Genomic DNA, 115343 nt, shown 5'->3' on the forward strand with positions numbered 1-115343 from the left:
GTAAAGCAGCCCAAGGCACCTTACATCAAATACGGGGAAGTACAATGATGTCAGCAAACTAGAGTGTGTGACCTCTACAGATTCGCTCTGTATGTTCGAATTGTAATTCTTATCACCGATCCGGAGAAACTTACCTCCCACGAATGGAATTGCCGTTAATTTGTCTTAGCTTTGATCAAAGTTCTGTTAATCTCTTTGCGCTCAAAGCGGATAGGCCAGTCTCGTAGTCAAAACTGGAACGAATCTGAACAGGCCCTTCAACTCGTGTGCCTCCAACAATATTATCAAGCTTTCGGCCCGAAGCCTTGTAGATTCCGCGAACAAGCTGCTCTCTATTTGTTTTCATGCCCGCCCAAAGATACGTCGCAAGTTCGTTTTCTCTAATCCGACCACTTGCTTTCTCCTCATTGGCGAGGGTAGTAGGTGCGGCACACAATAGACAACCCATGAGGAATGAATAGACGCACATTCTTAAGCCCTCTTCCAAAGAGTTTACGCCAAAATTAGAATTACCACAAATGTCCCTCGTGTCAAGCAAATTTGTCCTTCCAAATAATCGGGGGGGGTAAGCGTCTAGATAGTGGATGGAAAATCGCGTACAACAAAGGAGGTTGATGCGTCACCGGGATTTCATGACTGTTTGTCCACCAGGAGGCCCGAATAAGCACCACCGACCTGACCCCCGAGCAAGAGGCCCATGCCCAAGAACTTGCCTAAACCCTTCTGAAAACGATTGAAGCCGACATCCTCCAGATGACCCGCCTCTTGGCCTCCAAACCCGATGCTCAAGTCCTGGGACAGACCGAGTACCAGATTCGCGACCTCGTCCACAAGATCGGCGCTAAGTCGATTCAAACCGAAATGGACGCGCGTCAAAAAAAGTTACCAAGGGTCAAGCGTGATCTGTCCGAAATGCCGAGACGTGGCCTCGTTTCACGAGCATCGCGACAAGACTTTCTCCACATTGCTCGGCGACGTCCGCGTCGAGATTCGACATTACTATCAATGCGACCACTGTCATCACGGCCACTTCCCCGGCGATGCGGCCTTGGGTTTGGCGGGCCGTCGCATTAGCTTGGGTGCCGAGGCGGTTGTCACGCTCGCGGGAACCTTAACCAACTTCGGCCAAGCCGCCAGGAAGATCCTGCCCAAGATGGCCGGGATTCGCTTCAGGGAAAGCACTGTCGAGCGGACCGCCGAGGCCAACGGGGAGCGTCTGGGCAAGTTATGGGAGCAGGGGCACACAATGGCCTCGGCGCGCGACTGGCATTGGAATCGCGATGCAAGGCTTCAGCAAGTGGCTTACATCAGCATTGATGCTACGGGGGTCGGTCAGCAAGGTCTCGGCGGCACCAAAGTTGAATGAAAAATGGTTCATGTCGTCATGATTTACAACCCCTTGGCTTGCGATTTCACGGTCGGGCGGGACGCGCAGCCGATCGAGCAGGCCCACTACCTGGCCGGGCTGACCAACCTGGAGACCTTGGGGGCGCAGTTGCGGCGACAGGCGGATGAAGTCGGGATGGACCGGGCGGACCAGTGGATCGGCCTGAGCGATGGCGGCCAAGGCATCGAGACGTTTTTCGAGGTGAATTTCCCGCGTGCGACTCTGATCTTGGACTTCTACCACGCGGCGGGCCACCTGGGCGACTTGGCCAAGGCGTGGTCTGATGAGACGACGACCGCGAAGTCACTGCTGGATGACTGGCGACACCAGATAAAGGCGGAAGGGGGCGCGGCGGTGTTGCGTACGTTGGAGGCGTTAGATCGGAGCGGGCGTAGCTGGAGGAGTATCGCCTGGTGACGCAGTACGTCCGCAAGAATGCGTACCGGATGGACTACCCGAGATACCAGGCCAAGGGCTGGCAGATTGGCTCGGGTTGCGGCCTACCTGCTCCTCGAACCGCCAAGGCGGGCCGTTCTCTCGAGGGCTCCGCCACACCGATAGCTAAAGGGTGGAGCGACCAATTGCCGGAGAAGAATCGCACCCGCTGGAGATCCGAGTCTTTTCACGGCGCACTGCTACGGGAAGTCCGATACCTTGGGCCTCGGACCTTCATTACTGCTTTCGCCGCGATGTGACTGAGCCTTGCGGCGGCGGCCATTTTCTGGGAATGTTTCGAGAAGCCTATCAGAAGACTGAAGGATCGGCTCCCTGACAGGCCTGGGATGGTCGCTGGTGGACGGATCCCCGAGGCAGACCGGGTTAATCGATCTACCCACTGTTCTGAAGTGGGGAGACAGGCAGGTGAACACTTGGTTTCAGCCCTCAAATAGACTTCTTGCCCCGGACCTCGCTCCCGAGGCACTCTGACTCGTGATCTAGACCAAATGCCAATGAGAGCCGCCTTAACAACAGATATATCGTCATGAGTTTTCTCACAACACTATTCCATGAGAAGAGTGATATGCTGGGACCTTCCCGGGCGAGTTGGGATTCACCGGTCGGTCGGCACATGGCCATGCTGGTTCGCATGACGGTGTTGGCCAGTACGATTGGCATGATGCTGCCCGGAGCATGGGGGAACTCGGTTACCGTTGTCGAGCTTGCGCAGCTCCCCGCAGGCCTGGCCGCCTGGCAAAGCCGGGCTGTTGGCATTTACCGCGTTTGCGGACCACTTAGCAAACTCTTTTACGCACTGCCGGCCTACCTGGCGGGCGTCCGGGTCAGTTACCCCGCCTCGTTCGACACCGACGTCACCAGTCGCCATGAATGGGAGTTGGGACAACTCTTACAGTTGCAGCGACCCAAGCAATATCACGAAATCTATCGGTGGTCGCGTCTGCTCCCCATACTGTTGACGGTCCTTGGAGGATGCCTAGTCTGCGAGTGGTCCACCCGATTATTCGGGACCTGGCCAGGCATTGTCTCGCTCTGTGTTTGGTGCTGGCAGTCGCCAGTCCTGGGACATGGGTCGCTCGTGACCTCCGACATGCCGTCGGCGGTGCTCATGCTCTTTTCCGCCCGCACGTTCTGGTCGTTCCTGATCCGTCCGGCCCCGGCGACCGCGTTCCTAGCCGGGGTGGTGCTCGGTCTCGCTCAGGCGACGAAGTTCACACTTCTTGTCCTCGACCCTTGTTGGATGGTCATCCTATTCCTCCGGGCGCTCCGACCTCCCGATGTTGTGGGGGACGATTGTCCGGGTCGATTCGGCGGCCTATTACCGCTGGTCGTCCTCGGATTCGGCATACTGGGGCTTAGTATCGTCGTAATCGACGCCTCTTACGGGTTTCGGGACGTCGGTTTCACCCTCGCTCAATGGAGGACTGGCCAGTCATCGCTCGCCGACAGCCTGAATGGGTTAGCTCATTATAGCGCCACGTCCTGGCTGCTCCGAGTCCCCTTGCCGATACCGCTCGAGTTCCTTCGCGGTATCGACTTCCAACTCGCGGATACCGAACGGTTACAGTCCGCGTACCTGCTTGGTCGGACTCAGTTCGGAGGCTGGTGGTATTGGTATGCGGCGGCTTTTCTCCTCAAGGTCCCCTTGCCGGCCCTGGCTCTCATGGTGCTTGCGATCGTCCGACTCCCGACCGCATGGCGCAGTCGTGAGCCGGTGTTTTGGGCGAGCCTATGCGTGCTCATGCCCGCGGCGGAAGTGGCGTTGACGATCTCCGCAACTACGGGCACCGGCACCAATGCCGCGTTCCGCTACCTGCTGCCGAGCCTCGGGCTCTTATGCGTCGTCGCCGGCTGCTCTTGGAATCCGATGTCAGAGTTCCGCCGGGTCGGTATCGTCGGCCTCCTGGCCTGGCTAGTGCTGGACGCGATAGCCGCAGTCCCCGATCACGTGGGTGCACAAAACGAGGCCGCGTGGGTGGGAAGCCGCTTCGCCGGTCGGCCGGCCTTGATTGGCGACAGCCTTGATTGGGGGCAGGACCTGGCGCGACTCAGCGAGTGGGTTTCCAGTCACGCACGCGGAGGGAGTACCTTGGTCTGCGTCCACGGCTTGGGTGTGGGGGAGCCGTATGGTTTGAAGCCGCCGAGGGCCCTGCCCAGTCAGGAGTTAGTGCCGCACGCCGCTTATCTGGCGGTCAGCGAAGAAATTCTGCACGGCGATCGAATCTCGAATGTCGTCAGGATCGCGGGAGCCAATCCCACTCTGGCTCCTGAACTGGCCAAGAGACTCCAAAGCCTTCGGCCCTTCGACCGTGTCGGTAGGACAATTCGCATCTACCGGCTGCGCGACCTGCCACCGGCATCATTTGGACCTGGTGCGACTCAATTCGTTTCAACAGGCATTCGATCGGCCACTCCACCGGCGTTCGGCTTGAGCAGGTAGCGGAGGGCTATGATCTAAGGACCGAAATTCCACCCCAATTTCTTCACCGTCTTCGCCAACTCGGGAGCGAAAGGAAGCGGGGGTTCGCGCTCAACAGCTGGTGACGCCGCCAGGCTGTCGCCTCGCGCTGGTTCTGCGCGAACAACACTTGCAATCCGTCGACAAATTCGCTTAACAGCCTTGACACCGGTAGGTCATTGTTCATCGTGTTCAAACCAATCCGCTCCTGTCAGCTCATCTCGTCCTGGCGCCGGACGATCAGGAAGCTAGACCGACTTTTCGTATTCGATAGCCCAAGGGGTTGACGAACACCCCAAAATTACCTGGATGGACTAACTTACCAGCCACCAGGAGTTCACACGTCATGCCGGGCCAGGCGGCCAAGATCACCATTACCGAGTGCCAGCAGGAAATCCTTCGGACTTTGTCCCGTGCCACCACGGCACCCTCGCGACTCCGGCAACGCGCCTCGATCATCCTGATGGGCTTCGACGGCCTTCGCAATCAAGAGATCGCCGAGGCGGTCGGTCTGGTCCACCGCCAGGTCGGACGCTGGCGACGACGCTGGGCCAACGCTTGGGAGAAACTGATCAACATCGAATGCTGCGAGACTCGCGCCAAACTGCGCCATGCGATTGAAGCCGTCCTCACCGACGAACCACGCCCCGGCGCCCCCAGCAAGTTCACCCCAGAGCAGGTCACCCAGATCTTGGCGATCGCTTGTGAGCCGCCTGAGAAGTCGGGCCGACCGATCACCCACTGGACCGCTCGGGAACTGGCCGATGAGGTCGTCAAACGCGGCATTGTGGTATCGATCTCATCGTCCCAGGTGAGCCGTTACCTGGATGAGGCCGCCTTGCAGCCCCACAAGAGCCGGTATTGGCTCAACACCACGGAGAAGGATCCTCAACGTTTTGAGGAGCAAGTCAAGACGGTCTGTGACACGTACCTCATGGCGTCGGAGCGGGAGCGGAACGATGCGACCCACACCGTTTGCATTGATGAGATGACCGGTCTCCAGGCGCTGGAGCGGATCGCTCCCACCAAGGGGATGATCGCAGAGAAGTGCGAACGGATCGAGTTTGAGTATATCCGACACGGGACGTTATGCCTGATCGGCAACTTCGAAGTAACGACCGGAAAGATGCTCACTCAAACGATTGGCCCGACGCGAACCGAGGCGGACTTCGTCCGTCACATCGAGCAGACGTTGACTCTGGACCCGGAGGGATCGTGGGTATTTATAGCGGACAACTTGAACATTCATTGCACGGAAAGCCTGGTGAATCAGATTGCCGTGGCGTGTGAAATCCCCCTGGAATTGGGCAAAAAAGGTAAACGTGGGGTGCTGAAGTCGGTGGCGAGCCGGCAAGCGTTCTTGTCGGACACAAGTCATCGGATTCGATTTGTATATCTTCCGAAGCACAGCTCGTGGCTGAACCAGATCGAGGTGATCTTCGGAGTGATCATGCGAAAGGTGATTCGTCGCGGTTCGTTCACGTCGGTGAATGATCTGCAATCAAAGCTGTTGAACTTCCTTACCTATTTCAACAAGGTATTCGCGAAGCCGTTTCGCTGGACCTACACGGGTCGTCCGCTGATGAAGTCAGCGGCGTAAAAACAGAGAAGATGGGAGGCCCCGGGATGTTGGCCTCTTCATTAGCCTTCAAAAACGAAAAGTCGGTCTAGGTTTGTAGAGGAACATTGACTTCTCCTTGGAGAGTCGAACCGCGTCGCAATTTCCGATCCCCGGAAGGCCTCACGAGTCGTCGCTTCCGCCCCACTTCCCGCGTCGCGCCAGTCCACGACGGAGCCGCCGCAATGCGTCGAGAACCAGCTTGTGGAGATCCTTGATAACGTGAATCACCCACGACCGATGGCGGGCCGACGGCCACAATTCGGTCAACACCGCCGGGTAGAGGTCCGAGCCGTCGGTCACCAACACTTCCGTGTCCTAACCCCAGGTCTTCAGGTCCTTGAGGAACCGCCGCATATGATCTTGATCGTTGCTGGCGATCGGAGCGAAGGCAATAGCCAAGCCGTTCAGGGGGTCGGTAGCTAGCAGCAGAGTATATCGGCCGAGGTGCAGTTCATCCACGTACCTAGTTCCGCGGAAATGGTCGAGGACCCAGCGACGATGCTCGACCAGGTTGAGACGTTCCGCCTAATGGCGAAGTCAATCGTGAACGAAACCGTAGGCGTGGTCGAGGAGTCGCGGAGGTCGCGGTGCATCGATCGGATGACGCGTTCGACGCTCATGTCATTTCGAGGATGCCGCCGAGGACCGGCGGTCAGACCTTGTTGTCGTCATGGGCCTTGAATTCAACGCCGATCGGCAGGGTCCGAAACGTGGAACAACAGTGGCAACGGGCACGATACTCGCCGTAGGTGACGTCGAGGTAGACGACCTGATCGTAGGCGATAGAACGAATCTGGCGATTCAGGACACCCTTTCGCTGCCCCAACTTGCCACAAGTGGGGCAAGGAGCTTTCTCGGAGCAGCACGAGGTCGGTATCGTGAAAGCTGGAGGCCTTTGGGTCAGCATGGCCTGCATGCTCCCGAGGGATGGGCTTTGTCTCCATTCTCCAGTATACAGGCTGCAACTCTCGCTGTCAAGACGAGTTGAATCGCCTCAGGAAACCGTCGGGATTGGCGAGGCGTGCCTGACAAAACGTGCAAATATAGTGCGGTAGCCGTGCCGACGGACCTGGACACGACGATTTTTTCTATGCACCGAATGTCAATTCTAGGTAGAATCACAGTCGAGGTATTTCATCGCAACATCACTCAAACGCACAAACACAGAAAGATCTGTAAATGAACCACCTAAAACGATCTGGATTTACACTGATCGAGTTGCTAGTCGTCGTGTTTATCATCGGCATCCTGGTTGCCCTTCTCTTGCCAGCCGTTCAGGCGGCTCGGGAGTCGGCACGCCGAGCCCAGTGCACCAATAACTTGAAACAAATGGCCTTGGCGGCGCTCAACTTCGAATCGGCCCGCGGTGAACTCCCCCCGGGATATGCCCCTCCCCCGACCGACCCCGTCGGAGCTAGAGGAAACACCCAAGTGCTTCTCCTGCCTTACCTAGAACGTTCCGCTTTATACGCCAGCTTCAATTTGACTCTCAATCTCAACGAGGCCATGAACCACCCCGACACCGATCCGAATATAACGGCGTGTTCTCAAACTGTCGACACTTTCATCTGTCCATCCGATCCGTCAACCGTTCGGTTGGCAGGGCGGATCGGCTACAGCAATTACTTTACCAGCCTGGGCGATACCGCTTGCCAACGTGCCGGCACAAGCGCGACACGTGACGACGGCTTGCCATCATATGCAGAGACAAACACTCGCCGACTGGGACTCTTCAACGTGATGCAGGACAAGGCACGCAACGTGATCAGTAAGATTACATTCCAGTCGATCAAGGATGGCGCTAGCAACACCGCCATGTTTTCCGAAACCCGGCGGTCGACCCTTCCCCAACTCGGCTCCGACGGGAATTATACGACGCCGATCGCCTACGATATTTCTAATGTCTACCTAATCAACGAAGGTAGCCCGGATTGGAACAATAATCTCTGGCCATCGATCTGCGCGAATTATGACGACTTCGGTCTCCTCCGCCGCCTCATTCCCTACCGCGGACTCCAGTACTACCGGAGCTTACCCCAGACTAGCAATTACACCCATACCTTGCCTCCGAACGCCAAGGGCCACGACTGCGGGATCCGTACGTTCGTTGCTGCCCATATGGCAGCGCGGAGCTACCACCAAGGTGGGGTGAACGTCGCCTTCGGCGACGGTACAATCCGTTTTACCAAGGATGGGATCAGCCCTAACCTCTGGCGAGCCTTAGGCACCCGAGCGGGCGGTGAAATCGTCGGTGCTGATTCGCTTTGATCAAAAACCGAACATACATACTGAACAACCACCGCCTGGAAGGCGGTGGGTCCGACAGTCGACTGAAAGCCCGACTAAGGCTAATCTAACTCGCTGACGTGCAAGTCGTCGTCGCCTTTCGCCATTTCCTGCGTCCGGACGTACTCCATAATGACCTCGTCGGTGTCGTTACCCAAACTCGCCACAAAGTCACCTCGAGCCCACAGGTGCCAACTTCAGCACAACCTCTTGAGGTTGTTGTACTCCTGCATCAGCCGTCGTGAGCTCCTCCCCTTTATCGGCTGCATCAGGTAGCTCACCGACACGTGCGGTGGACAGGAGACGAACAGGTTGGACGTGCTCGCTGCTTTCATGCCCCTTGAGGATGTCGACCTCCAACTCTGCACAGTTCGTCCGAACGATCTGGCGAAGCGGGGGCCGACGTCACCTCTCAGCAACTTCTTGCGATATTTGGTGATCCACACAAGGTGGAACTTGATGTCAAAGTGGGTATCGTCGGTCCTTCGGTAGTGCTCCATCCCGGGAGCCTACTGAAAGTGGTCGCCTAAAGGCGAGGGATTTTTGGATCACACAAATGAACCTTAACCTAAAAGATGTTGCATTTTATTCTATCGTCGTGGGGCTCAATCTGGGATTGGCCACCATCGCCTCCCTCCACCACTACGCCACAGTAGACGAGGCCCGATCGATCCCGGCCGGCCTCGCCCACTGGGATGCCGGGGCGTTTGCTCCCGCCAACGACACCCCGCCAGTCGCGCGTCTGGTCGCCACCCTACCAGTACTGGCACTGCACCCCAATCGAATCGAGTCATCCGAGGTCTTGGAGGGAAGACTCGCCGACGAGGCGGATTTGAAAGCGGCACGGGACTTCGCCTATACAAACCCGTTGACATACGATCACTTGATCCGCATCGCACGTCTCCCAACCCTGTTCTGGTGGGTGGCCGGGGCATGGCTGATTACACGCTGGGCAGGTGAGTTGCACGGCACCGGCGCTGCCCGGCTCGCCCTGGTTCTCTGGGCCTTCGGGCCGAACATCATAGCACGCGAAGCCCTGGCAACGCCTGATCTCCCGGCCGCTGTGGCCTGTCTGGCCGCAGGTTATGCCTTCTCCCGGTGGCGATCAAAATCAAGTTGGTCTCGTGCAGCCGTCACGGGTGCCCTGCTCGGGATTGCCATGCTCACTGAGTATTCCGCCCTCTCGCTTCCGCTTGCCTGGTTACTGCTCGGCCTCCCTCGGTGTCCAGTCCTGGGGATGGGAGACCGAACCGCCCGCTGCTGGGTCCAAGTAGCCCAGACCGCATTCGGACTCTTCATCTGCCTTTGGGTTATCAACATAGGCTATGGTTTTACGGGAACAGGGACACCACTCGGGAAGTTGCACTTTACCAGCCGTGTCTTCGGCGACAACAAAGCGAACCACCCGGATGCGACGATTGCTGATGCGGGACGCGTGCGGAATCGTTTTGAAGGTTCGTGGTTAGGGGGTTTCCCTCTTCCGCTCCCCGCTGACTACATCCGCGGCATGGATCGTCGATTCCGCGATGCGGAATCGAGTTTCCAAACCATCGAAGTGGATGCGAGCCGCGCCACCGACCGTGGGAGAATCACCGTCGCAATACTCTTGGCCAAGGTCCCGATCGCCGCATGGATCTTGATCCTCTGGGGGGTTGCTCTGTCGATACGTCGCGATTGTCCCGCCGACGAGCGGGCCGTCTGGATTCAGGCGGCGACCATGATCGCGCCGGCCGTTATCCTAGCCAACGACTTCTTCCCCTTGGCCAGCATGTTGCTTGCCGCCCCATTCACCATCGTCGGAATAAGCGGTCTCGCTCGCTATCTGGGAAGAGTGACTCCCAAAGCCACGGCACTAATCGTAATCCTGCTCATCGGGATCTTCGCCAGTGGACTGTCGACCTATCCCCATCTCCTCTCTTATCTCAACGAGTCCGTGAGGGGAGCTGACCGATTTGCCTTGGCAGCGAGCCATCCTCACTCCGATGCCGGACGCGACCTGCTGGAGTTGAAGAACTGGCTTGGCCGCCATCAAGAAGCCTCACCGATCGGACTCGCCTGCCAGTATGTGAACGATCCTCGAGCCCTCGGTATCGAATACACTCACATCCCCACGGGCCCAGGGCCGGTGCTTCAGGACGACCCCTGGTACTCCGAACGCTTAGGACCAAAGCCCGGTTACTATGCCCTCGACTTTCACAACCTCACTCTGCCGAGATTCCGTTATTTCAACGATTTCAGGCCCGCGTTCGTCATTGGCGACTCGATCCGCATTTATCACATTACGCCCGAGGACGCCGACCGCGCACGACGGAAGGCGGGACTGGCCAACACACGCGACCTGCTGGAGTTGAAGAACTGGCTTGGCCGCCATCAAGAAGCCTCACCGATCGGACTCGCCTGCCAGTATGTGAACGATCCTCGAGCCCTCGGTATCGAGTACACTCACATCCCCACGGGCCCAGGGCCGGTGCTTCAGGACGACCCCTGGTACTCCGAACGCTTAGGACCAAAGCCCGGTTACTATGCCCTCGACCTTCACAACCTCACTCTGCCGAGATTCCGCTATTTCAACGATTTCAGGCCCGCGTTCGTCATTGGCGACTCGATCCGCATTTATCACATTACGCCCGAGGACGCCGACCGCGCACGACGGAAGGCGGGACTGGCCCCGTTAGCGACACGCCCCGGCCGTCGGGGCTTTGCGAACGGGAGTGGCTTCGTCCATCGTGTCCATCGCGGGAAGGATGGCAGTGTCACTAACTACACAATCTTCGTACCCCACGACTATACGGGTGAAATCTCCTACCCCCTGATCCTCCTCCTCCACGGATATGGCGATCGAGGAACCGCGGGGGACCAATATCTCAAGGTTGGCTTGGCCCCTGCAATCGCCCGTCGGGAGAACGACTTCGACTTCATCGCAATCTTCCCTCAGGGCCACGCGGGGGCATGGCCGCCCGATGGCGACGACACGCAGCATACCATGGAGATTCTCGCACAAGTGGAGGCAGAGTACCGCGTTGACCCCCGCCGGATCTATTTGACTGGCATCTCCAGCGGTGGAGCCGGCGTCTGGCCGATTGCTGCGCGATCCCCTGACCGATGGGCGGCGATCGTTCCGGTAGCATCCGCCGAGTGCGATCCCGCCATCGCGACCGCGATCAAGAGCATCCCCTGCTGGTGCTTCCACAATTATTTCGACGTTAGCAAGCCGCCAGGTATACCGCGTCAAATGATCGAAGCATTGAGACGAGAGGGCGGGAAACCACGATACACAGAGTTCTACGTGCTCACCGGTGACAGGCACAATGCCTGGGACAGTGCCTACAACACGATTGAGCTCTATGATTGGCTGGCTGGGCAGAGAAAGCCAGAGCCTCATCGCATGAGGACAGACGGGCGGTGAGGACCCGTGAGCCGGACGCTGCTTTTGAAGTCCATGGAACAGACGCCGCTTTACAACACGGTGAATTTCGATATGACGCCTGATTACGGATTCGGCGTGGCCGCCAACTCGACCGCTGTCGGGACGATCATCACGGCCTACCTCTGCCCGTCCGACCCCAATTCCGGTGCTTATCGCAACAACAATTATCATGCTTGCTATGGCACCACGACCCACGGTTTCAGCAATACGACCAGGCTCGTCGGCAACGGGATGTTCGCCGCGTGGTCGACCTACGGCCCCAGCTCCGTGACCGACGGCCTTTCCCAGACGATCGCATTCTCAGAGGCCCTGGTCGGCAGTACGAGCGGTGGGACGAACTGTCGGGGCAACACCGTCTCGATGGGCGGCACGCGCAATGACATTGTCGATGCAAGGGCGGATTTGACAGGCGTCAATGCGTTGCTCTCGCAATGTGCCCAGTCGTTCCAGGCCGGCTCGGCCACCGTCGTCAACGACCTACGAGGGGCCCGATGGGCCAGCGGGCGCACCGGCTGGACCATGTTCAATGCCCTCCAGACACCCAACGACTCCCCTTATCGCTTCAATGGATGCCGGGTCGGTTGCGTCGGGTGCGGGCTCGAGGCGGGCTTTTCCTTTCCCGCCACGAGTCAACATTCCGGCGGTGTGAATGTCTTGATGGGGGACGGCAGTGCGCGATTCGTCAAAGACAGTGTCGATCGCAACACATGGTACTCCCTCAGTTCAAGGGACGGCGCCGAAATTGTTAGCAGCGACGGATACTGACCCGACGAGGAGAACAAGCCCCGGCCCGCCTTCGCTCGGTGGAGCGGGCCCGGAGTCGGGTCGAACCTCACGGTTGATCCGAACATTCCTGGCGAAGTGAGGATCATCCAACGACAGGCCGTGACGATGGCCACAATCACGCGAACGGGCCGCTGATCGCCCAAGGATGACGATCGACGGCCCGCAGAAAAACGGAGGCCTATGGTGGTCAGGGTTTCACAATGATCTTCGTTTCGGCCGGCACTGACGGCGTGGTTTCGATCACAACCGGAGCAGGATTCGCCTGGATCACCCTGACCTCTTTGACCACCGCCAGCTCATCAACGACGCTGGTCACCCCCAATGTGTTCTGCGCCAGGTCAACGGCCCGCAGCTTGACCGTCGGGTCGATCACCGAACCGCGGAGAACGATCGCCCCGCCCGGCCTGGACTCGATGCGCAGAGCTGAGCCCACGAACTGCTTGTCCCACTCGATCCGCCGCATGACCCGGTTCAGCGTATCGCGCTCTTGCACGGCGCTCTGCGCTCGCGCGACATCGGTCTCAACCCGTGAACGAATATTCTTGCCGGTGTTATCCAGGGCGCGCCCAGCACGCCGCAACGGTCCGTCCTGGGCGAAAGCGGAGGAACCGACCAACGCGAGCGACATCAAGGCGATGGCAAAGAGACGGGTCATGATCGAGCTCCAGCGGGTGGTTGAGGTGGTCCGGACTCACGGTTACGGTATCGAGTCGAACCGGGAGGGAATGCGACCGGAGAGTGCAACCGGTGTGCCAACTGGGCAACCGTCCCTCTGCGCGCAAATGCCGCGCAAGTTCGCCTTCCCCGACGGCGCCTGTTGTACCCGATGACTCAAAACCGTGGCAGACCGAACGACCCCGGACGAGTTCGTCGCCTGACTTCAGTTAACGTCGACAAACGCACCGGATGCATCACTCAACGAAAGTCATCGATCGCCATCATCTCCGAATGCGACGGCGCGGGCTGTCGACGGGAGCGACCACTCCCTGGCGTTCCAGGAGCCAAAGGACGGGGCGCTCGACTAACAGCGGGGTCGGCAGCGGCTGGGGAAGGTCTTCTCGATCCTGGGCGGCATCGCCGAGCGCCGAGCAAGCGAAGAACCGGTGATTCGGAAAAGTGACGGCAACATGTTCAAGGAAGCCGGCCGCTCCCCAGTGGCGAAGCGCGGACTGGACTTCGTCATGGATCGCCTGATCGAGGGCCGGACTGGGCGGGGATTCGGGAACGCCGGTCGCCCACTCGTGGATTTTCGTCCCCTCCGGGAGCAAGTGGCCCCAGCGATCGAGTTTGTTCAGACAGATCGCCAGCGGCACCTTCACCGGCGAGCGGCGGAAGAAGGTGGCCAGTTTGCGGATGTCGGTCAGGTAGTCGGCCGGAGGGACTCGACTCTCCTTCTCGGTGAGCTGCATCCGGCGATCGTGGGCGACGGACCGGATCCGCAACGGGTCGATCAGGAAGAGCAGGCCACGCGCTCCGCCAAGGTAGCGGGCCTCGCTCCGGAGCATTTCAATGTTCATCTCCCAGTCTTCGCCGGCGGTGTCGAAGAACGAGAGTAAGGCGGTACCGCCCCGTTCGGAGTCTCGGCGGCTGGTCAGGCGATAGACCAACGGCTGGAGCACCCCGCGATTGGTCTCCAGGCTCGGAGTGGCCGAATGGCTGTGCCGGAACGATTCACCGCTCAGTTCCTCACCGACGCCGAACTGGCTGCCGCCATAGGTCAGCTCGTGATATTCGCGTTCGTAACGCTCACGGATCTCGTCGGTCAGGGGGTCGAGCACGAAGCCACGATCGGGACCGACCCGGTGGTCGAGTTCGTGGAGGAGCACCGTCACGAAGGTCGTCTTGCCGACCGATTGCGGGCCGAAGATGGCGATGTGGCCGGGATCGAGCGTGATCGCGGAGTCGGGCAGATGACTATGACAGCGCGGGCAGAGGCGGAGGTCGGTCGGTCGCTGGCAGTTCGGACAGTCGAGCGAGCCGGGCAAGACCATCCAGTCGAAGTGGCGGCGAATTCCGCGGCGAACGTCGGTTCGAGGGTCGACCCACCAGGGGCTCCGGAGCGCCGAGTTCCCCGGGCCCCCCACACGTCTGCCATTCAGGGCATGCGACAGGATCGGATCTTCGATCATCCGGGCGAAGTCGGATTTGCAGTAGTGGTCATTGCAACGCAGGTGCATCTCGCACGCGGCGAATCGCTCGAAGCAGAAGGGGCAACGGACGCGTCGGAGGGGATCGAGACGGGTCATCAAGTCCAGGGGCATTGCGCACCAATCGGGCTGGAGTGCGATGAGTCGAGACGAGATCCACCGGGCGGTCCACTCTTCGTTCCAAGCGAAGGGACTTGTCTCTACCTTACCATCGTCCGGTTGTCCGAGGTGGGAATCAACTCGAACTTCCCTTGAATCCCGCTCGGGGTCGGCCATCCGGACCGCTCTACCCGCGGCAATACTCGGAAGAGCGGTCTCTTGTCTTCACGCCCATCGCCGCTAAACTGGCCCTGAACCATTGAGGACGCCACCGAAAAAAAAATGAGGGCGCGATCGCGCCGCCCTGCTTCGATCCACCGCATGAGGGGGTTTCATCACGATGCGCTTTCCGATTCTCGTGGCCACGGTCTCCCTGGCCTGGTCGATCCCGTTTGTGGTCGCCGACGAGGCGAAGCCAGGCGACGCCACCCTCGGCCAGCCGGCTCCCGAAGGGGCCACCGTTGTGTTCGGCGGCGAAAACCTCGACGGCTGGGTCAAGACCGACGCCAAGACCCCCGCCGGCTGGGTGGTCCAGGACGGCATCCTGATCGTCAAGCCCGGCGAAGGCGCAATCCAGACCGAGAAGTCGTTCGGTGACTTCCAGCTCCATGTCGAGTTTAACGTCCCCTACATGCCCGACAAGAAGGGGCAGGCCCGTGGCAATAGCGGCGTCTACCTGGGCGGCATTTATGAGCTTCAAGTGCTCGACTCATACGGTCTGAAACTCCAAAACAACGACTGCGGCGCGATCTACCAGCAGATCATTCCGGCGGTCAACGCCTGCAAGCCACCGTTGCAGTGGCAGACTTACGACGTCACCTTTCACAAGGCCGTTGTTGAAGGCGGAAAAGTGGTCAAGAAGGCCCGTGTGACGGTCGTTCATAACGGCATCAAGACCATCGACGACGCCGAGATCAACCCCACTCCCGGTGGCACGTCCCACAAGGCGGGCGAGGATGGGCCGATCCTGCTTCAGGACCACGGCAATAAGGTCCAGTTCCGGAATCTCTGGATCAAGCCGCTCTCCTGAACGTACCCTCGTTTCCCCAAAATCAAGGGACGGTGGCCTCGGCCCTCGTCCCTTTTTTTTCTTATCCTTTGATTTTGATCCGACGCCATGACGGGCCGAGGTTTTGGAGCCTGAAGACGATGCTCTCTTCCGCGGGTTGCAGCACACGACGTTCGAGGCTCTGGAAGGCTTTGCCTGAGCCCTGCGATGCCCTGATCCTGGCCGATCCGCAGCACCTGATCTATTTTGCCAACTACGTTCAGTCCCCGTTCGTCTTCCGATCGGCGGATGCCGGAGCGCTGCTCGTGCTCGAGCCCGAGAAGTCGACCCTGGTGACGGACAGCATGGTCCAACCGTTCTCGGAACGCGCGACGGTCGACGAGGTGGTCGCCCCCGTCTGGTACAACGGCAAGACATCGGCTCCTCACCGCCAGGGGATCCGGGTGGGAGCGGCGATCGACGTCCTGTCACGCGTGCCTGGAACCCGGATCGGGATCGAGCCGACCAGCGTACCGGTCGCGGTGGTCGAGGCGCTTCGAGCCGCGCGGCCCAACCTGACGCTCATCGACCTCGATCCGATCATCCGGCCCCTGAAACGGGCCAAGGATCCGGACGAGGTCGCCTTGATCAAGCGTTCGATCCAGGCCGGAGAGGCCGCGCAGGCCGCCGCACTCGCCGGGGTCGAACCCGGGATGACGGAACTGGACGTTTTTCTCTTGGTCCAGAATGCGGCGATGAAATGCCTCGACGAGCAAGTGATCGTCTACGGTGACTTCGCCACCGGCCCGCGTTGCGCGACTGAAAAGGGGGGACCGCCGATCTCGCGTACGATCGAACGCGGCGATCTTTGCCTGCTCGACTTCTCGGTGGTCGTCCACGGTTACCGTGGCGACTTCACGAACTCGTTCGTCGTCGGCGCCGAGCCGACGGCTCGGCAACGGGAGATGTTCGAGGCCTGCCTCTCGGCAATTGAGGCGGGGGAGGGACAACTCCGCGCCGGGACGCCCGCGCGAGCGGTCGACGCCGCGGTCCGAGGCCGTCTGGCGTCGCGCGGCCTGGCCGAGTCCTTCACGAGCCATAGCGGGCACGGGCTGGGACTCGGTCACCCCGAGCCCCCCTACTTCGTCCCCGAGAGCACGGATACGCTCGTGGTGGGAGACGTCGTCGCACTCGAGCCGGGGCTCTACATCGAAGGGGTCGGGGGAATGCGTTTTGAACGCAATTACCTGATCACCGCCGAGGGTTTCGAGACCCTCTCGGTGCACGATCTCACGATCACACAACCGAGGCGATAAGCAGAGGAAGGAGGCCCCGACGCGTCGCGCTCCGCGGGGCCTCCTCTCTCGATCGAGCGATTTTCGTTCGGGCGGATCAGTGGCGGAGCGTTGTGAGCCACTCGAGGGGAAATCGCTCGCGCCGTGCCGGTCGTCAGGCGGCGCCGGCCGCCTCTTTCAAGGCCTTCAAGGCGGGCGCGTAATCAGGTTCCTGGGCGATTTCCGGGACGATCTCGATGTAGCGGATCGTGTTGTCCGGATCGACCACGATCACGGCGCGGGCCAGCAAGGGGATCGGCAACCCTTGAATCAGGACGCCATAGTTCTCGCCGAAGCTGTGGTTGTGCGCGTCCGACAGGTTTTTGAGGTTCTCGACCTTCGCGTCGGTGCACCAGCGCTGCTGCGCGAACGGAAGGTCGAGACTCACCGTGTAGACGACGGCCTTGTCGCCGATCGCTTGCAGCTCTTCCGAGAACTTGCGGGTCTGGATGTTGCAAACCGGGGTGTCGAGCGACGGGATCACGTTGAAGAGCCGCGCCTTGCCGGCCGTGTCGGCCAGCGTCACCACCGCAAGTCCGGCTCCGACGCTGGCAAAGTCGGGCGCTTTGTCCCCAACGTTAAGTTTGGGGCCGACCAGATCGACCGGGTTGCCCTTGAATGTCACTTCGCCCTTCCGCGTCTCTGCCATGGTGCTCGTCCTCTTCTCAATTGTTGGAGAATGGTCGTGTGAGTTGTCCGGCCATCGAGGGCCTCGGGAGGCTCCAAGGTAGCCGGACGCTCCGCCGACTCGCAAGGCGATTGAGCCGCCTCCTCATCCGGTTGGCTTTCGTTTCATCGAGCTGTAACGGTATGATAAGAAACGAGGACAGGGGAAATACGTAGAGTTCTGCTCGATTGGGCGAATACGGTGATGACGCGGGACGATCCCTATCGGCATGACGTGATCGTGGTCGGAGCGGGGCACGCGGGGCTCGAGGCGGCGCTTGCGTCGGCGCGAATGGGCCTGCGCACCGCCTTGCTGACCATCAACTGCGACTCGGTCGCGCAGATGAGCTGCAACCCGGCGATCGGCGGCGTGGCCAAGGGGCAGATCGTTCGCGAGATCGACGCCCTCGGCGGCGCTATGGGAGTGCTCACCGACGCCGCGGCCCTCCAGTTCCGGCTGCTCAACCGCGGCAAAGGGCCGGCGATGCACAGCCCGCGGGCCCAGTGCGATAAGAAGGCCTACCAGTTCCTCGGCAAGCTCACGGTCGAACGGCAGCCCAACCTCACCCTCCGCCAGGAGATGATCGAGGCGCTCTGTATTGATGGCGACCGGATCACGGGCCTCCGCTGTCGAGGCGGCGCCGAGTACCAGGCGCGGGCCGTCGTCGTGACCACCGGGACGTTCCTCCAAGCGCTCATGCATACGGGGGAGACCAAGACCGCTGGCGGCCGCGCGGGGGAGGGTTCGGCGGAAGGACTGTCCGGCAGCCTCCGCTCGCTTGGGTTCGAGCTCCAGCGCTTCAAGACGGGAACCCCGCCACGGCTCAACGGTCGGACCATCGACTTCACGAAGCTCCAGGAACAGCCCGGCGACGCCGAGCCGGTCGCCTTCTCGTTCCTGACCGACCGGATCACCCAGGAACAGTGTTCCTGCCACATCACAACCACCAACGACGCCGTCCACGACCTGATCCGCGCCAACATCCACCGCGCACCGATGTACTCGGGACAGATCCAGAGTACCGGCCCGCGCTATTGCCCCTCGATCGAGGACAAGGTGGTCCGCTTCGCCGATCGGACCGGGCATCAGATCTTCCTCGAGCCCGAGGGCCGGGGCACCCTCGAGTATTACTGCAACGGGATCTCGACCAGCCTACCGCGCGACGTCCAGGACGCGATCATCCCCTTGATCGCCGGCCTGGAACACGCCGAGATCATGCGATATGGCTACGCCGTCGAGTACGACTTCGCCCCCCCCACCCAACTTCACCCGACCCTCGAAACCAAGAATGTCGCGGGGCTCTACTTCGCCGGCCAGATCAACGGCACGACCGGCTATGAGGAAGCGGCCGCCCAAGGGTTGATCGCCGGCATCAACGCCGCGCGGGGGGTGCGGGGAGAAGCCCCGTTCATCGTCGACCGGTCGCAAGCCTACCTCGGCGTCCTGATCGACGACCTGGTCACTCGGGGCGTGGAAGAACCGTATCGGATGTTCACGAGCCGGGCCGAGTACCGCCTCCTCTTGCGACACGACAACGCCGACCTTCGGCTCACGGAATTGGGGCGGCAGGTCGGACTCGTCGACGATACGCGCTGGGCGCGGTTCGAGGAGCGGACCCAAAGGATCGGCTCGCTCCGATCCGCGCTCACGACGACGCGCTCGGAAGGTCAATCCCTGTTCCAGATCCTGCGACGGCCCCCCACGACCTGGGAACAGTTGCTCGAGATCTCCCCCGCGCTTACGGCTCACGACGATCCGGAAGCGATCGAGCAGGTCACGATCGAGGCGAAATACGGCGGGTACATCGAGCGTCAAGCCCTGGAGGTGGAACGCTTCCGCCGCCTCGAGCACAAACCGCTGCCTGTCGACATGGACTATCACGCGATCACCCAGCTCCGCGCTGAGGCCCGCGAGAAGTTTCTCCGGATCCGCCCACGGTCACTCGGCCAGGCCGGTCGGATCAGCGGCGTCAACCCGACGGACATCGCGACCCTGCTCGTCTACATGAAACAGGACCGGTCGCGCCCGCCCGCGGCCGACACCGCGTTCGAACCGCTCCCTGACGAGTCTGCGTAACAGTTCTTTAACTCTTCAACCTTGATGGAGGATTTCCATCGTGGTCCCGCGCGCATTCCTTGAGGACTCATCTCTTCCGACTGGGTGAATGTGAGACCCTGGGCCGTTTATCCACTCTTGACAGGATTCGCGATCTACGGAAGAGTCTGTCGTCCATTCGGGTTGACAGGTTAGGCAGCCACCTTATAATTGGCTACGTCGGCAATTCAGGTAAACTCGTTAGATTCAGCAAACTTTACTGGTCGTGCGTCGCTGAGGGGCTGGGCGGTCTTGGTGCGGCTGGCGAACGGCTGGTCCGCATGCAGAGTGACCCCGGCATGGAGGCTTTCACGGGCCTCGGCGGAGTCTTGGGGGAGGCCCCAACTCGCCGGGAGAAGGAGCGACCGAGCCCATGAGCTCGCAGAATGGGACGTACTCGAACATGAAGACCGTTTTTACGACGGGCGAAGCCGCGAAGATCTGTAAAGTGAGTCAGCAAACGATCATCCGCTGCTTCGACTCAGGACAACTCAAAGGGTTCCGGGTCCCCGGCTCGCGGTTCCGGCGAATTCCGCGTGAAGCGCTCTATCGCTTCATGAAGGAAAACAGCATCCCGACCGATGCGCTGGAAAGCGGGAAGCGGCGGATCTTGATCGTCGACGACGATCAGGCCGTGGTCGACCTGATCTCGGACGTCTTGGCCAACGACGCCCGGTTTGAAACCAAGGTCGTGAATAATGGCTTTGGCGCGGGGATGCTCGCCAAAGAGTATCACCCCGACCTGATCATCCTTGACGTGATGCTGCCCGACATCAATGGACAGGCGGTCTGTGAACTGATCCGCAAAGATCCGACGATGTCCGACATCAAGATCATCTGCATTTCGGGTATGGTGGAGGAAGACAAGATCGACGAGCTGCGCACCTCGGGTGCCGACGACTTTCTTCACAAGCCGCTCGACATCGATGAATTGATTCGCCGCGTCTGCCGACTCTTGGATATAGAGACTGGTCCAACAGGCTGATGATGGGCAGACGACCCCGTCAGGGATGAGGGCTCGTTAAGTTAGGCAAGGTTCGGTTCGTCGTGGCAGTTCTGAGTCGTCGCCGACGGGAAGGAGCCCGGATCGGTGCCAGTTTCTCGTGGCCGAGCGATTCCCGCACCCGTCGTAATCCGCCGCAAGCTTGAGCGGCTGGACGGTCTCCCGCTGCGCCCGACCACGGCGCGGCTGGCGTTAAGTGCCTTTCCCGAGGATTCCGCGGAACCGTCTCCGGAACTCCTCGCGTCGTGTCGATTCCCGACCGTCGCCGATTCGGACCCGGGTTGGGCGCTTGCCTTGACCCGCTCGGGAACGGACTTTCAGGCGATCGGTCTGCTTGAAGCCGCACCGTGGTGGAGCCATGCCACGACCTCGGGGCCGGCTGGCGATGCCTTGAACCGACTCTGGCGGCATGCCGTGGCGGTCGGACAGGCGGCGCGGCGGCTCGCCACCGAGGCGGGCGAACCCGATGTCGAGCGGATCGCCCGCGCGGGCCTACTCCATGGCCTCGGGCTCTGGGCGATCGCGGCACTCGAGCCGGACTGGCTCGCGGAGTGGATGGGCGAACCCGATGGTCCGCGACGCCGGGCGTTCGAACTTCAGACACTCGGAACCGAGGCGGCAAACCTCGGCCGGACGCTCGCCGAGCGCTGGGGTTGCGACACGCTCGTGGCCGACGCGACCTGGCTCCACGCCGATCTCAATGGGTGCCTGAACACAGCCGCGGCCGACTCGGCTGCCTTGGCCTTGATCCAGCAAGCGTTCGTCCTGGCGGAGCGAACTCCGTGGGGTCTCTACTCCGCCGAAGCGCGCGAAATCGGTGGCTCGGAGCCTCGGCTCCGGCTGTTGATTGCCGAGGTTCAGGTCCGCTGCACGCCCGCCTTGATCGAAGCGGACGCGACGGCTCACGAAGAGAAGTTCGCCCGCTCGAGTGCCCGGCTGCGACGTCAAGTGGCTCAACTGCGCGGCGAGAAGGCGGCCACCGACCGATTTCTCACCGCCCTGGTCGACTCGGATCCCGCCGAGAGCGCAGAGACCTGGGCCGAGCGAGCGGCGCTCTCCTGGTGCGGCGTCGCGGGTGTTGCGACCGCGCGAGTGATCTGGACCGGCCTGGGCACGGAGTCCGATCTCGAGGAAGATCCTCGTCGCGCCGAGCGACCGGCGACCAAGGTGCTCGCGCTCGCGTCACGAGGGCGCCCGTGCGCGGAGATCCATCTCTGGCTCGATCCCGATCGACCGTCAGGCGGGGCCGACTCCGAGACGACGATCGCGGCGTGGCAAGCCTGGGCCGCTCGCGTCGCGGACCGCACCCAGCTCGGAGCGAAGCTGGAAGCGCTCGCTCGCGGGCATCGGGGCTGGGTCGACAAGGAAGAACCGCGGGTTCGCCGTGCCAAGCTCGACGCCCTGGCCGAGTTTGCCGCCGGCGCGGGGCATGAGCTGAATAACCCGCTCGCGGTGATCGTCGGGCGGGCCCAATTGCTCTTGGCCCGCGCCACTGACCCCGACACGGTGCGTTCGCTGCGGGCCATTCTGGGCCAGGCGCAGCGGACTCATCGCATTATTCGCGACTTGATGTTCATCGGGCGAACCCCCGAGTCTCGCCCCCGCTTTTGCCAACCGGATGAAGTGGTCCGCGCCAGTCTCAGAGACATCAAGGACGAGGCCGACACGCGCGGAGTTCGCCTCGTGCTCAAGGGAGGGGAGCCTGGTCCGAAGGTCTGGGCCGATCCCGATGCGCTGAGGCACCTGGCCGACGCCTTGATCCGCAATGCGCTCGAGTCCACCCGTGAGGGAGACACGATCCAGGTCGCTGTCGCCGGCGGCCTCGAGGAAGTCTCCTGGTCAGTCAAGGACAACGGACGAGGGATCACCTCGGCCGAGGGCGAGCATCTGTTTGATCCCTTCTTCTGTGGTCGACAGGCCGGGCGCGGGCTCGGCCTGGGCCTCCCCCGCGCCGCTCGAATCGTCCAGCAGGCGGGCGGCGAAATGCGTTGGCACTCGATGCCCGGCCAGGGGACGCTTTTCCAGGTCCACATTCCGCTGCTACCGCCGCCCAAACCCCCGACCCCCACCGCGGGTGCGGTCGAGGCGGAACCGGCCGTCGGCAGGAACGACCCACCCCTGCTGAAATCTTAGGCAGTACTCGCCTCCAGAGTCATGGTGTCTGCGATGGCATGACAATCCACGCAGAGGAAGGTGACATTCAACGGCTCGTCATAATTCCAGTGATGTCGCTGGAGCCGGAGCCGTCGCCGGCGACACCATGAACAACACTTGGGACGTTCAATCAGTCCGAGTTGTTCCCCGAGCGCTGCCGCGTAACGCGCAGAGCGCGTGCGAATACGCCGAGGTCGGAGTGAGTCCCAACAGATTTCCAGGTGGCGACGAAGCCGGGCAAACTTGGCGTGATGGAGGTTTCTACGTCCTTTTTTCATGACGAGTCACCCGTGTTGAAACCAGGGAGCGCCCTCGAAGCAAGCCACGCGGGACGGCGGTTTCCACTCCATCGGAGGAGCCCTGTGACGGGACATCCCACCGACTCCTGGCAAGTACTCTCACTCCAATCATAGCCCGCCGCAAAAAGTAGACCAAATCAATCAATTCAATCTGATTGTGAGATCCTCCTAATAGTAGCGAATTTGCGGATTGTCCGGACAAGTTGCGATCTCAGGATCATCCGGCCCGGCGATTCGCGAATCGCGGCCCCTTTTTTTCGCGTTGCCGATCAACTTGCCAGCTCATACCGCTGAATTCCTTGCATTCCAATCGAACCCCTCAGCATCAGAGGCTTGAATTCGGACCGAGAGTTCACTCTTGTCGACCCTGACCGCAGCCCGATATCGTTGAATGGAACGAGGATGCGAACGCTTCGGGGGCACCTCGCGAGGACGTGCCCGCTTTGAACTCGGAGGGATCATTGCTTGAATTCGATCGTTCGATCAATCGTCGCACCGCGCTCCGACGCACGGTCGGTAGCGTACTGGCGTGCGGCAGTGGGATCGCCTCGTTGGATTCCAACGCTCCGGTCCAGGCCGCCGAGGCGGAGCTCATCGTCCGAAATTCGCGGCCCCTCGATCTCGAAACCCCGGTGACCGCGCTCGACGGTTGGCTCACCCCGAACGACCAGTTCTTCGTTCGGAGTCACCTCAGCACGCCGGCGATTGGTCTCGCCCCCTGGAGCTTGGAGATCGGTGGGCTCGCCGATCATCCGCGCGCCTGGAGTCTCGACGAGCTTCAGAAACTCGAGCAGGTCAAGGTTCCGGCCGTCCTCCAGTGCGCGGGAAATGGTCGGGCCTATTTCCGACCCCGGCTCCCCGGCGTGCAATGGGAGAAGGGGGCGGTCGGCCATGCGGAGTGGTCTGGGGTCCGGCTCGTGGACCTGCTCGAACGCGCGGGGTATCAGCGCGGCGCGGGGCACGTCCACCTCCTCGGCGCCGATCCGCCCCCCTCGCCCAAGACGCCGCGGTTTCTCCGCAGTCTCCCGATCGAGCGTGCGATCGCCCGCAACACCTTGATTGCCACGCACATGAACGGGGAGCCTCTGCCATTGCTCCACGGGGGACCGATGCGGCTCGTCGTCCCCGGATGGACCGGAAATCACTGGCTAAAGTGGTTACGTCAGATCAGCGTGGCGAAGGACGAAGCGCCGGGAACGTACCAACAGACCGGCTACCGGATGCCCAGGTCCCCTGCCCTCCCCGGCGCGGTGTTGAAACCGTCCGACCTTGTCCCCCTCACGGTGATGAACGTGAAGTCGTTGATCACGGCGCCTGCGAATGGCTCGGTGCTCAAACCGGGGAAAAACGAAGTTCGGGGCGTGGCCTGGACGGGCGAGGGGCACGTGACCAAGGTGGAGTACGCCGTCGGCCCGAACGCGCCCTGGCGACCTGCGACGCTGCAAGGCGAACCGCGTCAAGGAAGCTGGCGGACCTGGAAGTTTGCCTGGGAGACAGCTCAACCCGGCGAACACACCGTGCGGGTGCGTGCCACGGATTCCAACGGCGAGACCCAGCCGGAGTCAACGCCCTGGAACCGGAGCGGCTACTTGTGGAATGGGATCGATCGACTGACCTGCGAGGTGCGATAGATGGAGACATACTCATCCCCGAGGCGGTCGACCTTGAGCCGTCGCGCCTTCCGCCCGGCATTCATTCTCGGGCTGGTTGGCCTGGTCGTGTCGATCCCGGTCTGGTCGGATCGATCGCTCGGCAGCGGTCCTCCCCCGGCATTGAGCTTGGCCCTGGCCCGTCTCGACGACGCTTCGGCCCCTCAATCGCCACCGGGAGCCAGCCAGGACGAAGAGGAGCAAGAGCTCGCGCAATTGGCCCTACGCAACAACTGCCTGATCTGCCATTCCGAAGAGATGGTCGTTTCGCAACGTCTCACTCCCCCGCAATGGAAGGCGGAAGTCGAGAAAATGATCGGCATGGGATCTCCCCTCCCCTCCGAACAGACTGGACTTCTCATTACTTACTTGAGTGAGCAATACTCAGATTCAACTCCCGCGGTCCCCCCGGCGCGGATCCGATACCCCGAGGCGCTTGCGCGGACCAAGCCAACGACGTCGGAAATTCCTCCGCACGGAAGCCAGGCCGATCGCGGTGCCCCACTCTTCGCCGCACATTGCGCGGCCTGTCATGCTCCTTCAGGGCAAGGGCTGGATCTGGGACCGAACCTGGTCGAAGTGGCGACCTTGCTCCGTCCGGCCGACTTCCTTGACGTGGTCCGAGCCGGTCGGCATCGCATGCCCGGATTCCAGATGGTCCTCAATCAGGAACAAGAAAACGATATCCTCGCTTGGTTGCAGTCGAAACGGTACGCAACCGGTCAGTAATCGCATTGATCCAGGCCGGCTTGCGAAGACGACTTCTCGTTGGGAATCACCCCAGCGGCCTGCATTCAGGCCCTGCGGTAGAACAGCCGGCCCGGCGGGCCGTTGGGAATCACCCCAGCGGCCCGCCGGGCCGAATTCATTCACCCAAGAACCGGTGCGGCCGCGAGATCAGGGCGTGTGGCTTGGGACCTCTGCCCGGGGTTGAGCAAAACGAACGGGTCCTCCGGCCGATCGACCAACTCGGACTCGAGGATCGCCCGATCAATGGCGAGCTTGGTCTTTCGAAATATCGGGGCATTGTAGCCGACGTAACGGCGGACCAGTTCCGTCCAGCCTACCGCGATGCCGCCACAATCCAAACATTCGAACACATACATGAATTCACGTTTTTGCGAACCGGAAAGGGGCGAGTGTGGCCGACCACCGTGGTTCCGCCGTCGGGATCGGCATCGGGATCGGCGTCGGAGACGCAGTGAACGCCATATCTGACAAGCCGGTCGAACTACGCTTTACACCTAAGGCAACAGGAGAAAAATGACATGGCATTAGCGGATACGCGAATACGTCAACACACTACTCCATGAAATAAACTCGCGTCTTCTTGCCTTCATTACGATTGGCGGGTATTGTCGTTTTTTCCTAAAGTCGTGCCAAAGATCGCCGCGAAAGTGCCAACCTTAGTGGCTCCAAACTCCGTTCAACCTCTCAGGTCGCTGAATCCAGCGTTATCCGCTGGGTGATCGCGGTCGGAGTGCGAGTGTTCTTTATGTATCCAAAATACACAATTCGCACGAAGGCGATACAGCATATGTTGTCCATTGAACGCTATGAATCTCGCCAGCATACCCGACCCAACGGCTTTACCCTCATCGAAATCTTGTTGGTGATCGCCGTGATCGGCCTTCTTGTGGCAATGCTACTGCCAGCGGTGCAGGGTGCACGCGAAGCCGCACGCCGTGCGTGGTGCACCAACAACTTGAAACAAATGGGATTGGGGCTCCACGCCTATCTCTCCGCCTTCGATGTGCTTCCTAGCGGTCAGGGTGGAAGTGGACAATCGGTACAGGTTGCGATCTTGCCATACCTTGAGCAATCCGCCCTGTATAATTCGATCAACTTCGCTCTCGGCGTGGGCCACCTCGAGGCGAATCGTACTCTCGCACAGACTCGCGTCGCGAGCTTCCTGTGCCCATCTGATGCGGCGATCTGGCAGCAACCCTCATCTTCGAGTTACGCAGCGAACACGGGCGATTGCTTCTATTTCGGCAAATATAATGGCCTGTTTTCAAGTATAGGTGCCGCTCCGGTGCATGTTGCTCCGCGGGATATTACTGACGGGATGAGCGAAACGGCGGCCATGGCGGAGTGGCTGGTCCTCGTTCCGGATGTTCCCGATCGACGTCGCCTCTACTTCCAAGCGAGCGAAGCGAGAGTACCGTTGGATGTCGATCAATTTGCAGCTTCATGTCTTGCGATCGGCGGAAATCCCACCAACAGTACCAAAGTAAAAGTGAAAGTGAAAGGCACTGATTGGTTTGTCGGGCTATGGTCTAACTCGATCTACGATCACGCAGTTCCTATCAACGGTCCAAACTGTACTGCTCTCTACTACCCAGGGTTCGTCGGGGCCTGCAGCGCCGGAAGTCTCCATCCTGGCGGAGCCAATGTTCTCATGGGCGACGGGCATATTCAATTTATTAAGGAAGGTACAAATGGAAAGGTCTGGCGTGCTTCAGGCACCCGGAATGGAGGAGAGGTGATTTCCTCCGACACCTTCTAACGTGACAAGGGCAAGCATTGCACTGTGGACCCTGGCGTCAGAAGCTGGTAGATTCCCTAGATTCACCCAAGAGGCCCACCACGACGATCTCTCGCGCCCATCTCGTCGACCCCGATGTCACACGATGGTATCACTGCGTCACTCGATGCGTTCGACGCGCCTACTTGCTCGGCGAAGGCGGTTCTGACCGCAAGTTGTGGATCGAAAACCGGCTTCAGGAGTTGGCGGGCCTCTTCTCCATCGCCGTCGGCGGGTTCGCCGTCCTCGATAACCACCTCCACGTCCTGGTCCGACTCGACCCGCAACGCACCGGCGCCTGGTCTGTTGAGGAGGTCGTACGTCGCTGGGCCGGCTTTTTCCCCCGCGCGATCAGGCGCGACAGCCACTCGAGGTCTCCCAGGCCTGGGTCGAGGGGCGGCTCAAGGATGAAGGCTGGGTCGCCACCGTTCGACAGCGTTTGCAGAACTTGAGTTGGTTCATGAAGTGCCTCAAGGAACCACTGTCGCGGCTGGTCAATCGCGAGGAAGGGGCGTGCGGGGCGTTCTTGAAGGGTCGCTCATACTACCTCCATTCTCCTTGTTTGACGAATTGAAAGGCACCAGTGCCTCGGGCTGGCACAGAGATGCGCCTCGGCAAAACAACTATCGGCCGAATTGAGTAGTCACAGCATTTAAGAATGCTGATAATAGTTCCAGCCTTCAAACGGGCTCTCCATCGAGGTCAGCAGGATAGTGCCGGCCCTTGCGACTCAACGCGACCCTGCATTCGAGTCGTTTCAGTTCCCGTTCGTCAGCGTGAGGAATCCACACGCCGTCAAACGGCCGCTCAAGCGCCTGCACCCATCCGCATCGTACCCAATCTTTCAACTTCTTCACCCGGATTCCCAGCCGCTCTGCCCGCGCGTCCGCCGACCATCGCGGCGGTTGTGGGCCCGACGCGTTTTCGCCTTCCGCCTGCCCCGCCAGACGCGGAAACAGTGAGCGGACCACGTCGGCCGTGAACGCTCCTCGTTGTTTCGGCGTCCGGAAGCCTTCCGCATTGAGCTGCTCGGCGATCCGCGGCGCCCGCCAACCGGCCCCGCGCAGCGCACCAAGGCGAGCCAGCAATTCCTCGTAATTGTCGAGTTGCTCATATGCAAACACTGCGCGGCATAGCTCGTGCCGGCTCTCAAAGCCTCCCGCCCATCGGATCGCCACTGCTGTCTGCTGCCCCGTGCTACGCCTGGTGACCTCAACCCGCTCGATCAGGCAGCGCAACATCTCCTTCCGCTCGCCTGCAGTCGTTTCCGGCGCGTGCCAGAGCATGGGGATATCATGACTCAACGCTTCCAGCACGCACCGCTCCACAGCCCCTAACTTGATCAACTCCTCGTGCTCCAACCGATCGCAAGCATCCTGGGCCGCGCTCTGGTGCTTGAGGGCCGCTTCCCAGTTCGCTTCCAGGGTGCGGGCCACGAGCCGATTCTCTGGCTCGATCGCCTGGTATTGACGCTCGGCACGCTTTACCTCGTAGGTGGCACGTTCCAGGTTCTGCCGCAGTTGCGTCCCGTGCTGCCGGCGTTGCTCGCTGGCGTGCTCGATGGCGCACAAGCTGAGCTCGATCGCTGCCGGCGATAGCGCTTGCAGAAGCTGCTGGGTGACGAGTTCGTCGAGGCCCCGCGCAGGGAGACCGCCATAGACTTCGTCAGTCGCCGCGAATCGCCGTCGCGTGCAGGAGTAGCGACCTTGACGGATCGTTCGATATTCGACCAGCATCTTGCGGCCGCAGCGCCCACAGAAGAGCAAGCCGGCCAACAGCGCCGAGCCGCCGCCAGGCGTTCCCTTCGTTATCGGCCGGCGCTGGTTTTCGAGCATCAGCGATTGGTTCGCCAGATACTGCTCCCAGGTGATGTAAGCCGCGACGCGGTCGTGCAACAGAACGGTCCATTCCTCGGACGGGCAGTGGTGGCGGCCCTGGGTCATCCGACCCGTGGGATCGACGTGGGTCTGCGTCTGGCGCCGTCCCCATGAGTACGCACCGGCGTAGAGCGGATGATGCAGCGCCGTGCTCACGATCGTCACCGTGGCCGTGCGCCACGCAAGTTGGCCGGCGCTGTCGCGCTTTGGCAGTTTCACGTCGTGCCGCCGCAGGTCCCGCACCACGGCGTAAGCGGTCCCCAACTCCAGGAACGCATCGAAGAGCCGTTGGACCGCGGCACGGACTTGCTCGTCGGGATCGAGCGTGACGGCGCCGTCCGGCAAGAGCACGTAGGAATAGGCCGGGAATAACCTCCGTGGTTGGCTTCAGTTAGGATGTCAGACCAGATGTTTGGAGGGAGTATACGGGAGGGTCACATGGAAGCCTACGCACCGACAGTCCAACGGATGATGAAACGGCTCTTCGGCTCGTTGAAAGAGAACGACCGGCGGCGGTATGCGGCGATCGAGGCCGCGAAGTTGGGGCACGGCGGGGTCGAGTACATCGCGGGTGTCCTGGAGTGCGATCCGAAGACGATCCGGTTGGGCCTCGGGGAGTTGGAAGGCGAGGACGACCTGGACACGGGCCGCACTCGCAAAAAAGGGGCGGCCGGAAACGGTTGATCGAGGTCGACCCGGCGGTCGAAGCGAACTTTCCCAAGGTCCTTGAGGACCACACCGCGGGCGACCCGATGCGACTCGAAGTGAAATGGACCAACTTGTCGCGGCGCCAGATCGCCAAGCGGATGGAGGAATTGGGGACACGCGTCAGTCGCGACATCGTCTCGAAGTTGCTCCGGAAGCATGGTTACCGCAGGCGGAAGGCGGTGAAGAAGAAGACGATGGGGCCGCGCCACCCGGATCGCAACGCCCAGTTCGAGAATATCTCCCGTCTCAAGAAGAGGTACTTGAAGGCCGGCTTGCCGGTAATCAGCATCGACACGAAGAAGAAGGAATTGCTGGGCGATTTCCAACGCGACGGGGTGATCGATACTCAAGAAACGATCGTGGTCAACGACCATGACTTCGGGAGCATGGGCTCGGGTACTGTGATCCCGCACGGGATCTACGACGTGGGGCGGAACCTTGGATTCGTCCACCTCAACACCAGCCACGACACCAGCGAACTGGCCTGTGACAGCATTGCGGCTTGGTGGGAATACCACGGTCGGTTGGCCTATCCCGGGGCAAAGAAACTGCTGGTGCTGTGCGACGGCGGAGGTAGCAATAGTGCGTCGAGATATGTATTCAAGGAGCAACTTCAGAAGTTGGCGAATCGGCTGGGCATCGAGATCCGAATCGCCCATTACCCGCCGTACTGCTCGAAGTACAACCCGATCGAGCACCGCCTCTTCCCGCACGTGACGCGGGCCTGCCGCGGGGTGATCTTTCGAACGTTGGAGACCGTCCAGTACTACATCTCCAAGACCGAGACTGCCACGGGCTTGAAGGTGGCAGTGCGAATCCTTGAGAAGGTGTATCAGACCGGCATGAAGTGCGCCGAGGGATTCAAGGAGGGCATGAAAATTGTCTTCGACAAAGTCCTGCCCAAATGGAACTACCGGGCTCTCCCCAAACCAGCATGAAAACGGGAAGTTATTCCCGGCCTATTCCTAAGCCATGGTGCCGACGTCGAAGCTAGTACGATCATAGACGATAACATGACTGCGTTGATGGTTGCCGCTAAATGTGGGAACCTTGCGGCGGTTCGAATCCTCTTAGAGCACGGAGCTGACGGCTTTCGCCGGGAAGGAGTTTGGAATGAGAATGCTGCCGGCTATGCCCGATTGAAAAAACATTTCGAGGTAGTCGTCGAGTTCATAGAGCACAACCGGACTGCACCCCATTAATCACTCAGGCCAGCAGTACAATGCAGGTCCTTGCTGTACTGTTGCTCTGCGCATCAGACGGTGACGAACCGCTCGCGGGCGAGGAGCGAGGCGCCGAGGATTCCGGCATCATCGCCGAGCGCCGCTCGAACGATTCGGATCTTCCCGTCGGGATCGGTAATCATGTGGCGCCGTGCCGAGGCCCGCACCAGATCGACGTAGGAATCGCCCAGGGCGCCCGCCACGCCGCCGCCGATGATGAACAGTTCGGGGCCGAGGACGTTCGACAGGCCACTCAGGCAGACGCCCAGGTAATGCGCGGCGCGTTGGACTTCCCTAATCGCGACCTGGTCGTTGCGCGCGATCGCGTCGGCAAGTTCACCGCTCTTGAGTCGTCCCGACTTCTTGGCCAGTTTATCACTCAAGACCGAAGGGTGTCCCTTGCGGATCGCCTTCGAGATTCGCCGCGCGATGGCCGTCCTGCTGGCGAGGGCTTCGACGCAACCATGAGCGCCACAGCCGCATTTCGGGCCGCCCGTCTTCACGATGATATGCCCGAGCTCACCGGCATTGCCGGTCGACCCCGTGAAGATCTTGCCATCGACGATCAGGCTGCCGCCGATTCCGGTACCGACGAACGCGGCGACGATGTTTTGATAGCCGCGGCCCGCTCCCAGGCGAAATTCGCCGTAGCCACCGACCCGGACATCATTTTGAAGCAAGACCGGACGCTGGAGAACCGCCGAGAGGTCGGGACCGAGCGGGAAGTTCCGGACGTTCATGTTGGCGCTGAAGAGAACGACGCCCGTCTCGGGGTCGAGCGGACCCGGAGATCCGATACCCGCCGCGGCGATGTCGTTGCGTGTGAGACCGGCACTCTTGAGCGCGTCGTCCACGCACTGGACGATGGTCTGAACAATGGCGGGTCCCCCCTCTTTGGCCGGGGTTGATCGCTTGCTACGGCCGAGGATTTGGTTGTCGGCTCCGACGACCCCCGCCAGCGTTTTGGTGCCTCCCAGGTCGATTCCGACCACGAAGGGGCCAGCCCCCTGCAATGACATTCGCTCTCGCTCCTAAGTGGCCGGCGCCATGCCTATCCAGGCAAGATGTAACGCTGGGTATCCGGGCGATGTTAACCGATTACGGGTTGGGGGGGGAGTCGGGCGACCGCATTTTTCTCGCCGGTTCCCGCGCGTCGCGGATCACCTGTCTGAGTTCCATGCGCAAGTCTCCAACCAGCGGAGCCCGCGCCAGCTTGATCGCATCGGAAACCGCTTCGTTTTCCCCCAGTTCTTCCGCCCATCGTGTCAGCCGATCGACGTCGGACAAGCCGCACTCAAAAAGCCATTTCGCGAACCGGGCGATCTGAAACGGTTCAAATTCATCGACGCGGAAAATGAACCAGGCGACGAAGCGATAGCGGTCCGCCGTTTCGAGCTCACCCAGGGGGAGGACGTGCTTCCAGCCGGCCAGACTTTGCCAGCAGGAGGTGCTGCCGATCCCCGTTCGATAGAGGGCCGAGAGCGCTTCCAGGCAACGCCAACGGGCTGCCCCCTGGCGCGAGAGAAAGGGCGATTCTCCCGGAGCCCGAGAAGCCGCGTGTCCGGGCGAATCCGGGAGGGCCAAGCCCTCATCATCGGCCCTGTATTGTGCCGGCCGGTTGGGCCGCATCCAGTTCTGCACGGCGGTCAGCCCATCCTCGGGCAACGGCGCCATCGGGGAAAGCGTCGCGAATGCGTCCCGCAAGTCATGACACGCATCCGGATCGTCGTTCGCGTGCCACCAGAGAATCGAGCCGAGCGATTTCAGGTCGGCGGCACGCGCCGCAACGGTGGCGGCCAGTGTCGGCCCGTCGCAGACGTTCAGCCAGACCTCGAAGAAGCGGCCGGTGTGCATCCCTTTGGTGAGCGACTTGTCCCAGACCTGGAGACTTTCCAGTCGGGCCGGAATCGATTTCCCCACCAGTTCCCGACGGACGTCGGCCGCAAGGAGACGCCACGCCCGATCGTTCTGGAGCAGGAATTGCCGCGTGCTCCAGACGTCGAACCCGGGACCAGGCCGTCGCATCAACTCGGCGCTGATTTCGGCCGCCAGGCTGTTGGCCTCGAAACCGTCGTCACCTCCGCCGGTCGTCGTTGTCAGACCAAGCCGGTCGAGCAGTCCGACGAGCTGATCGAACCAGGCCGTGGGATCGGCGCGAGCGTCCAGGAGCGGCTCCGCGAGGGCGCGGGCCAGTCCCGCAAGACCGGGCTGCCCGGCATCGAACGCCCCTGGCCATGAGTCGCGGCAGGTGTCGAGGGCGAGGTGCAGCGCGTCAGTCAGCCCACCGCCCATGTGCCGAAGGATCTGGCCAAGGATCGCTCCTCGCTCCGTGGCGGGAATCACAGGGAGCTTGATATTCAGAAGTGAACGGGCATCGCCGGTTCGGAGCACTCGTGCATACTGCTCGCACTCAAGGATCCGCGTCTGCTGCGCGTCGGAAAGTTCCCCTCGAGCCCGGGCCTGCTCGACCCACCGCGACAACCCGAGCTGTCGATATTCCTTGCTGAAGAGCCGCTTCAGGAGGTCGAGGCCCGAGGGCGTCCGGTCCAGGTAGACGCCGGCCCAGGCCGAGTCGCAGGGACGGTTTGCCTCCGGGAGCGGAAGCAGAACCTGCTCCACGCCCCAGCAAAACGCGTCATCGGGGAGCGTGGAATCACGGGCGATCTCGAGCACGGCGGTGGCGAAGCAGCGCTGTAACGGGGCCGGCACCAGCTTGTGGAGCGACTGCCAACCTGCCTGGTTCATCGGATCCGCGAACGCACGCCGCAAGAACGGCTTGAGCCAGACCTTCGCCAGCTCCCCCTGACGGAGCGCCCACCGCAAGACGATGGCGACGGTACGGGATCCGGCCGGTTCGAGCGCCCGGGCGAGCAAGCCGGCCATCTCCTCGCGTGCCGAGGGCGCTGTCGACGCTTCGGCGGCCAAGGCGTCGAGCACGGCTGGGAGCGACTCGGGCAGGTTGAAGGCTTGCCCCAAGAGGCTTCGAATCGGTCGCGTGTCCTGATTCTCGAGGGCGTCGACCACGGCGTTTCGAACGCCAAGGGGGAGCAAGAGCGCCCGATCGCTCGAAGGCAACGACTCGAGCCAGCGGAGTGCCTCTCGGGCTTCGGGGTCGGGCAGCATGCCGATCAAGGCGCGCACGAACCCAGGGCGGGCCGCTGCCGGCGCCGAACCGAGCGCCGCTTCGATCAGAGAAAACCGCGCCTCGGGTCCCAGCGTGCGCGACCAGTCGGCGATCGTCTCACCCCAGGCCGCCGGCGCGTCCTCGGCAGTCCAAACCGACGACTGAGCGAGATGCTCCCGAAGCGCCAGCCGCGCTTCATTCGATCCAACGGCGGCAGCCTCCCGCCACCATGAGTGAGGACGTGTTTCCACGAGTTCCTCGGCCAGACCATGCCGGTTCGCCCAGGCGGTCAGACTCGCCAAATCCGCCCAGTCTTGCGGTAGCGCCGGCGTACCGGTTTGCAAATGGACCAAGCGGTCAAAGCCGTAGAGTTGGTTGAGCCATTCATCGGTCCAGAACAGGTGGGCACCGAGGTCGCGACCCGCGCGGGCGAGCTCGGCCCGCCGCCCGGTCTCCTCCCAGGCCCACCGGTCCGCCGCGGTTCGCCGAATGAGCCAATCCGCCATCGTCCTGGCCCAGGCGGCCGGCTCGAGGCGCGGCTCGATGACGCCCGAGCCGAGATCCGCCACAATTCCGTTGGCAAAGAGGGCCTGCCGATTCGGACGCGCGGCGTGGATCGACCCCTGAAGCCGGAACCCGGGAAGCTCCTCGGGGCGATCGTGGTAGGTCGAAAACGTGAGCGCCGGCCGCCAAGCCGCGGGGAAAGCGAGCGTCAGGAGCGCGATCCGATCGGCGAGTCGTTCGGCATCGTCGATCAGGAACAAGGTCCGCCCTTCACGCACGACCGTGGCCAGGCTCGTCAGCAGGCAAGCGAGCAGTGACGGATCTCCGCCTGGGACGAATTTGTCGAAGACGTCGAAACCGGGTGGGTCGCTCAGATCGGCCGCGCCTAACTCGAGGGGCGCCGGGGGCTCGCCTCGGCTCGGAAACCGGTCTGACCTGATCCAGAGCGGCCGATCGAACAGGCCTGCTGGCCAGTTTCCCAACGTTTCCAGCTCACGATCCTCAAGGAGAAAGCCGTGAGCGAAATGGCCTCCCGGTCTTCCCCAGAGCCCGCGCTCGGTTTCGTATTCATGGCTTCGTGGCGAGAGCCAGGCCACCTCGGCCTCGCCGCGCTCATTGCGACGATAACGAAGTGCGGCCGGAGCCATCGTCCGCGTCCCCGCCAGGAACGCACGCAGGCCCAGATGCCGAAAGTCACCCGAGATCGGGTAACCCGGGGTGAGCCGCTTGATCTGGAAACCATTACTCGCACCCAGCCCGTAGCCTATCGGACACTGCGTGTAGTAAATCTGCTTCATAACGACCATATTTCGCTGTAACCACATGTAATGTCAAGGGGTTACAGTCTAGATTCGGACAAGCTTCGCCGAACCCGGTTTCCCGCTTCGACACGATCGGTCTTCGCATCATCATTGGACCATCCCACGAGCGGTGTTAAGCGGCGTGGTTCCTTCCTGTGCGGCGGTCTTCGAAACAAAAAAACGACCCGAGGCCACGCGGGCTTCGGGTCGTCGTTGTTTCTGTAGTGAACAATCTATCAGGGGGCAATCGTGACGACCGCGGGGCCGTGAAGCAGGCTAGCCCAGGCGACGACGGCCTCACGGGTCAGGCGGACCGCGTTCGTCAGGCGGTTTTCCGCCCGGCCGGTCTCGTCGTCGGACGGGGTTGATTCTTGAATTTCGCCGGTTGCCTGATTCAGGGCAAGGGGCTCGCTGATTGGCAAGGCTGCGTCGAGATCGAGCGAATTGTCGCTGGAGTCGGGTTCGGATTTGGCAATCGTTGAGGCGTCAAGCGCGAACTGAATCACGGTTTCCTCGATCACCCCCTCGAACGCCAGGTCGAGTTGGGGAGTCGGGTTCGACGTTACCACGTCGACAGGATGGTTCAGGGCCGACTCTTCGGCCCAACCTTCAAACGCCAGTTCCGTAATGTCCGTGGAAATTGGGTCTTCAGCAATCACCGCGGCCGGTTCCGTGGGCAGGTCGATCGCCAGGGATTTCGACGGTTCGACGGCGGCGAGTTGGTCACTGTTCTTGACGAATTGGTCCATCTCACGGGTCTGGGCCGCGAGTGAGTCTTGAGCGAACAAGGCGACGGTCTCGTTGAGAGCGGCGGTAAAATCAACGTCGGAAACGGGGGCGGGGGTAGGGGTAGCGGCTGCCGTGGGCAGTGAGGGCTGGGCGGGGTCGGCGACAAGAACATAGCTCTCGTCGTCGGACTGTGTTTGCGATTCCCATTCAGCAAGGCGGGTATTCACCCAGTGCTGCGCGGTTCGGGCCATCGTATCCAACTCGCACCGAGTCGGCATGTCGAAACTCAGCCCGGCGACAAGACTCACCAAAATCAGTCGCAGTACCATCGGTCATTCTCCGCGACATCGAAGAGTCGTTTTTGGCAGATTCATCCGTTCAATGGGGTCATATGATGTCGCCCTTGGTGACCCATTGATCCTTCGCTGTTAAACATTTTCGACAGGGAAGACCTGATCCTTTAGCGACTTCAGGGGAATCAGGCAAAGAATCCTGCCTGCGGGAGGAGGGCGAGCTTCGTTCCGCGGATCTCCACTGCCGCGATCCCAGGCCGGATCTCCTGACTCGGAGGGAGCTTCGGTCACGTCGGAGCGAGCGCCGGGAGTGGTTTGGGGCCGGCCGATGAATGCCGCGTACCGCGGAGGTCGACCCCCAAAAAAAAGAGGGAAACCGATGGGCGAGTTACTTACCGGAAATGGCCGTGGTGAGGATGTCGAGACGGCACGGTTCTTGGAATTCGAGCCGAACGACGTAGCGGCGTCGGAGCGTGTTCCAACGGGCTTCGAGAACCAGAGCGGCGAGACTGCCCTGCGCGGACGTCCCTTCCAGTCTCATCCAGACAACCTGTCCTTGGTCCGGAGCCGTCGCGATCGAGATTTGCACGCCGCCCGCGCTGATATTCACGAGCTGAGCGTCGATCAGGACGAACTCATCCCCTGCCCACCACCCCACCCAGAGGCTTTCATTGACGGCCGTATAACGAGTCGATCCTCGACGATTTTGGCGGCTGGGCTCGGGACTTGGGGAACTTGTCGTCGTCGCTACCGCATTGGTGGTGGCGAGCGAAGTGTCAGCGGGTCGCTGTGCCGCGGGCGGACACGTGGACTCTGTCGGGCTTGGCACGTCCGAACGCGAGAGCGATTTCCACATAGCCAAGAAGCTCCCATTGCAGGACGGGGACTCCCCACACGATGTCAACTCATTCCACCCAAGCGAAATCCAGTTCAATGGATTGAAGCATAGATCGAAACGGCGAACGGGTTGAATCCAACCCGTGGCATCCGGCCATATGCGCATGGTCACGACCACCGCTCGGAAATACAAGAAAAAACGTGACCGGCCGCTCAGAAATCGATGAGTGCGTAAGGAACGAGCGCCATTCCATCGACGGTCCGACGGGGGTCGTCCCAGTCGGACGAGTTCCGTCGCTTGACGAGTTCGGACAAGGTGGCCGCGAGTCGATCGTTAAGTGCCGCCCTGGAGGTATCGTCGGCCTGGAGCAGGTCGGCCTGGGTGCGGTGGAGGAGACTCTCGGGCCGCGCGGGGGGAAGGCCCTGGCGACGGCGAAGGTGGTCGGCAAACGTCTGAGTCCCCCGGTCGGTCGCCAGGAAACTCGCCTCGCCGGCGGCGGCGGCCGTCCCGATCTCGGCCAGCTCGGCCAGGTCGCGTGCGGTCCCTTGAGCGGCAAGTTGCAGTTGGGTCAACTCATCAATGAGCGCGCCGAGCTCCTGGCGTGACATCAAGGTCTCAACTGACACGAGTGCCTGCCCGTCGCGTTGCTCGGCAATCCAGCCGATCCGCACCGACGGGGCTTTTCGCCCCTGGAATCGCGGGTCGGGTCGTGCGTGTCCCGAGGGCTCGCCGCTATGGAGGTCGACAAGCACCGGCGCAACCTGGTCGAGCGTCAGACCTTGGCTATTGACGTAATCGACGAGCCGCCCCTCCGCCTCGGCCGCGGCCAGTGCGGCGAGGTCGCGTGCGTGCTTGATCCGATCGTCGATGATCGACTGGAGCATGGCCACGAGTTGGTTGGCGTCGGCCGATTGCAGAGCGAGTGGCGGGACCGTCCGGGTGAAGCCCTTCTCCTTCTCGAGGGGCAAGAACGAGCCCTCGGCCAGGGTCTGCCACTGGGCGCGATAACGCGCCAGCTCCTGACGCGAAAGCGTTCCCGGTCGGTCGAGTGCGACGGTGGCGATCGTGATTCCCGCGTCCTTGGCTCGCTTGGCCAGAGCCTGGGCGCGCGCGAGGTCCTGGGCATGGTCGGGCGCGTCGCCGAGTAGCACGATCAGCTTCGTGGCGAGCTCGCCGGCCCGGCCCGTCGGCCAGTCGAGGTGGGAGGCGTCTGAACGGTCATCCGCGCCGGCGGGGAGGGCCTGGGCCAGCCCATCGAACACCGCCTCGTCGATCGAGCCGTCGCCGCGCCGGGCCGCGCTCAATGTCTCCAGCGCGGCCAAGAAATTGGTCGCACTCGTGAATCGGGTGACGATCCTCGCGGTATGCCCAAAGATCGGCGAGTCATCACGGTAATCGACCAGGGCGAGTCGGATCGTCACATCACGATGGCGATCGGCGGCATCGGCAACAAGCTGCTGAGCCAGCGTTCGGGAGGCGACGATCGTCGCCTGCATCGACGCCGTGGTATCGATCACGAAGGCGATATCGACGCGACGCAGCGAGGGGAGCAAGTCCTTCGGCGGCGTGGCGGGAGGCGGAGGCGGCGGCGCCTGGTCGCGAACCAGGCTCGCGACCTGAAAGATCGTTCGGGTCGAACCGTCCGGCTCGGGAATCGCACGCGACCCGAGGATCGGCATCCCGAGTGCGGGGATCCGCGAATCGTCGGTGCGCTCCTCCCCTTCCGTCGGACAGTGACCCGCGTGGCGCGGGCAAGGGCGATGAGCCAACACGTCGAGGAGACATGACTCATCACGGTAGATCACCAGCGCGGCACGTCCCTGACGCGAAGTCGGCCGAGCCATCAGCCGAGTGTCCCACTCCAGGACCGACGCCGCGGGAACCCAGCACGGCTCAGCCTGCCCGTTCGACCCGAGCTGGAAGGCGGTCGGTCGCTCTTTGGACGACTCTCCGTAAACGTACCGGATGGCAAAATAATCGAGCGGCGATTTGGCAAGCTTGCCGCCCTCCGGTTCGCTCTGACAGACGAGGTCCAAGTCTTTGATCAAGACCTTGCGCCTCAGCCCCTCAGATGTTCGCAAGATCCCGTCCGTCGGGACGGCGAGCGGCGACGCGACGTTCCGGGTGCGAGGCGGGAGTTCGGCCTTTTTCTTCGAGGCTTCGAGCGCGTGCGGAGCCGTCGATCGCTGGGTTGCGCGATCCGAAGCCAACCAGGTTCCGATCGCATACCCACCCGCAGTCAGCAGGGCGAACGCATAGAAGACCGGCATGCGATGAAGCGGAGGCATCGGCAGCAGTTCCCGTCGGAGGATTCAATGTCGGGCCGTTCCCGCACTTTTATGGTACGCTGTGACCGACCTCGCGAACAATTCCCGGAGGATTGTCCTGGAACTGGGGGCAGTTCGCACCAAAGCCCTGGCGGATTCGGCGGTTCCGATCCGGATTCACGCCTCCCCGCGTAGCCGACTATCTCGGAGGCTCCCATGAGCCGGTGGCGCTTGCTCCTCGCACTTGGATTATGTCACGCCTTCGTGAGCGTCCCCAGGGTCGCCCACGCGGTTGAGCAGGTCCGGCTCCTGGGCTGGGACCAACCCGCGGTCTTGTTTCCTGGGGGAGGCCGCGACTCGTTCGAGTTGACCGCGAGGACCGGGTGGCCGCGTGGCCTCACAGGCCGGTTCGCGATCCAAATCAAGTTGCCGCTCGGTCAGGTGGAAATCCAGCCGTTACAGATCGAGCCGGGGCAATCCCCGCGCCAAATCCTGGTCTACGTGCCGGCCTCGGCCGTCAGAAACGTGCAGCCCGCGGCCGTCGTCGTCCGTGTGACCGTTCTCGATCCGGCGACGAATACCGTGGTCAGCAATCCGCTCGAAGCGAGAATTGGCGACTTCCCCCACCCTCGCCCGGACGATTCGGAAGTGGCCGCGGGACCGTTCGGATGGGGAACCCCCCTGGCGGGTTCGCCCGGAGCGGCTCGACTCCTGCCACGTCCCGGCCCCTTTGACTTGCAGTTCGTCCGCGTGCCCGGCTCCGATAGCCAGCCTGGCTTCTTCATCGCCACCACCGAGCTGAGCAATGGCCAGGCCGATCACCTGCTCCCCGATTACGACCCCCGTGAGGACCGTTCCGACGAATTCGTGCTCGAATCCCCCGCGCAACCGGCGATCGGGCTCACGCCGCGAAAGGCCCAGGCCCTGCTTGCCCGGTTGGGGAAGATCGATCCCTCCGGAGTGGCTTACCGCCTGCCGACGGTCCCGAATGGAACCAGGCGGCTCTGGCCGGGCGCTCGACTCGATTCTGGTGGGGAGACGAACCGGAGCACGTTGAAGGCGTGAATTTCCTGGGAGCGGAACCGAGCCTCGCCGGAGATACCACGGCGCCGACGCGGCCCGGCACGCGTGAGCCACGGTTCCAGGCGAATCCTTGGCACTTGTTTCACACGTTCGGGAACGTCGCCGAATGGGCGACCACCACGCCGGCAGGCTTTGCTCGGCTGGGCGGACACTTCCGCACCGAACCGGCCGAGGCCGATGCCAAGGTCGAAGTGACGACGCCCGACTCGACCGGCCCGGATCCTTATGTCGGCGTGCGTCCCGTGTTCGAGCTCGATGCAAGGGCCGGGTCGGAGCTCGCACGCAAGGCACTCGCGGGAGATCCAAGGCTGGCAAAGCTCCAACCGCAGTTCGACCCCGATCGCGCGACGGTGACGCTCCTCGGGACGCTTACGGAATCGAGTTGGCGAGCCGAAGCCGACCGGAGGCTGGCGTCACTCTGGTTCGTCGCGGCGGTCGAGAACCGAGTCGAGACCCCAACCTTTGCCAAGGGACAACTCGCTCGGCTCGGGGGACTCGCTGGACCGGTCCGAAGGATTACCCCGTTGGGCCGCTGGTTCTACGAGGTCCCGCTCGAAGTTCGCTGGTCCGACCCGCTGCCCGTGACGGGATCGGAGTGGTGGGTCAACGTTTACCTGCCGGGTGGGGGCCACCTGTCGCACCGCCTGGCGTCGACCGAGCCCGATCGATCGCGGCGGTTGACGGTGCTGATCGACCGGTCGCGGATGGCGGCCGCGGGGCTTGCGGCGGATGCTCCGGTCTCCGTCGCGCTCAGCCTGGCAGGGGACGCGGCAAACCCGGCCGATCCTCGCGTCGTCAGCAACGTCGTCCCGGTCCGCTGGCAACTGAAATGAGCCGGCCGCAGGTCGAGCCACCGTCCCTCGCCGACACAAGTTTCCGCGCGATTGGGCCGACGACGAGCCAAGTCGCCTGAAGCCAATGAGTCATCCAACCCTATTGATTCGTCTCGCATCGTGATCCAAGAGCCTGCTTAGGACCATCCATGGATTCGCTTCCCACAGTCGTGACGGTTGTACCCAAGCCCAGACTTCCGAAGGTGCTCGGTTCTTTGAACGTCGCCTTCGGTTTCTTTCTGTTCCTGATCGGGCTCGGGCCGCTGGATTTGATTGGGCCGTCGTTCACCCAAAACCAGCCGTTCAAGCTCGAACCCGGTGATGCGCAAAGTTTTTACGACCAGTTCCGTCAGCGGCAGATCTTCGAGCTTCAAGCGCGCGAGGAGTCGACCACCGACGCATCGAAAAAGGCGGCGTTACGGACCGAACGGCTCGAGTTGGCCGCGAACCATCCGAAAACCATCGATCAACATCTCGATCTCAAGTCAATCAATCATGTCCTACTCCTGCTCAACTGGTACTACTGGGCCGATTTCGCCACCGGTCCTGTGCTCAACCTGCTGATGCTCGCCTCAGGGATCGGCCTGACCCAGCTTCGGGCCTGGGCGCGGAAGATGGCCATCTGGGTGGCCGTCGTGAAGATCGGCCGGATCTTCGCGCTGACCTTGTTCTTCACCATCGTGATCGTGCCGCATGCGCGTCGAGCGATGGACGCGGTGGCCCACACCGACTTGGGCACCTTGCTCATTGCGAAAGCGAATTCCGCACTGATCCAGGCGAGCACCGGCCCTCCTCCCGTCCATTACACCGCGGATAATATCGCCGTGAACATGGCCGCGATGGCCTATATCTTCGCCGTGTTCGGAATGATGTTCTGCCTGATCTACCCGGCGATCTCACTGGTCATCCTGACCCGCCCGAGTGTCAAGGCCGCTTGCTGTCTCGACGAACTGTCCGGTTCCGAGGAGCGCGAAGAGGAACTGTCGTAAGACCCGAACCGTGGGGAACCGAGGGGGCATCCGTCAGTCGCCAGATCCAGAATCCGACGGTTGCCCCATCGGAACCGCCATGCACCAACACATCGAACAATCACCAGAAGTTTTCCCCAGGCGCTCGCCTGCGCCCCTTTCGGGGTAGAAAAAGAATTCACGCCTCCGGACGAGGCCTGATTGCCGCTGAATCCGAACGACTCATCGGACAGATAGGTGGCTCCAACTCCAAACCGAGCGTGCCCTCCCCCCGAAAAAAACCGCGACCGGGAACGCGAGTTCCACGTATCGGAGAACCTCCGACGAGTGTAAAGTAAACACCTCTCGGAGCGGCGGGAGTTCTCGCCTGTGTCGGTTCTGACGCAATAAAGTCCCGCGCCTGACGATTGACTTGGGTGACGTGCGCGTTTCGTCGCGATCATTCCCCGTGGAGCAAAAGCGAGTCATGGAACCGGTGTCGCCCGCCCCTTACGTGCAGCCCAACCCACGGATTCCCAAGGTTCTCGGCATCCTGAATATCGTCTTCGCCTCGGCCCTGATGATTTGCGGGCTCTGCTCGATCGGCTATTACTCGTCGATCCCCTTCTTCTCCAAGACGATGATGAAGCTCCAGAAGGACCTTCAGACCAAGCAGGATGCCGACCGGAAAGCGGTCCTCGACGGATTCGAGCAGGAGGAAAAGGACGCGACGACCGACGAGGAGAAGGCCGTGGTCGACGCGAAGCGGAAGCAGTACGAGGCCCAGCCGCAACCGCCGCGACCGCCTCAAATGGATTTGGAGGTGATGGGTCTTGAGGGCAGCGCCATTCGGAATTATGTCTGGGCCGAATTCCTGAGCGGCCTCGCGCTGAATCTTCTGCTTTTGACTGCGGGGATCGGCTTGGTGATGCGAAGGCCGTGGGGAATCAAACTCGGCCTGGGCGTCGCCCTGCTCAAGATCGTCCGGCTCGTCATGGTCTACGGCTACGCCACGCTCGCGATCGTGCCGAAGTTGGCGGTCGGGATGACCAAATTTCAGTTGCAGGCCATGGCCCAACAGCCTGGGGGCCAGAAGTTGCCGCCAGGGTTCGGCGACACACTCACCAAGGGAATGCTCGTCTGGTTCACTTCGTGCGCGGTGGCGATGATCGTCGTGGGGTCGATCTACCCACTCGTCTCGCTCTGGTTGCTGAGCCGTCCGAGTGCTCGCGCGGCCTGTGCGAATTCGACCAAGACGCAGGAGTCCGCAGACACGTGGTGACACTCATGTCGGCACTGTTCGGTCCGCTCGTCGGGGCAGAGTGCCGCAGGGCCCTGGTGCGCGGTTGGTTGATCCTCGTGCGAACGCTGGCCGCGCTCGCCATTCTGTCGGTCACGATGATCGCCCTCTGGTATGGTTGGATCTGCGTTTATGCCAACCCTGACTACCGCCCCTACCTCGAGTTCCGCTTCGGCCTGATGATCGTGGAAGGGATCCTCGTAACGATCGCCCTGGTGATTGCGCCGGCGGTGTTGGCGGGCACACTTGCCGGGGAGAAAGAGCGCGGGGCGCTTGGCCTGTTGCTGACCACCAGGTTGAGTTCTCGAGAAGTCGTGCTCGGGCGATTCGCGGGAAAGATGACGCAAGTTCTCATGATCTTGCTTGTCGGGGTGCCGTCGATCGTGCTGTTCGCCGCGCTGACCGGTTCGAACGCCCGGGTGATGGGCGTGTTGCTGCTCCTCCCCGTCGCCATTGGCTTTGGCGGGGGCGGGTTGTCGATGGCGATCTCGGCCGTTTCCCGCCGGGGACGCGATGCGCTTCTGTCGGTCTACCTGATTGATCTCGTGTTCCTGCTCGTACCACTATTCAACGCATTCCGGCTTTCCCTCGGGCCGTTCGAGTGGCTCACCGCCATGAACCCGTACAGTCCCCTGGCGAGCCTCCTCTGGGAGGAACGGTTCGAGCCGACCTGGATCTCAATCGGACTCTGGACGGCACTCGGGCTCGGCGGACTCGGCGTGGCGACCTGGCGCGTCGCTCCCGCCTGCCTGGGTCATCTCGACGGCGCCCAGGTTGGCCGGGCCGGCAAGCGCCGTGGGCGGATTCCTCCCCTACTCGATCGACCGATGCTCTGGAAAGAGCTCTATATCGAACGCGCGGGGACGCTCGGCGGGTTGGGGTGGTGGGTCGGCGCCTGCCTGACGTTGCTCCTGGGAGTGGGCAGCATCGCGATGGCCGGAGTCATGCTCTGGTCCAACACGCAAGGGCAAGCCGGCCCCAACTGGTATGCCTGGGCCCAATCCAATTTGAAAATCGGCGCGGGGGGGTCGGGGATGGTCGTCGCTTGGTTGATCCAGTGGGCGATCGGCTTACGCGCGGCGGTCACGATCGCCTCGGAGCGAGAAGGAGGGACCTGGGATGCGATTTTGACGAGCCCGCTGGAAGCCAAGGAGATCATCCGGGCGAAGCTCTGGGGCTCCTTGTTTGCACTCCGCTGGGTCTTCGGCGCGGCGGTTCTGGCCTGGAGCCTCGCCTTCGCCGTCGGGGCGATGTCGGCGCAAGACTATGCCAACCTGGTCGTCGGAACCCTGGTCATCGGCGCGTTCATGGCCGCGGTCGGAATTCGCGCCTCGCTCGCCTCGACTACCGCCACCCGGGCCATGGCGGTCACCATCGGGGTCTGGCTCGGCGCCCTGGTCGCCTTCTCGATCATCGCCGCGATTCTGACCGCGATCGCCTGGTTGCTGCTAGTTCTCACACTCACCGTAATGTCCGACGGCGTCTCCTCACTCTCCGTCAACATGCGTCAATATGTGACGATGATGGCCGTGGTGCGACTCACGATTGGCTTTGCACCCTACGTCGTTACCACACTCTTCCTGGTGAGCTACACCCGGTTGCGGTTCGATCACCTCGCCGGCCGAAGCACGGAAGGCCGGTTCGCCCTCGCGGCCGAACGGCTGCTGCACGAGCCAACGCCGGTTTCGACGCCGACCGACCGAAGTCCGATCGTGTCCCAAAACGCCGAGTGATCCGGGTCGTTGCGCCACCAACCGGCGTAGAGAGTCGCAACAGAGGAAACGACGGTCCCAGGGGACTCACAAGAATCGGCTTGAGTCCCGGATCCGCGATTACACCAGGGTGGAGAGCGGTCGAACCTCGTAGGTGTGGGCGTCGAGGATGGCTTGAAGTTCGCCGGCATCGATCGACTCACGATCCATGAGGGTTTGGGTGATCTCCTCGAGCGCGGCTCGGCGCTCGGACAGGATTCGCGTGGAAGCCGTTTGAGCCTCGTCGAGAATCCGCCGCACCTCGAGGTCGATCTCGCGTGCGGTCCGTGGGCTGCATGCGAAGTCGCTGCCTCCGCCCCCGTTCAGAAACGGACTGCGCCCGTCGGTCTGATAACTGACCCGACCGATTCGGGGGCTCATGCCGAAGTCGGTGACCATCCGCCGGGCGATCTGGGTGGCGCGTTGGAGGTCGCTGGTCGCGCCGTCGGATACTTCGCCGTAGACGATTTCCTCGGCGACTGTCCCTCCCAGGAGCGAGCAGATCGTGCTTTCCAGCCAGGTCCGGGTATGGAGGAAGCGATCGTCCTCGGGACGATACATCGTGTACCCGAGCGCGGCGGTGCCACGTCCCAGGATCGTGATCTTGTGAACCGGGTCGGTCTGAGGCAGGCTGCGCGACACGAGGGCGTGCCCCGCCTCATGGTAGGCGATCCGCAGTTTTTCCTCGTGGACGAGCACGCGCTGGCGTTTCTCGGGGCCTGCGATGACGCGCTCGACCCCTTCCTGGAACTCGATGGGCCCAACCTTGGTCTTCCCTTTCCGTGCGGCGAGCAGGGCGGCCTCGTTCACGAGGTTGGCCAGGTCCGCGCCGACGAAGCCCGACGTCATCGCGGCGATTTGCCGGAGGTTGATCTCCTCATCAAGGGCCACGGTCTTGACGTGGACTTTGAGGATATCCTCACGCCCGACGATGTCGGGGCGGTCGACCACCACCTGGCGATCGAACCGGCCCGGGCGCACCAGGGCGGGGTCGAGCATCTCGGGCCGGTTGGTGGCGGCGATGAGAATGATCCCGCTATTGGTGTTGAATCCGTCCATCTGGACGAGGAGCTGATTCAACGTCTGATCGCGCTCGTCATGGTTGCCACCACCGGTCCCACGGGCCTTCCCCAGCGCGTCAAGTTCGTCGATGAAGATCAGGCAAGGGGCCTTGGCCTCGGCCTGCTGAAACAGGCTCCGGACCCGGGCCGCGCCGACGCCGACGAACATCTCGACGAAGTCGGAACCGGAGAGCGAGAAGAAAGGGACCCCGGCCTCGCCCGCAACCGCTTTCGCCAGCAGCGTTTTGCCCGTGCCGGGTGGTCCCGCCAGCAGGACGCCCTTGGGAATCCGGCCGCCGAGCGCCTGGTACTTCTCCGGCGTCCGGAGGAACTCGACAACCTCACGGAGTTCAATCACCGCTTCTTCGTTGCCCGCGACGTCGTCGAAGGTGATCCGCCGCTCACCCTTCTCGTAGACCTTGGGACGGCTCTTGGCGAACGCCATTGCCGACCCCATCCCGCCCGATCGTTTCATCATGACCCAGAGGACCACGATCAGGAAGGCCAGCGTGAACGAAGGCAGCACAACCGTCTGGACCAAGGACGGACCGGCCTCGCCTTGATACTCGGTGCCAAGCTTCTCGCGGAGCAGTCGAAAGAGTTGCTGGTCCTCTTCAAGCCCCACGCGAGACGTGGAGAAATGCACGGAGCGGCCCTTGGGGCCCTTGGTTTTCAGTTCTCCGGTGATCCAGGTCGGACCGACCTTGGCCGACCGAATCTCCCCCTTTTCGAGTCTGCCGATAAAGTCGCCGTAGCCAACGTCTTGAGCCGCTTCAAACGTGACGGACCAGTAAATCAGGGCGGGGGTACAGAGCAAGGCGACCGCAAGTAGAAGCCAGGGGGAGGACCAAGGGGAAGGACGGCGCGAGGGCGCGGAGCGCGTAGTCTTCGTAGGATCCATGCCGGGATCATCCGTATTGGTGTCAGACAAGGAGTTCAATCGAAAGAAGGTCGAGAGACACGCTAAGGAGTCCCTCGAATCGATACAACCGAGACGGTCAGCAGGCGGGTCCTCAAAGTTTAGGATTCTGGCAGGGCGTCGTCAATAATTTCTTCCCGGCCCGCGAATCGTTTCGCCGAACGGGACGTGCGGACTGCCGTGCGGCAAACCGGCGTCGGTGGAGGTCGCCGGGCCGTGGGGAAGTTGGGGTCGGGCTTCGATCCGGCGCGCCTTGGAGAGGTCGATCCGCTCGTCGCTGAGATTGACCTCGAACTTGCGATTGCCCGGCAGTTGCATCGGGAGCCGGACCGTGAAGGTGCTCCCCTGCCCTGGCCGACTCTCGAGGAAAATGTCACCCCCGAGCAGCTTGGTCAACTCACGGACGATCGACAGCCCAAGCCCGGTTCCCTGGTGCTCGCGGGTCAGGACGCTGTCCTCCTGGCCGGGCCCCCCCGCCTGGCGGAACTTCTCGAAGATCTTCTCGCGGTCTTCCTCGGCGATACCGATGCCCGTGTCGGCCACGTCGATGACCACGTGCCGCCCCTCAGTCCGCGCCCGCAAGGAGACGCGCCCCCCCTCGGGCGTGAACTTGATCGCGTTCGAGAGCAGGTTATAGAGAATCTGCCGAAGCTTGCCCGAATCCTGGCGGAGTAACGGGATCGCCTCGTCGAGCCGGCACTCGAGGTCGATGTTCTTGCGCTCGGCGATCGGCCGGGCCAGGCTAGTGAGCGCCTCACAGACGTCGCGGATCGAGAAGTCCTCGGTCCGTACCTCCATCTTGCCGCTCTCGATCTTGGCCAGGTCGAGGATGTCGTTGATCATGCCGAGGAGCATCTTGCCCGAGGACTGGATGTTCGAGGCGTAGCGCCGCTGACGCTCGTTGATCTGCTCGCTGCCCGCGAGGACCTCGGAGAAGCCGATGATCGAGTTCAACGGTGTGCGGAGCTCATGGCTCATCGTCGCCAGGAAGTCGCTCTTGAGGCGATTCATCTCGAAGAGGGCCATGTTGGCCTGCGCCAGCTCGTCGACCTTGCGGTCGAGGTCGCCGTTGACGTCGCGCAATTCCTGCTGCATCGAGACCAGGTTGTGAAGCATGCGGTTGAACGCATGGGAAAGCTCTTCGAACTCGTCACCGGTCTGGATCTGGCTACGGATGTTAAGCTTGCCCGCGGCGATCGCGTCGGAGACGTCGCGCAAGTGCTTGACCGGTTTGACGATCACGTAGCGCACGATTACGTAGGAGGCAACCATCGCCAGGATCGCCGTCACGAGTGCGGCCGTGATCAGAATGGCGCGGTTGCTGTGGATCGCCCGATTCGTCGGCTCCATCGGCAGCTTGATCGAGACCATGCCGGCGAAGTCACCCGCCTTGGCCAACTGAAACTTGCCATCCTCGGTCGGCCGCGACATATGATTGTCGATGGCACTTTCGCGACTGCCATGACAGGCGATCAGACACCCAGGCTTGTACAAGACCGCCTGGAGATACTGAAAGTCCTTCTTACCCGGTGGAATCTTGCTGCTCCACATCGGCGTGCCGTCGCCAAAGGTGTACGGCTTCCGCGGGTTGCCGGCTTTCCGAAACGCATCCTCGGAAGAGGCTGAGCGGACAAACCGAGCGAGCGTGGTCCGCTCAAACTCGTCGTCCGGATGATCTTTCTTCCGTGCCATGTACGGGTTAAGAATCTTCGACTCATACTTGGGAAGATCATCAAGGAGAGAAAGGTCATCCCAGAGCATGCCGATCAGTGCCTGGAATTCCGAATTCCCCGTGGCTTTATAGTGAATGTTCATCAACGTCGGGTTGACGAGCATCCGCGCAGCCTGAGTGGTCTGGTTAATCACCAGACTCTCGGTCTTCTGGCCGTACCAGTAGAAGCTCACCGTGACGAGAACGAGAATTCCGCCGCCGAACATGAAGCGGCATTTCCGCTCCAGGCTCGTCTCGCCTAGCAAGTGCTTGAAGCTGCGGTAGGACACGGGGTTGTCTCCCCCCCTTGGGACGCCGCCCGGGCGCGAACTGGCTTCCTGCCAAGACGACAACGTCATTGAAGCCTGAGGTGGCTCCTCAGAATAACCCAAATCGACCGCGACGAATAGAGCGAGATTCAACGACGGAGGTGCTTTGAAGCAAACAGGTTACCGTGATAGAGCATTGCTCCGTGGCGGATTGGTGGTGTTGGAAACGGAGCGGCTCCCGACCGCGGGGCCCCGCTCAACGCGTTTTGGTTCGGCGCGGCGGATCGAGCGGCTGACACCGCGCGCAGAAATGGGTCGGCCTGCCAATCAGTCCGGCGATCTTCGTCTTCTCGATCGCGTGACCGCAATTCGGACAGGGCTGTCCCCCCCGGCCGTACATCGCGTTGCCGGTCAGAAAGCCCCCCTCGAGACCGAGTACGGTGCGATAGCCGGCGTCGAAGCTCGACCCCTCGGCCGCGATCGCCTCGCTCAAGACCGCCGGGATCGAGGCGTGGAGGCGGTCGAGCTCCCCGTTCGAGAGCGTCGAGGCCGTCCGCGAGGGATGGATCCGGGCGCGAAAGAGGATCTCGTCGGCGTAGATGTTGCCGATCCCAGCGAGCACCTTCTGATCCATGAGCGTCGGCTTGATCCCCCGCGCGGTCCGTGCCAGCCGCGCACCGAGCTCGGCGCGGCTGATTTCGAGCGCATCGGGTCCATGGGAACGTGAGAATGCCAGCTCAGCCTCCTCGGCTCCAGGATACCAGGCGATCTTACCCAGGCGGCGGTTGTCGCAGAACCAGATACTCTCCCGTGGCCCGTCCGTGCGGAGGATCAGGCGGATGTGATCCGGACGGTCGGGAGGAATCAACCAAAAGCCTCCAGTCATCCGGGGTTGGATGACGATCAAACCACGGCGGTCGCCCAGCGCAATGACGACCCACTTGCCCCGACGGTCGATGCGGTCGACCATCGCTCCCTGAACCGTTCTCTCGAACTCGCGGGCCGTGTGGTCAACGAGCAAGAATTCGTCGAGGACTTGCACCTCGCGCAGGGTCATTCCCCCCAACGCCGGCCGCAGGCCCCGTACCATCGTTTCCACCTCAGGCAACTCAGGCATAGTAAATTCCCCTTAACCGTCCTAAAGTTAGTCTATCGTGCGACGACCTCACTACCATCATCGCGACCCGAATCTAGCAAACACGATCAAATTCTGTCAGGAACCGTTGAAGGTTCTTGACAAGATATGAGAGACGCCGGAAACTCTTTGGTATGGTTGCGAACGAAACCGAACGTCTGAGGCCCATGCTCGCCGAAACGCGTCGCCGCCTGTTATTGGATCTGATCTCTCGCCAGGGGTTTGCCACTCTGGACGAGCTGGTCAAGTCGTTAGGGGTGTCGGAGAGCACGGTCCGCCGTGACTTGGAGACACTTGACCTGACTGGCGCGATCAAGCGGACCCACGGCGGTGCGGTGTTTCAGGGGGAGCTGCGTGCCCTGCCCGCACTCGAGGATCGGGTCACGTCCGCCGCCGTGGAGAAACAGGCGATCGGCAAGCTGGCCGCGTCGCTCTTCGAAGAGGGGGACACGGTTCTGCTCGACGGCGGCACGACGACCTTGGAGGTGGCCCGCTCCTTGATGGGCCGGTCGCTTCAGGTCGTCACCAATAGCCTGCCGATCGCACAGCTCTTGGCGTCCAGCCCGACGATCGACTTGATCTTGATCGGTGGCTACGTCTACCCGCGCACCGGCGTCGCGCTCGGGCCGTTGGCGATCGCGACGATGCAGGGGCTCCGGGTTCGCAAGGCGGTCCTCGGCGCCGGCGGAATCGTGGCCGAGGGGATCTATAACTCGAACATGCTGCTGGTCGAGACCGAGCGTCAGATGATGACGTGCGGGCAAGAGGTGATCATCGTCGCCGATCATACCAAGTTCGGCAGGCTGGCCCTTGCCAGACTCTGCGGTCTGGAGGAAGTCCAGCATCTGGTCGTCGACTCCGACCTGGGGGACGAGGACCGCGCGATGATCGAACAGGCGGGGGTGACGATTCACCTTGCGTCCATGGCGGCAGAGAACGCGGAGGGACGTGCCAGTGGCCCGCTCCGCTCGGACGGACTGAGGAAGGACGCATGAGTAGCCTCGAGGCCTCGAGAGATCTGGTCGAGCAGCTCGTCCGGTCGATCCTGACGCAGCAGCTCGGTAACGGGATTCCCGGAAATGGGCTGGCCGGCCCGGCAAAGCCGAACGTCGTCGCGAACATCTCGGCGCGGCACTGCCACCTGACCCAGGAGGACGTGAACGTCCTGTTCGGGGATGGCTATCAGCTCACGGAGATGAAGCGGCTCTACCAGGCGACCGACTTCGCCGCCAACGAGACGGTCGCGGTCGTCGGACCGCGCCAGCGGATGATTCCGAGCGTGCGGATCCTCGGGCCTTGCCGCCAGTTCAGCCAGGTCGAGCTCTCGTTCACCGACTCGATCAGCCTGGGCATCGACATCCCGGTGCGGCTCTCGGGGGACGTCGAAGGGACCCCCGGCTGCCTCCTGGTGGGGCCGAAAGGGAGCCTGGTGATGCCCAAGGGGGTGATCCGCGCGGAACGCCACGTTCACATGGGAACCAAGGACGCTGCCTACTACGGCGTCAAGCATCTCGACCGAATGAACATGCGGGTGGACAGCCCCTGCCCCACCACGCTTGAAGGCCTGCTCGTGCGGGTCAACCCCGACTGGAAGCTCGAGGTGCATATCGACACCGACGAGGCCAACTGCTGCGACCTGGTGCACGCGACCAACGTCACCTTATCCCGTGCCTGATTGCTGATTCAACCGAAATTTGCCCGATTTGTCCCGACTGAAGGAGGGCCGAAATGGCCGTTGCGACGCTTGAAGCGCTAGGCATGATTGAGTGCAAAGGGTTCGTCGCCCTGGTGGAAGCCTGCGACGCGATGCTCAAGGCAGCCAACGTCGAGTTGGTGGGCTGGGACAAGATCGGTAGCGGCCTGGTTACCGCCTTCGTGGCGGGTGACGTCGCCGCGGTGAAGGCCGCCGTCGATGCCGGGGCCGCCGCCGCCAGCCGGATCGGCGAAGTGGTCAGCGTGCAGGTGATCCCCCGCCCCCACGAAGACCTGAGCGGAATCCTGACCTTCACCAAGGCCGCGGCCCAGGCGCCCGCCAAGTCCAAGAATGACGGAGCCTAATCCCATGGCGACGGTTCAAAAAAGCAGCACGCGCAGCAACGGCAGCACGGGCTTCAATGGCGATGCGTTGGGCCTGATCGAGACCAAAGGGTTGGTCGGCGTCATTGAGGCGACCGACGCCATGCTCAAGGCGGCCAACGTCACCCTGGTCGGGCGCGTCGGCATCGGCGCCGCGTTCATCACGACCCTGGTGCGCGGCGACGTCGGCAGCGTTCGCGCGGCCGTCGAAGCGGGTGCCGAGGCCGCCAGCCGCGTCGGCGAGCTCGTCAGCGCCCACGTGATTCCCCGACCCGACGAAGCGGTCGTACGCACCTTCATCGGTTGATCCCCAGTGAGGGCGTGGGCTACACGCCAATCCTCAAAAGACGGCTCCCCATGTGTTGCACACGCCCTACCCGAGGTTTGGAAACGTCATGAACGGCAATGCAATTGGCCTGATCGAAACCCAGGGGCTGGTCAGCCTGATCAACGCGATCGACGCGATGCTCAAGGCCGCGAGCGTCGACCTCGCCAGCTCGATCATCAAGCTCGACGGCGGGATCGTCAGCGTGGTGGTCCGGGGCGACGTCAGCAGCGTCCGCGCCGCGGTCGAAGCGGGGGCCGAGGCCGCCTCGCGAAGCGGTGAGCTCAAGGCGGCTCACGTGATCCCACGACCGAGCGACACCATCGTCGCCACCTTCATCGGAGGGTCTGGTCGTTGAAAATCCTCGTCGCTAACCTCGGCAGCACCAGCTTCAAGTACCGCCTCTATCATCTGGAGGGGGAGAATGAGCAAATGCTGGCGCGTGGCGCGATCGAGCGCATCGGCTCGACCAACTCCAAGGTCACCTACCAGTCGCCACGCGGTGAATCCGAGAGTGTCGAGCCGATCGCCAACCACGGCGACGCCGTCCAGTGCTGCCTCGACCAACTCGTCGACCCGCACATGGGCGTCCTGGAACAGGCCGGGGACGTGGCCGCGATCGGGTTCAAGGCGGTCCACGCCCGCAACCTGACCGGGGTGCAGCGGGTCAACGAGGACGTGCTCGTGGCGATGGAGGCGTTCGCGGACGTCGCCCCGGCTCACAACCCGCCGTACACCAAGGCGATGCGGATGCTCGCGGAGCGGTTCCCCAACCTCCCGCTCGTCGCCGCGTTCGAGACCGGGTTCCACCGCACGATCCCCGAAGCGAACCAGCGCTACGCCATTCCCGAGGAATGGTCGACCAAGTTCGGTGTCCGTCGCTGGGGCTTTCATGGCGCCAGCCATCGCTACATCGCCGGCCGGATGGCCGAGCTTCTCGGCCGCTCGGACCTGAAGTTGATCTCGTGCCACCTGGGGGGGAGCTCCTCCCTCTGTGCGATTCGCGACGGCAAGTCGGTCGCTTGCAGCCTCGGGATGAGCCCACAGTCGGGCCTGCCACAAAATAACCGGGTCGGCGACTTCGACCTCTTCGCCCTGCCGGTCCTGCTTCGCGAGACCGGCAAGAGCCTGGACGAGATCCTCGACATTCTGGCGAATCAGTCAGGACTCGAAGGGCTGAGTGGCGCGGGTCGCGACTTGCGGGACATCGAGGCAGCCGCCAAGGGGGGAGACGCGAAGGCGGAACTATCCCTGGGGGTCTACATCGCCGCGGTTCGCCAATACCTCGGGGCCTACCTCGTGGAGTTGGGGGGGGCTGACGCGATCGTCTTTACCGGCGGCATCGGCGAAAACTCGGTCACGATCCGCTCGGGCGTCTGCCGCGACCTGGATTGGCTGGGCGTTTCGTTCGACCCGGTGGCGAACGCGGGGGGCGTGCCCGAACGCAAGGTCTCCGCGGCCGGGTCGCGAATCGAGATCTGGACCGTGCCGACCAATGAAGAGATCGTCGTCGCCCGCCAGACGCGCGAACTCCTGGCGTCCTCGTCGTAAATTCTAAGCTGTTCCGGAGCCGTCCATGTTCGTCGCACGAGTGACCGGCAGCGTGGTGGCCACCCAAAAGGTGGCGTCGATGACCGGTCACAAGCTGCTGATCGTCGAACCTTATCGGGTGGACGAAAAGAACCAGGACCGCCTGGTGCCGACCGGCCGCACCTTCGTGGTGGTTGACACCTTGGGCGCGGGCCTGGACGAGATGGTCTTGGTCTGCCAGGGGTCGAGCGCCCGGCTCACCCCTGAAACGGAGAAGCTGCCGATCGATGCGGTAGTCATCGGCCTGATCAATACGGTGGATATCGGCGGCCGGGAGATTTTCTCCAGCCGGGAACTCTCTTGAGGCGTCGGTTGTGAATCGGCTCCCCCCCTTCGGGCGGGTCGTCCATTCACCTCCTTATTTATGAGTGCCTGCCATGCAAATGACTGAAGACCTGATCCGGAACGTCGTTCAGCAGGTGTTGTCGCAGATGGGGGGCTCGAGCCCGGCCACCAACGGCAAGGCCACGGCCAAGCCGACCGGCCAGTGGGGGATCTATCCCACCGCCGACGCCGCTGTGACCGCCGCCGAAGCGGCCTTCCAGGAATACCGGACCCGGCCCTACGGCGACCGAGCGAAAGCCGTCGAGTGCATCAAGCGGATCTGCGTCGAGCAGGCTGAGGAGCTCGGCCAGGCCGAGTACGATGAGACCAAGATCGGCCGGCTCGACCACAAGATCGCCAAGCTTCGCGACGCAATCCCAAAAGCGCCCGGGGTCGAATTCCTCCGGACCGACAACGCGTCGGGAGACAACGGTCTGACCTTGACCGACTACGCTCCGTTCGGAGTCATCGGAGCGATCACGCCGGTGACCCACAGCCTGCCGACGTTGGCGGGCAACGCGATCAACATGCTGGCCGCCGGCAACACGGTCGTCTTCAACGCCCACCCGTCGGGCGCCAAGATCGCGGCCGAGGGCGTCCGCCGGTTCAACAAGGCGATCCAGCAGGCGATCGGCCTTGACGACCTGCTCACGATCATCGATCCGCCCACGTTGGAATCGGCCTCGGCCCTGTTCGACCACCGAGGCGTCCGCCTCCTGGTGGTGACCGGTGGTCCCGCCGTCGCCCGAGCCGCCTTGGCAAGCAAGCGGCGCGCGGTTGTTGCGGGGCCGGGCAATCCGCCGGTCGTCGTCGACTCGACGGCCTGCCTCGACAACGCCGCCCGCTCGATCGTCGCCGGGGCGGCCTTCGACAACAACCTACTCTGCATCGGCGAGAAGCAGGTGTTCGCGGTCGCCGACATTTTCGACAAGCTGCTTGACACCGTTTCGCGCAACGGCGGCTACCGCCTCAACTCTTCACAAATTGATGCGTTGACGAAGGTGGCCTTCAAGCTCGGCGACGATAACGCGTTGCATGTCAACAAGGACCTGGTCGGCCAGGACGCCGCCGTCCTGGCACGCTACGCCGGAGTCGAGGTTCCCCAGGGGACGCAAATCGTTTACGGCGAGACGGGCGCGGACCATCCGTTCGTCGAGCACGAGCAGATGATGCCGTTCATCCCGTTCGTCCGGGTCTCCAACGTCGACCGGGCCATCGCCATGGCCAAGCAGAGCGAGCACGGTTACGGCCACACCGCCGTGCTCCACTCACGCGACACCTCGGTGATGTCGAAGATGGGCAAGTTGATGGACTGCACCGTGTTCGTCATCAACGGCCCGAGCCCGGCCGGACTCGGCCTGGGCGGTGAAGGGACCTTGTCGTTCTCGATCGCGGGGCCGACGGGAGAAGGGCTGACGACTCCCCTCACCTTCTGCCGGCAGCGTCGGACGGCGGTGATCGGCAGCATGCGGTTCGTCTGAGCGGTGGGTCAAGGACGGGGGCGAGGGGTAGGGAGCGATCGATGCAACTCGGGCGCGTAGTCGGAACGGCAACCTCAACGATCAAGCATCCGTCCTTTCAAGGGGAACGGCTGCTGATCGTCCAGCTCGAAGGAGTTGCGGGGAAGGCCGACGGCGAACCGGTCCTTGTTTTCGATCGCATGGGGGCCGCTCGGGGGGATCTCGTATTAGTCACGAACGACGGGATGACGTTGCAGGAGCAACTCGGCCGGAACACTCCCGGGCGCTGGAGCGTCATGGGGTTGCCCGACCGATGAGCATCGCAAGCGTCGAACAAGTTGCGGCGGCGGTCAGCGAGGTGCTTCGAGACCTCGACCGAGGCCGCACGTCGCGTCCCAAGCCCGGCGGCGTTCCCCGACACGACGTGTTCGCGGAGCGGCTCCTCTCGCTCCGTCAGGCGGAGGGGTTCGCGGCGAACCGACACGAGGTTCGGATTGCGCCGGGGACGGTGGTCACGCCGCTGGCGCGTGACTTCCTCAAGCGGCAAGGGATCAGCCTCAAGGTGGTCTCACGGTCCGAAGTCGAACGGGTTCGTGACCCGGGGGAATGGGGGCTGGCGATCGAGTCGGACTCGGGCCTGATCGCGGCCTTTCGTCGGTCGCTGCTCGACGACAGTCGCCCTTGGCAGGAGGTCGACGGGTCGGCCGAGGCCGCGGCGGAGTGGGTCGTCGAGTCGCCCGGTCGGGGCGTCGTGCTGCTGACCGACCAGGCCTCGGTCGCGGTCTGGCTCGGTTGCCGAGTCCCGGGGGTCCGAGCGGCGCAAGTTGGCGACCTCGACTCGGTCGACCGGGCAATTCGCTGGCTGGGCGTGAACTTGCTTGTGGTCGAGCCGGCGGGGAAGTCGATCTCCCTACTGAAACAAATGAGCCTCGTCTTCCAGCGGGCGGGCGCTCCCCGAACGGTCGAAGGCCTCGAGGGGAGAGTCTGACATGCGGATCGCCGAGGTCATCGGTCGCGTCACCTTGTCCCGAAGCCACCCGAGCCTGCGAGGCGCACGCTTCGTCCTCGCCCTGCCGATGCCGCTCGAGGCCCTCACGGAGGACTCGGCCAAGCGTGGCGAGGACGTGGTCGTGTACGACGACCTCGGCGCGGGTCCGGGAAGCCTGATCGGTCTGAGCGAGGGCCGCGAGGCGGCCAACCCGTTCGGAAAAACCAAAATACCTGTGGATGCCTACTGCGCCTGCCTCTTGGATCGGTTGTCCTTCTAAGTGGAACGGGGCGGCCCAAGCGAATCGGAGATTTCGACGATGGCGAGCGACGGCGGGATGATGAGCGAGTGGAAGCTTCGGGAAGAAATGTGCGAGGTCGGCCGGCGCGTCTACGCCAAGGGCTTTGCCGCCGCCAACGACGGCAACATCAGCTTCCGACTCTCGGAAGATCGCGTGCTCTGCACCCCGACGCGGGTCTCGAAGGGCTTCATGAAGCCCGATGACCTGTGCATCGTCGACATGGACGGCAAGCAGGTCTCGGGCAAGCGCAAGCGCTCGAGCGAGATCCTGCTTCACCTGGCGATCATGAAAGCACGTCCCGATGTGAAGGCGTGCGTTCACTGCCACCCCCCTCACGCCACCGCCTTCGCCGTGGCCCACGAGCCGATCCCGAAGTGCACGATGCCCGAGTTCGAGGTCTTCCTCGGCGAAGTGGCGATTACCCCCTACGAAACGCCGGGTACGCAGGCGTTCGCCGACACGGTGATCCCCTACATCAAGGACACCGACGTCATTCTCCTCGCCAACCACGGGACGATCACCGCGGGCAGCGACCTGACCGACGCCTACTTCAAGACCGAGATCATCGACGCCTACTGTCGAATCTTGATCCTGTCCAAGCAGATCGGCCGGGTGAACTACTACTCCGACGAAAAGGCCGCCGAGCTGATCAAGATCAAGCCGGCCCTGGGCATCCGCGACGTCCGGCTCGAGCGCGGACTTGAGAACTGCGATCTCTGCGGCAACAGCCTGTTCCGCGAAGGGTACAGCGACTTCAAGCCCGAACACAAAGCGTTCGTCCCCGGGAAGTTTGAGTCGCAGCCGCAACCGTCACAGCCGGCCCCGGCCAGCCCGTCGTCGAACGGTTCGACCGCCAAAGCGAGCGATCCGATGGAATCCCTGGTCAAGATGATCACCGATCAGGTCATGCAGGCGATGAATGGTGCCGGCGGCAATCGATAAAAAAGGCGTGAGCAACGCGTCGGGTGACGGCAACGATCGGCGTTGATTGTCACGTCTTTCCGAGATTTCGGCTCTTGTTGAGGGACCCATGAAAGTCAGCATCATCGGCGGAGGCGGGCTGGTCGGTTCGTGCGCGGCCTTTGCGTTGCAGTGCGGCGGCGTGGTCAGCCAGATCGACCTGATCGACCTGAACGCCGACCTCTGCCGCGGGCAGACGCTCGACCTGCTCCACGGTGCCTCGCTCGTCGCCGACCAGCGGATTCGGGCGACCGGCTACGAGGCGATCCCGGAAAGCGACCTGATCATGATCACGGCCGGTCTGAGGCGCAAGCCCGACGAGAGCCGGCTCGACCTGATCAATCGAAACGTCGAGCTGTTCTTGAACATCCTCAGCCAGGTGAAGGCGGCCGGATTCAAGAAAGAGGCGATCGTCCTGGTCGTTTCCAATCCTGTCGACGTGCTCACCTACCTCGCGACCGCTCAGCTCGGCCTCCCGGCGCGACAGGTCATCGGCCTGGGGACCCAGCTCGACTCCGCCCGGTTCCGCAGCCTGATCGCCGAGGCTCTGTCGCTTCCGGCCACCCAGGTCACGGCGACAATCCTGGGCGAGCACGGCGACAGCATGGTCCCGATCTGGTCGGCCGCTCAGGCGGGTGGAATGCCGCTCGACAAGTTCCCGGGTTGGAACGCGAGCACCGCCGACGCCCTCTTCAAACGCACCAAGGGGAGCGGAGCCGAGGTCATCAAGCTCAAAGGGGGCGCCGGGTTCGCGGTCGGCCTCTCGATTCGCGACGTCGTCCACGCGGTGGCCCTCGACCAGAAGCGGATCCTGCCGGTCTCCTCACTCGTGAGCGGTACTTATGAGATGCGCGACGTCTGCATCTCGGTGCCGACGGTCGTCGGCCGCGGCGGGGTGGAGGCGCAGCTCGAGATCGAGCTCTGGGCCAAGGAAGTCTCGGCGTTGCAACAGTCGGCCCGGGTGCTCCGCGAGACGATCGACCAGGTTCTCCAGAAGAATCCAGGCGCAGCGAAGACTCCGCCCAAGGCCGAACCCGCCAAAGCCACCGCGTCGGCCGCCCAGAGCCGATCGGTCAAGGTGACGATGGGGAGCGGCGGCAGCGGCAACGGCGGGAGCTCGCGGGTCACGATCTCGGGTCAGTCGAACGGGGGACGTCGTGGATAAGTCGCTCGACCGGAAGTTGGCCGCGATTCACGCCAACCCGAACTGCCGTGAGTTCATCCTCGCCGATGCCAAGGACGCCGACATGGCGTTCGGCATCGGAGCGCCTGGGTTGTCACCCGAAGCCCACTCGGGAGAGCTCCGGCATCGGACGCTCGAGGAATACCGCGAGCAAATGCGGTTGATCACACGGCAAGGGCTCGTCGACATCATGCTGATGTCGGCCAGTTCGAACTACGCCCTGACGATCCGCGAGCGCCTCTTCGAGAACTCCCACGTCACCCCTGCCATCCGAGCCAACGACACGACCGACGTCCACCTGGCGCGCGGAGCGACCTACGCCGAGTCACCGTCCCGCCCGTTCCGAACCGCCAGCCTCGACCACGCCCAGTGCGGCCACCTCGATTGCGCCCCTGAGGAACGCTCCCTCGGCGCGAACCTGGGCCTCTATAGCGTGACCTTCAACAACGACCTGAGCCACGACACCGCGACCCTCGAGCGGTTCCACGAGTTCCGGGTTGAAGCTGAGCGCAAAGGGTTCCGCTACTTCCTCGAAGTCTTCGACCCGAACATCGCCAACGCGGTCGCTCCCGAAGTCTTGCCCGGCTACATCAACGACATGATCGCCCGCATGCTCGCCGGGGTTGCACCCGCGGGCCGGCCCGTCTTCCTCAAAATGGTTTACCACGGCCCCCAGGCCATGGAAGAGTTGTTCCGCTATGACCCGCACCTGGTGATCGGAATTCTCGGTGGATCGGCCGGGACGACGTTCGACGCCTTCCAGCTCCTCGCCGACGCCCAAAAGCACGGAGCCAAGGTCGCGCTCTTCGGCCGCAAGATCAACAGCGCCGAGAACCAGCTCGCCTTCGTCCAGTTCCTCCGGCTCATCGTCGACGGCGTCATCAACCCCGTCGAGGCGGTCAAGGCCTACCACGCCGTGCTCGGCAAGCTGGGGATCCGTCCTCATCGCCCGCTCGAAGAGGACCTCAAGGCCCAGGCCACGACGATGAGCTACGGCGGAACCTCCACGTCCGTCGTCGTCCCCGCCGCCAAGCCAGCGCCTACCCCTGCTGTTCCAGTTGCGGTTGCGGCGACTCCTGCCGCCGCAAAAGAGGCCCACGCGTGCCAGTGCCACAGCCATAACCACGCCCCCGAGCCGGTCCCGGTGACCCGTGCGGCGGAACCGGCCGCCCACTCGGCTGGTAATGGCCGGCCCACGTCCAACGGCTTCCCCACCTTCTCCGACGGCCTCCCCGACTTCAGCCGGATGGACGTCGTGCAACGGCTCGCCTACCACCGCCAACGGCTGGGGCTGGGCCGCTAATTCGAGCCTCCGTCATATTCCGCGAATCGGGCGGGCCGAGCCACACCAAGTGGCTCGGCCCGCCCGATTGCATTTCCAGCCGACTTTCGCCCGCCCATCGAAACGTCCTGGGTGAGCCGGCCCATTTCGGTCCGAAACTTCACGAGCAAGGGGAGCGTCATGAGTGATTACTACGATCGATCAGATGCTAACCTACATGCGGGGATCGGCGTCTCGTTGGCCGACGACGCAGGTTTTGCCCACGGTTACAAACCCGCCGGCTACGATGGGTCGCTTCATTCCTTGTTGTGATGATAGACTATCGCGAAGCAAGATTGTGATTCCCATCGTCAGTATTTGGTTCACTCGTCGGTGCTTAGTACGGTGACGCTCCCCGTTTGACCGTCGCATGCCCGGGCGGCCACACCGAATAAACCCATAGCAAAGGGTTGATTCCCATGCCTATTCCATTCGCATGTGAGAGATGTGGCAAGTGCTATCGCGTCGAGGATTCCGCGGCCGGTAAGCGTGGCACTTGCAAGCAGTGCGGCCACGCCTTCACGATCCCGACCCCACTCGAACCGGTCGAGATTCCCTCGACGTCCGACGTGATTCGACCCGTCGCAAAGTGTGGGGGGCTCCACGCGTAACGAGTCCGAGACGGGGACGCAACGGCGGTGGGCACCGGTGCTCGGACTTGCCGCCGGGCTCCTGGTGGGAGCGGGCGCGATCGTCTTCGCCCTCTTGCCACGGCCTGGCCGGGTGGCGGACGCCGTCGACGCACCTCGTGATCGATCCATCGCCGATCCCCTCGTCGCCGACACGCCCACGGGTGCTCCCAACCGGGAACCGGCCAAGGATCCCACGCCCGACGCTCCGGTTTCGCCGCCGAAAGACGACGGAATCCCGGCCTCGGTCGTGAGCGCCTCCACGCCAGTCATCCCCGAACCGCAATCGCAACCGCAGCCTGACGGGACGCCAGCGTCGGTGGTAGAGCCCTCGGTCGAGGTCGGAGAGATCCGCCGGTTCGAGGGGCACACGGACGGGGTCTCAAGTGTGGCGTTCTCGCCCGATGGCCGCAAAGCGTTCTCGGGCGGTGGTGACAAGGTCCACCGACTCTGGGATGTGACGACGGCCCAGGAGATTGGCCGTTGCGTGGGGGACATGGAAGCGGCTTCGGGCGTGGCGTTCTCGCCCGACGGCCGTCACGTGATCTCGGGGGGTGGTGATAAAACGTTAACGCTCTGGGACGCGGCGAGTGGCGCTCTGGTGCGCCGATTTGAAGGGGACACCGGTTCGGTGACTCACCTGGCGTTTTCACCTGACGGCCGGTACGCGGTCTCGGGCGGCTGGGATCGCAACGCCCGGCTCTGGGACGTCAGCACGGGTAAGGAAATTCGCCGCTTCGAAGGGCACACCGACACGGTCATTGGCGTGGCGTTCTCGCCCGATGGCCGGACCCTCGCCACCGGGAGCTGGGATAAAACGGTCCGGAGCTGGGATGTAGCCACCGGGGCGGAACAACGACGGTTCGAGGGGCACCAGGATCGAGCGGGCGACGTAACGTTCTCCCCCGACGGCCGCCAGCTCCTTTCCGGAAGCACCGACCAGACGTTGCGGCTCTGGGACGTGGAGAGTGCCAAGGAGCTCGCTCGGTTTGAGGTCGGGGCCGATGCCGGTTGGTCCGTGGCCCTCTCCCCCGACGGCCACCGCGCTCTTGCCGTCCACGACTCCAAGGTCGACCTCTGGGATCTGCCAACCGCCACGCGGCTCGTAAGCCTTGAGGGACACACCGATCAGGTCAAGGGGGTAGCATTCTCGCCCGACGGCCGCACCGCTCTCTCTTGCAGCCAGGATCGTACCGCGCGGCTCTGGGCGCTCCCGGCCGTCGCCGCGGGGGACTCAAACAAACCGATCGCCCCCCTCACTCCCAAAGTCCTGGCCCCGATCGCACCGGCCCCGCCCAAGGGTCCTGGGCCAACGCAGGCCGACCTCGACTACCTCAAGACGATCGATACCAGACTCGCGGACGTAAACCTCGCCACCCTGGCCGAACTGAAATACCTCTCGGTCGGTGAGGGAATCAACGACTCCGGTATTGAACGGTTCACGAGGCTTCCCAATCTGGAGTCGCTGTCCATCAATGGGGCCATACAGGTTACTGACACGGGTTTTGAGCATTTATCAAAGCTTTCCGAACTCAAATCGCTCTCGATCAGCGAAGCGGTCAAGGTGAGCACCGCGGGGTTTGCCCAACTGGCCAAGTTGTCAAAGCTGCGCGACCTCGATCTGTCCTACGCCGGCGTGGGGGATGCGGCGATCATGTCATTGGCGCCTTTGAAGGGCCTGAAACAACTTTCGCTCGACCAAAACACGGAAGTCACCGACGCTGGCATGTCCGCTCTGAAGGAGATGACTGAGTTGGAGAGGCTATCGCTCGGCGGCACGGCGATCCGTGGTCCCGGTCTTGCCAACCTCAAGAAAATGACCAAGCTCACCTACCTGACGTTTACGGACGGGCCTCGAACCGAGCCCGGGGCCCTGACGGACGTCGGGTTGGCTCATCTCAAAGATCTGCCCGCCCTGGAGGGTTTGAACCTTAATCTGACTTCCGTCACCGGCGCCGGGACAGCGTCCCTGCAACAGATCAAGCCGTTGAAATCCTTGAGTCTGAACAACACAAGAATCGGAAATGTCGGCCTCGCACGCCTGGCAACGCTTCCGAACCTCGCTGATTTGAACTTACACGGGACACAAGTCACAGATCCAGGGCTCAAAGTCCTGAACGACATGCCGTCGCTAAGGATCCTGAGCCTGAGGGTGACACGGATTACGGACGCAGGACTGGTGCACCTCAAGGGGTTGACGGAGCTCGAGAATCTCGACCTGGGCTATACCAGCGTGGGTGACGCGGGGAGGAAGCATCTCAAGGCACTGAAAAAGCTCAAGATGCTCAGCATCGAAGAGCCCCGCATCAGTGATCGGTCAGTCCCGATCATCAGTGGGTTCGAGCGTCTGGAATTCATGAACCCGCGCGACTCGAAGATCACGACGGCTGGAGAGGACGCGATCCAAAAGGCATTGCCGAAGCTGGAGATCGACCACGGTTGAAGCCATTGCGTGGCCCGTCGGGACGAGATCAACCTGAGATGACTCAAAATGACGACGCCCGGACTTGCGTTGGCAATCCGGGCGTTCGCGAGGGCCGTGGACGTACGCCGAACCGAAGCTCAAGCGTCGGCCAGGACGGTATCGATCCACTTGCGCTGCTGGTAGGATTCGAGGACGGCGTCGGCCACGATCTGGGCGTTGAGTCCGTCGAGGTAGCTCGGGACGGCGGGCCGCTGCTCGACGATGGCGGAGATGAACTCCCAGACCAGGTCGTAGCGGAACACGGTGGCCGGTTTTCCCTCCGAGGGGTTGCGCGGGCTGCCGCTCGGCTTGAGGAATTCGGCGGGGACGGGAACAGGCGCGAGGTCTTCCCCGGTCTTGCCGAGCAGGATCGTGTTCGGCTCGTGGAGCCGGTAGACGGCCGAGCCTTCCGACCCGTTGACCTCGGCCCACTCGTGACCGAAGCCGTCGCGGCCGTAGCCCTTGGCCAGGGTTGTCCCCTCCCAGACGCCGGTCGCTCCGTTAGCGAATTCGCCGATCAGGGACGACCAATCGTCGACGTTGGACGGAGGGCACGACTTGCCGTCGGGAGTCGTCGTGCGTGGCGCGAACCGGGCCACGGCGCCGCAGACCTGGGTCAAGGGTCCCATCAGGTCGAGTGCGAAGTCGATGCGGTGGATCGTCATATCGTAGAGGTCGCCCGCGCCGGCCTTGTCCTGGTACTGACGCCAGCCCCAACTCGTCTCGGGCCAGTCGAGGAACCGCTGCGAGCGGAAGTGGCGGGGGGTCCCCAAGGCGCCCGACTTGAGCAGGTGCCGCAGGTACTTCATCGACGGGGCGAATCGGTAGGTGAACGCCGTCATGTGGACCACGCCGGCGTCCCGCGCGGCGAGGTACATCGTCCGCACCTCTTCCGCGTTCAGGCCGAGCGGCTTCTCGCACATCATGTGCTTCTTCCCGGCCGCCGCGGCCAGGGCGATCGGGCTGTGAGTGAAGTTTGGTGTGGCGATGATCACGGCGTCGACATCGGGATCGGCACAGAGCGCCACGGGATCGGTCGTCACCTTGGCGATGCCCCAGTCCGCTTTCCGGCGCTCGAGAAGGTTCGGGTCCGCATCGCAGACGGCCACGAGCTCAGCGCGAGGGTCAAGGCGGATCGCGGGGACGTGGTGGTAGTCGCTGACCGCGCCCGCACCAATAATTGCCACCCTCACCTTGCTCGTTGGGGATGCGTTCGACATCGGACTCGGTCTCTCCTTTGGCTTGAGGCGGAAACGACTTTAGGCTCGGACGATCGGGTTCAATGGGGGAGGTGCGCACGAGTAGGGGGTTGCCTACGAAGCCACTGGTCCCAATGACTTGCCTTCAGGATACCGTCCTACTATCCTGCATGCGGCACCGCAAGAGGCCGGTCACATTTCCTCGCAGGTCACCTGGGGCGAGTCTCATGGCAAACAGTCCGAATATTCGTGTGGCCATTATTGGCCTGGGCTTCGGGGCCGAGTTCATCCCGATCTACCAGAGCTACCCAGGCGCCGAGATCGCGGCCATTTGCCGGCGTTCGACCAAGGAGCTCGACGAGTGCGGCGATCGTTGGAAGATCCAGAAGCGGTATACCCGGTTCGAGGAGGTTCTCAACGACCCCGAGATCGACGCTGTCCACATCAACTCGCCGATCCAGGACCATGCCCCCCAGAGCATCGCCGCCCTCAAGGCCGGCAAGCATGTCGCCTGCACCGTGCCGATGGCCACCTCGGTCGAGGACTGCCGCGCCATCGTCGAGGCGCAGCGGGCATCGGGCAAGGTTTACATGATGATGGAGACGGTTGTCTATAGCCGCGAATACCTCTTCGTCAAAGACCTCTATGACAAGGGTGAGCTCGGCCGGATCCAGTTCCTCCGGGGCAGCCACCAGCAAGACATGGAAGGGTGGCCCGGCTACTGGGAAGGGCTGCCGCCGATGCACTACGCCACCCACTGCGTGAGCCCCTGCCTGGCGATTCTCGGCAAGCATGCCGAGCACGTCGTCTGTCATGGGTCGGGGCGAATCGACGAGAAGCTGATCCCCAAGTACGGCAGTCCGTTCGCCATTGAGTCGGCCACGTTCAAGATTCGCGACTCCGACGTCTGCGCCGAGGTGACTCGCAGCCTGTTCGATACCGCGCGACAATATCGCGAGAGTTTCGACGCCTACGGCAGCAAGAAGAGCTTCGAGTGGCAGCAGGTCGACGGCGAAGAGCCGGTGATCCACACCCGCGGGCTCGCCGAACCGGAGATTCCCAAGCGAGTACCGGTGCCCGACTTCGCGCACCTCTTGCCGGAACCGATCCAGCGATTCACGACCAAGGGCGTGTATGACGCCGACGATGAACAGCATCTCTCGTTCACCCAGGGGGGGGGACACGGTGGGTCGCACCCGCACCTGGTCCACGCCTGGCTCAGCGCGATCCGAGGGGAACGCCCTGCCCTGCCCGACGCCGAGACCTCGGCGAACTGGACGATGGTCGGCCTCCTCGCCCATGAGTCGGCCATGGCGGGAGGAGAAAAGAAGGTCATTCCGACGTTCTGATCGGGACGTCGTTTGATTCAACTCAAGAAGAATTCCCAACGCCTCGATCCCGGCCCAGTCCGCCGGGGCGAGGCGATCTTCTTTGTCTCGAACCTCGGCGACGGAACACCCCAATGCGAATCACCTGGTACGGTCACGCCGCGTTCTTGATCGAAACCGAGGGCCGACGAATCATCCTCGACCCGTTTCGTTCGCCCGACTCCGGGGGTTACGAGCCGATCGACGAGCCGGCCGACCTCGTCGTCGTAAGCCACGAGAACGACCGGTATCACAGTCACCTGGGACAGATCCGACCGCCGTTTCAAGTCCTCAAGGCCCTCGACATCCCTCCCGAAGGAGAGACCGCGTGCGGGATCCATTTCGAGACGGTCCGGGTCTATGAGACGCCCGAGCGGAAGCCTGAGGACGAGGTGACGATCGTCCACTTTCGGGTCGAGGGCTTGCACGTCGTGTTTCTCGGCGACCTCGGGCACGCGCTCGACGCATCGGACCTGAAGCCGCTCCGAGCCGCCGATATCGTCCTCGCGGCCACGGGAGGGCCACCGACGATCGCGCTTGCCGAGCTCGCGCCTCTGATCGACGCGGTTGGCCCTCGGTTGGTGCTGCCGATGCACTACAAAACGCCCAAGATCAACCTCAACATCCAGCCCGTGGAGCGGTTCCTCGAAACCATGCCCGAAACGCCCGTCGACCGCCCGGGCCGGACCTGGCTTGAGGTGACCCGGGCCACGCTTCCCGAGAGCCGGACCATCGTCATCCTCGACCATGCCCGCTGAAGCGCAACGCGGATGTTGCGTCTCAGGCGAGTGGGGAGCGCGAGCGTGGTTGTCGACGTGACGTCGTTCCGTGCGGCGAACTTAAAGACAGGGAGCGATCCGCTCCCCGCTCGCCTTTGAAAGGCGAGCGGGACGGTCCGATCTCAAAGTTCGCGGAGCGCCTTGATGACGTCCATTCGGACGGCACGGATGGCGGGGAAGAGGCCACCGAAGACGCCCATCGCGAATGTCATGGCCACGGCGACGCCCATAACGAGCGGTCCGAATCGGAAGGTGACGGTCGACTCGCTGAACGTGTTGAAGTTGCTCATGCCGAAGCTGAAGGCGCTTAGCGGCAGCGTCGCAAGCAGGCCGAGTGCCCCTCCCAGGAGGCAGAGCAGGATCGACTCCCCCAGGAAGGAGACCAGGATGTCGAACTGCGAGAACCCGAGGGCGCGCAGGGTGCCGATCTCGCGAGTTCGGGCACCCACGGCCGCGTACATTGTGTTGGCGGCGGCGAACATCGCGCCGATCGTCAGGAGCACCGCGATCAAGGTGCCCGCGACTTTCAAGAAGTTGCCCGTCGCCGACTGCTTGGCATAGAACTCCTTCTCGCGATGCGCTTCGAGCTTGAACTGGGTGTCGTTGTCGATCGTCTTCTTGATCTGCTCGAGATCGGCCGGCGAGGACGCGCGAAGCTGAACACACGAGACGCTCCCCTCACGGGCAATGTCACGGGACAGGTCTTTAATATCCACCCAGACCTCGCTCTCCGCAGCGCTTCCGCTCGCCGTGAACAGTCCGACCACGCGATAAACCTGCTTCTCGCCCACTTTGATCAGACCGCCGATCTTTGCCCCTTTGAACCGTTTCGACACGTTTCGGCTGACAACGCACTCACCCCGGCCTGGCGTGAAGTAGTGGCCCTCGCCGGGAATCATCTCGAAGTTCGGCCGCAGGGCGCGGGATGCGGGTGAAACGCCGCGGAGGATGATGTTCGTCCGGCTCCCGTCGTTGCGGGCAACGACCGGGATGTATAGCAACTCCGGGGCGGCGAGTGGCATCCCCTTCTCGTCGCGGGCGATCCCGCTGAGGGTCAGGATGGTGTCGGCCTTGTCCTTGGCGTAACCGCCGTTGACCTCGTTCGATGACCCTTTGCGGAGGACGATCAGGTCGAGCGGATCGCCCGAGACCGTCATGCTGTGCTGAAGTCCTTCGACGAGGCTGAACAGGAGGCAGGAGGACCAGACGATCATACCGGTGCCGACGACCGTGAGCAGCGTCGTCACCCAGCGGACCCGCAGGTTGCGCGTATTGTATTTGATCGGGATCATGACGGGTTAGACCACCTTCCTCAGTCCTTGAATCACCGATCGCCGCGCGGCGGTCACGGCCGGAATGATCCCGCTCAGCAGCCCGATCAGGAGCGAGACGAGCAAGCCGCTCAGGGCCGTCTTCCACGAGACGAAGAAGAAGGGCAAGGTCCCCGCGCTGTAGCGCGAGATGTCCACAACATCGCAGAGGATCTTACAACCAAACGAGCCGAGCAAGCCGCCGATCCCGGCGACCAGGACCGCTTCGGCCAGCACGAGGTTGAGCACGAGGCTTCGATTGAAGCCAATGGCCTTGAGGATCGCGACCTCGGTCGTCCGCTCGCGGAGCGCCATGGCCATGGCGTTGCCCGCAACGAAGATGAGCGAGACGAGCACGGCCATGCCGATGGCCGCGATCAGCCACTGGAGGTCGCGCATCATCTCGCTGAACATCGCTCCGAACGCCTCCTCGGTCTGAGTTCGTGAGGGCTTGTCGGAGTTGACGTAGTCCGCGTCGATCTTGCGGCAAAGACTCGCCAACTGCGCCGAGTTCGAACACTTGGCGACGATCACGCCGGCGTTGCCCGACCCCGCCCCCTCCCCTTTCGAGATCCGCTTCAGGCCCTCATCGAGATAGCTCCAATGGAACATGCACATCCGTCGGTCGCGGTCGTGGGGTCCGTCGTAGATGCCTCGGATCGTCAGGTCGAGGTCGAACTGGTAGATGTCCCCCTTGAGCGGCAACGGGTCGCCGACTTTCCAGCCGCGATCCTCGGCGAGCTTGCTGCCGATGACACAGCCGGCCTTGTCTTCACGGAAGGCTTTGAGCTGGTCCGCCGGGATCGTGAGTTCATCGTAGATCTGGAAAATCGTGTCGGGATCGACACCGAACTGGGCGAACGGCATCTGCTCCTCGCCGTACTTGCCCCCATACCAGCTAAACGGGGTGGCTGCGATCACCCCTTCGTTCGCGGCGATTTCGCGGACCCGGCTGATCGGAACCTGGCCGGCGAACCCCTGCGAGTTCATCGCGACGATCCGGTTGTACTCTCCAAGCCCTTTGGCGACTTCGCCATTGATCGTGAAGAACGAGACGAGAATCATCATCAGGAAGAGCGTGACCGCCGTCGACGCAATCGTGAGCAGCGACCGGACCGGGTTGCGCCTGGCATTGCGATAGATGTAATGCAGGTATTTCATGTGGCGGCCCCGATCTTGGCATCTTGCATGATGTCGTCGACCAGCTTGCCCTTGTCGAGGTGGAGCACCCGACTGGCCCGCTGCGCGGCGAGCGGGTCGTGAGTCACCATCACGATTGTCTTCTGGAACTCGCGGTTGAGTTGCTCGAGCAGGTCGAGAATCTCACCCGCGCTGGTGCGATCCAAGTCGCCGGTCGGTTCGTCGGCCACGAGCAGGTAGGGGTCGGTCACGATCGCTCGGGCGATGGCGACGCGTTGCTCCTGACCGCCGGAGAGCTGGCGCGGATAGTGATCTTCGCGCCCTTCAAGGCCGACGACCCGGAGCGCGGTCATGACGTTCTCGCGACGGCGCCGCTTGGAGAGCTTCGTCAGGAGGAGCGGCAGCTCCACGTTCTCGAACGCGGTCAGAACCGGGATCAAGTTGTAGAGCTGGAAGATGAACCCAACGTTGTCGGCCCGCCACCGCGTGATCCGCGAGTCCGACAGCGATCCGAGCTCCTGACCATGGACGATCACCGAGCCCTGGGAGGCGCGGTCGAGCCCCGCAATCAGGTTGAGCAGGGTTGTCTTTCCCGAACCCGAGGGCCCCATCAGGGCGAGATACTCGCCTTCCGCGACGCGAAGGTCGAGGTTGACGAGTACCGGGATCCGGAACTCATCGCGGCGATACTCTTTCGTGACATCCTTCAACTCAATCGAATAGGCGGAATCATCCATGCGATTAGGCCTTTCAGCATTCACTGGGGTCGCTCGAATCCAAAGAACCTTCGGATCCGGTGACCCGTGGTGGCAAAGTCGGTTGAGGCGCAGATCCGGTCTCGACCGAGTGGTCGCAGTGGGACGAGATCTCCTCGCCTCCTTGTCTGGATTCGCCGAGGGCGTCAAACTCTTTCCGAGCAACCCGCGTCACTCGGAGATCTTGACTTCGATGTTTTCACGCAACGTGTTGGCAGGGTTCAAGATGACGGATTCGCCCTCTTTGAGACCCGCGTCGACTCGCGTCAGATCGTCGGTGGTCACGACGACCTCGACCCGGCGTTTCGCGATTCGCGATTTGTCGTTGACGACCCAGACGATCGAGTGTCCGTTCTCCTCGATCACAGCCGCCTTGGGGACGAACAGGAACGACCGGTTGGCGTTTGGGTTATTGAGCGCCTTGTCGGGCAGAAAGTGAACGGTGGCCACGAGTTCCGGGAAGAGGTGCTCGTCCGGGTCGAGGATTTCGACCTTCACTTTGATCGTTCCACGACTGCGGTCACCCATCGGAATGATTTGCCGGAGTCGGCCACGGTAATGCAGGTTGGGCACGGCACTGACCGAGATCTCTGCGGGCTGCCCCAAGGTGACCCGGGAAAGCAGGTTCTCGGCGATGTCGGTCTCAACCTCCATCGTGGTCAGGTTTGCCAGCGAGACCACGGCCGAGCGCCCGATCGAGGCGCTCATCGCCGACGGGGTGATCACCTCGCCCTCTTCGCCCTGCTTCTCCACCACGGTCCCGTCGAACGGGGCGAACAGGTGCATCCGGCGGATCATCTCCTCGGTCTCTTCGAGGTTCGCCTCGGTCAACTTCATGGAGGCTTCCACCGCTTCGACCCGCGCCGAGGCCATGTCCCGCGCCGCGTTGGCCTTCTCGATCTCCTCGATCGCGACCGTTTTCTGGTTATACAACCGCGCGGCCCGCGTGGCCTCACGCTCCTTCTGCTTCAGGTCGAATCGACCCTCGAGGATTTCGGCCTCATTCCGTTTGAGCATCGCCTTCTTCGAGGCGAGGATGGCCTTGAGGTCATCGTGCTCGAGGACCGCGAGCACGTCCCCTTTCTTGACCTTCGACCCCTCCTCGACGTACATCCGCTCGACGCGCCCCGGGATCGTGGCCCCGATCATCGCCTGGTGGCGCGATTTCAAATAGCCCTTGGCGCTGAGGAGCTTTTCCGCTTCTCCGGAAGTCAACGTTTGGACCAAGCCAATCGAGACCTCCGGCTTGGCCCTGATCTTCTCGAACTGCTGGTAGGCCACGCCCCCCGCCGTCCCCAACAGGGTCAGCGGAATTAGCCAGAGTAGGATTGTCGCCAGGCCAATCCCATTTCGTTTTCGATTGCGATCGCGACCACGGTCGTGGTCTTGCTTGGGCCGTCGCTCGCGCGGAGCCTCTTTCGACTCCGCCTGATGTCGGTCGATCTTCAGTGAAGCGAGATCGTCGCGCAGACTGCTCGCCATGAGCCCGACCCCTTCCCTTTTGTGGGTATGGCCAGAACGGCATTTGAAATGTTGCTGACTTTGTGAACGTTACACCGACATCACACGTCTCGTCGAGAGACGACACGGTGAACGGCACTGAGGTTCATTTGGTCAGTAGTATTGCGACTGCCGCCCACTTCGTCTACTCGAAATTGATGACAACCTGGCGACACGATGCCATTCCAGCGAGCCCGTCGGCGAGTTCGCCAAGGGGCAAGCGGCTTGTGACTTGGCCCCGTGACGCTTCGCTGAACCCATGATAAATTCATCAATGATTTGCGAGCGATCGGCGGTCAGGATCGGATGATTTCCGGAGAGTGGGCATGGCACGCCATCCCGATCTCCTTGCCGAAATGGAGGTTAAAGAGGTGGGCCGTGCCCACCTTACGGGAATCGTTGCCCCACGACGACGCCATCGCCGATCGCTCCGAAGCCGGAGGAAACGAGTTCGGCGAAGCTTGACTTGCTCCCCTATGGGCGAGCCCTACGAGCCCGTACAACGGAGAACTCGCAAGATCGGCTTATTCGCCATGTTTGACAAAATTTATCTCGAGTGAAGCGGCTCCACAACCGATGAATTCTACTGAAGTTAGTTCCAGGGTGGGTGGAGGGCGTCGGCGAACCTGGCGGATTGCCGACGCCCTTCTCTTTCTGCTCCGAACCCTGAGGCTCGCGAGTTGCGCCTACCGCAGATCCGTGCTCGGTTCGCGTGAGGCTTCCGCCTCGGACGGCTTGACCGTAAGTGAGTAAATTCGGCTCCGCTCGTTGAGCGCCCGAAATTTGCCCGTGACGACGGTGACCCGATCGTCGTGCTTAATTCGGACCTTCCAACGCGTCGGCTTGGGGATTCCGCCGAACCCTCCCCAGTAGACCACGAACCACTTGTACTCGCCCGCCGGCCCCGTCCCTTTGACTTGCCCCTCTCCCGTCGGGTCATCGCGAAGCCAGTAAACGTTTTCCGGCCCATAGCCCTTCGTGTTGTCGACGTCGAGCTCTCCCCCGAGGCCGGCCTTGCCCTTGGGGTCCTCCCAGTAGATTTCTTTGCCGCCAGGCTCGATCACGTGAAGGTCGAGGTCCGCGTCGTTATCCCAGATCAAGGTAAACTGGGGGTCGCCCACTTTCACCTCGACGCCACGGATGCTCTCCCCCCCTTGCCCGAACTTCGCCAGGCCGAAGCCGTCGCCATTGCCGGCCCCTGGGTTGTTGTTCTCGATCCCGCCGTCGGCCGAAGCCTTCTCTGCGCCGGCGAACTTCACCCCTACCTTCGGCTCCAAGGCCGGGATATCGAGCGGGCTGAGTGACGCCGGAACGGGATCCGCGGGCGCGGGTGTCGGGTCCGCGGGGAGGGTGATCGACGTGTTGAGGCCCCCTGTGAGCGTCAGGCCCTCCTCGACCCCCCGCTCACTCCCTGCCAGCCTCGCGTTCAGCGCCCGCGGTGCGTTCACGCTGGGGCTGAAGTACCAGCAAGCCAACACGAGGAGGAACACCGCGTGTAACGCCAGGGACGAGGCCCATCCCTTCAACGCCTCGGCCGTGAAGAACGGGGCTTCGACGTCCTCGTCTTCCGCCGTCGCCACGACCAACGGGACCGGCCTGGCCGGCTTGGCGACCGGAGCAACGACCCTCGCGACCTTGGGCGACTCGCTGGACATCGCACTTCTCCATCGGGTCAGACAAGGGTGAGCGATTCAGAGTGAACAGAGCCGTGACTCGAGGGGGAGAAAATCAGCCAATCGTTCCATCCAGCATAGCATGGTCTGAAAACCGGTCGAAAGGCCGATCCGATCGTGACGGTCCTGGTTTCCCGAGCGCCCGGTTCCTTCAAGTCCTGCTCCGCGCGGGTTGAACCCGCCACGGCGCTCGGTCATAATGCAAAAGATCAAACATTCCTCAGCGACTGAAGAGCTCCGCATGAAACTTGCGTTCAGCACCAACGCGTATCTCCGCTTCCCCTTCGATGAAGTTGCCGAGCGAATCGCGTCGCTCGGGTACGAAGGGTTGGAACTGTTGGCCGACGTTCCGCATGCCTGGCCGGCGGGGCTACTCGAGGGGCCGAAGCGAGCGATCCTCGCCGCCATGGAGCGGAACGCGCTGACCTTCTCGAACGTCAACGCGTTCATGATGAACGCGGTCAACGATGCGCGTCAGCCGTACTGGTATCCGTCGTTCATCGAGCCCGACCCGCACTACCGCTCGGTCCGGATCGACCACACCCGACGTGCGATCGGCCTGTGTGCGGAGTTGGGTGCGCCCCACATCACGACGGAACCGGGGGGGCCACTGGCACCCGGCCAGAGCCGCGCTGAGGCCATCGACCTGTTCGTCGAAGTCCTCAAGCCACTCGCCGAGCACGCCCACAACCTCGGTGTGCTCCTCCTGATCGAACCCGAACCCGGCTTGCTGCTCGAGACGAGCGACCAGTACCTCGAGGTCGCCGACCGGGTGAACGCCCCTTCGATCGGCCTGAATTACGATGTCGGCCATGCCTTCTGTGTTTCCGAGGACATTCCGGCCGCCATCGCCAAGCTTGCGCCCCAGATCCGCCATTACCACCTCGAAGATATCGCGGCGACCCGCGTCCACCACCATCTGGTGCCAGGCACCGGCGCGATTGACTTCCCCGAGGTTTTCGCGGCGATTCGCAAGACGGGCTACGACGGCTGGTTGACTGTGGAGCTCTACCCGTTTGGCGACGATCCCGATGCCGCAGCGCGGGGAGCGTTCGAGTTTCTCTCCCCCTTGATGGTCCCACCAAGCGGCGCCTGAACGATCGACGAGCCGGACTTCGGCAACCTCCTCGCTGAACGACCGGCTCTCTCTCTTGGAACTCCTCAGGCGACGGTCTCATCCATGGCGATCAAGCCCTACTTGCAGCTCATTCGGTTACCGAACGTCTTCACCGCCGCGGCCGATAGCCTGGCCGGCTGGCTCTTGGTGCGCGGTAGCCTGGACGCGCCGGAGCGTTGGCTCCCGCTCGTGGGCGCGTCGATGGCGATCTACGCCGCCGGAATCGCGCTCAATGACGTCTTCGACTACGAGATCGACCTCAAGGAACGCCCGGGACGCCCCTTACCTTCCGGCCTCGTCTCACGCCGATTCGCCGCCTGGGGAGGGGGATCCTTGCTCCTGCTCGGCCCCTTGCTGGCGGCGCTCAGTGGCTCGATCGCGAGCGTCGGGATCGCACTGGCCCTGGCCGCCTGCGTGCTCGCCTACAACCTCGGTCTGAAGCGAACGTGGTTCGGTCCCGAAGTCATGGGGAGTTGCCGGGCGCTCAACCTCGTGCTCGGGATGAGCCAGGCGGTCGACTTCGGAGGACCCGGTGGCTGGATCGTCGGGGTGTCACTCGGGGTCTTCGTGACCGGGGTCACCTGGATCAGTCGCTCGGAGACCGAGGTGGGGCGGACCCGGGGCCTCTATCTTGGGTTGACCCTCGAGAACCTGGCCTTCCTCGGGCTGCTGACCGCGGCCCTCCAACCACGCTTGTTCCCCGCTGTCGCCGCCGACCCACGTGCGGTTCTGCCCCTCGAAGGAATGCTCGTCCTCCTGCTCGTCGCCTGGGTCGTGAACCTGGCCGGCACCCGCGCGCTCCAGAACCCGATTCCATCCACGCTTCAAAAGGCCGTAAAGACGGGCGTCCTCTCCCTCGTCTGGCTCAACGTCGGCGTCGTGGCGGCCGTCCGAGGCCCGACGTTGGCGGCCTCGGTCGCGATTCTCTGGATCCCCGCCTTCCTGCTCGGCCGGTGGCTCTATTCCACCTGAGCCACCCCCCCGATCTGTTTTGAACGGCTATCGTTGCCATTCATCACCAAATGCGGGCCAAATCCGATCTTTTCTTTCCAACGCATGGATGGATTGTAGAAAATACGTTTGCACCAACGACCACCGAGTGTCATTTTTAGAGAATCCACCGTCAGCGACGTGGAATTCGATCGTGGCTCAAGAAAAACGAGTGGGAGATGAAGTGCGTCATTGCACCGCTCGGGGGCCGTTTGTGACCAAACGATATGGGTTTACCCTGATCGAGCTCTTGGTGGTCATCGCGATTATTGCGGTGTTGATCGCCTTGCTGCTTCCCGCGGTGCAGGCTGCGCGTGAAGCGGCCAGGCAGTCGCAGTGCCGCAACAATCTCAAGCAAATTGGCCTGGCCATCGCCAACTACGAGAGTGCCCACACGACTTTGCCGATGGGGGCGGTGCTCCAGAGCGCGACGGACGCCGACAGCGATTGTGGAGGCGCGTTCACCAAGAGTGGCCCTGGTGCCCCGCGCGATTTCACCATGTTGGCACTGATCCTCCCCCACATGGAACAGGCGACGGCCTATAACTCGATCAACTTTCAGCTCCGAGCCGACGGCGCTTACATCGGGGGCGTAAACGCCGGGGCAGTCAACAGCACGGGCTTACTCACCACGATCGCGACGTTCCTCTGCCCGAGCGATGACCTCCGGTCGTCAAAGTTGGGTCCGGGCCCGGTGGCTTATTCGCAGACCTCGTATTTTCCGTCCGGGGGGACCTGGAACACCATCGCCTACTACGCCGGCCCGAAGTGTTCGGATCTCGAAGTCGGCAACGGGGCATTCGATGCGAAGACCGCATACCCGATGGCTGCGTTCGTCGACGGCACGAGCAGTACGATCGCCGTGGGCGAGTCGGCCCGGTTCCGCAACGACCCTGACTGGTTCTGCAATAACTGGAGCGTTTACGGCTACTTCTCGTCGATGGCCGGGGGAAGCACGACCCGCCCTCAAGGGTTCGCCTATGAGGTTCCCCGGATCAACGCCAACATGATGGTCGGCGACTACTCGGGGGGAGGACTTCATCCGCTTCCCCCGGAGACACACTGGCCTGACGTCAGTGACTATAAAGCATGGGCCATCAACTCGGCCTATCTGGAATACGGCCAGTGGGGTTTCCGCAGCCAGCACCCGGCCGGCGCCCAGTTCCTGTTCGGGGACGGCTCGGTGCGGTTTCTCAAGAACTCGATCAACCCCTCGGTCTACCGATCCTTGGGGACCCGAAACGGCGCCGAAGTGATTAGCGCTGACGCATTTTAGCGGGAAGTCTGCCTGTTTCACGCAGCCAACGGCAACGGCAACGGCTTCGAACCGACAGAGGATTCAATCGATGACGGAAAGGCAGCTTCGCCAGACGCTCGGAGCGGCAGTCGTCACGCTCGGCGCGTGCGGCTGTGACCCGAATCCGCAGGGCCCGTCGGCCCCTTCCCCGAGTCCGCCGGGAGCCGGCAAGGACTCGGGGCCCGCGAACGGAACGCCGAAGAGCGTTCCGTTGAAGCAAGTCGGGCCACCAATCGGACTGTTCGCGCTGCCTCCAATTTCCCCTTGAGGAATCGCAATCGCTCACGTCGCGGATCGGGACTCGCTCAGGGCGGCGGTTCGTGGCGTGAACTGAAACCGCGGGCACTGCGCAAAGAAGGTAAGCGGGTTTTCGTAGACGACTTTGCGAATCAGAGCTTCGCCGTGACCCCGAGCGCGGAGCTCGAAGATGAGTTCGGGAACGGCAAGCGGATCGCTGTGTCCCCAGTCGCCAGCCGAGTTGACCATCACGCGCTCGGTGCCATAGATTTCGATCATATCGGCCGCACGCGCGGGGGTGCACTTGGTGATCGGGTAAAGAGTCATCCCGACCCAGTGACCGGCGTCGAGCGCGGGGCGGATCGTGTGCTCCTCGACGTGGTCGATGCAGACGCGTTCGGGCTTCAGCCGCGTGTCGTCGCGGAGCATGTCGAGGATCATCCTCGTCCCCTGGTACTTATCAGCCAGGTGCGGTGTGTGGACCAGGATCAATTCCTGGGTCCGCGCCGCCAGATCGAGGTGGTCGCGGAAAACCGTGGCCTCATTCTTGGTATTTTTGTTGAGTCCGATCTCGCCGATCCCGAGCACGCTGGGCTCATCGAGGAATTCGGGGATCAACTTGATCACCTCGCGCGAGAGCGAAACGTTTTCCGCCTCCTTGGCATTGATGCAGAGCCAGGTCTTATGCTCGATGCCGTAGAGCTTCGCCCGGTTCCGCTCAAAGCCCGTGAGCTGGCGAAAATAGTCGCGGAACCCCTCCGGCCCCGATCGGTCGAACCCTGCCCAGAACGCCGGCTCGCTGACCATCACGCATCCGGCAAGGGCCATCCGCTTGTAGTCGTCAGTGGTTCGGGAGACCATGTGGATGTGCGGGTCAATATAGGAAGGCATGCATGTAAACTCCAAAATTTCTAGCGGCTTGCAACTTTTGCCTGCACCGTTTTCGGGATGCATTTGGATTAAGAAAGGGACTAAACCGCTGCCGAGTTGCACGTTCCAACCTTACAATCGTGTCGGCAGCCAGCCGCTCCGCGAGTGGAGCGAAATCCCTCTTGCCAGAAGACTCCTCGCTCGTCGACCGGCAAATCTCAGTGATCGAAAAATCGCGACGACTCGCTCCGGCCTGGTCCCCATGCTACCAAGTTTCGAACAGGGTCGCACCAGCGAGGAAGCGCATCAATCCCACGACTCCCAGCAAGTAAACTGCGATCCTGGTGCGGGAGACGAGCGATTCAGTCCATTGACCGAAGTGCCAGTGACACGGTCGGACATGGCCGCCAGGGAGAATGTCGATTGGTTCGAGCACCAGAGACTCTCTACGATCCTCGCGGGGGCGACTCGTCGGTTAAGGTCACGGAGTTGGCAATCGAGACCGATTCCGACTCCGGACTCTTTGCGCGATCGAATTATTTTACCGTCTGCTGGATTCAGGAGGGTCAGGGCCAGTTCTGGGCCGATTCCGCATGCCATCCCTTGGCTGCGCCCTCGCTCCTCTTTTTCGTTCCCTATCAGTACGTCCGGTTCGTGGCGGAACGGCCAATCCGAGGCATTATTGTCCAATTTCATGCCAATTTCTTGTGTATTGAGACCTATCATGAAGAAGTCGGTTGCAACGGCGTGCTGTTCAACGATCTCTATGGCGTCCCGACGGTCGAGCTCGAAGAACGCCATGATCGCGAAGTTGCGGAGCTGATTTTCCAGATCCGTGGTGAGCTCGCCGAGGGCGGGCTTGCCCACTCCGAGATCCTGCTCTCGTACCTCAAGGTGCTCCTGATCCGAGCGACCCGCCTGAAGCGGGAACAGCAAGGGACGCTGACCGGCTCGACGTACGATCGGTTCCCGCCGGTCCTGGAGTCGCTCCGGGAGCTGATCGAAGCGAATTATCGGCGGATGCACGCGCCCGCGGATTACGCCCGGCTGCTCGATACCGACCCGAAAGGGCTCGGGAAAGTGGTCAAGGCTCACCTCCATAAGACATTGACCGACCTGATTCGCGACCGGATCCTCAAACACGCGAAGTGGGACCTGTTGCACACCTTGAAGCCGGTCAAGCAGATCGCGCACGAGCTCGGGTACACCGACGAACTTTACTTCAGCCGTCTCTTCAAGCGGGCGACCGGGCATTCGCCGGTCTTCTTTCGGGAATTCGAGACGGCGATTCGCGGTGGGAGAAATCTCTCCATGAGTTTGCCTCTTCCGTCCATTCCGGCAGATCCGGTCGATCGCAAAAATGGATCATCGTCCGCATCCGAGTCCTGACTGTAAACAGGATCGATCGTGCGGCCCGTCCTGATTGCGGGAGACAGTCTGATGACGAGTTGGTTACGGAGTCTGATGGAAGTGGCGGCGCGGGCGGACCGCTTGGGGATCACGGTGACGCGACTCGGACTGATCCTGGTTCTGCTCTGGATCGGCGGTTTGAAGGCGTTCCGGTACGAGGCGGACGGGATCGTGCCGTTTGTGGCCAACAGTCCCCTTATGCGCTTCTGGTATTCCGACCCCGGGAATTACAAAACCCACAAGAATCCCGAAGGGGCCCTGGTCGCGAAAAACCGGGCCTGGCACGAGTCGAACCGAACCTATCTGTTCGCCTACGGACTTGGGTCGGTCATCGTCTTCTACGGACTGTTGCTTTGCCTGCATCCGTGGCTTCCGCAGGTTGCGGCGGTGGGTAGCTTCCTGGTGGTCGTGATGTCGTTCGTCACCCTCTCGTTTCTGATCACGACCCCGGAGTGCTGGGTCCCTGCGCTAGGGGACGCTCAACACGGATTTCCGTACCTGAGCGGTGCCGGCCGGTTGGTCGTCAAAGATGCGATCATGATGGGCGCCGCACTGGTCACAATGGCCGACTCGGCCAAAGCGTACTTGCGGTCCCACGGGCAATCCGTCGCAATCTGAGTGTAAGGGATCGTCCAATCGCCCCCGATTCCCCGCGAGTAGGCCCGTCAAGCTTCCTTGCTCCCCTCCCCTCCCCTCACACAGCCGGACCACCCGTTGGTGTTCACCACGGTGGGCCACCTGGCTGAATTCCTCCAACCGGTCCACTCCACAAGCGACTCCGCCCTAATGCTGGAGGACAGGGACTCGGTCGATGGTCGGCGCGCTCAGCTTGGTCGAGTCTCGAGGACACCGTACTTCTCTTGCCAACTCGGATCGTAGTCGAGCGAGAAGAGGCGTTGGATGGTCTCGGCACGGCCGGGACCGGGCTCGAGGAGCGCCTCAATCGCCTGGCGCAACTGGGCGAGGCGGCGATCAGGGGGGTCGCCGGCTCGGCCAGGGGCCCGGTCAAGGCGATCGAGGGCCGCGGCGACTTCGAGAATCCGGCTCCTGGACTCGAGGAAATCGCGGTTGAGTACCTCGGCCGCATCACGTGATTCAGTCATCACGAAGTCGTCTCCCGATGGGTTGTAACCCCGCGTGGGCCTGTGGCGGCTCGGGGGGTGGTCCCGATCATCGCAGATCGATCGATAGTACGCAAAGTGTTGGTTTCATCACCTAGACTTGGTATTGTAGGGGTCATGCGGTATTCGCGAACGAGAACGAAAATGACATCAAGGAAGTTCTCCTTTCGTCGCATCGAGGAGCCACGCTCATGAAGACACCTGGGATTCGCGCTCTCTTGGTTTCCACCTCGCTGTTGGGCTTCTCCGACCCAGGGTCGATCGCCTACGGAAACCTTGGCCGCCGCGCCGCGGTTTACGCTCCGGTCGAGACCGTCCTCCCGGTGGCGACATCGTCCGTGGTGCCCACGTCGTATGCACTCACCACCACTTCCTACGTGGCGCCTACGTCGTACACCCTCGCTCCGACCTCTTATGTGCTGCCCACGTCATACGTCCTGCCCACGTCGTACACCCTGCCCACGTCGTACGCCCTGCCCACGTCGTACGCCCTGCCCACGTCGTACGTCCTGCCGACGTCCTACGTTTACCCGACATCCTACCTGACGACCTCGGCTGTCCTACCATCGGTTTATGCGACCGTTTATGGGACTCCCGCCTATGAGTCCACATCCTACGTGGTCCCGACGTATTATCGGACCCGACGGCTTCTTGCACCGCGGAGGATCGTGGATCGACCGATCTACACGACGACCGCTGCACGCTACTACGTGCCGACGACCGCAACCTACTACCCGACTTCAGTGATCACTCCGACGACCTACACGCCGACCTCCTACGTCTACCCGACGATTTACGACCAGCCGGTGGTCGCGACGGCCGATATCTGCTGCGCGAGCTCCGCTCCGTCGTTCTCCCCGGCCCCTGCCCTTAGCACGGCCGCTCCCGCTCCTTCTGCGACGTCGAAGACAAGAGAACGCGCACCCGCCTCGTCCGTCGAAAGCACGGCGACGGAACCCGTGCCTCCCAACGATTCCTCGAATCTTCCGGAGCCTGCTCCCGCTCCGGCCCCGGTACAACGCCAGTCGAAGCCCGAGCCGGCGCCTGCTCCGCTGCCCGAGATCCCGAACGAGCCGGCAACGACCGAGCGGTCGAGCGTTCCGAGCCCCGAGCGGCTCCCCGATATTTCCGCGACAAACTCGGGTGCGGCCCTTCCCTTGCCTGTCGCTCCCGCGGATTCCACCTCGCCGCCCGCTCCCCAAGAGCCACCGATTGCTCCGGCCGATACGCCCGTCAAGCACAAGGTGAATCGCCCGAGCTTTCCGGCCGGTAACGCGCGAGTGACCCGCAATATCCTCAAGGGCAAGGTGCTCTCCGGTGACACCGGCGAGCTTGAGGAGGGAGTCCAGTTGATCCTCTCCAGCCGAACGAATGCCTTTGCCGACCGGCATGTGACGACTGATGCCTTCGGTCACTACGCAGTTCGGCTGCCCGACGGCGACTGGACCGTCAAAGTGGTGATGCCAAGCGGTCGGACCTATGCGGTTAGCCAACTTACGATCAGTGGCAGCGAGATCGTCGACGATCTGGGACGAAGCATCCCGAGCTTGACGATCACGCGTTGAAGTTGAATCGGCAGAAGAGGACGATACAGCGACCCGGTTCCTCCCGAGGAGCCGGGTCTTGTCGTTTCTCACCCGTTGAGAATCGCTGAGGCGGTGCCAACCCAAGCGCAAATGGTCGCCTCCCCGCATTCTTCCCCTTTTTGGGTAGCGATGGACGATTCGAAAATCCGCGTTTGTTATGTCGTGAGCTACTTCCATCCCCTCGAAAGCGGGGCCGAGCGACAGGCCCTTGCGCAAGGGGTCGAACTGGCGAAGCGCGGCCACTCCGTCCAGGTGGTGACTCATGCCGTCGAGGGACTCCCTCGAGACGAGGATGTTCAGGGAATTCAGGTGCACCGGTGGGTGCGATCGTCGCGGGTCGGCCCGCTCTTCGCGGTGAGCTTCGTGGCCGGAGTCATCCAGGCCTTGCGTCGGCTCCGTGGAAGTTACGACCTGATCCATACTCACCAAGGGCTCTGGGAGGCCGTCGCGACGGGGCTCGGTCGCAACCAGTTCGGTGGAGCGCCCACCCTGGTGCAACCGGCAAGTTCGGGATACTACGGCGAGGCCGAAGAACTTGCGCGGACCCGAGGGTTCCCGTTGCTCCGCCGCCTGATCTTACGCAATCCTGCCTTTGCGGCGATTTCCGCCGATATTGAAGCCCAGTGGACCCGGCTCGGCGTTCCCCCGGAGCGGATCTTCCGGATAGCGAGCGGGGTCGATGCCACCCACTACCGACCGGGGCCGTCTGGCTTCGAAGCTCAGCTTCTGCCGCGTCCCAGGGTCGTGTTCACGGGGCGACTCCATCCTCAAAAGAATCTCAACCGGCTTCTCGAGGCATGGCCGGCCGTGGCGAACCGCACGAACGCCAACTTGATCCTGGTCGGACACGGACCGGAACAGGCTCGACTCGAGGCCCAGGCCAACGAACTCGGGATCGCGGACCGAGTCCAGTTCACCGGGGCCGTGAACGACCCTGCCGACGTCCTTCGCGCGGCGGACTTGTTCGTGTTGCCAAGTGTGGCCGAGGGGATGAGCAACTCATTGCTCGAGGCCATGGCCACCGCCTTGCCTTGTTTGGCTTCCGGGATCGGCGGCAACATCGACCTGCTGAGCGACGGGGTCGGTCGCCTCGTGTGCGGTGACGACCCCGCGCGGTGGTCGGACGCGTTGATCGAGATCCTTGATCATCCGGATCTGGCAAGCCAGCTGGGAACTGCGGCTCGGAAGCGGATCGAGTCCGACTACGCGCTGCCGATCGTGGTCGACCGCTACCTCACGCTCTATCGGAGTATGCTGGCGGCACGGTTCCCAATCGGCTCGTCGCGTCTGAGCCGCTGAGCTTACTCAGGCTGACGGAGGACGCGCGACGCGAACGCGATCCGCGCGACGACCCAGCGTTGCTCGACCGGTTCGATCTCGGCCTCGAAGCCCCGACCTGAGATCAGGTCGGGGTCGAGCGACTCATCCTCGAGCAACAGGGAATAGGGGATGATGAGTCTGCGCGGTTGACCGGCTCCCACCCCTTGCACGCGGAGGATCATTTCGATGGCGCCGCTGCCCGGGGGTGTCTCCTCGAGCGTGGCAGTCTGGACGATCCCTCGGATCTGCATCGGGAATTCCTCACTTCGTCGCCGCGTCGAGCGCATCGACCGTTGACACCGCGGAGTCATGAGTCAGGTCGAGGAGGACCGCGACGGTCATATCACCGAGAACATTCGAGGTGGTCCGACAGCGGTCGAGAAACCAGTCGATCGTCAACAAGACCGGGATCTTGTCCGCGGGAAGACCGACCGCCGCGAAGATCAGCGGCAGAGTCACGAAGCTGCCCGACGGAATCCCGCCGGCGCCCACGCTGGCGACCAGGGTCGTCAGCACGATGATCAACTGGTCGATGGGACTGAGCGCGAAACCGAGCGCCTGGGCCATGAACAGGACGGCGGTGGCTTGGTAGAGCGCGGTGCCGTCATTATTGAAATTGGTCCCGACGCAGGCCGCGAGTTGACTCGACTGTCGCGAGACCCCCAACTTCGACAGCGCCCGAAGCGTGACCGGGATCGTCGCCGCCGTGCTCGAGGTGCTGAACGTACTGGCCATGACATCCGTGGCCCCGCGGAGGAATCGTAACGGTGACATCCGCGCAAAGATCATCATGACGACGAGATACCAGATGACCTGACAGCTCAGGCCGATGAGCACGACGATGATCAGCCAGATCAAGGATCGAAAGACCTGGATCCCCTCGCTCTGCCCCACGCTCGAGGCGACGACTCCGAATACGGCGAGCGGGACCAGGGCGACCACCCAGAGCAAGACGCGCATCAACAGCTCGAAACCGACATTCAACAAGTCGACGACCGCTTTGTAGGTTGTCTCGCCTCGCGCTTGCTGCTCGTTGCGGATCTTGACCAGCCCGATCGCCAAAGCAAGGGTCAGGAGGACGAGTTGGGCCAGGTTATTCTGTGCAAAGGCATCGCCCACGCTCCGGGGCACGAGCTCGATGAGCAGGTCGGTCACCGACTTCCGGGGCGGGGCAACGGGCGGATTGGTGAGGTCGATCAACTTCGCGCCCACGCCGGGGCGGATCAGGTTCGTGAGCACGAGACCGAATCCCATGGCGACCATGGTGTTGATCAGATAGTAAATCATCATCCGCGCGCCCTGGCGACCGCGGATATCGTTGGAGACGATCGCACTGAGGATGGCCAGAACGACCAAGGGGGCCGCCAGCGCGCTCAAAGCCCGAATGATCAGTCTGGGAAGAAGGTTGAGTGACTCCGCGCCGTCACCCCAGTACAGACCCACCGGAATTGCCAAAAAAACGGCGGCAATCACCCAAACATAGAGTGGAATACCCCCCGGCCGGCTCTCCGGTTCGTCCAGGCCGGCAGCGATTGGTTCCTCATCAAACTGAGCCATCGAGTCATCCTCGCATCCGCAGCGTAATCGGGAGCGCTACGATCCCCTCGGCCGTCGCGTTGGTCATACGACATCGTCACCGAGGAGGCAAGCGCATCGCGTCGGGTAACCACTCACTTTCGCGAGGGTTGCGATTTCGCATAACTCCGTTTCACGAGTGGAATTCTCCAACGGAGCCCTTCAACATCGTCCAAATATCTTTTTTCTGAGCCGGGCTGAATAGAACTCCCTCGCGGGGCGTCTGCTCTTTTGTGAGTGGAGGATTGACTGAGACGGCGACCAGCCCCCAATCAGCGATACTCCATCCACTCCCCCCCTTTATGCTGGCGTTCCCCCCCTCAGCCACGCTTTTTCCCCCCCATTGGAAAATGCGCCTCTCCCCATTGCTCACGAGATGCTGAGAAAGGGTTTTCGATGCCGACCTTTACATTCCTCCCCTGGCGGATGGCCATGGTTGCCGGTGGCCTCTCGCTTCTGATGCAAACTCAGTCCGTACTGAGCTTCGGCGATGAAGCTTTACCCGAGCCCAAAAAGAACGTGCCCGCTGAGGAAGTACCCGCCATCGATCTCCTCACCGCCCTTCGACAAGGCGATGTAAGCGTCGATGCCGAGGGCAGTGGCGATGGTCGCATGACCCTGTCCGTGACCAACAAAACAAAGCGGAAGCTTCGGGTGGTCCTCCCTCCCGGTCTGATCGCCTCGGGTGCCACCGGTCAGTTCGGTGGCATGGGGGGCATGGGTGGCGGCATGGGTGGCATGGGCGGCGGCATGGGCGGTGGAATGGGCGGTATGGGCGGTGGAATGGGTGGCATGGGCGGTGGCATGGGCGGCATGGGCGGTGGTGGAATGGGGGGGCGAGGCGGAAGCATGGGAGGCGGCATGAGCGGCGGAACCATGCCCGCTTCGATGGGGATGATGATGTTAGGGCGGCTGATCATGTCCCTGGTCGGCGACCGCGATAGCTGGGACCAGCAGTCGCTGATGAGCGGCATGATGATGGGCATGGGCGGCGGCATGGGTGGCATGGGCGGTGGAATGGGCGGCATGGGTGGCATGGGCGGCATGGGCGGTGGAATGCGTTCCGTTCCGCCCACGGGATTGCCGTTCGCCGCGCTCAACCCCAAGCAGACCCGACATCTTCCCACGCGCTTGGTGGGTCTGTCGGAACCGGATGGGGAAGAACGGGTCGCGATGCCCGCGAAGGGCGAGAAGCTCCGGCTCGGCGACATCAGCCAGATGACCGACAATGCACAGATGCAGCAGGCTCTGAAGCGGCTGGCCGAGGATAAGGCGCCTCAGACGTTGGCCCAGCTTGTGATGTGGAAGGTCGCTTCCGGCCAGGACTGGAAGGCCATCGAGACGATGTCCCGCTCGTGGGCAAACGCCCACGAAATGACCCTGGCACGCACGTTCGTCGATCGGCTGGGAGCCCTTTCCACGGAGGAAACCGGAGTTTTACTCTACGAAATCGAGTCCAAGGATTCGACCGGCGACTCGGCGGTTCTCGAGCTAAAACAGGCACTCAAGGGGAAGAGCCTCCTCGGTCTGAAGGGCCAGTTGGGCGTTCCCGCGGAACCCGAGGGACCGGCATTGGCCTGCAAGGTGCAGGTGACTGAAGCCGAGGCCACGGTGCAGGTCGCGACCAGTGATGGCCCGGCTCGCTCCTGGTTGGCGGCAGGCAAGTTCACGCTCCCTTTGTCCCGAACGAAGACCGGTGAGCTGAATGTTTCCGCGGTCGCGGACGGCCTGGCCGAGGGGATCCTCACTCGCATGGTCCGGGCTCAGCTCTCGCCTGGTTCACGCTCGAAGGGAAAGCCGACCTACAAAATCAAGATCGAGAACGCCTCGCCACTGGTCCTGAACGGAGTCGCGGTCCTCGGCCGGGGAAGTGAGACCGAGTCGAAGATCCTCTCGGGGATCAGCATTTCGCCACAGCGAAGTATGACGATCCCCGCGACCGACGAGACAGTCAAGTTGCTCGGCCTCAAGAAGGGGATTCGCGTGATCGCGGCCGACCTGAGTGCCCTGTAATCCAAGACAAGCGTCAGGTAAAGGGTTCCAACACAGACCGACCGGACCGCCCCGGGCCATCAAGGCTCGGGGCGGTTCGGTTTCTCGACCTCAGTCGACGAACATAAACTCGTTGGTCAAGAGCAGGACCTGGGCATACTCTTCCCAAGGAGTAAGTGGCGGAGTAGCGGGTCCTTGAAAACCAGCCGTGGCCTTCCACTCGACGGGAGCTGGGGCGAGTTTGCGGACGATGGGCGACCAGCTAAACGAGTCGAAGCTCGGGTTGCTCCGTCCGTCGACGACGAAGTCGATGGTTTCCCCTGCCTTCACCTCGTAACGTTCCACACGTGTGGAAACCGTACCGTGCTGGGCGACCCAGTCGCCCAGGATTCCCGAGCAGGACGCAACGATCCGCCCGCGCACCCCGTCCCCTTCCTTCGCCGGATGAGCGAGTGCTCCGTCAATCGTGATCGTCGCATCCTGGGGCGCTGTCCACCGGCGGATCGCCGCGTGTTGAGAATCGTTGCCGACGTGCCCCCCCGACGCGTTCAGGTGCAGGTAACTGTTCTCCGGATCGGGGATCTTCGGGCCGAACTGCCAGGTCGTGCCGGTCCAGTGGGGGAAGGGCGCGAATGCGTGGACCCGCTGGGTCGACTCGTCCACCCCGCCGAAGCCTGCCTGCCAGATTTCCGTGGTGGTCGGCGACTGGTCGTTCGCCCGCTGCTCCACGAACCGGACGCCTCGGGAAAGCTCGGCAAGTTCCGGCGATCGGCCGAAAATCTGACGATAAAGCGCGCGGGTCCGCGCTTCCGGATCGGCTGCCCCGGCAGTCGTTGTGGCAAGCTGCCGCGCCTGTTCGATGACGAATGGGCTATTCATCAGGAAGAGGGCTTGCTGGGGAACCGTCGTCACGTAGCGGCGCGGACTGGTCGCGTCGGGACTGGCAAAGTCGAACGTGCGATAGACACCATCCAGGTTCTGGCGATCGATATAGCCGTAGACGGTGCGTCGCGTCGTGAACGGGCTCGCCGTGAGGTCGACCGACCGGCCTCCAAACGTGTCGTCCAGCCGGCCGGAGACAGCCAACAAGGCGTCCCGCATCGGCTCGAACTCGAGCCGACGTCGCGGGAAACGCCAGAGCAGACGGTTGGCCGGGTCCTTCACGAGGTAATCCGGCTTGTTCTCACTCTTCTGCTGATACACGCTCGAGAGCATCATCCGACGATGGAGCGACTTGATCGACCACCCGCTCCGAACGAACTCCGTCGCCAGGTCATCGAGTAACTCGGGGTGCGACGGCGGATCGCTCCGCAAGCCGAAGTCACTCGCAGTGGCCACCAGGCCAGTGCCGAAGTGGAGCATCCAGACGCGATTGACCAAGACGCGCGCGGTCAGCGGATTGCTTGGGTCGATAATCGCCTTCGCCAGGTCCAGCCGGCCGCTCCCGTTCGTGAACGGAGTCCGGTTGGCACCCGACAGCACCTCGAGGAACTGGCGAGGGACCGGCTTTCCAGGCCGACCCGGATTCCCGCGGACAAAAATATGCGGGTTGACCGGTTGCGCCGCGTCATTCAGGACCATCGCGTGGGGAGGAGCCCCCGGGTGGGTGGCCGAGAGTTCGGCAACCTTGTTTTGCAACTGCTTGAGATGATTTCGTTCCTCACGGTCGAGGGTCCGCGCAACTTCGTCGGACGCGACGCCAAGGGGCCCCCCATCTTGATGAAGCACGCGGCGGATCGCGTACCAGTCGGCGTCCTCGGCCGCGGTCTTCGCGTCGTCGCGAGCCGCCGGCTTCGACTCGGCTTTCGCCAAGAGCGCGGCGTAGCGAGTGGCCACATCCTTCATACCGGTGGGTGGTTGTGCGCTGAACAAGGCAACGACAACGGGGTTCGATTCTGACGGTTTGCTCGGGGCGAGAGCTTTGGCCACATCGCCCGCGCGACGGGCAAAATCCGCCTCGGGAATCGCCGCGAACGCATGCCAGGGGCCGAAAAGCGGGTCTTTGCCGTTTCGAGCCGCGTCGAGCCGACTCTTCCAATGGCTGATCGCCAGACGGAGTCGGCTGGGCGGAAGCGAGGCCGACCGCGCCCGATCGTCGAGCTTGGGATGCTTCGGGTTGAACTCGAGGTCGAACGCAGCGAGGAAGTAGGGCTCGACCCGACTCCCAAGATCCTTCTGAATCTCCTCGCGCTTCGAGGCCAAATACGAGTCCACCTGCGCCTGCCGATTGCCGTGTTCCTGCGCGAACGCGATCGAGTCGGAGGTCGTCGTTGCCGGGGTGATCAGGGGAGGATCGGCGGGCTCGTTCGAGCTGGCAAAAACGCCGTAGAGCGAATAATAATCGGCGGTCGGGATCGGGTCGAACTTGTGGTCGTGGCAACGGGCGCACGAGACGGTGAGCCCAAGCAGGCCGCGAGTCACCACATCGATCCGATCGTCGATAATGTCTTGCTGGTTGTTGAGAAATCGACGTCCCACGGTCAAGAACCCAAGCGCCGCCAGGGGTTGCGTGTTTCCGTCTTGGGGCAGACGATCGGCCGCAATCTGCTGGAGCAGGAACTGATCGTAGGGACGGTCTTCATTGAACGACCGGATGACGTAGTCGCGGTACGTATACGAGTAGGGGTAGCGACGTTCCTCGTTGAAGACATAGCCCTTCGTATCCGCATAGCGTGCCACGTCGAGCCAATGCCGACCCCACCGCTCTCCATAGTGGGGAGAGGCAAGCAGTCGTTCGACCACCTTGGCGAAGGCATCAGGGGCCTGATCGGCCTCGAACGCGTCGATCTCGGCGGCGGTCGGCGGCAAGCCGGTCAAGTCAAAGCTCGCGCGCCGAATCAAGGTTCGCTTGTCGGCCTGTCCGGAGGGAGTCATCCCCGCGCCCTCGAGTTTGGCGAGGATGAAAGCGTCAATCGTCGAAGTCCCCCAACTCTGGCTCGTGACCGGGTACGACTTGACCTGAAGGACCGGTTGAAACGCCCAGTGTTTTTCGGTCGCCTCCTCCTTTTCGGCGGCCGTGAGGACGGTCCCGTTGGGCCATGGGGCGCCTTGAGTCACCCATTCGGCGAGCGCCTCAATCGCCGGAGCAGGCAGTTTGCCCTTGGGGGGCATCTTGATCTCTTCGTGGGAGTGCCGGACCACCTGGACGAGCAGGCTCGTGTCGGGGCTGCCCGGTACGATGGCTGCCCCGCTCTCGCCCCCCTCGAGCATCGCTTCGCGCGAGTCGAGCCGCAGGCCCGAGGACTGCTTCTTGGCCCCGTGGCAGCGGATGCACGAGTCGACCAGGAGTGGACGAACCCGCGCTTCGAAGAACTCGGTCGAGGCGACGCCTGCCACGGAGGGCGCGGGGGCCTCTGCAACAGCGTTCGACAAGATCCCCAGGATCAAGCCAAATCCAAGGAGGGAAGCGGACCATCTCATAGGATTTCTCGAGAGCGAGGAGGTCGGAGGGTGCCCGAGGGCATCGCAATCGGTGGGTGGAACGGCCGGCATCCGCGCGTGAGGGAGGGATCCCAACACCACGAATTGTATAGGTTGGGCCATGATTCTACCAGGGCGAACGGGAGAGCGGTTTGACCTCCAGGGCGTTGTCTGGAACGATGAAACGCGCGCGTGGCCCCTCCAGGATTGAATCGAGACGAGACGACGGGAATGAACAGCACGGCCGAACCAGTCCAGACTCCGGAGTCGCCCAGGCTTCACGTCATCCTCTATGAGCCCGAGATCGCCGCGAATACGGGGTCGATCGGGCGCACCTGCGTGGCCGTGGGTGCAATGCTCTGGCTCGTCCGTCCGCTCGGGTTTCACCTCGACGATCGGCATCGCCGCCGAGCCGGCTTGGACTATTGGGAACACTTGAGCTGGCGCGTCGTTGACCACATCGATGAGGTGGTCGAGGTCTTGGGCCGCGACCGCCTCTGGTCATTCAGCACCAAAGCCTCCTCCTCGTACACCACGGCCACCTACCGCGCGGGCGATGGCCTGGTCTTTGGCCCGGAAAGCCGAGGCCTCCCCCCCTCCTGGATCTCATCCCCGAGCAATCGGTTGGTCCGAATTCCGATCCGCCCGGAAGCTCGCAGCCTGAACCTGGCGAACGCAGTCGCGATCGGGACATTCGAAGCGGTCCGCCAACTCGAACTGGCTCCGGCCTGATCCGCCGCGACCGCCCCAAACGGAAACGACCTCGAACGCCAAAGGCGTTCGAGGTCGCTTGTTGAGTGCTCCTCACTGAAATGAGGGGACCGTCAGTCCAATCAAAGGCCGCTGAGATCGGCCGCGACGAGGCGAACCCCCTTCTTGAGACCCAATTGCTCTACCACTCGGCTGGTTGCCGGGACGGTGATGCTCTTACCCGGGGCCACGCTGATCCCTGCAAGCACCTTGGGCTCTTGACCGCTCTCACTCCCCGTGCCCACGACGGCGATGCCGTTGAGAATCAGCGGGGAGCCGTTCTCGATCCGGACTCGGTACAAGTCTTTGCCCTTGCCCTTCGACACGGGCGCGACCGACGCCCGAACCAGACGTCCCAGCATTCCCTCGGCCAACGAATCGACAAATGCCTCCGTTTTCGCTTTGTCGCTTTCGCGAGCGACCGGCAAGGTGAACTTGCCCGCAGCGGCCCACGCCGTCGCGTCGGGATTGCTCGTCGACATCTCCACGATCGCTTCGGGCTTCTCCGCAGTCCCTCTGAGGGTGATCCGACAGGCAACCCCAGGCCCCTGGGGTAGAGCGGGGATCTCGGTCTTCACCGCCAGCCCGAGCACAGTCTGATCCTTGAGCGCCTTCTCGAGTTGACGGGCCAGCGCCTTGTGGGCGGAATCGTCGGCCCGAACTTCGCAAACGATCGTCCCCGAGTCCCCCTTGGGCAACTCGTCGAGCTGGTCGACGAACGACTGGGCCAAGGTCAACTCTTGCGCGTTCGCCCAATCTTTCGATAGCGCGGTAATCGTCGCCCAATCCAGGTGCGACGCCACTCGCCACATCACGAGTTGAGACACCGACTGAGGCGCTTTGTCTTCCGCGAGTCGCTTCAAAGCTTTCTGCACCCGCGGATCGACCGTGAGCTGGCTGATATCGCCCAGCCGCAGCCGTTCTCCCTTGGCCGGCATCACCACGGGCTGTTCAGGATTGGGGTCGGAGAGCCCCACCAACCGCGTGGGCAAGTGACGGGTCTGCTTGGGATTGAGCGTGGCGAACGGAAGGCTCGTCGGGGGAACCGACCGCATTCCACCACCCATGCCGCCCATTCCACCCATTCCTCCCATGCCGCCGCCCATTCCCCCCATGCCCATGCCACCCATGCCACCCATCATTCCGGACATCAGTGATTGCTGATCCCAGCTATCGCGCTCGCCGACCAGGGACATGATCAGCCGGCCCAGCATCATCATCCCCATCGAGGCGGGCATGGTTCCACCCCCCATCCCCATGCCACCGCCCATGCCACCGCCGCCCATACCTCCCATGCCACCGCCGCCCATGCCCCCCATACCACCGCCCATGCCACCCATACCCATGCCACCCATACCGCCCATGCCGCCGCCCATACCCCCCATCCCCATGCCGCCCATGCCGCCACCGCCCATGCCCCCCATCCCACCGAACTGGCCAGTGGCACCCGAGGCGATCAGACCGGGCGGGAGGACAACCTGAAGCTTGCGCCTGGTCTTATTGGTGACGGAGAGGGTCATCCGACCGTCGCCGATCCCTTCGGCATTGACCGAAACCGAGCCGGATCGGACCGCTTCGAGCAGGTTCAGCTTTGGAATTTCTTCCGCCGAGGCCGGGGATTCTTGGTCCGTGCTTTTGGCGGGAGGAGGCGTTGAGGGACCGTCGGCGGCGGCGAGCGCCCCGGGTCCGACGAGGCAAAGACTGGTGAAGACCGATGCGGGAACACCGAGGAGTCGAAGCGTCAAATTCATGGCAAGAGCCTCTTAGCACTCCGATCAGGAGTTCAGTCCGAGTGCGTCGACCGGATCAAGAATGCGCTCCCGCTGAGGGGTGGAAGGCCGACCGGGACCTGCGACTCGGGGGGTAATGGGACACCGTTTGGAACGTATCAATCGACTAGCAAGACTCACGATGCTACAGACTCAAAGACGTACAGACCTCAGGCCCTATTCGCGCCTCTTCGACCGTTTTTTTTTGCGGGACATCTGGATCGAAGTTTAGACTTCCGATCCGGGATGTCAAAATCGAAGGTCTGAACCGTGACGAAAATGATCTCTCTAAACCAAAGAGACATAACAATTTTCGACACACCGAACCGAGTCTCGACCCGCGTCGGATCGATCACGTTTTTTCGTCGGATCCGCACGGCCCACCACGCCTTCCTCGCTGCGGCTTCGCGGGCATCGCTGACTCTCGACCTCCAAGCGAATCGGCTGGGGACATGCCCGCCCGACGAGACTCAATGCTGAGTCGCTCGCACGCCCTCATCGATTCCCGGCAAGGGAAGAGTCATGTCAGCAAGAGCCACGCCCACGAGTCTGTTGAACGCTGGAGTGGCCCTTGACGCAGGGCCAAAGGATCGACGATTCTGGAGATGAGGCTTCCCGCACGCGACGATGAGGCGGATCATTCCGACGACGGTTGGGGGATATTTCGTCAGATTTCGCTCGACCAATGATTCACGCAAATTCCCAGGGCAAGTCGCTCGGTCGGGGTTTGCATCGATTTGGAGTGATCGCGCACCGACCCAAGGGAAAGCGTACGCAGAGTCGAACGGCTGTCGCGATCGTCAGTCTTGGCCGGTGAAATCGGCGAAGCTCTGAGGGAGTCACTCCCCGACTCATGGTCATGACTCGCGGGCGAGTTCGGGTCAGACCCCGGCGGCCTGCCCTGCGAGCGCGGGCGATCCCCCCGCCTCAATCGCCCGCCAGAACTTTCGGAGCGGTAGCAGGACATCCGCGTTGAAGCCCCGCCGGCCGTAGGTGATCGCGACGAAATAGGACGCCAGACGTACGGCATCCGAACCGAGGGCGGGCCGGGCCTCTCCCAGCCGCCGGACGAACTCGGTGGGCGTCTCGTGCGGTGAGCGGCCCAGGTCGTGCTCGTACGCCCAGGCTTCCAGCGCCTCGAAGCTGTAGACGACGAGGTCATCGGGCGTGAACTGGCGGTCAAGCCCCGTGTCGAACGGGTTCGCGAACGAAGCAAACGGCCGAGCGGGCGGCTCCGGCGCGGTCGAAGCCTCGGCTTTTTGCTTCGGTTTCGGGGCTCTCGGCCCACCGAACCAGAGACCTCCCAGCAGCGCCCCGATCATCGCCAGGAGGCCCTGGAGCAACCCCGGGCCGTAACGAACGGCGCCAAAACATAAGAACACGATCCCGGCGATGAGGATCGGGATGCGCAGCCAACTCGGGGCCTGAAACGAGAGCGTGGGCGGTTGCACGGGGGGGGTCGGCGCTTGATCCGCCGGCGGCGACGAGTCACCTTGTCCGGATTCAGGTTCCTGCTTCCGGCCGGCCTGATCCTGCCCCCTGCCCGGTCCGTCGTTCCGGTCCTGCTGACCCGCACCGCCAGCTTTCGCCGCGGAAGGCTTGCCGCGGGCGGCGCCCGCCTTCGAACGTCCTGGGCCACTCTTTCCCCCCTGGCGTCCCGGACCGTTGGTCTGCCGCGCGGCGTTGGGATCGTTGGTCTTCCCCGAGCCCTCGGGCTCGCCGGATTCGGGTTGCGGACGCGCGGATTTCGAAGCGGCGTCCCCCTGGCTCGGGGCCCCTTCGCCCTCGACGCCACCGTCCTTGAGCATCGCCCACCGCGAGGCGCGGCGGTCGCTCGACGCGAACGACGAGCCGCTCATCGTCCGAAACCCCGAAAGCGACGGGACCACGACTGCCGAGGCGACGGTCAGTCCCACGATCATGACTGCGCCCGTCGTCAGCCAAGTCGTCGTCATCGCCCCGGGCATCGCGAGCTTGCGCCTCCTGAGGTAGCGGCGCAAGTTGAGGAAGCTCGTCGCCAGCAGCAGGCCCATCGCACTGGCGAGGTAGGCCAAAAAGTAGAGAAAGAGCCCGGAGCGACGCTCCGCTTCGACGGTCGGCACGAGCCACTGGCCCAGACCAAAGACCGGAAGCGAGGCAAGCGCGAAGTAGATGAGCCAGACGCCCGGCGGGTGGGGACGGTAGGCCTCGCCCAGTTCGCGTCCCCAAGGCTTCCACCAGGGGCGACGGGGCAGGAGCGAAGCGTCCATACCTTCCGGGTCGTCCTGCGCGTAGGCCGACGCCGCGGCTGAAGCATCGAGTCCGCTCTCCTGGAGCAGGCCGACGCCGGCATCCTGGTCCTCGTCGACCAGGGTGCAGTCGTAGGTCAGTTTGTGAGTCACCCACCAGACGAAGCCCAACATCGCCAGCAGGAACGGCTGGAACCCCGCCAACGACGTGGCCACCAGTCCCACGGCGCCGCCGAGAGCCAGGCCGTAGCCCTTGGCTTGTTCGCCACCGATCTGCATGCCGACCCGCGTGATGAGCACGATCCCGAACACGAACCAGAAGAGAATCCAACGGAGTCGGGCCAGGAACGGACCTTCGTACCAGAGGTCGAGCAGGAAAAACATCAGTCCGCCGACCATGACCATGATCAGGGCCGGCACGATCGCGGCGACGAGGTGGTCAACCAGAGTGCCCTGGGATTGCGCGCGGGCCATTGGGGGAGACTCCGAATCCGTTTTAGAGCGGCGTCACGAACTGAAGCTCGCAGAAACCATGCAGCTCGTTCTCGTCGGACACGGCGCGGACGGCCAGGCCCTGGGCGATCAGCGGCCCGGCACCGTCGATCCGCTCGATCTCGTCGAACGCCAGAAGCACCACGCTCACGGCGAACCCCTGGCGTTTGAGCCGGCCCAGTGCCTCGGCCGTTTCGGGAGTGACCTGAGCCAGGATGGCGACGACCGTCGCGTCGCGGGGCATCCGCGACTCGACTTCGATGACCAGGCGGTCGAAGCTCAAGGCGTCGGACAGCTCAACCCGGGCCATGACCTCACGAATCCGCGCGAAGGTTTCGGGACCGCGGCCGACCGGGACGATCAGCGGGCGGAGCCGGTCGTCGTCCTCGCGCATCGCGGCCGTTCGGTGGATCGCCGCGCGATCGGAGCCAAGCCCGGGCTGCCGCCACGCGATCTCGTCGCGCTGGCGAACGCGCTCGGCGGCGTCCCGGCCGTTGGTCATCAGGCCGACGGGCTGCCCCATCAGGCTCACTGCGTTGGCCAGCGCCACCGCGGTGGTGACAGCCAGTTCGGAGCGGCCCGGCTCGTTCCGGGCTGGATAGGCGTCGCGGTGGAAGTCGAGCAGGATCGTCGCGCCGGCGATCGTCGAGGCGTCGTAGACCTTACTATGCAACGTCCCGGTCCGCGCCGTGGCCGCCCAGTGCACACGGTTGAGCGGGTCGCCGGGCTGATACGCGCGCACACCGGCGATCCGCGTCGGGTCCTCGAACAGCCGATGCGTCAGCTTGATCTCACCGATCGGCCGACGCGACGCCAGGTCGTAGCCCGGAAGTGGCACGACCTTGGGATAGACGACGACGTAGACCGGATCGGTCGCGATCCGGAACCGGCGGTGGAGGCCGAACAGGTCGCCCGTCTCCAACACAAGCGGACCCACCTGGTAATATCCCCGCATCGTGAAGTGGAGCTGATAGTTCAGCGTTTTGCGGCCGAGCGGCCCGAGCATCGCCACGGCCAGGCGACGCCCCTTGACCTCGATCCGCGGGGGCCGCGACGTGATCGCCGCGCGGGGCAGCATCTCCTCGATCAGGACCCAGGCGATCGGCAGCCGCCCGCAATTGCGCAGCGTCGTCACGAACGCGATCGACTGACCGATCTCGGCCTCGGTCCGGTTGCAGTCCCGCGTCGCCTCCAGGTTGGCGATCCACGACCGTGCGAGGAACCGGCTGACGAGCATCAGGCCCGACAGCGCCAGCATCGCGCCGGCAAGGAGGCCAAGGTCGAACGCGACCGCAACCACGAGAACCAGGATGACGACGAAGACCGAGCGCATCAGGCCATGACCCTCGCTCCACCCATCGGCACGACGGCCGCGTCGAGAACCTCTTCAATCACCGACCGGGCCGTGACCTTCCGGAGCCGGCTCTCGGGCTTGAGGATGATCCGATGGCTCAGAACGGCCGGGGCCATCCGCTTGACGTCGTCGGGAGTGACGAAGTCCTGCCCTCGAACCGCCGCCACGGCCTGCGAGGCGCGATGAAGGGCCAACGAGGCTCTCGGGCTGCCCCCGAGCAAGACGTCGGGATGCGCGCGAGTGCGACGAATCAAGTCGACGACATACCGGCAAAGCTTATCGTCCACGCGGACCAACCGCACCGCCTGCTGGCACTGGAGGACTTCCTCGGCGGTCACCACCGCCTGGAGATCGTCGATCGGATGGCGGAGTTGCAACCGCCCGAGCATGGACGCCTCTTCCTCGGCCGACGGGTAACCGAGATTGAGCCGGACCAGGAACCGGTCGAGCTGCGCCTCGGGGAGTGGGAAGGTTCCCTCGTGATCCACCGGGTTCTGAGTGGCGATCAGCAGGAACGGCGGCGTCAGGTCGTACGTCGTTCCGTCAGCCGAGACACTGCGCTCCGCCATCGCCTCCAGCAGCGCGGACTGGGTTCTCGGGGTGGCGCGGTTGATCTCGTCGGCCAGCACGATTTGCGCGAAGATCGGGCCCTGCCTGAACTCGAACTGCGTCGTCTTCGGGTTGAAGATCGATGCCCCCGTCACGTCCGACGGCAGCAGGTCCGGCGTGCATTGCACCCGCTTGAACGTCGCCCCGACGCTCCGGGCCAACGCCCGCGCCAGCATCGTCTTGGCCACGCCCGGCACGTCCTCGAGCAGGATGTGGCCCTCGGCGAAGTAAGCCACCAGAGCCAGGAGGATCTCCGGACGCTTGCCGACGACGACCTTCTCAATATTGGCGACAATCCGCTTGCCGGCCGCCGTGACTTCCGTCATGCCACTGCCTCCCCCCCCAGTCGGGCGCCTCGTCGGGCCGGACGGCGAACCCTGCCGCCTACGCGGTCGAGCGTGGAACCCGCCGACCCCAGACAAAAGTCCTACTATTGGAATTCTCGAGATCGAAAGCAAGACCGAAGTCTGACAAATGTAAAAAACGTCGAGATCCGTGATCTTAGGTAACGGCTGCAGGTCTGACCATGGGGAGGAGCTCAACCCGTTATGGATGGCCTGGGCTGGTGCGTGCCCGTTGCTGATCGGTTAAAGTGCGTACGATCCTCGAAGGACGTCGTAATTCAGGCCATCGAAGTCGGGAGCGAGTGATGCGATTTGTTTCCCACCTGGGATGTCCCACCTGCGGTGCCACGTATCCGGCCGATCGCCTCATGAACTTGTGCGAGCGTGACGGGCGTCCGGTCCAGGTGGTTCTCGATATCGACCGACTCAAGTCCGAGCGGGGCCGCGACGGTGGGTGGGACCCATCGCGCCACGACCTTTGGCGGTTCGGTGGCCTCTTACCGCTCGACGTCGCCGATCCCGACGATTGTCGTCACGTCGTTTCCCTGGGAGAAGGAAATACGCCCAGTCTTCCCTACGCCCACCCCTGGGCCGATCGGCTGGGATGTCGGCTCGAGGTGAAGGACGAAGGGAAGCCGTACCCGGGCTTCGGCCATAACCCGACACTCTCGTTTAAAGACCGGGGGATGGCCGTGACGGTCTCGATGGCCAAGGCCCTCGGTCTGTCTCGACTGGCCGTCCCCACCCAAGGAAATGCGGGAGACGCGCTGGCCGAATACGCGGTGGCGGGCGGACTCGAGGCGGCGATCGTCATGTCGCCCGACACCGACCTGCCGATCCTGGGCAAGGTGGCGGCCTACGCCAAGCTCCACCCGGCGCTGATCACGCTGGAGCTTGTGGCGGGTACGATCGTCGAATCGGCCCAGCGAATTCGCGACCATTATGTGCCGGCCGGCTATTTCAGCGTCGCCACGTTTCAAGAGCCGGGTTGGCGCACCGAGGGCAAGAAGACGCTCGGCCTGGAAATGGCGGAGCCCGCCGGCGATCGACTGGCGGAACGGGTCTGGAAACTCCCCGACGTGATCGTTTATCCGACGGGAGGGGGCACCGGTGTCGTCGGGATGGCCAAGGCGTTCGACGAACTCCAGGCGCTTGGCCTGGTGGGCGACGAACGGCCCCGGATGGTCTGCGTCCAGAGCTCGGCGACGACCCCGATCGTTCGCGCCTTCGACGAAGGGGCGGATGACATCACCCCCCTGCCCCCCGGCACGACCATCGCCACGGGCTTGAATGTGGCGCGGAACGTCGGGCACATCAACGTCTTGCGCATCATTCGCGAGTCGGGAGGGGCCGCCATCGCCGTGACCGACGACGCGATTCGCACGGTCATCCGCGACGAGTGGCGGGACCGACGCTTCGCCTGGTCACCCGAGGGCGCCGCAACCCTTGCCGCATTGCCGGAAATGGCCGATCGCGGTCTGATTCGCAAGGGAGATCGCGTCGTCCTGGTGAACACCGCCGCCGCCGAGAAGTCCTTGCCCAATATCCGGATGCTGCTGGACGGGGGGCTCTGAGGGAAAATCCCCCTTCATTCGCGCCCCCTTCAGACAACCTGGCGACACGGCCGAAGGTGGCTCACACCCGCCACCAGAAGCGCTATCGCCAGGGCCGCCGCGATCGCGGCCGACGGGGGAATTGGCGCTTCAAGGTGTCCAGCAAACAAGTCATCAAGGTGCGCGACCGTCTGAAGGACGATCGCCGAACCGATGACGATCAACGTCCACCCAAGGACGGCTGAAAGTCGTTCCTTCAACGTGGTTGGCTTTGATTTCCTCATCGTCCGGGTCTCCCGATCGCGGTTTTCAGTCAGGAACGGCTCAATTCTGACATGGGAATCCGACTCCCGTGGCCAAGGCCGCCAAAATCCTACGAACTTCGGCGAACCCGTCAATCTCGTCCCGAACTTAGTCCAAGTGCTCGTGCACGGCCTCGGCGACCACGAGGTTGCGGGATGTTACGGGCCAGTAGCGGCAGGCGACTCCGACGAGCAGAAAGAGGCCGCCGACGATGGTGGGAACGGCGGGGCGTTCGCCAATGACCAGGAGAACCCAGATCGGGGCGAGCACCGGCTCAAGCAGGCCGAGGAGACCCGCCTCGGGAGCGCCGATGTCGCGGAGCCCTCGGGCGAACAATCCGTAAGGGATCGCCATCTGGATTGTTCCGAACACCACGAGCAGGACGATCGTCGAAGCGGGGGGCACTTGAATTGAGCCGCGGGTCAGGAGGATCCAGAGTGCGAGAGTGCCCGATGCAGCCAGGTTGTTGAAGGCGCTCAGCCAGATCGGGTCGAGGTCGCGAAATCCTCGAAGTCCAACAACCACTCCCGCGTAGCCCACGCCGCTGGCGAGGCCAAGTGCGATCCCCTGCCCTTCATTGGGCCGGCCGTCGTACCCGTAGAAGACAATGGCCACGACGCCGAGCGAGGCAAGCGCGATCCCGACGATCGACCGGCGGTCCGGACGTTCTCTCAGGAGCCAGGCACTGAGCGGGATCGTCCAGATCGTCGCCGTGCACTGGAGAAAAATGGCGTTGGCGGCGGTCGTTGTCATGACCGCGCTGAGGTAGAGCCCGGTCATGGCGCCGAAGGTGAATCCGAGCGGGATCATCGTCGGCCGGATGACACGACGCGACGCGGGGACGAACGGCAACAAGACCAAGCCCGCAAACAGGCTACGGTAAAAGGCAACCGTCAGGCCGTCGAGGTCGAGCGCCTTGGCAAACACTCCCCCCAGGCTCCAGAGCGCGGCCGCGCCAAGCACGTATCGGCGCCCAGACCGCGCCGCTTTCCGGTGATCGTCCAACACCCAATCCACGCTGATCTCCTCGGTCATCGGCTCGCAATCAAACCCGGCCAAATGGTACGGTTCACGACCCGTTCCGAATAGGCGTCTGGGAATTGCCTTTCGATGCGACAACAGTAAAATCAGAGCAACACGGTCGCTGATTCACGACCTTTTGGAGGGGCACAAGCCGGCCCCATTCTGCTATCGTTGAAGAGAAGGGACTCCCAAACAGTCGCTCGGGGGTCGGTTCCGCGAGTCGAACGTCAAAGGGATACGCGCCATGCACCTGGTGGTCCTCGGCGCCATCGTCCTGCTGGTTTACCTGGTGATCCGCCTGGGCGCGACGGCCGGCGCCTGGCTGACAGGCAATCGCTATCGCTCGTACCGCCAGCTCGCGGCGCGTTATCAAGGCAAATACGAAAGTCGGGGCCTCTCCGACCCGCCCACCGTCAGCTTCTCCTACAAAGGCTCGAACGTCCGGGTGGGATTGGCCCCACAAATCAATGGCCAACCTCATAATCCTAGGACCCGGGTGGTGGCTCGGTTCCGCAATGGCTTGCCGTTTCGGTTCGAATTGGCGCCGATCACCCGTCCTGCCCCCGCGCAAGCGCCCAAGGGGACACGCCTGGTCAGGATCGGCGACCAGGAGTTCGACCGCGGCTTCGTGGTTCAGGCCAACGATCCCGAGATGGCCGTCGAGTTCCTCTCCCCGGCGGTCCGCTGGTCGATCGGCAATTTACAGCGACTGGCCCCTCCGAGCGGGATCCTGATCTCGATCAATCCGGAACGACTGCTGGTCCAGATCGATCGCAACCTCGGACTCCACGCCGAGTCGCTCGCTCACGCCGTGCACGAAACGCTTTTAATCCATGACGGCCTGCAACTGGGCGTGACTGCGCGGATGTCGCAAGGGGTCTCGATCGTCGCCGTCGGTCCCGCGTCCGCTGAGGATGCCGGTCCGCCCATCTGCAAGGTTTGCGGAGAGGCGATCAACGGGCCGAGCGTCCGCTGCGCAGTCTGCCGGACGCTCCATCATCGTGACTGCTGGGAATACGTCGGGACGTGCTCGATCTATGGCTGCACCGGCAAACAGAGCGTCTCGGCCTGACAGGCGTCACCGTTCACAGGAGAAGGCCCTTCGATGAATCGCGTGGGGGAACACGGATCGATTCCCACGCGTCGGCTGTTCCGGCCCGGATGGGCACCGGGTATCCTGGCAACACCTGTCCGTCGCGAACGCCGAAGAATCCCGGCGTCTCCACCCAATATTGTCGTTTGACCAGCGAATGAGATGCTGAGGAGGTATCCTGACCATGTCATACGGCGGAAATGCCGATCCCACCGGGATTCAGGTGACGTTCCTGGACCAGACTGGGGCGAAGTCGGTCAAGGCGGTCATCGCGTTTAGCGTACCAGTCAGCCGAATTCTCCCGAATATTATCACCAAGATGAACTTACCGACCACCAGTCCGGACGGCCAACCGATGAGTTATTCGCTCGACCATAAAGAGGGCGGGCGACGACTGATCGAGAGCCATACGCTGGTGGAGGCCGGAGTTCAGAACGGCGATCACCTGATCGTCTATCCCGAGGTTGTCGCCGGGCGTTCCTGACCGTTCCACGGTTCCAGACAACGTAAGGCACCATCCTGCTTTCTTCTTGACGCGTTGGGCTCGTCCGAACCATGTACGAATCACCTCGCATCCGACGTCTTCGCAACGACTTCACTGCCATGGAGCGGCTGGGGTCGGAAAGCTCGGTCCTTCGGTTCCGGGCCGAGGGAAAGCCGGCGCAGCGCTACGTGGTCGAGTTTCGGGGCCGGAGCCTCGCTCGCGAGCGGGGCAAGGTCTCGATCCGCGACCGCCACGAGGTCGAGATCAAACTCGGCTCGTCCTACCCGCGGACGATGCCCGAAATCCGCTGGCTCACGCCGATCTATCATCCCAACATCTCGGAGATCGGCATGGTTTGCCTGGGAGGGTATGGAACCCACTGGGTGCCCAGCCTCAACCTCGACGAACTCTGCGGTATGCTCTGGGACATGGCTCGATTCCACAACTACGACATCAGGAGCCCCTACAATCGCGAGGCCGCCCTCTGGGTCGCCAACCAGAGTTCGTTCCTCTTTCCACTCGACGCGCGGGCGCTCCGCGACCTCAGGGTCGCGCTCGGCCGGGTCGACTCCCACCCTTCTGCCGCTGCCGTTCCCGCTCCGTCAGTGGAGTCGGAACCGGCGTCCCAGGAACCGGCCGCCCCCAAGAGTTCATCGAATCCGGTCCCCGGCTCCCGGGCGGGAAAGTACGCGGACTTTGTCCGGAAGTTTGCGTCCGATTTGAGCGCACTCAAACCGACGCTTGCCGAGTCGAGCCCCCAAGTTCCCGAGGCCTGGAACGGGTCGGGTGTGGCAGGACCCGAGGGGATGATTATCCTCGATATGGAGGTAGATCTGCGCCCCGCCCCGCCTGGTCCTCGACCAGGATCAGGACCAGGTGATGAAATCGTCTTCATCGATTAGAGGCTTGACACCTCGGTGATTGAGATGCTTGGCAGCTCGAACTGGCGACCCTTCATCGCCAGGCGCCGAGACCCTTGAATTCGGGACCCACTCAGCTCATGATCTCTTTACGCCACGAAGACGCTACGACCCACCCGCGCGTCGGGGTTTCATGGCACTGACTTTTGTCACTTTCGGCAATCATTTTTGTGTCGCGTGAACATGTCCCGCCATTTCGCGACTCACCCTCGGTGAATGCTCCATGGATGACTCCCCACTGACGTTCCTCGACGAAGAGCTTCCCGATGCGGAGTCGGTGGCGGACACCGATGCCCCCCCTTCCTTGATCATCGACGACGCCGACCGTTACTCGCGGCTCCGGCTGATTCCGTGGTGGCGGCAGGAACGGCTCGCCGCCGCGCGGGTGCTCGTGGTCGGTGCCGGCGCGCTCGGGAATGAGGTACTCAAGAATCTCGCGCTCCTGGGGGTCGGGACCGTTTATGTCATCGATCTCGACGACGTGGAACCTTCCAATCTGTCGCGGTCGGTCCTCTTCCGTACCGAGGATGGCGGCCGGGGCAAGGCGGAGGTGGGGGCGCAACGCGCGACTGAGATCAATCCCGATGTCCGGATCATCCCGCTCAAAGGAGATGTGATCACCGACGTCGGCCTCGGTCTGTTCGCGGACGTTGATGTCGTGATCGGCTGCCTCGACAACCGTGAGGCGCGGCTCTGGGTCAATCGGCAGTGCTGGAAGGTGGGAACCCCCTGGGTCGATTCGGGGATCCAAGAAATCCAGGGGGTCGTGAAGGTCTTCGTCCCCCCCGATTCCGCCTGCTATGAATGCGCGATGACCGAGCGCGACTATCAGCTCTTGAACCTTCGATACAGTTGTCCCTTGCTTCGTCGCGATCAGATCATGGAGGGGAAGGTCCCCACGGCCCCCACGATTGCCTCGATGATGGGGGCGCTCGAAGTGCAGGAGGCGCTCAAAATCATTCACGGCCTCCCGGTCGCCGCTGGCAGCGCGATGGTTTTCAACGGGGTCACGAACCAGTTCTACACGACCCGGCTTCCCTTTCGACCCGATTGTCTCAGTCACGAGACCTACCCCAAACCGATCGAGCTGCCGCTGGGCGCGCTCCGGCCGGTCGCCGACCTCTTCGCGGCCGCGCGTCAAACGGGCCTGGCCGGACCGTTGACCTTGGCCCTCGAACGCGAGCTCGTCGTCTCGATCGACTGTCCCCGATGCGGCTGGCACAGCGAAATCCATCGGCCGAGAACCCGCGTTTCCCAGGCCGAGTCGATTTGCCCGACCTGCAACGAACCGGCCCAACCGGAGATCGTGAGCGCGCTGGCGGAGGATTCTCCACTGGCCACCCGAGCGCTCGCGGATGTCGGCATCCCGCACTACGATATTGTCCGGGTCGACGGCGTCGACGAGTCGGCCTTTTTTCTCCTGGCCGGGGATCGAGGGTGGCTCGAGGCCGGCCCGCAGGAAACACCGAACCACCCCATGAGAGCCTAGGTCGACGGACAGATCATGGTATCGTGGTAAGTTGGGGTGGGAAGTCCGATCCTGACTCACGACTCCAGTGAAGGCCTTTCGAGGCCGGCGACGGGAAGGGCGAGCGGTTTGAGCCACGACGAAATGGTTTTTGACGACGTGAAGTATCGCGAGCCCGAGCGGCGCTGCCGGCCCGATCGCGATCGCCGCTGGGCCTGCCTGGCCTATGGCCTGCCGGGAGTGATCGACCTCCCGATCTACCTCGATCGCGAGACGGCCGACCTGATCGAGCGGCACGCCTTACGCGATACCTCGGTCGAGTTGGGTGGGATCTTGCTCGGTAAGGAGTGCCTCGACGAAAAGACCGGGCTCCCCTTCGTCATGGTCACGCGGTCCTTGGAAGCGAAGCACTACGAGAACACCCAGGCCAGTTTCACCTATACCCATGACTCATGGGAAGAGATCACCCGGGAGCGCGACCGGTTACATCCCGACCTGGACATCGTCGGCTGGTATCATACCCATCCGGATTTCGGCATCTTCCTCTCGAGTCACGACCAGTTCATCCATCGCCACTTCTTCGCTCAGCCGCTTCAAGTTGCTTACGTGGTCGACCCGATCCGCCAGACCCGCGGGTTCTTCCAGTGGCGCGACGGGGAGCTCGAAGAAGTCGAGGGATACTACCTCTACACCGACCGGGCCGACCGCATTGCCCTGACGCGGTTGGTCAATGACCTGGAAAACTTCCCCAACGCCGAAGGCGGCGGTGGGGGCCTCTCCCCTCGACTGGAGGCCCAGCTAATCGCCATGCTCACGCGACCAGTCACCCACCACGCCACGACCGTCGACCGCACCCAGACGGCCGTGCTCTTCAGTCTGATCGGCAGTCTGGTCGGGATGCTCGTGCTGGCCGCCGGCCTCGTCCTCTACCAGATGTACCAGGAGGTCGCGGACCAGGCGCGGACGCTCAAGGACCTCCAGGAAAGCACCGGGGAGATCGTCTCCGCGCAACGTCTGGCGCTCGATAGCCTGCTCGACGAGGCGAGCGACGGCCATCCCGACAAATTCACCGCACGGTACAATCACGTGGTCCGCGAACGCGACGAGGCACGTAAAGAGGCGGAGCGGGCGAAGACGATCGATGCCGCGCTCACCGATCGATCCCAAAAGCTCGAGGCCGATAACCTCAAGCTCACCAAAGAATACGCTTCCGCAAAAAAGACCGTCGCAAAATACAATGAGGAACGGAAGACGTCGCCCGATCTCCTCGGTCGGCTTGCATTCCTCGAAGACGCATTGAAGACCAAGGCGCAGGCGATCACGGAGAAGGACGCAATCCTCGAGACCGTCAAGGACGCCGAAAAAGTCGAAGCGCTGATCCACAGTTATCATCGAACCTGGTATACCGCCGCGGCGGGTTGGGGGCTCTTCCTGGTCACCGCCCTCGGCTTGTTCACCTTGATCGGGCAACCCAAGTCGGCTCTGAGGCCGAGTGACGAATCCACCAATATTGACCCGCCTCCGCACCGAATCGCCTGAAAGGCCCTGAGGACATTGCGAACCGACTTGAACTCGCGCCTCCTGAAACTCGCGCTGCTGCTGACCCTACTCCTCTCCCCTCCCCTTCCGGCCGCCGAGAGCGCCCCAGCCGCTCCGTCGGTTTCCGGGCGTTCGACGCTGATCGCGGAGGACCTGACACCAGTCCCCGTCCCGCAACCCAGCGCCCTCGCCGTGCGTTATCACGCGACGGGGAACTGGCTCTGGGCCCTGGGTGAGCTCTGGTCGTTGCTCGTCCCGGCCGCCCTGCTCGTTTCCGGCGGTTCGGCGAAGCTCCGCGACCTCGCCCACCGAATCGGGCGCCGCTGGATTTTCACTGTTGGGATCTACGTTCTCCTGTTCTGCTTGGTCGTCTTTCTGCTCGACCTCCCGCTTCATTTTTACCGCGGGTACGTCCGGCAACACGCCTACGGCCTCTCCAATCAATCGCTCCACAAATGGTTTTTTAACTCAGTGAAGCAAGCGGGCATCGCCGCGGCGGTCAGCGCGCTGTTCGCGTGGGTCCCTTACCTGCTCATACTTCGAAGTCCTCGACGTTGGTGGCTCTTCACCACGATCCTAACGATCCCGTTCTTGTTTGGCGTGGTGCTCCTGAAGCCGATCTGGGTCGATCCCCTATTCAATGACTTCGGACCGATGAAGGACAAGGCGCTCGAGCATAAGATCCTCGCGCTGGCCGAGCGGGCCGGAATCAACGGCAGCCGGATCTACGAAGTCAATAAAAGCGTGGATACCAAGGCGGTGAATGCCTACGTCACCGGCCTGTTGGGAACGAAGCGAATCGTGCTCTGGGACACGTTGCTCGCCCGGCTCGAAAACGACGAAGTCCTGGTCGTCATGGGCCATGAAATGGGCCACTACGTGCTTGGCCATGTCCCAAGGTCGATCTTGCTCTCTTCCTTGATCACCCTGGCGAGCCTCTTCTGGGTCGACCGGGCCGGGCGTTGGCTGCTCGCCCGCGCCAAGGCGCGGTTCGGTTTTGACCAGCTTGCCGACGTGGCCTCGATCCCGCTCCTGCTCCTCCTCCTGCAACTGGCCTCGCTCGCGCTCGGTCCCGTCGCCAACGCCTACAGCCGGCAACAGGAACACGAGGCCGATCGCTTCGCGCTGGAGATCACGCGCGCGAACCGCGCGGCCGCGCTCACCTTCGTGAAGTTGCAGGAAGAGAATCTGGGGATTCCTCGGCCTGGATTCGTCTACCGGTTCTGGCGCGGATCGCACCCCAGCATTGGGGAGCGGATTGATTTCTGCAACACGTACCGCCCCTGGGCGGAGGGTCGTCCACTCCACTATTCCCGCTGGATCGGTCCCGAATCCACGGCTCCCCAATAGAACTGGGACTCAGCGCTGCCGGCGACGCGAACGTTTGTGGATCAATAGCTTAGGTGACGAATTCCTGGCCGAGAATGGGTCGTTGCCCCGTTTCGGCCAGGAATTGGAGAAAGTGTCGCTTGCACGACGGGGCGAGGCTTGCCATGATCGGGCTGCTGGAATGCCTTGCGACGCCCGGCCACTGAACGATTTCGATTCCTACCGCCCTCGATCTCAGTCTGGATTCCCCCAGCGCAGATCCCCCCGCCGGCCGGCTCACTCCGTGACCACGATTGGATTTGTGTTGAGTGTCCCTCCCTTCCCAACGGAATGAGCGGGACCTTTTTAAATCGGGAGCCTTGGTTAATGAACCTGGATTTCTGGCGAAGACTGGCATGCCGGCGTCCTGGATGGGTGGTCAGCGGTTGGTTTGCGACGGCGATCGCCGTCGGCCTCTTTGCGCCGAACTTGACTCAATTGGCCGCCGAGGGGCAAGCGAAGCTGCTCGGTCGGAATTCTGAAAGCTGGAAGGTGGCCGAGGTCGTCGCGAAGGTTTGGCCCGACCAAGGGTACGAGTCGATGGCGGTCGTCGGTTTCCACCGCCCCGGGAGCCTTACTGATTCGGACCGTGAATACGTCGCTCAACTGGCCAACCAGTTTGCGGTCCCGACGCGGCCCCGCGAGATCCTCCGGGTGCTCGGTCCCCACTCGCAACCCGAGGTGGCCGATCGCCTGCTCAGTCGGGACAAGTCGCTCGAGCTGGTGGTGGTGCCAATGCGTTCCGCGTTCGTGGCACCGGTCACGCAGGAGGCGGTCGCCTGGCTTCAAGCAATCGCGTCCGGCCCCGCCCTCTCCCCTCGTTCGGGACTGGAGATCCTCTGGACTGGCGACGCGGTCCTGGGACGTGACTACATGGCGAGCGTCCAGACCTCGCTCGATCGCGCGGCGTTGGTCACGGTGTTCCTACTCTTCGCTGTCTTGCTGACGGTTTACCGATCGGTTTGGTTGGCGCTGGTTCCCCTGGTCACGATTGCCCTCAGCTTGGTGATCACGCGCGGGATCCTGGCCTGGATGACGCAGTGGGGTTGGGAGATTTCCCCGCTGGTCGAGCTCTTTTTGGTGGCGATCCTGTTCGGCACCGGCACCGACTTCTGCCTCTTTGTCTCGTGGCGTTTCGGCGAGCATTTCAATCCCGACAACCCCGCGGGCGCGATGCAGGCGACTCTCGAGCGATCCTCGCTCGCGTTGTTGACCAGCGCCGGAACGGTGATCGTGGGTCTCTCCTTGATGGGGACGACTCACTTCAAGCTCTTCTCGAGCACCGGTCCGAGCGTTGCGATCGGGCTCGTTTTGACCCTGATGGCGACCCTGACCTTGACCCCTGCCCTGCTCGTCTTGCTAGCGGGACTTCGGCCCCGTTCGTTCAGCGGCCTGACGGCGCCTGCATCCGGGATCTGGGAGCGGCTGGGTCGGCTGGCCATGGCTCGTCCGCTCTTGAGTTGGTCCCTGGCACTTGTCTTCATGATCCCATTGGTCCTCATGAGCCTCCGTGCGGATTTCGTCCAGGACCTCATGACCGAATTGCCCAAGGAGACTCGGTCGGCCCAATGTCTGCGCCTGATCGCCGAGAAGTTTGAACCCGGCATGATGGCCCCGCTCACCGTCGTGCTCGAGTCCGACGCCAGCTTCCGAAGCTCGGAGGGGCTGGCGCTGATCGATGATGTCAGCCGGTTTCTCACGCTGCAACGCAGGCTGGTCGAAGTGCGTTCGGCCACTCAGCCGTTGGGGCGTACCGAGACCCTGGCGCGGGCGCGTCTGGCCTCGCGGCTTGGCGAGGTCGACCAAGGCTTCGTTCGAATGGCCTCGGGAGCCGGTGAGCTTCGCAACGGTCTGATCGAAGGAGCGGCGAAGATTCGGGCGGCGCTCTGGTTGGAACGGAACACCGGCCTGAAATTGATGAACGAAGCATCGACCGCTTCGAGTTTGGGAGGGGTCAACCCGGCCCCATCGAACGCCGGGAACCTCTTGGCCCAAGGATTCCGCCAAGCCTCGGCCGCCTTCGTCGGTTCGAGCGCGTGGTCGGCCCGAAAGCCGGCAGCCGACCGCGAGCCGACTCCCCCAGCGCCCGACGGCGATCCCAAACCCGATCAACCGCGACAGTCCATGCTTCGTGACCTCAGCCGTGCCGCCGAGGGCGCCGCGCAGATCGAGGAAGGGGCGGCCCGCGCCCATCGCGAGGTCTCCTCGATCCTGGCTGATCCGGTCGGACGTCGCGCGCTCGATCGCCTCCTGATCGACGCTCAGACCTTGCGTGACAACCCCGAGCTGGGGAAGGGCTTCGACGCCTACATCACCAAGAGCGGCCACCGCGCCCGGATCGACCTGGTCCAGGCCGATCGTGTCTTCTCGGCGGGAGCCATGGACCAAGTTCAAACGCTTCGCCGACGTCTCAACGACTATCTTGGCGAGGTCGAGGGCATGAAGGTCAAGGCGACCATCGGCGGCACCAACGCCGAGTCGGCGGACATTCGCGCGCTCACCCGGTCCGACCAAATCCAGAGTTGGTTCATCGTGCCGATCGGGGTCTTCCTCGTGTTGCTCGTGGCCCTACGCGACCCGCTGGCATGCCTCAACCTGGTCGCCACGATGATCCTGACCTACATGTTCGCGCTCGGAGCCACTCACCTCCTGTTCGTCACTTGGCTCGGTGCCGAAGGTCTCGACTGGAAGGTGCCCTACTTTCTGTTCGTGCTCCTGGTCGCCGTGGGGGTGGACTACAACGTCTTCCTGATGGACCGGGTTCGCGACGAGTCGCGTCGGCTCGGGCTCCGCGCAGGAATCGTTCAAGCGATCGCGAAGACGGGCGGACTGATCAGTTCGGCCGCGGCGATTACCGCCTGCAGCTTCGCCTCGTTCCTCAGCAGCCCACTGGGATCACTTCGTCAGCTCGGATTCGCGCTGGTGGTGGGAATCACGCTCGATGCCGTGCTCGTTCGACCGATTCTGGTCCCCTGCGGCCATTGGCTCTTGAGCCGGCTGCAATGGCCAAGGAGTTCGGGGGCCGCGCAGCGATCGCCCGTGGGGGCGGTGGGTCAGTTCGTTCACGTAAGCGATTGATCGAACAATTTTCGGAACGATCGGTCGCCCCCCGACCCTGCCCCGCTCGGCCCCTTCGTCCGCATCACAGGATCGTCCGGTCGATTGGGACGCTGGCTTTGACACGGGTTCTCGTTCGATCGAACCGACAAGGTGGAGGCATTGGCGATGAAGACCAGTGGCGGACGATCCAGCGCAAGAGCTTCGGTCGGGACCATCCGCCATGGGACAGGTACGTCACCCCTGGGACCGATCCTGGTGGGGATGTCAAAGCGAGGGGTCTGTGGCTTGTTTGTCCTCGTCGACGAGGGGGCACTCCACGCGCGGGGGCGACTTCACCACCACTATCCTGGTGCCGAGCTCATCGAGGATCAGACCGCGGTCGCAGGCCTCTTCCCTCGTGTGACCGCCTTCCTCTACGGCCAGGATGACTGCCGCGACCTGGCCATTGACATGACGAGCGGAACCCCATTTCAGCAACGGGTCTGGGAGTCACTCCGCGCCATTCCGAGGGGCCAGACGCGATCCTACGGCGAGGTGGCGGCAGCGATCGGTCATCCCAGGGCCGCGCGCGCCGTCGGTGCGGCCTGTGGGATCAATCCAGTCTCGCTGCTCGTCCCCTGCCACCGCGTCGTCGCGTCAGGGGGCGCACTCGGCGGCTACGGCTGGGGGCTCGAACGCAAGAAAGCGTTGCTCGACCTCGAGCAAGATGAGTAACCGGGCTGTTGGAATCGACAAAAGGCGGGCAGGGAGCGATCAGCTCCCCGCTCGCCTTTGGAGTGGGTCACGAGATCCTGAAGTTTGCGAGCCACGACCGGTTTAGTTGGCCCGGCCGAGGTACTCGCCGGTACGGGTGTCGACTCGAACGGTGACCCCCTGCTCGAGATGCTCGGGTACCTGGATGATGTGGCCGGTAGCGAGGGTCGCCGGCTTCGTTCGTCCGGTGGCGGAATTTCCCCGGACGCCGGGAGCGGTCTCGACGATCGGCAGGTCCACGGTATCGGGCAGTTCGACCGCGATGACCTCGTCGTCGACGACGAGCGCCTCGACCCCTTCCATGTTCTCGGTCATATAAGGAAGTTGGTCGCGAAGGTCGTCGGTCGTGAACGAGAACTGATTGAAGTCGGCCGAGTCCATGAAGTGGCAGCCGTCGGGGTCACGGTAGAGGAACTGAACCGGACGGCGCTCGAAGCTCGACTCGTTGAGTGCGTCCGTGCCTCGGTAGGCTTTCTCGACGCGCGACTTGGTCTTGAGGTTGCGCGCCTTGATCTTGTAGAGCGTCGCGGCGCCTCGCGCCGAGGGCGTCTGAACCTGGATCTGCTCGATCATATGAGGCGAGCCGTCGATCTCAACCACCATCCGTCGCTTGAAGTCTTTGGCGGGAACCACGGCGGCCGATCCTCCAGCCCCATCGCAGCGCGATGGAGACTCGAAAAAAAACAGAAAACTCATGTACCGGGCAGGCATTCTTATCATACGGCAGGCGCTCGCGACGGTCAAAGCCAACCGAACAGGTGACGGATCGGCGGCCCGATCGATCACGCGATCGCGGGCCGGCCGGTCGACCACTCAGTTGACACGAAGCCCAGCCAGAGATAGTTTAAGTCACTGAAACGCAAATCTATAAGCGCCAAGTTGGTGCGGCCATGCCTGATTCGACTGAACGAGATGAAGCAACACAACTCGAGCACTGCCAGGACGTGCTCAACTACTCGTTCAAAGATCCCACCTATCTCCGTGAGGCTCTGACGCACGCGTCCGGAGCCGACCACCGGCTGGTGTCGAACGAACGACTGGAATTTCTCGGCGACGCCATCCTTGGTGCGATCGTCTGCGAACAGCTCTTCCTCAAATTCCCCGAGTACCTCGAAGGCGAGCTCACCCGAGTCAAGTCGGTCGTCGTCTCGCGGCGCACCTGCGCGAAGATCTCCGAGCGGCTTGGCCTCGAAGACTTCCTCGTGCTCGGCAAGGGAATGGGAGGGCAGGACGAGACCCCCTCCTCTGCCCTGGCTGACGTGTTCGAGAGCCTGATCGGCGCGATCTACCTCGACGGCGGAATGGAGGCGGCGAAGCGTTTTATCGTCCGCCACATCGAGGCGGAGATCGACGCGACCGTCGATGGCCAAGGGGGAATCAACTACAAGAGCAACCTCCAGCAGGTTGCTCAACGACAGTTCGGTGAGACCCCGACCTACCTCCTGCTCGACGAGAAGGGCCCCGACCACTCGAAGTGCTTCAAGATTTCCGCCCAGATCGGCCGTCAACGCTACGCCCCCGCCTGGGGCCGCAACAAGAAGGACGCCGAACAACGAGCCGCGATGAACGCGCTCAGTCAACTCTCGGGTGAAGCGGTCCCGTTCGAGTCGGACTGAGTTGTTTCCCCGGCCGTTCCTGCTGACTTGCGAGTCGCCTGATTCCCGCGTACGATCGCCAAGCGTCGGACGCATGCATGCTGAGGCGCTGTCTCGGCACGGATTGACTGATTTTCGCGGAGAGTAGATCCCGTGACCGGTTCGCTGGTACTCGACCTCGGAGTCGGGCCCGAAATCTGGCTCTTGCTGACGCTGGTCGGCTGTGTCACGCTCTTCTTCAAATTCAGCCGGATTTGGAGCGTGCGGAACCTCGATCTCCTGCTCCTCTTCGCGCTCTCACCCGGCATGATGCGGCTCGTCGGGAACGGGGACCGACAGCCCTGGATCGCCTTCGTCTGGTTGTTCCTCGGCTCGGCCGCATGGCTGGTTCGGTGCTTCCTCGACCTTGGTCTCACCCGACGCCCTCTGCTCGAGCCCAACCTCAATGCGGCCGGCCTCGCCTGTCTCTCGGTCGGTATGCTCTCGCTCCTCGTCGCCGAGACCATCAGCCTGCCGGTCGACGAAGGGGAAAAGCGAAACCCAGCGGCCCCCAGCGGACGCGACACCCCCCCTCCCCCGGGAGCACGCGACGCCAACTCCGCCGTCAATCAAGTCCTGATGATCGCGCCGCTCCCCAGCGCCCTGAAACCCAATCCGCCCCAGGTGATCCTCTCGCGCGTCCTCGCCAGCCTGGCTCACCTCGGCCTGGTCGCCGGCCTCATCATCGTCGGTTGGCGTCACTTCGAACGACCGATCGCCGGACTGGCCGTCGCCACCTGCTACCTCCTCTCCCCCTACACCCGAATTGCGCTCGTCGATAGTGGGCAGGTTGTGCCCGCCGCGCTGATCGTGACCGCCCTGGCGGTGTACACGAGGCCGGCAATCGCGGGGTTATTGATAGGCCTGGCTGCCGGGTGGATGCCGGCCTGCCTGGGGCTTGTGCCACTCTGGGCTGGTTTCTATCGCCGAAAAGGCTGGATCCGATTCACGTCCGTGAGCCTGGGCGTCATTTCGGGCTCCGCACTGCTGGGCGCATTCATTCCAGGACTGGCGCGGTGGGCCCGCGCTCTGGGCGCCCGAAGCCTCGCCGAGGCTGGGCTCTTACCTGGGATGGATCCCCCGTTGAACGGGAGCTTCTGGTCGGGCATCGACGCGAGCTATCGACTCCCCGTGCTGATCGCCTTTCTGGCCCTGGTGCTCGTGACCTCCCTCTGGCCCGCTGAGAAGAACCTGGGGGAGTTGATTGCCTTGTCATCAGCCTCGCTGATCGCGAGTCAGTTCTGGTATCTCGAGGAGGGGGGAACGATGGTCCTTCTCTATTTACCGCTCGTCTTGCTGATGATGTTCCGGCCGAACCTCGGCTCGAAGCGTCCGATCGCCGGCTCGTCGAGAATGAAGGAAACTCGGCAGTCGCTCTTTCCCGTGCGCTGAGGCGAATCCCGCGCACCCGCGGGGCGCCCCCCTTGCCGCCCAACAACTTCTTGTGCCGACCCACGACCCTGTCCTAACCGGGAGCCGGTTGATCATGGAATTCACTTACGAAGCAATCGCCAAGCGGATCGACCACTCGCTCCTCGGGCCGACGTTGACCGACGTCGAATTGGA

The 115343-nt window shown here is 62.9% G+C and carries 95 protein-coding genes and 1 pseudogene (1 of these 96 running past the window's edge); 61 read left to right on the plus strand and 35 right to left on the minus strand.

The window, feature by feature from the left end; translation table 11 throughout:
• The first annotated feature begins 922 nt into the window (after window positions 1-922).
• The 4 genes from BUS42_RS35955 (at window position 923) to BUS42_RS35975 (ending at window position 5901) form a co-directional block, all read left to right on the plus strand.
• On the plus strand, window positions 923-1366 hold the full coding sequence (locus tag BUS42_RS35955; protein WP_074315786.1) for a hypothetical protein: 444 nt from the start codon (window positions 923-925) through the stop codon (window positions 1364-1366).
• 3 nt (window positions 1367-1369) lie between these two features.
• Entirely contained in the window at window positions 1370-1804 is a 435-nt protein-coding gene (locus tag BUS42_RS35960; RefSeq protein ID WP_074315788.1) for a hypothetical protein, read from the plus strand.
• Between the two features lie 604 nt (window positions 1805-2408).
• Window positions 2409-4283 (plus strand): hypothetical protein, encoded by a 1875-nt coding sequence (locus tag BUS42_RS35970; RefSeq protein WP_143206650.1) that lies wholly within the window; start codon window positions 2409-2411, stop codon window positions 4281-4283.
• Window positions 4284-4647: 364 nt separating this feature from the next.
• Entirely contained in the window at window positions 4648-5901 is a 1254-nt protein-coding gene (locus tag BUS42_RS35975; protein ID WP_074306086.1) for an IS630 family transposase, read from the plus strand.
• 141 nt (window positions 5902-6042) lie between these two features.
• Here the strand turns inward: BUS42_RS35975 and BUS42_RS45705 are convergent, their stop codons facing one another.
• Both BUS42_RS45705 and BUS42_RS45710 read right to left on the minus strand, forming a co-directional pair.
• On the minus strand, window positions 6043-6222 hold the full coding sequence (locus tag BUS42_RS45705; protein ID WP_074315793.1) for a hypothetical protein: 180 nt from the start codon (window positions 6220-6222) through the stop codon (window positions 6043-6045).
• A 352-nt stretch (window positions 6223-6574) separates the two neighbouring features.
• Window positions 6575-6829 carry a hypothetical protein gene (locus BUS42_RS45710; RefSeq protein WP_143206651.1) on the minus strand — a complete coding sequence of 85 codons (255 nt, stop codon included), beginning with the start codon at window positions 6827-6829 and terminating at the stop codon, window positions 6575-6577.
• 272 nt (window positions 6830-7101) lie between these two features.
• On the opposite strand from BUS42_RS45710, the gene BUS42_RS35985 reads away from it, so the two are divergent.
• On the plus strand, window positions 7102-8190 hold the full coding sequence (locus tag BUS42_RS35985; RefSeq protein WP_074315795.1) for a DUF1559 domain-containing protein: 1089 nt from the start codon (window positions 7102-7104) through the stop codon (window positions 8188-8190).
• Window positions 8191-8405: 215 nt separating this feature from the next.
• Here the strand turns inward: BUS42_RS35985 and tnpA are convergent, their stop codons facing one another.
• Window positions 8406-8708, minus strand: coding sequence for an IS200/IS605 family transposase (gene tnpA / locus BUS42_RS46795; RefSeq protein ID WP_083671169.1), 303 nt, complete (start codon window positions 8706-8708; stop codon window positions 8406-8408).
• A gap of 56 nt (window positions 8709-8764) precedes the next feature.
• Between tnpA and BUS42_RS35995 the strand changes: the two genes are divergently transcribed.
• Together BUS42_RS35995 and BUS42_RS36000 are read left to right on the plus strand one after the other, a co-directional pair.
• The gene (locus tag BUS42_RS35995; protein WP_074315797.1) at window positions 8765-11614 is read left to right on the plus strand and encodes a glycosyltransferase family 39 protein; all 2850 of its coding nucleotides are present in this window, start codon (window positions 8765-8767) and stop codon (window positions 11612-11614) included.
• Between the two features lie 6 nt (window positions 11615-11620).
• Window positions 11621-12400: a DUF1559 family PulG-like putative transporter gene (locus tag BUS42_RS36000; RefSeq protein WP_143206652.1), complete on the plus strand. Its 780-nt coding sequence runs from the start codon at window positions 11621-11623 to the stop codon at window positions 12398-12400.
• A 208-nt stretch (window positions 12401-12608) separates the two neighbouring features.
• Here BUS42_RS36000 and BUS42_RS36005 read toward each other — a convergent pair whose 3' ends face one another.
• On the minus strand, window positions 12609-13076 hold the full coding sequence (locus BUS42_RS36005) for a BON domain-containing protein (protein ID WP_083671171.1): 468 nt from the start codon (window positions 13074-13076) through the stop codon (window positions 12609-12611).
• 283 nt (window positions 13077-13359) lie between these two features.
• Window positions 13360-14682, minus strand: coding sequence for a hypothetical protein (locus BUS42_RS36010; protein WP_074315800.1), 1323 nt, complete (start codon window positions 14680-14682; stop codon window positions 13360-13362).
• Between the two features lie 325 nt (window positions 14683-15007).
• On the opposite strand from BUS42_RS36010, the gene BUS42_RS36020 reads away from it, so the two are divergent.
• Both BUS42_RS36020 and BUS42_RS36025 read left to right on the plus strand, forming a co-directional pair.
• Complete coding sequence (locus BUS42_RS36020) at window positions 15008-15697, plus strand: 3-keto-disaccharide hydrolase (RefSeq protein ID WP_074315806.1); 690 nt, start codon at window positions 15008-15010, stop codon at window positions 15695-15697.
• A gap of 119 nt (window positions 15698-15816) precedes the next feature.
• Complete coding sequence (locus BUS42_RS36025) at window positions 15817-16971, plus strand: M24 family metallopeptidase (protein WP_074315809.1); 1155 nt, start codon at window positions 15817-15819, stop codon at window positions 16969-16971.
• 133 nt (window positions 16972-17104) lie between these two features.
• Here BUS42_RS36025 and tpx read toward each other — a convergent pair whose 3' ends face one another.
• Window positions 17105-17638, minus strand: a complete 534-nt coding sequence (gene tpx / locus BUS42_RS36030) for a thiol peroxidase (protein ID WP_074315812.1) — start codon at window positions 17636-17638, stop codon at window positions 17105-17107.
• Between the two features lie 222 nt (window positions 17639-17860).
• Here tpx and mnmG point away from each other — a divergent pair, with 222 nt between their 5' ends.
• From mnmG to BUS42_RS36060, 5 genes are all read left to right on the plus strand, one after another.
• On the plus strand, window positions 17861-19732 hold the full coding sequence (gene mnmG / locus BUS42_RS36035; RefSeq protein ID WP_074315813.1) for a tRNA uridine-5-carboxymethylaminomethyl(34) synthesis enzyme MnmG: 1872 nt from the start codon (window positions 17861-17863) through the stop codon (window positions 19730-19732).
• A 391-nt stretch (window positions 19733-20123) separates the two neighbouring features.
• Window positions 20124-20735 carry a response regulator gene (locus BUS42_RS36040; protein WP_015245339.1) on the plus strand — a complete coding sequence of 204 codons (612 nt, stop codon included), beginning with the start codon at window positions 20124-20126 and terminating at the stop codon, window positions 20733-20735.
• A 105-nt stretch (window positions 20736-20840) separates the two neighbouring features.
• The gene (locus tag BUS42_RS36045) at window positions 20841-22886 is read left to right on the plus strand and encodes an ATP-binding protein (RefSeq protein WP_074315815.1); all 2046 of its coding nucleotides are present in this window, start codon (window positions 20841-20843) and stop codon (window positions 22884-22886) included.
• 781 nt (window positions 22887-23667) lie between these two features.
• Complete coding sequence (locus tag BUS42_RS36055; RefSeq protein WP_074317445.1) at window positions 23668-24837, plus strand: sulfite oxidase; 1170 nt, start codon at window positions 23668-23670, stop codon at window positions 24835-24837.
• Window positions 24838-24870: 33 nt separating this feature from the next.
• Entirely contained in the window at window positions 24871-25584 is a 714-nt protein-coding gene (locus BUS42_RS36060) for a c-type cytochrome (RefSeq protein ID WP_254054037.1), read from the plus strand.
• Between the two features lie 140 nt (window positions 25585-25724).
• Here BUS42_RS36060 and BUS42_RS36065 read toward each other — a convergent pair whose 3' ends face one another.
• Window positions 25725-25961, minus strand: coding sequence for a hypothetical protein (locus tag BUS42_RS36065; RefSeq protein ID WP_074315818.1), 237 nt, complete (start codon window positions 25959-25961; stop codon window positions 25725-25727).
• Between the two features lie 389 nt (window positions 25962-26350).
• Here BUS42_RS36065 and BUS42_RS36070 point away from each other — a divergent pair, with 389 nt between their 5' ends.
• Complete coding sequence (locus BUS42_RS36070) at window positions 26351-27364, plus strand: DUF1559 family PulG-like putative transporter (RefSeq protein WP_083671177.1); 1014 nt, start codon at window positions 26351-26353, stop codon at window positions 27362-27364.
• Window positions 27365-27426: 62 nt separating this feature from the next.
• Here the strand turns inward: BUS42_RS36070 and BUS42_RS36075 are convergent, their stop codons facing one another.
• Both BUS42_RS36075 and BUS42_RS36080 read right to left on the minus strand, forming a co-directional pair.
• On the minus strand, window positions 27427-27750 hold the full coding sequence (locus BUS42_RS36075) for a hypothetical protein (protein WP_074315820.1): 324 nt from the start codon (window positions 27748-27750) through the stop codon (window positions 27427-27429).
• Between the two features lie 312 nt (window positions 27751-28062).
• Entirely contained in the window at window positions 28063-29610 is a 1548-nt protein-coding gene (locus BUS42_RS36080; protein WP_074315822.1) for a recombinase family protein, read from the minus strand.
• Between the two features lie 87 nt (window positions 29611-29697).
• Here BUS42_RS36080 and BUS42_RS44510 point away from each other — a divergent pair, with 87 nt between their 5' ends.
• From BUS42_RS44510 to BUS42_RS46800, 3 genes are read left to right on the plus strand one after another with little or no spacing between them, the layout of a single operon-like run.
• Complete coding sequence (locus BUS42_RS44510; RefSeq protein ID WP_074305070.1) at window positions 29698-29943, plus strand: hypothetical protein; 246 nt, start codon at window positions 29698-29700, stop codon at window positions 29941-29943.
• On the plus strand, window positions 29940-30905 hold the full coding sequence (locus BUS42_RS36090) for an ISAzo13 family transposase (RefSeq protein ID WP_074315826.1): 966 nt from the start codon (window positions 29940-29942) through the stop codon (window positions 30903-30905). The genes BUS42_RS44510 and BUS42_RS36090 overlap by 4 nt, the downstream gene beginning before the upstream one ends.
• A 12-nt stretch (window positions 30906-30917) precedes the next feature.
• Window positions 30918-31169, plus strand: coding sequence for an ankyrin repeat domain-containing protein (locus BUS42_RS46800; RefSeq protein WP_083671180.1), 252 nt, complete (start codon window positions 30918-30920; stop codon window positions 31167-31169).
• A gap of 53 nt (window positions 31170-31222) precedes the next feature.
• Here BUS42_RS46800 and BUS42_RS36100 read toward each other — a convergent pair whose 3' ends face one another.
• The 5 genes from BUS42_RS36100 to BUS42_RS36120 all read right to left on the minus strand — a co-directional run bounded on the left by BUS42_RS36100 (window position 31223) and on the right by BUS42_RS36120 (window position 39766).
• On the minus strand, window positions 31223-32209 hold the full coding sequence (locus BUS42_RS36100) for an ROK family protein (protein WP_074315829.1): 987 nt from the start codon (window positions 32207-32209) through the stop codon (window positions 31223-31225).
• Window positions 32210-32288: 79 nt separating this feature from the next.
• Window positions 32289-35615, minus strand: a complete 3327-nt coding sequence (locus BUS42_RS36105; protein WP_254054038.1) for a GAP1-M domain-containing protein — start codon at window positions 35613-35615, stop codon at window positions 32289-32291.
• 239 nt (window positions 35616-35854) lie between these two features.
• The gene (locus tag BUS42_RS36110) at window positions 35855-36676 is read right to left on the minus strand and encodes a hypothetical protein (protein ID WP_074315833.1); all 822 of its coding nucleotides are present in this window, start codon (window positions 36674-36676) and stop codon (window positions 35855-35857) included.
• Between the two features lie 352 nt (window positions 36677-37028).
• On the minus strand, window positions 37029-37298 hold the full coding sequence (locus BUS42_RS46805) for a PilZ domain-containing protein (RefSeq protein ID WP_254054039.1): 270 nt from the start codon (window positions 37296-37298) through the stop codon (window positions 37029-37031).
• A 392-nt stretch (window positions 37299-37690) separates the two neighbouring features.
• Entirely contained in the window at window positions 37691-39766 is a 2076-nt protein-coding gene (locus BUS42_RS36120) for a VWA domain-containing protein (RefSeq protein WP_074315838.1), read from the minus strand.
• Between the two features lie 195 nt (window positions 39767-39961).
• On the opposite strand from BUS42_RS36120, the gene BUS42_RS45720 reads away from it, so the two are divergent.
• From BUS42_RS45720 to BUS42_RS36140, 5 genes are all read left to right on the plus strand, one after another.
• Window positions 39962-40810 (plus strand): hypothetical protein, encoded by an 849-nt coding sequence (locus tag BUS42_RS45720; protein WP_254054040.1) that lies wholly within the window; start codon window positions 39962-39964, stop codon window positions 40808-40810.
• Window positions 40750-41661 carry a hypothetical protein gene (locus tag BUS42_RS45725; RefSeq protein WP_254054113.1) on the plus strand — a complete coding sequence of 304 codons (912 nt, stop codon included), beginning with the start codon at window positions 40750-40752 and terminating at the stop codon, window positions 41659-41661. The genes BUS42_RS45720 and BUS42_RS45725 overlap by 61 nt, the downstream gene beginning before the upstream one ends.
• Window positions 41662-41810: 149 nt before the next feature.
• Window positions 41811-42650 (plus strand): hypothetical protein, encoded by an 840-nt coding sequence (locus BUS42_RS36130; RefSeq protein WP_074315841.1) that lies wholly within the window; start codon window positions 41811-41813, stop codon window positions 42648-42650.
• 445 nt (window positions 42651-43095) lie between these two features.
• Window positions 43096-43890, plus strand: coding sequence for a hypothetical protein (locus BUS42_RS36135; protein ID WP_074315843.1), 795 nt, complete (start codon window positions 43096-43098; stop codon window positions 43888-43890).
• 5 nt (window positions 43891-43895) lie between these two features.
• On the plus strand, window positions 43896-45641 hold the full coding sequence (locus BUS42_RS36140; RefSeq protein WP_254054041.1) for an ABC transporter permease: 1746 nt from the start codon (window positions 43896-43898) through the stop codon (window positions 45639-45641).
• 99 nt (window positions 45642-45740) lie between these two features.
• Here BUS42_RS36140 and ftsH read toward each other — a convergent pair whose 3' ends face one another.
• From ftsH to mutM, 3 genes are all read right to left on the minus strand, one after another.
• Window positions 45741-47621 (minus strand): ATP-dependent zinc metalloprotease FtsH, encoded by a 1881-nt coding sequence (gene ftsH, locus BUS42_RS36145; protein ID WP_074315848.1) that lies wholly within the window; start codon window positions 47619-47621, stop codon window positions 45741-45743.
• Window positions 47622-47762: 141 nt separating this feature from the next.
• Window positions 47763-49640 carry an ATP-binding protein gene (locus tag BUS42_RS36150; RefSeq protein WP_074315851.1) on the minus strand — a complete coding sequence of 626 codons (1878 nt, stop codon included), beginning with the start codon at window positions 49638-49640 and terminating at the stop codon, window positions 47763-47765.
• Between the two features lie 235 nt (window positions 49641-49875).
• A complete protein-coding gene (gene mutM / locus BUS42_RS36155; RefSeq protein WP_074315853.1) occupies window positions 49876-50736 on the minus strand; it encodes a bifunctional DNA-formamidopyrimidine glycosylase/DNA-(apurinic or apyrimidinic site) lyase in 861 nt (286 codons plus the stop codon).
• A gap of 152 nt (window positions 50737-50888) precedes the next feature.
• Here mutM and BUS42_RS36160 point away from each other — a divergent pair, with 152 nt between their 5' ends.
• The 15 genes and pseudogenes from BUS42_RS36160 to BUS42_RS36230 all read left to right on the plus strand — a co-directional run bounded on the left by BUS42_RS36160 (window position 50889) and on the right by BUS42_RS36230 (window position 64354).
• The gene (locus tag BUS42_RS36160) at window positions 50889-51749 is read left to right on the plus strand and encodes a DeoR/GlpR family DNA-binding transcription regulator (protein WP_254054042.1); all 861 of its coding nucleotides are present in this window, start codon (window positions 50889-50891) and stop codon (window positions 51747-51749) included.
• Window positions 51746-52429 (plus strand): PduL/EutD family phosphate acyltransferase, encoded by a 684-nt coding sequence (gene pduL, locus BUS42_RS36165; RefSeq protein WP_074315855.1) that lies wholly within the window; start codon window positions 51746-51748, stop codon window positions 52427-52429. Before BUS42_RS36160 ends, pduL begins: the two co-directional genes overlap by 4 nt.
• Window positions 52430-52482: 53 nt before the next feature.
• On the plus strand, window positions 52483-52812 hold the full coding sequence (locus tag BUS42_RS36170) for a BMC domain-containing protein (RefSeq protein WP_015245314.1): 330 nt from the start codon (window positions 52483-52485) through the stop codon (window positions 52810-52812).
• Between the two features lie 4 nt (window positions 52813-52816).
• Window positions 52817-53137 (plus strand): BMC domain-containing protein, encoded by a 321-nt coding sequence (locus BUS42_RS36175; RefSeq protein WP_074315857.1) that lies wholly within the window; start codon window positions 52817-52819, stop codon window positions 53135-53137.
• Window positions 53138-53225: 88 nt separating this feature from the next.
• Window positions 53226-53513 carry a BMC domain-containing protein gene (locus BUS42_RS36180; RefSeq protein WP_074315859.1) on the plus strand — a complete coding sequence of 96 codons (288 nt, stop codon included), beginning with the start codon at window positions 53226-53228 and terminating at the stop codon, window positions 53511-53513.
• Window positions 53510-54706 (plus strand): acetate/propionate family kinase, encoded by a 1197-nt coding sequence (locus BUS42_RS36185; RefSeq protein WP_074315861.1) that lies wholly within the window; start codon window positions 53510-53512, stop codon window positions 54704-54706. Before BUS42_RS36180 ends, BUS42_RS36185 begins: the two co-directional genes overlap by 4 nt.
• Window positions 54707-54731: 25 nt before the next feature.
• Window positions 54732-55049 (plus strand): EutN/CcmL family microcompartment protein, encoded by a 318-nt coding sequence (locus BUS42_RS36190; protein WP_074315863.1) that lies wholly within the window; start codon window positions 54732-54734, stop codon window positions 55047-55049.
• Window positions 55050-55122: 73 nt separating this feature from the next.
• The gene (locus BUS42_RS36195) at window positions 55123-56550 is read left to right on the plus strand and encodes an aldehyde dehydrogenase (RefSeq protein ID WP_074315867.1); all 1428 of its coding nucleotides are present in this window, start codon (window positions 55123-55125) and stop codon (window positions 56548-56550) included.
• A 41-nt stretch (window positions 56551-56591) separates the two neighbouring features.
• A complete protein-coding gene (locus BUS42_RS36200) occupies window positions 56592-56846 on the plus strand; it encodes a EutN/CcmL family microcompartment protein (protein ID WP_074315870.1) in 255 nt (84 codons plus the stop codon).
• Window positions 56843-57517 (plus strand): hypothetical protein, encoded by a 675-nt coding sequence (locus tag BUS42_RS36205; RefSeq protein WP_074315872.1) that lies wholly within the window; start codon window positions 56843-56845, stop codon window positions 57515-57517. Before BUS42_RS36200 ends, BUS42_RS36205 begins: the two co-directional genes overlap by 4 nt.
• 1 nt (window position 57518) lies before the next feature.
• Complete coding sequence (locus BUS42_RS36210) at window positions 57519-57797, plus strand: EutN/CcmL family microcompartment protein (protein WP_074315875.1); 279 nt, start codon at window positions 57519-57521, stop codon at window positions 57795-57797.
• Between the two features lie 39 nt (window positions 57798-57836).
• Window positions 57837-58760 (plus strand): class II aldolase/adducin family protein, encoded by a 924-nt coding sequence (locus BUS42_RS36215; protein ID WP_074317454.1) that lies wholly within the window; start codon window positions 57837-57839, stop codon window positions 58758-58760.
• An 88-nt stretch (window positions 58761-58848) separates the two neighbouring features.
• Window positions 58849-59775 (plus strand): annotated as a pseudogene (locus tag BUS42_RS36220) (malate dehydrogenase); the annotation flags it as partial.
• Window positions 59776-59935: 160 nt separating this feature from the next.
• Complete coding sequence (locus tag BUS42_RS36225) at window positions 59936-61264, plus strand: hypothetical protein (RefSeq protein ID WP_074315880.1); 1329 nt, start codon at window positions 59936-59938, stop codon at window positions 61262-61264.
• Window positions 61265-61930: 666 nt separating this feature from the next.
• The gene (locus BUS42_RS36230) at window positions 61931-64354 is read left to right on the plus strand and encodes a hypothetical protein (protein ID WP_074315882.1); all 2424 of its coding nucleotides are present in this window, start codon (window positions 61931-61933) and stop codon (window positions 64352-64354) included.
• 119 nt (window positions 64355-64473) lie between these two features.
• On the opposite strand, the gene BUS42_RS36235 is transcribed toward BUS42_RS36230, so the two are convergent.
• Window positions 64474-65562, minus strand: a complete 1089-nt coding sequence (locus BUS42_RS36235; protein ID WP_254054043.1) for a Gfo/Idh/MocA family protein — start codon at window positions 65560-65562, stop codon at window positions 64474-64476.
• Between the two features lie 239 nt (window positions 65563-65801).
• On the opposite strand from BUS42_RS36235, the gene BUS42_RS36240 reads away from it, so the two are divergent.
• Complete coding sequence (locus tag BUS42_RS36240) at window positions 65802-66923, plus strand: Gfo/Idh/MocA family protein (protein ID WP_074315888.1); 1122 nt, start codon at window positions 65802-65804, stop codon at window positions 66921-66923.
• Between the two features lie 113 nt (window positions 66924-67036).
• On the plus strand, window positions 67037-67699 hold the full coding sequence (locus tag BUS42_RS36245; protein WP_074315891.1) for an MBL fold metallo-hydrolase: 663 nt from the start codon (window positions 67037-67039) through the stop codon (window positions 67697-67699).
• Window positions 67700-67842: 143 nt separating this feature from the next.
• Here BUS42_RS36245 and BUS42_RS36250 read toward each other — a convergent pair whose 3' ends face one another.
• From BUS42_RS36250 to BUS42_RS36270, 5 genes are all read right to left on the minus strand, one after another.
• Complete coding sequence (locus BUS42_RS36250) at window positions 67843-69012, minus strand: ABC transporter permease (protein WP_074315894.1); 1170 nt, start codon at window positions 69010-69012, stop codon at window positions 67843-67845.
• A gap of 6 nt (window positions 69013-69018) precedes the next feature.
• Window positions 69019-70191, minus strand: a complete 1173-nt coding sequence (locus tag BUS42_RS36255) for an ABC transporter permease (RefSeq protein WP_074315896.1) — start codon at window positions 70189-70191, stop codon at window positions 69019-69021.
• Window positions 70188-70907, minus strand: a complete 720-nt coding sequence (locus BUS42_RS36260; protein ID WP_074315898.1) for an ABC transporter ATP-binding protein — start codon at window positions 70905-70907, stop codon at window positions 70188-70190. The genes BUS42_RS36255 and BUS42_RS36260 overlap by 4 nt, the downstream gene beginning before the upstream one ends.
• 189 nt (window positions 70908-71096) lie before the next feature.
• A complete protein-coding gene (locus BUS42_RS36265; protein WP_074315900.1) occupies window positions 71097-72407 on the minus strand; it encodes an efflux RND transporter periplasmic adaptor subunit in 1311 nt (436 codons plus the stop codon).
• Between the two features lie 704 nt (window positions 72408-73111).
• Window positions 73112-74080, minus strand: a complete 969-nt coding sequence (locus tag BUS42_RS36270) for a YfaP family protein (RefSeq protein ID WP_074315902.1) — start codon at window positions 74078-74080, stop codon at window positions 73112-73114.
• A 259-nt stretch (window positions 74081-74339) separates the two neighbouring features.
• Between BUS42_RS36270 and BUS42_RS36280 the strand changes: the two genes are divergently transcribed.
• From BUS42_RS36280 to BUS42_RS36290, 3 genes are all read left to right on the plus strand, one after another.
• Entirely contained in the window at window positions 74340-75194 is an 855-nt protein-coding gene (locus BUS42_RS36280) for a sugar phosphate isomerase/epimerase family protein (protein ID WP_074317457.1), read from the plus strand.
• An 84-nt stretch (window positions 75195-75278) separates the two neighbouring features.
• Window positions 75279-76187, plus strand: coding sequence for a UbiA family prenyltransferase (locus BUS42_RS36285; protein ID WP_074315906.1), 909 nt, complete (start codon window positions 75279-75281; stop codon window positions 76185-76187).
• 232 nt (window positions 76188-76419) lie between these two features.
• Complete coding sequence (locus BUS42_RS36290) at window positions 76420-77481, plus strand: DUF1559 family PulG-like putative transporter (protein ID WP_315850756.1); 1062 nt, start codon at window positions 76420-76422, stop codon at window positions 77479-77481.
• Between the two features lie 303 nt (window positions 77482-77784).
• Here the strand turns inward: BUS42_RS36290 and BUS42_RS36295 are convergent, their stop codons facing one another.
• The gene (locus tag BUS42_RS36295; RefSeq protein ID WP_074315910.1) at window positions 77785-78630 is read right to left on the minus strand and encodes a TatD family hydrolase; all 846 of its coding nucleotides are present in this window, start codon (window positions 78628-78630) and stop codon (window positions 77785-77787) included.
• Between the two features lie 402 nt (window positions 78631-79032).
• Here BUS42_RS36295 and BUS42_RS36300 point away from each other — a divergent pair, with 402 nt between their 5' ends.
• Both BUS42_RS36300 and BUS42_RS36305 read left to right on the plus strand, forming a co-directional pair.
• Window positions 79033-79998 (plus strand): helix-turn-helix domain-containing protein, encoded by a 966-nt coding sequence (locus BUS42_RS36300; RefSeq protein WP_254054044.1) that lies wholly within the window; start codon window positions 79033-79035, stop codon window positions 79996-79998.
• 51 nt (window positions 79999-80049) lie between these two features.
• On the plus strand, window positions 80050-80637 hold the full coding sequence (locus BUS42_RS36305) for a DUF417 family protein (protein WP_074315914.1): 588 nt from the start codon (window positions 80050-80052) through the stop codon (window positions 80635-80637).
• 206 nt (window positions 80638-80843) lie between these two features.
• On the opposite strand, the gene BUS42_RS36310 is transcribed toward BUS42_RS36305, so the two are convergent.
• Window positions 80844-81122 carry a hypothetical protein gene (locus BUS42_RS36310; protein ID WP_074315916.1) on the minus strand — a complete coding sequence of 93 codons (279 nt, stop codon included), beginning with the start codon at window positions 81120-81122 and terminating at the stop codon, window positions 80844-80846.
• A 209-nt stretch (window positions 81123-81331) separates the two neighbouring features.
• On the opposite strand from BUS42_RS36310, the gene BUS42_RS36315 reads away from it, so the two are divergent.
• Complete coding sequence (locus tag BUS42_RS36315; RefSeq protein WP_074315919.1) at window positions 81332-82705, plus strand: hypothetical protein; 1374 nt, start codon at window positions 81332-81334, stop codon at window positions 82703-82705.
• Window positions 82706-82855: 150 nt separating this feature from the next.
• The gene (locus tag BUS42_RS36320; protein WP_074317459.1) at window positions 82856-84025 is read left to right on the plus strand and encodes a glycosyltransferase family 4 protein; all 1170 of its coding nucleotides are present in this window, start codon (window positions 82856-82858) and stop codon (window positions 84023-84025) included.
• A gap of 2 nt (window positions 84026-84027) precedes the next feature.
• On the opposite strand, the gene BUS42_RS36325 is transcribed toward BUS42_RS36320, so the two are convergent.
• Both BUS42_RS36325 and BUS42_RS36330 read right to left on the minus strand, forming a co-directional pair.
• Entirely contained in the window at window positions 84028-84297 is a 270-nt protein-coding gene (locus BUS42_RS36325; RefSeq protein WP_074315921.1) for a hypothetical protein, read from the minus strand.
• Between the two features lie 10 nt (window positions 84298-84307).
• The gene (locus tag BUS42_RS36330) at window positions 84308-85603 is read right to left on the minus strand and encodes a dicarboxylate/amino acid:cation symporter (protein ID WP_074315923.1); all 1296 of its coding nucleotides are present in this window, start codon (window positions 85601-85603) and stop codon (window positions 84308-84310) included.
• A 414-nt stretch (window positions 85604-86017) separates the two neighbouring features.
• On the opposite strand from BUS42_RS36330, the gene BUS42_RS36335 reads away from it, so the two are divergent.
• Complete coding sequence (locus BUS42_RS36335) at window positions 86018-87634, plus strand: hypothetical protein (RefSeq protein WP_074315924.1); 1617 nt, start codon at window positions 86018-86020, stop codon at window positions 87632-87634.
• Between the two features lie 90 nt (window positions 87635-87724).
• Here the strand turns inward: BUS42_RS36335 and BUS42_RS36340 are convergent, their stop codons facing one another.
• Complete coding sequence (locus BUS42_RS36340; protein ID WP_074315926.1) at window positions 87725-91033, minus strand: PSD1 and planctomycete cytochrome C domain-containing protein; 3309 nt, start codon at window positions 91031-91033, stop codon at window positions 87725-87727.
• Window positions 91034-91264: 231 nt separating this feature from the next.
• On the opposite strand from BUS42_RS36340, the gene BUS42_RS36345 reads away from it, so the two are divergent.
• Window positions 91265-91765: a tRNA (cytidine(34)-2'-O)-methyltransferase gene (locus BUS42_RS36345; protein WP_074315928.1), complete on the plus strand. Its 501-nt coding sequence runs from the start codon at window positions 91265-91267 to the stop codon at window positions 91763-91765.
• Window positions 91766-91866: 101 nt separating this feature from the next.
• Here the strand turns inward: BUS42_RS36345 and BUS42_RS36350 are convergent, their stop codons facing one another.
• The 4 genes from BUS42_RS36350 to BUS42_RS36365 form a co-directional block, all read right to left on the minus strand.
• The gene (locus BUS42_RS36350; protein ID WP_074315930.1) at window positions 91867-93534 is read right to left on the minus strand and encodes a hypothetical protein; all 1668 of its coding nucleotides are present in this window, start codon (window positions 93532-93534) and stop codon (window positions 91867-91869) included.
• An 899-nt stretch (window positions 93535-94433) separates the two neighbouring features.
• Window positions 94434-96254 carry a DUF4129 domain-containing protein gene (locus tag BUS42_RS36355; RefSeq protein ID WP_074315932.1) on the minus strand — a complete coding sequence of 607 codons (1821 nt, stop codon included), beginning with the start codon at window positions 96252-96254 and terminating at the stop codon, window positions 94434-94436.
• Window positions 96255-96276: 22 nt separating this feature from the next.
• Window positions 96277-97605 (minus strand): DUF58 domain-containing protein, encoded by a 1329-nt coding sequence (locus tag BUS42_RS36360; RefSeq protein WP_074315933.1) that lies wholly within the window; start codon window positions 97603-97605, stop codon window positions 96277-96279.
• Window positions 97605-98561 carry an AAA family ATPase gene (locus BUS42_RS36365; protein WP_074315935.1) on the minus strand — a complete coding sequence of 319 codons (957 nt, stop codon included), beginning with the start codon at window positions 98559-98561 and terminating at the stop codon, window positions 97605-97607. Before BUS42_RS36365 ends, BUS42_RS36360 begins: the two co-directional genes overlap by 1 nt.
• A 323-nt stretch (window positions 98562-98884) precedes the next feature.
• On the opposite strand from BUS42_RS36365, the gene BUS42_RS36370 reads away from it, so the two are divergent.
• On the plus strand, window positions 98885-100153 hold the full coding sequence (locus tag BUS42_RS36370) for a threonine synthase (protein ID WP_074315938.1): 1269 nt from the start codon (window positions 98885-98887) through the stop codon (window positions 100151-100153).
• A 29-nt stretch (window positions 100154-100182) separates the two neighbouring features.
• Here the strand turns inward: BUS42_RS36370 and BUS42_RS36375 are convergent, their stop codons facing one another.
• A complete protein-coding gene (locus BUS42_RS36375; protein ID WP_074315941.1) occupies window positions 100183-100416 on the minus strand; it encodes a hypothetical protein in 234 nt (77 codons plus the stop codon).
• A 127-nt stretch (window positions 100417-100543) separates the two neighbouring features.
• Entirely contained in the window at window positions 100544-101452 is a 909-nt protein-coding gene (locus BUS42_RS36380; RefSeq protein WP_254054045.1) for a DMT family transporter, read from the minus strand.
• Between the two features lie 250 nt (window positions 101453-101702).
• On the opposite strand from BUS42_RS36380, the gene BUS42_RS36385 reads away from it, so the two are divergent.
• The 8 genes from BUS42_RS36385 to BUS42_RS36420 all read left to right on the plus strand — a co-directional run bounded on the left by BUS42_RS36385 (window position 101703) and on the right by BUS42_RS36420 (window position 112104).
• Window positions 101703-102530, plus strand: a complete 828-nt coding sequence (locus BUS42_RS36385) for an RING finger protein (protein ID WP_074315944.1) — start codon at window positions 101703-101705, stop codon at window positions 102528-102530.
• Window positions 102531-102735: 205 nt separating this feature from the next.
• Window positions 102736-103035 (plus strand): EsaB/YukD family protein, encoded by a 300-nt coding sequence (locus tag BUS42_RS36390; protein WP_015245273.1) that lies wholly within the window; start codon window positions 102736-102738, stop codon window positions 103033-103035.
• A gap of 119 nt (window positions 103036-103154) precedes the next feature.
• The gene (locus tag BUS42_RS36395) at window positions 103155-103937 is read left to right on the plus strand and encodes a ubiquitin-conjugating enzyme E2 (RefSeq protein WP_254054046.1); all 783 of its coding nucleotides are present in this window, start codon (window positions 103155-103157) and stop codon (window positions 103935-103937) included.
• A 241-nt stretch (window positions 103938-104178) separates the two neighbouring features.
• Entirely contained in the window at window positions 104179-105444 is a 1266-nt protein-coding gene (locus tag BUS42_RS36400; protein WP_074315948.1) for a HesA/MoeB/ThiF family protein, read from the plus strand.
• 108 nt (window positions 105445-105552) lie between these two features.
• A complete protein-coding gene (locus BUS42_RS36405) occupies window positions 105553-106962 on the plus strand; it encodes a M67 family metallopeptidase (RefSeq protein WP_254054047.1) in 1410 nt (469 codons plus the stop codon).
• Window positions 106963-106989: 27 nt separating this feature from the next.
• A complete protein-coding gene (locus tag BUS42_RS36410; RefSeq protein WP_254054048.1) occupies window positions 106990-108312 on the plus strand; it encodes a M48 family metallopeptidase in 1323 nt (440 codons plus the stop codon).
• A gap of 345 nt (window positions 108313-108657) precedes the next feature.
• On the plus strand, window positions 108658-111408 hold the full coding sequence (locus tag BUS42_RS36415) for an MMPL family transporter (protein WP_074315956.1): 2751 nt from the start codon (window positions 108658-108660) through the stop codon (window positions 111406-111408).
• A gap of 147 nt (window positions 111409-111555) precedes the next feature.
• Complete coding sequence (locus tag BUS42_RS36420) at window positions 111556-112104, plus strand: methylated-DNA--[protein]-cysteine S-methyltransferase (protein ID WP_074315958.1); 549 nt, start codon at window positions 111556-111558, stop codon at window positions 112102-112104.
• 102 nt (window positions 112105-112206) lie between these two features.
• On the opposite strand, the gene BUS42_RS36425 is transcribed toward BUS42_RS36420, so the two are convergent.
• Window positions 112207-112776 carry an elongation factor P gene (locus BUS42_RS36425; RefSeq protein WP_074315962.1) on the minus strand — a complete coding sequence of 190 codons (570 nt, stop codon included), beginning with the start codon at window positions 112774-112776 and terminating at the stop codon, window positions 112207-112209.
• Window positions 112777-113033: 257 nt separating this feature from the next.
• Between BUS42_RS36425 and rnc the strand changes: the two genes are divergently transcribed.
• From rnc to deoC, 3 genes are all read left to right on the plus strand, one after another.
• Window positions 113034-113759 (plus strand): ribonuclease III, encoded by a 726-nt coding sequence (rnc, locus tag BUS42_RS36430; RefSeq protein WP_074315967.1) that lies wholly within the window; start codon window positions 113034-113036, stop codon window positions 113757-113759.
• 132 nt (window positions 113760-113891) lie between these two features.
• Window positions 113892-115169 (plus strand): hypothetical protein, encoded by a 1278-nt coding sequence (locus BUS42_RS36435; protein ID WP_074315970.1) that lies wholly within the window; start codon window positions 113892-113894, stop codon window positions 115167-115169.
• Window positions 115170-115263: 94 nt separating this feature from the next.
• A protein-coding gene (gene deoC / locus BUS42_RS36440) for a deoxyribose-phosphate aldolase (protein WP_074315972.1) crosses the window boundary here: on the plus strand, window positions 115264-115343 show its 5' portion. It continues 604 nt past the right edge of the window; 80 of the gene's 684 nt are visible here — the first part of the coding sequence; it begins with the start codon at window positions 115264-115266; the stop codon falls past the right edge of the window.

It is taken from the genome of Singulisphaera sp. GP187 (assembly GCF_900129635.1).
GTDB lineage: Bacteria > Planctomycetota > Planctomycetia > Isosphaerales > Isosphaeraceae > Singulisphaera.

Excerpts from the sequence above, each read along its gene's own strand:
- BUS42_RS45710 (WP_143206651.1), bottom strand. The coding sequence starts at position 6,829 with ATGCTGACCCAAAGGCCTCCAGCTTTCACGATACCGACCTCGTGCTGC.
- BUS42_RS36135 (WP_074315843.1), top strand. The coding sequence starts at position 43,096 with ATGGAACCGGTGTCGCCCGCCCCTTACGTGCAGCCCAACCCACGGATT.
- ftsH (WP_074315848.1), bottom strand. The coding sequence starts at position 47,621 with ATGGATCCTACGAAGACTACGCGCTCCGCGCCCTCGCGCCGTCCTTCC.
- BUS42_RS36195 (WP_074315867.1), top strand. The coding sequence starts at position 55,123 with ATGCAAATGACTGAAGACCTGATCCGGAACGTCGTTCAGCAGGTGTTG.
- mnmG (WP_074315813.1), top strand. The coding sequence starts at position 17,861 with ATGACGCGGGACGATCCCTATCGGCATGACGTGATCGTGGTCGGAGCG.
- BUS42_RS36315 (WP_074315919.1), top strand. The coding sequence starts at position 81,332 with ATGAAGACACCTGGGATTCGCGCTCTCTTGGTTTCCACCTCGCTGTTG.
- BUS42_RS36310 (WP_074315916.1), bottom strand. The coding sequence starts at position 81,122 with ATGACTGAATCACGTGATGCGGCCGAGGTACTCAACCGCGATTTCCTC.
- BUS42_RS36040 (WP_015245339.1), top strand. The coding sequence starts at position 20,124 with ATGAGCTCGCAGAATGGGACGTACTCGAACATGAAGACCGTTTTTACG.
- tnpA (WP_083671169.1), bottom strand. The coding sequence starts at position 8,708 with ATGGAGCACTACCGAAGGACCGACGATACCCACTTTGACATCAAGTTC.
- BUS42_RS36140 (WP_254054041.1), top strand. The coding sequence starts at position 43,896 with ATGTCGGCACTGTTCGGTCCGCTCGTCGGGGCAGAGTGCCGCAGGGCC.
- BUS42_RS36420 (WP_074315958.1), top strand. The coding sequence starts at position 111,556 with ATGAAGACCAGTGGCGGACGATCCAGCGCAAGAGCTTCGGTCGGGACC.
- BUS42_RS36170 (WP_015245314.1), top strand. The coding sequence starts at position 52,483 with ATGGCCGTTGCGACGCTTGAAGCGCTAGGCATGATTGAGTGCAAAGGG.
- BUS42_RS36360 (WP_074315933.1), bottom strand. The coding sequence starts at position 97,605 with ATGCGCTCGGTCTTCGTCGTCATCCTGGTTCTCGTGGTTGCGGTCGCG.
- BUS42_RS44510 (WP_074305070.1), top strand. The coding sequence starts at position 29,698 with ATGGAAGCCTACGCACCGACAGTCCAACGGATGATGAAACGGCTCTTC.
- BUS42_RS36270 (WP_074315902.1), bottom strand. The coding sequence starts at position 74,080 with ATGTCCAGCGAGTCGCCCAAGGTCGCGAGGGTCGTTGCTCCGGTCGCC.
- BUS42_RS36330 (WP_074315923.1), bottom strand. The coding sequence starts at position 85,603 with ATGGCTCAGTTTGATGAGGAACCAATCGCTGCCGGCCTGGACGAACCG.
- BUS42_RS35970 (WP_143206650.1), top strand. The coding sequence starts at position 2,409 with ATGCTGGGACCTTCCCGGGCGAGTTGGGATTCACCGGTCGGTCGGCAC.
- BUS42_RS36120 (WP_074315838.1), bottom strand. The coding sequence starts at position 39,766 with ATGCCTCCGCTTCATCGCATGCCGGTCTTCTATGCGTTCGCCCTGCTG.
- BUS42_RS36340 (WP_074315926.1), bottom strand. The coding sequence starts at position 91,033 with ATGAGATGGTCCGCTTCCCTCCTTGGATTTGGCTTGATCCTGGGGATC.
- BUS42_RS36255 (WP_074315896.1), bottom strand. The coding sequence starts at position 70,191 with ATGAAATACCTGCATTACATCTATCGCAATGCCAGGCGCAACCCGGTC.
- BUS42_RS36005 (WP_083671171.1), bottom strand. The coding sequence starts at position 13,076 with ATGACCCGTCTCTTTGCCATCGCCTTGATGTCGCTCGCGTTGGTCGGT.
- BUS42_RS36100 (WP_074315829.1), bottom strand. The coding sequence starts at position 32,209 with ATGTCATTGCAGGGGGCTGGCCCCTTCGTGGTCGGAATCGACCTGGGA.
- mutM (WP_074315853.1), bottom strand. The coding sequence starts at position 50,736 with ATGCCTGAGTTGCCTGAGGTGGAAACGATGGTACGGGGCCTGCGGCCG.
- BUS42_RS36415 (WP_074315956.1), top strand. The coding sequence starts at position 108,658 with ATGAACCTGGATTTCTGGCGAAGACTGGCATGCCGGCGTCCTGGATGG.
- rnc (WP_074315967.1), top strand. The coding sequence starts at position 113,034 with ATGCCTGATTCGACTGAACGAGATGAAGCAACACAACTCGAGCACTGC.
- BUS42_RS36110 (WP_074315833.1), bottom strand. The coding sequence starts at position 36,676 with ATGGTACTGCGACTGATTTTGGTGAGTCTTGTCGCCGGGCTGAGTTTC.
- BUS42_RS36395 (WP_254054046.1), top strand. The coding sequence starts at position 103,155 with ATGGAGCGGCTGGGGTCGGAAAGCTCGGTCCTTCGGTTCCGGGCCGAG.
- BUS42_RS36190 (WP_074315863.1), top strand. The coding sequence starts at position 54,732 with ATGTTCGTCGCACGAGTGACCGGCAGCGTGGTGGCCACCCAAAAGGTG.
- BUS42_RS36350 (WP_074315930.1), bottom strand. The coding sequence starts at position 93,534 with ATGAATTTGACGCTTCGACTCCTCGGTGTTCCCGCATCGGTCTTCACC.
- BUS42_RS36320 (WP_074317459.1), top strand. The coding sequence starts at position 82,856 with ATGGACGATTCGAAAATCCGCGTTTGTTATGTCGTGAGCTACTTCCAT.
- BUS42_RS35995 (WP_074315797.1), top strand. The coding sequence starts at position 8,765 with ATGAACCTTAACCTAAAAGATGTTGCATTTTATTCTATCGTCGTGGGG.
- BUS42_RS35975 (WP_074306086.1), top strand. The coding sequence starts at position 4,648 with ATGCCGGGCCAGGCGGCCAAGATCACCATTACCGAGTGCCAGCAGGAA.
- BUS42_RS36375 (WP_074315941.1), bottom strand. The coding sequence starts at position 100,416 with ATGAGGAAATCAAAGCCAACCACGTTGAAGGAACGACTTTCAGCCGTC.
- BUS42_RS36215 (WP_074317454.1), top strand. The coding sequence starts at position 57,837 with ATGGCGAGCGACGGCGGGATGATGAGCGAGTGGAAGCTTCGGGAAGAA.
- BUS42_RS36245 (WP_074315891.1), top strand. The coding sequence starts at position 67,037 with ATGCGAATCACCTGGTACGGTCACGCCGCGTTCTTGATCGAAACCGAG.
- BUS42_RS36345 (WP_074315928.1), top strand. The coding sequence starts at position 91,265 with ATGAACAGCACGGCCGAACCAGTCCAGACTCCGGAGTCGCCCAGGCTT.
- BUS42_RS36250 (WP_074315894.1), bottom strand. The coding sequence starts at position 69,012 with ATGATCCCGATCAAATACAATACGCGCAACCTGCGGGTCCGCTGGGTG.
- BUS42_RS36370 (WP_074315938.1), top strand. The coding sequence starts at position 98,885 with ATGCGATTTGTTTCCCACCTGGGATGTCCCACCTGCGGTGCCACGTAT.
- BUS42_RS36355 (WP_074315932.1), bottom strand. The coding sequence starts at position 96,254 with ATGGCCCGCGCGCAATCCCAGGGCACTCTGGTTGACCACCTCGTCGCC.
- BUS42_RS36065 (WP_074315818.1), bottom strand. The coding sequence starts at position 25,961 with ATGTATGTGTTCGAATGTTTGGATTGTGGCGGCATCGCGGTAGGCTGG.
- BUS42_RS36390 (WP_015245273.1), top strand. The coding sequence starts at position 102,736 with ATGTCATACGGCGGAAATGCCGATCCCACCGGGATTCAGGTGACGTTC.
- BUS42_RS45720 (WP_254054040.1), top strand. The coding sequence starts at position 39,962 with ATGAGCCGGTGGCGCTTGCTCCTCGCACTTGGATTATGTCACGCCTTC.
- BUS42_RS36175 (WP_074315857.1), top strand. The coding sequence starts at position 52,817 with ATGGCGACGGTTCAAAAAAGCAGCACGCGCAGCAACGGCAGCACGGGC.
- BUS42_RS36335 (WP_074315924.1), top strand. The coding sequence starts at position 86,018 with ATGCCGACCTTTACATTCCTCCCCTGGCGGATGGCCATGGTTGCCGGT.
- BUS42_RS36025 (WP_074315809.1), top strand. The coding sequence starts at position 15,817 with ATGCTCTCTTCCGCGGGTTGCAGCACACGACGTTCGAGGCTCTGGAAG.
- BUS42_RS36285 (WP_074315906.1), top strand. The coding sequence starts at position 75,279 with ATGGCGATCAAGCCCTACTTGCAGCTCATTCGGTTACCGAACGTCTTC.
- BUS42_RS36130 (WP_074315841.1), top strand. The coding sequence starts at position 41,811 with ATGGATTCGCTTCCCACAGTCGTGACGGTTGTACCCAAGCCCAGACTT.
- BUS42_RS36385 (WP_074315944.1), top strand. The coding sequence starts at position 101,703 with ATGCACCTGGTGGTCCTCGGCGCCATCGTCCTGCTGGTTTACCTGGTG.
- BUS42_RS36305 (WP_074315914.1), top strand. The coding sequence starts at position 80,050 with ATGACGAGTTGGTTACGGAGTCTGATGGAAGTGGCGGCGCGGGCGGAC.
- BUS42_RS36325 (WP_074315921.1), bottom strand. The coding sequence starts at position 84,297 with ATGCAGATCCGAGGGATCGTCCAGACTGCCACGCTCGAGGAGACACCC.
- BUS42_RS36210 (WP_074315875.1), top strand. The coding sequence starts at position 57,519 with ATGCGGATCGCCGAGGTCATCGGTCGCGTCACCTTGTCCCGAAGCCAC.
- pduL (WP_074315855.1), top strand. The coding sequence starts at position 51,746 with ATGAGTAGCCTCGAGGCCTCGAGAGATCTGGTCGAGCAGCTCGTCCGG.
- BUS42_RS36160 (WP_254054042.1), top strand. The coding sequence starts at position 50,889 with ATGGTTGCGAACGAAACCGAACGTCTGAGGCCCATGCTCGCCGAAACG.
- BUS42_RS36295 (WP_074315910.1), bottom strand. The coding sequence starts at position 78,630 with ATGCCTTCCTATATTGACCCGCACATCCACATGGTCTCCCGAACCACT.
- BUS42_RS36400 (WP_074315948.1), top strand. The coding sequence starts at position 104,179 with ATGGATGACTCCCCACTGACGTTCCTCGACGAAGAGCTTCCCGATGCG.
- BUS42_RS36280 (WP_074317457.1), top strand. The coding sequence starts at position 74,340 with ATGAAACTTGCGTTCAGCACCAACGCGTATCTCCGCTTCCCCTTCGAT.
- BUS42_RS36260 (WP_074315898.1), bottom strand. The coding sequence starts at position 70,907 with ATGGATGATTCCGCCTATTCGATTGAGTTGAAGGATGTCACGAAAGAG.
- BUS42_RS36180 (WP_074315859.1), top strand. The coding sequence starts at position 53,226 with ATGAACGGCAATGCAATTGGCCTGATCGAAACCCAGGGGCTGGTCAGC.
- BUS42_RS36020 (WP_074315806.1), top strand. The coding sequence starts at position 15,008 with ATGCGCTTTCCGATTCTCGTGGCCACGGTCTCCCTGGCCTGGTCGATC.
- BUS42_RS36205 (WP_074315872.1), top strand. The coding sequence starts at position 56,843 with ATGAGCATCGCAAGCGTCGAACAAGTTGCGGCGGCGGTCAGCGAGGTG.
- BUS42_RS36105 (WP_254054038.1), bottom strand. The coding sequence starts at position 35,615 with ATGAAGCAGATTTACTACACGCAGTGTCCGATAGGCTACGGGCTGGGT.
- BUS42_RS35985 (WP_074315795.1), top strand. The coding sequence starts at position 7,102 with ATGAACCACCTAAAACGATCTGGATTTACACTGATCGAGTTGCTAGTC.
- BUS42_RS35960 (WP_074315788.1), top strand. The coding sequence starts at position 1,370 with ATGGTTCATGTCGTCATGATTTACAACCCCTTGGCTTGCGATTTCACG.
- BUS42_RS36265 (WP_074315900.1), bottom strand. The coding sequence starts at position 72,407 with ATGGCGAGCAGTCTGCGCGACGATCTCGCTTCACTGAAGATCGACCGA.
- BUS42_RS36010 (WP_074315800.1), bottom strand. The coding sequence starts at position 14,682 with ATGCCCCTGGACTTGATGACCCGTCTCGATCCCCTCCGACGCGTCCGT.
- tpx (WP_074315812.1), bottom strand. The coding sequence starts at position 17,638 with ATGGCAGAGACGCGGAAGGGCGAAGTGACATTCAAGGGCAACCCGGTC.
- BUS42_RS36365 (WP_074315935.1), bottom strand. The coding sequence starts at position 98,561 with ATGACGGAAGTCACGGCGGCCGGCAAGCGGATTGTCGCCAATATTGAG.
- BUS42_RS36200 (WP_074315870.1), top strand. The coding sequence starts at position 56,592 with ATGCAACTCGGGCGCGTAGTCGGAACGGCAACCTCAACGATCAAGCAT.
- BUS42_RS36240 (WP_074315888.1), top strand. The coding sequence starts at position 65,802 with ATGGCAAACAGTCCGAATATTCGTGTGGCCATTATTGGCCTGGGCTTC.
- BUS42_RS36070 (WP_083671177.1), top strand. The coding sequence starts at position 26,351 with ATGTATCCAAAATACACAATTCGCACGAAGGCGATACAGCATATGTTG.